This window comes from Cupriavidus necator (assembly GCF_040578825.1).
GTDB classification, from domain to species: domain Bacteria; phylum Pseudomonadota; class Gammaproteobacteria; order Burkholderiales; family Burkholderiaceae; genus Cupriavidus; species Cupriavidus necator_E.
The window spans coordinates 1-83,502 of sequence record NZ_JBEFLI010000025.1; the positions used below are offsets into that span (position 1 = coordinate 1).

91 protein-coding genes and 2 pseudogenes are annotated in these 83,502 nt (G+C 64.5%); 74 read left to right on the plus strand and 19 right to left on the minus strand.

Going from position 1 to position 83,502, the window contains the following annotated elements:
- Window positions 1-185: 185 nt before the first annotated feature.
- The 3 genes from AB1I47_RS14345 to AB1I47_RS14355 all read right to left on the minus strand — a co-directional run bounded on the left by AB1I47_RS14345 (window position 186) and on the right by AB1I47_RS14355 (window position 2,476).
- Entirely contained in the window at window positions 186-944 is a 759-nt protein-coding gene (locus AB1I47_RS14345; protein ID WP_354684413.1) for a DUF1828 domain-containing protein, read from the minus strand.
- On the minus strand, window positions 941-1,396 hold the full coding sequence (locus tag AB1I47_RS14350) for a hypothetical protein (protein ID WP_354684414.1): 456 nt from the start codon (window positions 1,394-1,396) through the stop codon (window positions 941-943). Before AB1I47_RS14350 ends, AB1I47_RS14345 begins: the two co-directional genes overlap by 4 nt.
- 75 nt (window positions 1,397-1,471) lie before the next feature.
- A complete protein-coding gene (locus tag AB1I47_RS14355) occupies window positions 1,472-2,476 on the minus strand; it encodes an XRE family transcriptional regulator (RefSeq protein WP_354684415.1) in 1,005 nt (334 codons plus the stop codon).
- Between the two features lie 84 nt (window positions 2,477-2,560).
- Between AB1I47_RS14355 and AB1I47_RS14360 the strand changes: the two genes are divergently transcribed.
- The 15 genes from AB1I47_RS14360 to AB1I47_RS14430 all read left to right on the plus strand — a co-directional run bounded on the left by AB1I47_RS14360 (window position 2,561) and on the right by AB1I47_RS14430 (window position 11,191).
- A complete protein-coding gene (locus AB1I47_RS14360) occupies window positions 2,561-2,935 on the plus strand; it encodes a helix-turn-helix domain-containing protein (RefSeq protein WP_354684416.1) in 375 nt (124 codons plus the stop codon).
- Between the two features lie 109 nt (window positions 2,936-3,044).
- Window positions 3,045-3,410 carry a hypothetical protein gene (locus tag AB1I47_RS14365; protein WP_354684417.1) on the plus strand — a complete coding sequence of 122 codons (366 nt, stop codon included), beginning with the start codon at window positions 3,045-3,047 and terminating at the stop codon, window positions 3,408-3,410.
- A 60-nt stretch (window positions 3,411-3,470) separates the two neighbouring features.
- A complete protein-coding gene (locus AB1I47_RS14370) occupies window positions 3,471-3,644 on the plus strand; it encodes a hypothetical protein (RefSeq protein WP_354684418.1) in 174 nt (57 codons plus the stop codon).
- Window positions 3,641-4,555 (plus strand): DNA cytosine methyltransferase, encoded by a 915-nt coding sequence (locus AB1I47_RS14375; protein ID WP_354684419.1) that lies wholly within the window; start codon window positions 3,641-3,643, stop codon window positions 4,553-4,555. The genes AB1I47_RS14370 and AB1I47_RS14375 overlap by 4 nt, the downstream gene beginning before the upstream one ends.
- A complete protein-coding gene (locus AB1I47_RS14380; RefSeq protein ID WP_354684420.1) occupies window positions 4,552-5,610 on the plus strand; it encodes a phage Gp37/Gp68 family protein in 1,059 nt (352 codons plus the stop codon). The genes AB1I47_RS14375 and AB1I47_RS14380 overlap by 4 nt, the downstream gene beginning before the upstream one ends.
- A 103-nt stretch (window positions 5,611-5,713) precedes the next feature.
- Complete coding sequence (locus tag AB1I47_RS14385; protein ID WP_354684421.1) at window positions 5,714-6,157, plus strand: nuclease domain-containing protein; 444 nt, start codon at window positions 5,714-5,716, stop codon at window positions 6,155-6,157.
- Window positions 6,154-7,221, plus strand: coding sequence for a YdaU family protein (locus AB1I47_RS14390; RefSeq protein WP_354684422.1), 1,068 nt, complete (start codon window positions 6,154-6,156; stop codon window positions 7,219-7,221). The genes AB1I47_RS14385 and AB1I47_RS14390 overlap by 4 nt, the downstream gene beginning before the upstream one ends.
- The gene (locus AB1I47_RS14395) at window positions 7,218-7,457 is read left to right on the plus strand and encodes a hypothetical protein (protein ID WP_354684423.1); all 240 of its coding nucleotides are present in this window, start codon (window positions 7,218-7,220) and stop codon (window positions 7,455-7,457) included. Before AB1I47_RS14390 ends, AB1I47_RS14395 begins: the two co-directional genes overlap by 4 nt.
- Window positions 7,458-7,719: 262 nt before the next feature.
- A complete protein-coding gene (locus tag AB1I47_RS14400) occupies window positions 7,720-8,157 on the plus strand; it encodes a hypothetical protein (RefSeq protein WP_354684424.1) in 438 nt (145 codons plus the stop codon).
- 1 nt (window position 8,158) lies between these two features.
- Window positions 8,159-8,689 carry a hypothetical protein gene (locus AB1I47_RS14405; RefSeq protein ID WP_354684425.1) on the plus strand — a complete coding sequence of 177 codons (531 nt, stop codon included), beginning with the start codon at window positions 8,159-8,161 and terminating at the stop codon, window positions 8,687-8,689.
- A 45-nt stretch (window positions 8,690-8,734) separates the two neighbouring features.
- Entirely contained in the window at window positions 8,735-9,265 is a 531-nt protein-coding gene (locus AB1I47_RS14410; RefSeq protein WP_354684426.1) for a hypothetical protein, read from the plus strand.
- A gap of 118 nt (window positions 9,266-9,383) precedes the next feature.
- On the plus strand, window positions 9,384-9,566 hold the full coding sequence (locus tag AB1I47_RS14415) for a hypothetical protein (protein WP_354684427.1): 183 nt from the start codon (window positions 9,384-9,386) through the stop codon (window positions 9,564-9,566).
- Window positions 9,563-10,300: a phage antirepressor KilAC domain-containing protein gene (locus AB1I47_RS14420; protein WP_354684428.1), complete on the plus strand. Its 738-nt coding sequence runs from the start codon at window positions 9,563-9,565 to the stop codon at window positions 10,298-10,300. The genes AB1I47_RS14415 and AB1I47_RS14420 overlap by 4 nt, the downstream gene beginning before the upstream one ends.
- A complete protein-coding gene (locus AB1I47_RS14425) occupies window positions 10,297-10,713 on the plus strand; it encodes a recombinase (RefSeq protein ID WP_354684429.1) in 417 nt (138 codons plus the stop codon). Before AB1I47_RS14420 ends, AB1I47_RS14425 begins: the two co-directional genes overlap by 4 nt.
- Window positions 10,714-10,720: 7 nt before the next feature.
- Entirely contained in the window at window positions 10,721-11,191 is a 471-nt protein-coding gene (locus AB1I47_RS14430) for a helix-turn-helix domain-containing protein (protein WP_354684430.1), read from the plus strand.
- A gap of 216 nt (window positions 11,192-11,407) precedes the next feature.
- Here AB1I47_RS14430 and AB1I47_RS14435 read toward each other — a convergent pair whose 3' ends face one another.
- Window positions 11,408-12,574, minus strand: coding sequence for a GmrSD restriction endonuclease domain-containing protein (locus AB1I47_RS14435; protein ID WP_354684431.1), 1,167 nt, complete (start codon window positions 12,572-12,574; stop codon window positions 11,408-11,410).
- Window positions 12,571-13,857 carry an adenine-specific methyltransferase EcoRI family protein gene (locus AB1I47_RS14440; protein ID WP_354684432.1) on the minus strand — a complete coding sequence of 429 codons (1,287 nt, stop codon included), beginning with the start codon at window positions 13,855-13,857 and terminating at the stop codon, window positions 12,571-12,573. The genes AB1I47_RS14435 and AB1I47_RS14440 overlap by 4 nt, the downstream gene beginning before the upstream one ends.
- Window positions 13,858-14,607: 750 nt before the next feature.
- On the opposite strand from AB1I47_RS14440, the gene AB1I47_RS14445 reads away from it, so the two are divergent.
- From AB1I47_RS14445 to AB1I47_RS14580, 28 genes are all read left to right on the plus strand, one after another.
- On the plus strand, window positions 14,608-14,853 hold the full coding sequence (locus tag AB1I47_RS14445; RefSeq protein WP_354684433.1) for a helix-turn-helix transcriptional regulator: 246 nt from the start codon (window positions 14,608-14,610) through the stop codon (window positions 14,851-14,853).
- Window positions 14,854-14,858: 5 nt separating this feature from the next.
- Complete coding sequence (locus AB1I47_RS14450; RefSeq protein ID WP_354684434.1) at window positions 14,859-15,248, plus strand: DUF1441 family protein; 390 nt, start codon at window positions 14,859-14,861, stop codon at window positions 15,246-15,248.
- On the plus strand, window positions 15,241-17,373 hold the full coding sequence (locus AB1I47_RS14455; protein ID WP_354684435.1) for a phage terminase large subunit family protein: 2,133 nt from the start codon (window positions 15,241-15,243) through the stop codon (window positions 17,371-17,373). Before AB1I47_RS14450 ends, AB1I47_RS14455 begins: the two co-directional genes overlap by 8 nt.
- A gap of 72 nt (window positions 17,374-17,445) precedes the next feature.
- Entirely contained in the window at window positions 17,446-17,658 is a 213-nt protein-coding gene (locus tag AB1I47_RS14460; RefSeq protein WP_354684436.1) for a phage head-tail joining protein, read from the plus strand.
- A gap of 23 nt (window positions 17,659-17,681) precedes the next feature.
- Entirely contained in the window at window positions 17,682-19,151 is a 1,470-nt protein-coding gene (locus tag AB1I47_RS14465) for a phage portal protein (RefSeq protein WP_354684437.1), read from the plus strand.
- A 2-nt stretch (window positions 19,152-19,153) separates the two neighbouring features.
- On the plus strand, window positions 19,154-19,345 hold the full coding sequence (locus tag AB1I47_RS14470) for a hypothetical protein (RefSeq protein ID WP_354684438.1): 192 nt from the start codon (window positions 19,154-19,156) through the stop codon (window positions 19,343-19,345).
- 67 nt (window positions 19,346-19,412) lie between these two features.
- The gene (locus AB1I47_RS14475; protein WP_354684439.1) at window positions 19,413-20,495 is read left to right on the plus strand and encodes a head maturation protease, ClpP-related; all 1,083 of its coding nucleotides are present in this window, start codon (window positions 19,413-19,415) and stop codon (window positions 20,493-20,495) included.
- 3 nt (window positions 20,496-20,498) lie between these two features.
- Window positions 20,499-20,852, plus strand: coding sequence for a head decoration protein (locus AB1I47_RS14480; RefSeq protein ID WP_354684440.1), 354 nt, complete (start codon window positions 20,499-20,501; stop codon window positions 20,850-20,852).
- 33 nt (window positions 20,853-20,885) lie between these two features.
- Window positions 20,886-21,881 carry a major capsid protein gene (locus AB1I47_RS14485; RefSeq protein ID WP_354684441.1) on the plus strand — a complete coding sequence of 332 codons (996 nt, stop codon included), beginning with the start codon at window positions 20,886-20,888 and terminating at the stop codon, window positions 21,879-21,881.
- A gap of 71 nt (window positions 21,882-21,952) precedes the next feature.
- Entirely contained in the window at window positions 21,953-22,198 is a 246-nt protein-coding gene (locus AB1I47_RS14490; protein WP_354684442.1) for a hypothetical protein, read from the plus strand.
- Complete coding sequence (locus AB1I47_RS14495; protein WP_354684443.1) at window positions 22,198-22,923, plus strand: phage tail protein; 726 nt, start codon at window positions 22,198-22,200, stop codon at window positions 22,921-22,923. The genes AB1I47_RS14490 and AB1I47_RS14495 overlap by 1 nt, the downstream gene beginning before the upstream one ends.
- Window positions 22,916-23,371, plus strand: a complete 456-nt coding sequence (locus AB1I47_RS14500) for a hypothetical protein (RefSeq protein WP_354684444.1) — start codon at window positions 22,916-22,918, stop codon at window positions 23,369-23,371. The genes AB1I47_RS14495 and AB1I47_RS14500 overlap by 8 nt, the downstream gene beginning before the upstream one ends.
- Before the next feature lie 84 nt (window positions 23,372-23,455).
- On the plus strand, window positions 23,456-24,223 hold the full coding sequence (locus AB1I47_RS14505; protein ID WP_354684445.1) for a phage tail tube protein: 768 nt from the start codon (window positions 23,456-23,458) through the stop codon (window positions 24,221-24,223).
- A gap of 91 nt (window positions 24,224-24,314) precedes the next feature.
- The gene (locus tag AB1I47_RS14510) at window positions 24,315-28,526 is read left to right on the plus strand and encodes a tape measure protein (protein WP_354684446.1); all 4,212 of its coding nucleotides are present in this window, start codon (window positions 24,315-24,317) and stop codon (window positions 28,524-28,526) included.
- Entirely contained in the window at window positions 28,523-28,921 is a 399-nt protein-coding gene (locus tag AB1I47_RS14515; protein WP_354684447.1) for a hypothetical protein, read from the plus strand. Before AB1I47_RS14510 ends, AB1I47_RS14515 begins: the two co-directional genes overlap by 4 nt.
- A gap of 3 nt (window positions 28,922-28,924) precedes the next feature.
- Window positions 28,925-32,587: a hypothetical protein gene (locus tag AB1I47_RS14520; protein WP_354684448.1), complete on the plus strand. Its 3,663-nt coding sequence runs from the start codon at window positions 28,925-28,927 to the stop codon at window positions 32,585-32,587.
- A gap of 9 nt (window positions 32,588-32,596) precedes the next feature.
- Window positions 32,597-33,820 carry a hypothetical protein gene (locus tag AB1I47_RS14525; protein WP_354684449.1) on the plus strand — a complete coding sequence of 408 codons (1,224 nt, stop codon included), beginning with the start codon at window positions 32,597-32,599 and terminating at the stop codon, window positions 33,818-33,820.
- Between the two features lie 9 nt (window positions 33,821-33,829).
- A complete protein-coding gene (locus tag AB1I47_RS14530) occupies window positions 33,830-35,014 on the plus strand; it encodes a hypothetical protein (protein WP_354684450.1) in 1,185 nt (394 codons plus the stop codon).
- Between the two features lie 9 nt (window positions 35,015-35,023).
- Entirely contained in the window at window positions 35,024-38,437 is a 3,414-nt protein-coding gene (locus tag AB1I47_RS14535; protein WP_354684451.1) for a DUF2341 domain-containing protein, read from the plus strand.
- Entirely contained in the window at window positions 38,434-38,859 is a 426-nt protein-coding gene (locus AB1I47_RS14540) for a hypothetical protein (protein ID WP_354684452.1), read from the plus strand. The genes AB1I47_RS14535 and AB1I47_RS14540 overlap by 4 nt, the downstream gene beginning before the upstream one ends.
- Window positions 38,856-40,775: a hypothetical protein gene (locus tag AB1I47_RS14545; RefSeq protein ID WP_354684453.1), complete on the plus strand. Its 1,920-nt coding sequence runs from the start codon at window positions 38,856-38,858 to the stop codon at window positions 40,773-40,775. Before AB1I47_RS14540 ends, AB1I47_RS14545 begins: the two co-directional genes overlap by 4 nt.
- Complete coding sequence (locus AB1I47_RS14550) at window positions 40,759-40,989, plus strand: hypothetical protein (protein WP_407935844.1); 231 nt, start codon at window positions 40,759-40,761, stop codon at window positions 40,987-40,989. Before AB1I47_RS14545 ends, AB1I47_RS14550 begins: the two co-directional genes overlap by 17 nt.
- A gap of 74 nt (window positions 40,990-41,063) precedes the next feature.
- Entirely contained in the window at window positions 41,064-41,534 is a 471-nt protein-coding gene (locus AB1I47_RS14555; protein WP_354684454.1) for a hypothetical protein, read from the plus strand.
- On the plus strand, window positions 41,531-41,917 hold the full coding sequence (locus AB1I47_RS14560; protein WP_354684455.1) for a hypothetical protein: 387 nt from the start codon (window positions 41,531-41,533) through the stop codon (window positions 41,915-41,917). Before AB1I47_RS14555 ends, AB1I47_RS14560 begins: the two co-directional genes overlap by 4 nt.
- The gene (locus AB1I47_RS14565) at window positions 41,914-42,375 is read left to right on the plus strand and encodes a lysozyme (protein WP_354684456.1); all 462 of its coding nucleotides are present in this window, start codon (window positions 41,914-41,916) and stop codon (window positions 42,373-42,375) included. The genes AB1I47_RS14560 and AB1I47_RS14565 overlap by 4 nt, the downstream gene beginning before the upstream one ends.
- A gap of 232 nt (window positions 42,376-42,607) precedes the next feature.
- Complete coding sequence (locus AB1I47_RS14570; protein ID WP_354684457.1) at window positions 42,608-43,045, plus strand: pilin; 438 nt, start codon at window positions 42,608-42,610, stop codon at window positions 43,043-43,045.
- A gap of 151 nt (window positions 43,046-43,196) precedes the next feature.
- Window positions 43,197-43,634, plus strand: a complete 438-nt coding sequence (locus tag AB1I47_RS14575; RefSeq protein ID WP_354684458.1) for a pilin — start codon at window positions 43,197-43,199, stop codon at window positions 43,632-43,634.
- A gap of 78 nt (window positions 43,635-43,712) precedes the next feature.
- Window positions 43,713-43,949, plus strand: a complete 237-nt coding sequence (locus AB1I47_RS14580) for a hypothetical protein (RefSeq protein WP_354684459.1) — start codon at window positions 43,713-43,715, stop codon at window positions 43,947-43,949.
- Window positions 43,950-44,087: 138 nt separating this feature from the next.
- Here AB1I47_RS14580 and AB1I47_RS14585 read toward each other — a convergent pair whose 3' ends face one another.
- Window positions 44,088-44,693: an ATP-dependent DNA ligase gene (locus tag AB1I47_RS14585; RefSeq protein WP_354684460.1), complete on the minus strand. Its 606-nt coding sequence runs from the start codon at window positions 44,691-44,693 to the stop codon at window positions 44,088-44,090.
- Between the two features lie 37 nt (window positions 44,694-44,730).
- On the minus strand, window positions 44,731-44,952 hold the full coding sequence (locus AB1I47_RS14590) for a DUF2188 domain-containing protein (RefSeq protein WP_354684461.1): 222 nt from the start codon (window positions 44,950-44,952) through the stop codon (window positions 44,731-44,733).
- A 174-nt stretch (window positions 44,953-45,126) separates the two neighbouring features.
- On the opposite strand from AB1I47_RS14590, the gene AB1I47_RS14595 reads away from it, so the two are divergent.
- On the plus strand, window positions 45,127-45,327 hold the full coding sequence (locus AB1I47_RS14595) for a hypothetical protein (RefSeq protein ID WP_354684462.1): 201 nt from the start codon (window positions 45,127-45,129) through the stop codon (window positions 45,325-45,327).
- Between the two features lie 33 nt (window positions 45,328-45,360).
- On the opposite strand, the gene AB1I47_RS14600 is transcribed toward AB1I47_RS14595, so the two are convergent.
- Window positions 45,361-45,708 (minus strand): hypothetical protein, encoded by a 348-nt coding sequence (locus AB1I47_RS14600; protein ID WP_354684463.1) that lies wholly within the window; start codon window positions 45,706-45,708, stop codon window positions 45,361-45,363.
- Window positions 45,709-46,436: 728 nt separating this feature from the next.
- On the minus strand, window positions 46,437-46,961 hold the full coding sequence (locus AB1I47_RS14605; protein ID WP_354684464.1) for a DUF1643 domain-containing protein: 525 nt from the start codon (window positions 46,959-46,961) through the stop codon (window positions 46,437-46,439).
- A 29-nt stretch (window positions 46,962-46,990) separates the two neighbouring features.
- On the opposite strand from AB1I47_RS14605, the gene AB1I47_RS14610 reads away from it, so the two are divergent.
- The gene (locus AB1I47_RS14610) at window positions 46,991-47,194 is read left to right on the plus strand and encodes a hypothetical protein (protein ID WP_354684465.1); all 204 of its coding nucleotides are present in this window, start codon (window positions 46,991-46,993) and stop codon (window positions 47,192-47,194) included.
- Between the two features lie 40 nt (window positions 47,195-47,234).
- On the opposite strand, the pseudogene AB1I47_RS14615 reads toward AB1I47_RS14610, so the two are convergent.
- Window positions 47,235-47,390, minus strand: a pseudogene (locus AB1I47_RS14615) (DNA cytosine methyltransferase); the annotation flags it as partial.
- Between the two features lie 357 nt (window positions 47,391-47,747).
- Here AB1I47_RS14615 and AB1I47_RS14620 point away from each other — a divergent pair.
- Window positions 47,748-47,999 carry a hypothetical protein gene (locus tag AB1I47_RS14620; RefSeq protein ID WP_354684466.1) on the plus strand — a complete coding sequence of 84 codons (252 nt, stop codon included), beginning with the start codon at window positions 47,748-47,750 and terminating at the stop codon, window positions 47,997-47,999.
- Between the two features lie 170 nt (window positions 48,000-48,169).
- On the opposite strand, the gene AB1I47_RS14625 is transcribed toward AB1I47_RS14620, so the two are convergent.
- Window positions 48,170-48,397, minus strand: coding sequence for a DUF2188 domain-containing protein (locus AB1I47_RS14625; protein WP_354684467.1), 228 nt, complete (start codon window positions 48,395-48,397; stop codon window positions 48,170-48,172).
- Between the two features lie 177 nt (window positions 48,398-48,574).
- Here AB1I47_RS14625 and AB1I47_RS14630 point away from each other — a divergent pair, with 177 nt between their 5' ends.
- Window positions 48,575-48,958 (plus strand): hypothetical protein, encoded by a 384-nt coding sequence (locus tag AB1I47_RS14630; RefSeq protein ID WP_354684468.1) that lies wholly within the window; start codon window positions 48,575-48,577, stop codon window positions 48,956-48,958.
- A gap of 24 nt (window positions 48,959-48,982) precedes the next feature.
- Here AB1I47_RS14630 and AB1I47_RS14635 read toward each other — a convergent pair whose 3' ends face one another.
- Window positions 48,983-49,153, minus strand: a complete 171-nt coding sequence (locus AB1I47_RS14635) for a hypothetical protein (protein WP_354684469.1) — start codon at window positions 49,151-49,153, stop codon at window positions 48,983-48,985.
- A 114-nt stretch (window positions 49,154-49,267) separates the two neighbouring features.
- Window positions 49,268-49,924, minus strand: coding sequence for a transcriptional repressor LexA (gene lexA / locus AB1I47_RS14640; protein ID WP_022535685.1), 657 nt, complete (start codon window positions 49,922-49,924; stop codon window positions 49,268-49,270).
- Window positions 49,925-50,216: 292 nt separating this feature from the next.
- Between lexA and AB1I47_RS14645 the strand changes: the two genes are divergently transcribed.
- From AB1I47_RS14645 to AB1I47_RS14680, 8 genes are all read left to right on the plus strand, one after another.
- Window positions 50,217-51,209 carry an asparaginase gene (locus AB1I47_RS14645; protein WP_354684470.1) on the plus strand — a complete coding sequence of 331 codons (993 nt, stop codon included), beginning with the start codon at window positions 50,217-50,219 and terminating at the stop codon, window positions 51,207-51,209.
- Between the two features lie 142 nt (window positions 51,210-51,351).
- A complete protein-coding gene (rpsF, locus tag AB1I47_RS14650) occupies window positions 51,352-51,726 on the plus strand; it encodes a 30S ribosomal protein S6 (RefSeq protein ID WP_354684471.1) in 375 nt (124 codons plus the stop codon).
- A gap of 77 nt (window positions 51,727-51,803) precedes the next feature.
- Window positions 51,804-52,103, plus strand: coding sequence for a primosomal replication protein N (gene priB / locus AB1I47_RS14655; RefSeq protein ID WP_209753947.1), 300 nt, complete (start codon window positions 51,804-51,806; stop codon window positions 52,101-52,103).
- Between the two features lie 3 nt (window positions 52,104-52,106).
- On the plus strand, window positions 52,107-52,385 hold the full coding sequence (gene rpsR / locus AB1I47_RS14660) for a 30S ribosomal protein S18 (RefSeq protein WP_006575387.1): 279 nt from the start codon (window positions 52,107-52,109) through the stop codon (window positions 52,383-52,385).
- Between the two features lie 36 nt (window positions 52,386-52,421).
- Entirely contained in the window at window positions 52,422-52,874 is a 453-nt protein-coding gene (gene rplI, locus AB1I47_RS14665) for a 50S ribosomal protein L9 (RefSeq protein WP_354684472.1), read from the plus strand.
- A 177-nt stretch (window positions 52,875-53,051) separates the two neighbouring features.
- Window positions 53,052-54,443 carry a replicative DNA helicase gene (locus AB1I47_RS14670; protein ID WP_354684473.1) on the plus strand — a complete coding sequence of 464 codons (1,392 nt, stop codon included), beginning with the start codon at window positions 53,052-53,054 and terminating at the stop codon, window positions 54,441-54,443.
- Between the two features lie 190 nt (window positions 54,444-54,633).
- Window positions 54,634-55,260 (plus strand): DUF47 domain-containing protein, encoded by a 627-nt coding sequence (locus tag AB1I47_RS14675; protein ID WP_010809517.1) that lies wholly within the window; start codon window positions 54,634-54,636, stop codon window positions 55,258-55,260.
- 13 nt (window positions 55,261-55,273) lie between these two features.
- Window positions 55,274-56,281, plus strand: a complete 1,008-nt coding sequence (locus AB1I47_RS14680; RefSeq protein WP_354684474.1) for an inorganic phosphate transporter — start codon at window positions 55,274-55,276, stop codon at window positions 56,279-56,281.
- A gap of 294 nt (window positions 56,282-56,575) precedes the next feature.
- Here AB1I47_RS14680 and AB1I47_RS14685 read toward each other — a convergent pair whose 3' ends face one another.
- The 5 genes from AB1I47_RS14685 to AB1I47_RS14705 form a co-directional block, all read right to left on the minus strand.
- Window positions 56,576-57,262 carry a C40 family peptidase gene (locus AB1I47_RS14685; RefSeq protein WP_354684475.1) on the minus strand — a complete coding sequence of 229 codons (687 nt, stop codon included), beginning with the start codon at window positions 57,260-57,262 and terminating at the stop codon, window positions 56,576-56,578.
- A 48-nt stretch (window positions 57,263-57,310) separates the two neighbouring features.
- Window positions 57,311-57,796: a hypothetical protein gene (locus AB1I47_RS14690; RefSeq protein WP_354684476.1), complete on the minus strand. Its 486-nt coding sequence runs from the start codon at window positions 57,794-57,796 to the stop codon at window positions 57,311-57,313.
- A 138-nt stretch (window positions 57,797-57,934) separates the two neighbouring features.
- Window positions 57,935-59,638 carry a PhoH family protein gene (locus AB1I47_RS14695; protein ID WP_354684477.1) on the minus strand — a complete coding sequence of 568 codons (1,704 nt, stop codon included), beginning with the start codon at window positions 59,636-59,638 and terminating at the stop codon, window positions 57,935-57,937.
- 368 nt (window positions 59,639-60,006) lie between these two features.
- A complete protein-coding gene (locus tag AB1I47_RS14700; protein ID WP_354684478.1) occupies window positions 60,007-60,471 on the minus strand; it encodes a peroxiredoxin in 465 nt (154 codons plus the stop codon).
- Window positions 60,472-60,615: 144 nt separating this feature from the next.
- Entirely contained in the window at window positions 60,616-61,005 is a 390-nt protein-coding gene (locus AB1I47_RS14705; RefSeq protein ID WP_354684479.1) for an Mth938-like domain-containing protein, read from the minus strand.
- 378 nt (window positions 61,006-61,383) lie between these two features.
- On the opposite strand from AB1I47_RS14705, the gene AB1I47_RS14710 reads away from it, so the two are divergent.
- From AB1I47_RS14710 to crcB, 7 genes are all read left to right on the plus strand, one after another.
- Window positions 61,384-62,619: a pyridoxal phosphate-dependent aminotransferase gene (locus AB1I47_RS14710; RefSeq protein ID WP_354684480.1), complete on the plus strand. Its 1,236-nt coding sequence runs from the start codon at window positions 61,384-61,386 to the stop codon at window positions 62,617-62,619.
- 50 nt (window positions 62,620-62,669) lie between these two features.
- Window positions 62,670-63,980, plus strand: coding sequence for a homoserine dehydrogenase (locus AB1I47_RS14715; RefSeq protein ID WP_354684481.1), 1,311 nt, complete (start codon window positions 62,670-62,672; stop codon window positions 63,978-63,980).
- Window positions 63,981-64,001: 21 nt separating this feature from the next.
- A complete protein-coding gene (gene thrC / locus AB1I47_RS14720) occupies window positions 64,002-65,447 on the plus strand; it encodes a threonine synthase (RefSeq protein WP_354684482.1) in 1,446 nt (481 codons plus the stop codon).
- A 180-nt stretch (window positions 65,448-65,627) separates the two neighbouring features.
- The gene (locus AB1I47_RS14725; protein WP_354684483.1) at window positions 65,628-66,869 is read left to right on the plus strand and encodes a molybdopterin molybdotransferase MoeA; all 1,242 of its coding nucleotides are present in this window, start codon (window positions 65,628-65,630) and stop codon (window positions 66,867-66,869) included.
- 29 nt (window positions 66,870-66,898) lie between these two features.
- Entirely contained in the window at window positions 66,899-67,156 is a 258-nt protein-coding gene (moaD, locus tag AB1I47_RS14730) for a molybdopterin converting factor subunit 1 (RefSeq protein WP_354684484.1), read from the plus strand.
- A gap of 1 nt (window position 67,157) precedes the next feature.
- Window positions 67,158-67,676, plus strand: a complete 519-nt coding sequence (gene moaE, locus AB1I47_RS14735) for a molybdopterin synthase catalytic subunit MoaE (protein ID WP_354684485.1) — start codon at window positions 67,158-67,160, stop codon at window positions 67,674-67,676.
- On the plus strand, window positions 67,676-68,056 hold the full coding sequence (crcB, locus tag AB1I47_RS14740) for a fluoride efflux transporter CrcB (RefSeq protein ID WP_354684486.1): 381 nt from the start codon (window positions 67,676-67,678) through the stop codon (window positions 68,054-68,056). Before moaE ends, crcB begins: the two co-directional genes overlap by 1 nt.
- On the opposite strand, the gene AB1I47_RS14745 is transcribed toward crcB, so the two are convergent.
- Window positions 68,024-68,842, minus strand: a complete 819-nt coding sequence (locus AB1I47_RS14745) for an alpha/beta fold hydrolase (RefSeq protein ID WP_354684487.1) — start codon at window positions 68,840-68,842, stop codon at window positions 68,024-68,026. The two genes, crcB and AB1I47_RS14745, sit on opposite strands and share 33 nt — an antisense overlap.
- Before the next feature lie 335 nt (window positions 68,843-69,177).
- On the opposite strand from AB1I47_RS14745, the gene AB1I47_RS14750 reads away from it, so the two are divergent.
- The 12 genes and pseudogenes from AB1I47_RS14750 to AB1I47_RS14805 all read left to right on the plus strand — a co-directional run.
- Window positions 69,178-69,831, plus strand: a complete 654-nt coding sequence (locus AB1I47_RS14750) for a TetR/AcrR family transcriptional regulator (RefSeq protein WP_354684488.1) — start codon at window positions 69,178-69,180, stop codon at window positions 69,829-69,831.
- On the plus strand, window positions 69,828-70,610 hold the full coding sequence (locus AB1I47_RS14755) for an enoyl-CoA hydratase/isomerase family protein (RefSeq protein ID WP_354684489.1): 783 nt from the start codon (window positions 69,828-69,830) through the stop codon (window positions 70,608-70,610). The genes AB1I47_RS14750 and AB1I47_RS14755 overlap by 4 nt, the downstream gene beginning before the upstream one ends.
- A gap of 75 nt (window positions 70,611-70,685) precedes the next feature.
- Window positions 70,686-71,873 carry a substrate-binding domain-containing protein gene (locus AB1I47_RS14760; protein ID WP_354684490.1) on the plus strand — a complete coding sequence of 396 codons (1,188 nt, stop codon included), beginning with the start codon at window positions 70,686-70,688 and terminating at the stop codon, window positions 71,871-71,873.
- A 101-nt stretch (window positions 71,874-71,974) separates the two neighbouring features.
- Entirely contained in the window at window positions 71,975-72,736 is a 762-nt protein-coding gene (locus tag AB1I47_RS14765) for an ABC transporter ATP-binding protein (RefSeq protein ID WP_354684499.1), read from the plus strand.
- Window positions 72,729-73,469: an ABC transporter ATP-binding protein gene (locus AB1I47_RS14770; RefSeq protein WP_354684491.1), complete on the plus strand. Its 741-nt coding sequence runs from the start codon at window positions 72,729-72,731 to the stop codon at window positions 73,467-73,469. Before AB1I47_RS14765 ends, AB1I47_RS14770 begins: the two co-directional genes overlap by 8 nt.
- An 89-nt stretch (window positions 73,470-73,558) precedes the next feature.
- Entirely contained in the window at window positions 73,559-74,584 is a 1,026-nt protein-coding gene (locus tag AB1I47_RS14775) for a branched-chain amino acid ABC transporter permease (RefSeq protein WP_354684492.1), read from the plus strand.
- Window positions 74,585-74,594: 10 nt separating this feature from the next.
- Entirely contained in the window at window positions 74,595-75,671 is a 1,077-nt protein-coding gene (locus tag AB1I47_RS14780) for a branched-chain amino acid ABC transporter permease (protein WP_354684493.1), read from the plus strand.
- A gap of 21 nt (window positions 75,672-75,692) precedes the next feature.
- Window positions 75,693-77,237 carry an acyl-CoA synthetase gene (locus tag AB1I47_RS14785; protein WP_354684494.1) on the plus strand — a complete coding sequence of 515 codons (1,545 nt, stop codon included), beginning with the start codon at window positions 75,693-75,695 and terminating at the stop codon, window positions 77,235-77,237.
- A gap of 123 nt (window positions 77,238-77,360) precedes the next feature.
- A complete protein-coding gene (locus tag AB1I47_RS14790) occupies window positions 77,361-79,502 on the plus strand; it encodes a D-(-)-3-hydroxybutyrate oligomer hydrolase (protein ID WP_354684495.1) in 2,142 nt (713 codons plus the stop codon).
- On the plus strand, window positions 79,502-80,416 hold the full coding sequence (locus AB1I47_RS14795) for a MaoC/PaaZ C-terminal domain-containing protein (RefSeq protein ID WP_354684496.1): 915 nt from the start codon (window positions 79,502-79,504) through the stop codon (window positions 80,414-80,416). Before AB1I47_RS14790 ends, AB1I47_RS14795 begins: the two co-directional genes overlap by 1 nt.
- Before the next feature lie 194 nt (window positions 80,417-80,610).
- Complete coding sequence (gene clpB / locus AB1I47_RS14800) at window positions 80,611-83,199, plus strand: ATP-dependent chaperone ClpB (RefSeq protein WP_354684497.1); 2,589 nt, start codon at window positions 80,611-80,613, stop codon at window positions 83,197-83,199.
- Window positions 83,200-83,353: 154 nt separating this feature from the next.
- Window positions 83,354-83,502, plus strand: a pseudogene (locus AB1I47_RS14805) (ISL3 family transposase); the annotation flags it as partial.

Consider the following 83,502-nt stretch of genomic DNA (forward strand, 5'->3'; position numbering starts at 1 on the left):
CCACGTCCTGACATCCTTGATCAATCCGACTGACTGTTAATTTTGATGGCCGGCAAGAGTCGCCGGACAATCAAGATGGGTTCACCGGTTGCTTACGAACGAGCGGGTGGTGGCGGCGGTCAAGCCGCCGGCAGTAGGCAACAAAAAGCCCGCCAGGTGGCGGGCTTGAAGCGGGTAAGCGTTGCTTAATGAACGCTTTGCCGATTAGCGACCTTTGTGAGGCTCGAGAACAGCATTGCACTCGCCATCGACCCGATGATTTGCTTCTCTGTCTCAGCACGCTCAAAATCATCTCGATCATCAATCACCACCCGAATCCTGTGCCGCTCGCCGGGTGCACTCAATACGTCCCCAAGTTTTCGCATCAGTCCACCTGTCGCTTGGTGGCTCGGTGTCACTACGTCAATTAGTTCGCCACCGAACGAGAAATCAAAGGTGTACTCGTGGCGCGATATTCCTCTCACCTTTGGGTGTCTGATGGCTTCTTCGGAAGGTTTCCAGAGTCGGAGATAGTGCTCCACCTCGTCGGCAAAGTTGTTCACCGGCTCAGGGATTCCAAGCCAGCTTCGCTCCTGATTTGCTAAGGCGAGAAGACTCGAAATGTACGTGGCCACCATATGTTGGCTGGTTCCCATTGGGCCAAGAGTTCGGATTTCACCGCTCGCTTCGAGCGCAACACCAAATGGCGACAGGATGTTGCGTATCGCCGTTTCGCGCCTTCTATTGAAAGGGTCAAGGCCAACCGACTGGAGGTGAGTCAACGTGTCGCCGTTGTCGCTGATGATCGCGTGACTGCCCTGCTCGACAAGGTAGAACACGATGGCCGTTCCATCGGCAAAGCTAAACGGAGTGCCGATTTCAAGCGCGGGCTCCCCGTTCACAGTCCGAACTGGGCGACAGTCATATGCGAGGTTTTGGCGCAGCCATGCGCAGTTCAAGGTCATGGCAGGATGATTTTTCCGGTGAAGCTGATGTTCGCCTCTGAGCAGAATAGCTCAAAAAGCGTCTCGACAGGTGTGCCACAATGCACTTCTGCGCGGTCGTATGCGATTACCTCATCACCGCGGTGTTCGTGAGGGCCAAATATGGCGTTTCCGGGTTCATTGTGAGAGCGCTTGGAAGGCGGCTGGACCTCGAATTGATAGACCCTATACTTGACGCCATTTTTGAGCAAGAAAAGAGTCACGATGTGCTTGCAGGCGTCCACCAAGAGAGGCGCTTTCAGCTCTAGTTCAACGGTGAGCCCAGGAAGTGTCGCGCCAAACTCATCTTCCGGTCGCGCGGCGCCGGATACATAACCAGCATGGTTCTTGCGCGGCTGCAAGTGCAGGTCACTGCCCACAAACTTTCTTAGAGCTATTAAAGGCTCTGCCTCATTGCGCGGTAACTGTGCCATCTTCTGTTTGGTTCTTGTGGAATTGGCCAATTCGGCCGCGCTTTGCGGTCAGTGCTTAAGGGGCCGTCTTTGCAATCAATCGGGCCGCCAAGCCGAACGCTTAACAATACCGCCCACAAAGTGCATGCGCTCGATCTGGTCCTGCGGGATCCGCAGCATGCCGTGGCGTTCGTTCACCGATGAAAGGTGCACGATGCCATCGCGGATGTAGGCCAGCTCCTTGACCATCACCCGGCCGTCTTGCGACTTCACCAGGACCTCGTCGCCATTCTGGATTTGGGTGTTGGGCTCGACCACCACGAACTCGCCGTGCTTCACGCGGGGCCGCATGGACTCGCCGTTGCAGCGCAATGCATACGCGTCCGGATCACGGGTGGGGAAGAACACGTAGCCGTCCCCATGGCCCACCGGATACTCGACGTCGACGAAGTGCCCGTTATCACCCAACTGCGCCATACCTCTTACCGGAATCTTTCTGAAGGCGTTGTCTGGAATCGACACCGTATCAAAGGGGATGCTCGGCTCGTCCAGCTCTGGCTCGATCGCGCCACTGAGTTTCGGGGCGCCTTTCCCATTGATTAGCCACTTGGGGCTATAGGCGAAAGCTTCTTGCAGCTTCACTGCGTGGTGGAGATGCAGCTTTGCGCCGTCGGGTTCCAGCCATGCTCGTACAACCGGCTGCTCGACCCCCAGAAGTTGCGCGAGGGCGGGAACGTCCAAGTGCTGCTCCGCCATCACTAAGCGCAGCCGATCACATGTGCGAGCGCCGCTCTCGCTTCCTTGTGTCACCACGGGAACCGACTCGGTGATCGTGCTTGACGCCCGGCGTATTTCCTCGGCCAGCCGCGGGCTGAATGCGTCAACTTCGATGCCGAGGCCGCGAGCAAAGCCGGTAGCTGCCTTGATATTCAAAGGGCGCCTGGCGTTCAGGTACTGCCAAACCATCCCCTGGCTCCCGATCTCGAATCGGTTGCCGAATTCTTCCTGGCTCATCTTGCCCTTGCGCTGTTCATAGAGCCCCTTCAGGCGCTCAGCGTCCTCGACTTGCCAGGTTTCGAGGGTTTTGATCGGTCGCGACATGCGCGCGAGTGTAGCAATGCTATTAGATTGAGCAACGAGCATAGCTATTGATCTTTTAACTAGCTATGCTAGTATTTTGTCCGCATGACACTCGCTGAATACCTCGTCTCCACCAAAACCAGCCAGGCGGCGTTCGCCAAGCAGTTGGGCGTATCGCAGGGCCTTGTCTATCAATGGATCTCCGGAAAGAGGCCGGTGTCGGCTGAGCAATGTCCAGTAATTGAGCGCCTCACCAAAGGCGCGGTCACCTGCGAAGAGTTGAACGACAAGGTCGATTGGGCATTCGTCAGGCGCCGGGGCCAAAAGGAGGGGCGAGCAATACACGCGCTTGATCCTTCCTCCTCCAGCCATGGTGCCGCCTGCTATGCCGACTATGACGCCCAACGAATGTGCAGAGCAACAGACGATACCCACTCGCCAGTCGGCACGTCGAGCAGGAAGCGGAAGGGCACGAAGTAAGCGCGGTTCGATGTTCATAGAGGCGTCCGAAGTGACGTCTTTATTTGACGCCAATCGGTACGTGGAACGCCACGGAGAACAAGTGGAACTTGTGTGGGGGAGCGAACAGATGCAACGAGAGATGCCGTTTTTCGAGGTTGTCGGAGAGCCGGAGATGGTTGCTGAACTTCTGATCGCTCGGCTGCGCCACGAGGCAGACGCGACGGTCCTCTGCTGGGCGAAACGTCGTGTCCGCTATTCGATCTCGGATGCGGCGGCGATCCTGGGCATGCCCAAGTCGCACCTCTCAAACATCCTCAGCGGCAAGAAGTACCTGCCGTTCGACTTCCGCATCCGCTTTCAGGCTCTCTGCGGCAACTGGGCGATTCGCCAGTACGAGGACTCGGTGTGCGGCTTCCGCTCGGTGGTTGAAACGCCTGAGCAGCGCCGCATTCGCGAACTGGAATCGCAGCTCGAGGCACTGAAAGCAGCCTAACGGCAGCGCGGACACAGCGCTCCACACCTAAGCCATTTACCGAATAGCCGGGGAAAAAGATTGGAACAAGTTCGATCGCGCGAAGCGATTCGCGATGAGGGCAAGCTTGCCGCTCGCCAAGGGAAGAAGGGCAGCCACAACCCGTATCCGGAGCACACCGAGGCTCGCAAAGAATGGAGCCAGGGCTTTGTGGTGGCGCGCCGTACGCTGCAACCGAAACGGGTGGCGCAATGAAGGCGATCGATCTCTTCGCCGGCGCCGGCGGCTTCTCAACCGGCGCACAGATGGCAGGCATCGAGGTTGTTTGGGCTGCCAACCACTGGCCGGTCGCCGTGGACACGCATGCTGCCAATCACCCTGGTGCCATTCACGTTTGCCAAGACCTGCACCAAGCCGACTGGTCGCGCGTGCCAGCGCACGACATTCTGCTGGCATCGCCCTGCTGTCAGGGTCACAGCAAGGCCCGCGGCAAGGCCGCAAATAACCCGCAGCACGACGCCAGCCGCTCGACGGCATGGGCGGTGGTGTCGGCGCTGGAGTATCACCGGCCAGCATTCGGCGTCGTTGAGAACGTGCGCGAATTCATGGACTGGAACCTGTTCCCGGCATGGCGCCTCGCCATCCAGGCACTGGGCTACCAGATCGCTCCGCACATGATCGATGCCGCTGATCATGGCGTGCCACAGCACCGCGAGCGGCTGTTTCTTGTGCTGAGTCGCAGCGAGCGCCCGCTGATGCTTCGTCTGCCTGAGCACAAGCACGTGCCTGCCGCGGACATCATCGACTTCTCGGCTGGCAGCTGGTCGCCGGTCCAGAAGCCGGGGCGAGCCGCGGCCACGCTCGCGCGCATCGAGCAAGGCCGGCGTGTACATGGCGGTCGATTCCTGACCGCCTACTACGGCAACGAGGCTGGCGGCCGGTCGCTTGCCAGGCCAATTGGCACCATCACCACGCGGGACCGCTACGCCGTGATAGACGGCGATCGCATGCGGATGCTCCGCGCAGACGAGTGCCGCGCTGCAATGGGCTTCCCCGCCGAATACCAATTGCCGCCGCAGCATCGCACTGCCGTGCACTTGCTGGGTAACGCCGTCTGCCCGCCCGTGGCGCGCGACATCATCAACGCAATCCGGGTGGCAGCATGAGCGAGAACAGCAAGATCGAGTGGACTGACCACACTTTCAACCCGTGGGAAGGCTGCCAGAAGGTCAGCCCGGGCTGCGACCACTGCTACGCCGAGACGCGCAATGCGCGCTTTGCTGGCGGCACTGCAATCAACTGGGGCCCGGGCGCGCCGCGGCGCCGTACCAGCGCATCCAACTGGCGCAAGCCGCTGGCATGGAACGCCAACCATGACGCCTTCTTCGCCGAGCACGGCCGCCGGCAGCGCGTCTTCTCCGCCAGCCTGGCTGACGTGTTCGACAACGCTGTTGATCCCGCATGGCGTGCTGACCTGTTCGATCTCATCTACGCAACACCGAATCTCGACTGGCTGCTGCTGACGAAGCGGATCGGGAATGTTCCCGCCATGCTGGTCGGCCCGGGAATGCCTGGCCGCCTTCCGTCCAACGTCTGGCTCGGCGCGACCATCGTCAATCAGGCCGAGGCCGACCGCGACATTCCGAAGCTGCTGGACACGCCGGCGTCGGTGCGCTTCCTTTCGATGGAGCCGCTTCTCGGACCCGTGGATGTGTCGCGCTGGCTGGATCCAACGGGCATCCACTGCATGGATGTCTGCGCCGATACCCGGTACGTCAAAGACGATGAGGTCGAAAGCTACACGGCCAACGGCGAGTGCGTGCCGCTATGCCCTGCGTGCGGACTCTCCGCGAGCTGGACCGGTTACGACGACGGCATCGACTGGGTGATTGTCGGCGGCGAAAGCGGCCAGCACGCACGGCCAATGCATCCCGATTGGGCCCGCAGCCTGCGCGATCAGTGCGCGTCCGCTGGCGTGCCGTTTCTGTTCAAGCAGTGGGGTGAATGGGCGCCTGGCGAAAACGCCCCTGGTCCGCAGACCCGCACCGAACGTGCCGGGTGGTACTTCGCTGACACCTGGCATTTCAGTGAGATCACGCCGAAGCAAGGCGAGCAAATGCACGTCGATGATGCGCCCGAGGTCTATCGCTTCGGCAAGAACGCATCCGGCCGCCATCTCGACGGCGCCCAACACGACGGATTCCCGGGAGCGGACGCATGAATGTCGCATATGTCTGGGGCTTCGCGGCCTATGTTGCGTGGATGGACTTCGTCACCGGCGCCTGGATGCAGCCGCGCCGCGCTCGCAAGGTGGAGGTCAAGTAATGCTGACCCGCCGCACCCCGCTCAAGCCAGGGGGATCGTTACAGCGTCGGACGCCGTTGCGCAGCACCACCTGGCTGAAGCACACGGCAGGTCTGGTACCGAGCCCCTTCAAGAAGAAGCGGAAGAAGCGCCGGCCGATGTCGGAGCGCCGCTTCACAGAGGCCTGCCGCGGCGAGCCGTGCTACCTGCTGATCCCAGGCGCGCCGGCGCATCCACTGGAATCGGTGGTGCCCTGCCATTCGAACAGCCAAGAGCATGGCAAAGGCATGGGCATCAAGGCAGACGATCGATTTTCCGTTCCAGGGTGTGGTTGGTGCCATCACCAGATCGACCAGGGCAACCGCCTGACGAAGGAAGAGCGCCGCGCCTACTGGGACGACGCATACACCCGCTGGGTGCCGGTGCGCGCGCTCAAGCTGGCAAAGCAGGAGGCCTCGAAGTGAGCAAGGCAAAGGACAAGGCAGACGTCTGGATGCCGCTGTTCATCGGCGACTACTTGGCCGACACCACGCGCCTGACCACTGAGCAGCACGGCGCTTATCTGCTGCTGCTCATGGACTACTGGCGCAACGGCCCGCCGCCCCATGATGACGCGACTCTGGCGCAGATCACGCGCCTTACGGGCGCCGCATGGAAGAAGGCAAAGCCCGCCGTAATCCGATTCTTCAAAGAAGAGGGCGGATTGCTGCACCAGAAGCGCGCTGATGAAGAGCTTCAAGCAAGCCAGACGCGGAAGGAAACAGCTGTTGCAAAGGCCACGCTAGCAGCAGAAAAGCGGTGGGGCAAGAAGTCCTCCGGCGATGCTCCAAGCATTGCTACAAGCATGCTCCAAGAACAGCCCGAAGCAATGCCGGGTGCAATGCCCGGGGCTATGCCAGAGCAATGCCCTTCACCTTCACCATCACCTACTACTTCAAAGGTCAGTGGTGATGTGAACCTCAGTGGTACCGCGGGCGTGGCAGCTCACACCACAGCACACCTGCTGAACGCAACGACCGGCGAGGAAAACCCGCGGCACGTGCAGTTGGCCATCTTGCTGCGCAAGACCTACGGCATGCCAGTGACCAGCAACCATGCCGACGTGACCGAGATGGTCCGCCTTGCCGTCTCCGACCAGGAGATCGCCGAGGCGGTCGAGGTCTTCGGGATGAAGAAGCGGGGCGAACAGCCGAATGCCGGCTATGTGCTGGGGATCATCCGCTCGAGCCGCGAGAACGCCGCGAAAGCTGCGGCAGCGTCCGCCGGCAAGCCTGCAGAGGCCGGTTCCGCCGCGCCGTCCTCTGTCGAGTGGTGGAACAGCGCCGAAGGGATCAAAGCGAAAGGCAAGGATCTGGGCGCCGCGTGGAAGGAATCCGAGGGTGAGCTTTTCATAGCGTTCAAGGCCCGCGTCTTCAAGCGCGCCGGCGAGGGCCCGTGGCGCCAACAGATGCTGCGCGAGACTGAGCGTGACGAGGCGATGCATGCACGCCTGATGGCGTATTTCTATCCACCCGAGGAAGAGGCATGACGACCACCTGTATTACCTGCGAGCACTTCACCCTGAAGCCGCGCACAGGGGCGCAATCGCACCTGACCACTTCCGATGTCGCGCACGCTCGTGTGGGCATGGGTCGGTGCTTGAAGGAGACGCTGGCGCTTCGTTGGACCGGAGCCGAAGCCCAGGCCTGCCACAAGCACGCGGCCATATCAGCAGAGCAGGCGGCGCAGCGCCGCGAATGGATCAAAGGGAGGGCGGCGGCGTGAACTGCAAACCGGGGGATCTGGCGATTGTGGTTCGTGCAGATGGCGCGCCCGCAGCCATAGGTAGGGTTGTCGAGGTCCTGCGCTTGGCGCCGGATGTCGACGGGCTGCCAGCGTGGGTTGTGCAATTCCGCGGCGTAGGCGTGGTGCGCAACAAGGAATCCGGGGCTTTGACGCTTGGCGTTGACGCGGATTGCCCTGATGCATGGCTGCGCCCAATTAGTGGCGTCCCAGTCCAAGACGAGCAGCGCGACGAGGTAGCGGCATGAGCAAGATGCTCCGATGGACCGACGAGCAGCTTGCCGCGCACCGGGCACGTCAGCCAAATCCGGCGCCTACCAGGAAGGCTGACCCGATGGCGCGCTTCCACGCGCTGGGCCGGCTGCCCAAAGACCAGATGAACAAGACCGAGCGCGCCTATTCCGTCCTGCTAGACGAAGAGAAGCGCCAGGGGCTGGTGGTCGACTGGAAGTTCCACCCCATGCGCGTGCGTTTGGCGGACAACACCTTCTACGAGGTGGATTTCCTAGTGCTGCACGCGGACATGAAGCTGGCCATCCATGAAACGAAGGGCGGATTCGTGACGCAGCACGGCCAAATGAAGATCAAGTTGTGTGCGGAGGTGCTGCCGTACTTCCGCATGGTGAAGGCAACGAAGCTGCCGGCCAAGCTGGGCGGCGGGTGGAAGAGGGAGGAATTTTGATATGGCCACCACCAAGAAGAAGCGCAACAAAGCCTACCGGCCGCGCGAAGTCCGCACGAACGTCGCCGCGCTGCTGTTTGACAGCGACCAGCCGCTGTCGCAGTCCGACCGCGAGTCCATCCTCGGCGCCGCGCATTGGTCCGTGCAGGCGCTGGCGCGCGGCCAGGCAACACGCGATGACTGGCACACCATCGTCAACGCCATGAACACCTCGCAGGTGCTGTGCGAGAAGGCAGGCAACCGGGAAGTAGGCCTCGCCGTGGTCTACGCCGCGCAGAACGCGATGATCAACGTGGGCGAGCGGTGCAAGGCGCTGGGCGCTCTACGGCTTGGTGTCGGCGATCTGCCCAAGATCAATGAAGCCCTGGCGCTGTACGAAGAACTGCTGGCCACGGTGACGAAGCGCCAGCACGCCGCGGCGATTTTCGAGGCTGACCGGCGGATCCGCTCCGGCAACGTCGTGCGCCTGAAGAAAGAGGGCACGCGGCGCATGCCGGCCGCGGGCTCGGATGAAGACCTTCAAGCGGCCTAAACCGCTAAACCCGCGCCGGTCCGGCGCCTCAATAGGAGAACTGACATGAAACGCCTCTTTCTGATGATGTTCGCCCTGGTGGTAGCCGCTTGCAGGGACCACCAAGCGCCGCCGGCCCCCCCGCTGGCCGCGCAGGTAGCGCCGGCCACGGCTGCGCCGGGCCAGCCCGTCATCGTGAACAACCAGCCGGCGCAGGCCGACAGCGGCATCAAGGACATGCTCCTTGGCGGCGCACTGGGCTACATGCTGGGGAGCCATAACTCCGCTCCCGCGCCGGCGGCGCAGGTGATCGAGCGTCGGTATTACGTGCGCGAGCGCGCCGCGCCGCCGCCAGCAGTAGCCCCAGCACCTGCGCCGGCACAAGCCGCAGCCACGCCGGCCGGCCCGCTGCCCAAGGTAGTCCCGGCCACGCCGTCCGCTGCCAAGCCGTTTGCCTATGGCTCGCCGCCCGCGCCCACGCCAAAGGTGACGTATGGCGCCGGATTCAGCGCGGTGAAGTCCACGCCAGCACCAGCGCCGCGCCCGTCGACGCCGTCCTATACGTCCCGACCGGGCAGCTACAGCTCGCGGCGCTGACCATGCGAATCAAGTTCCGCGGGTTCAACCCGCTCCGTTGGGGGTTCGGATACTGGCGCGCGCCTCGCGGCCGCGCCGTGCTCGAGCTGGGACCGATCGATGTCTACCTGCAGCAGAGATGAAAGCAGACCGCGACCGAAACAGTGCCATCCACCGCATGCTGGTCATTGAGGGCAAGTCCTTGGCGGTCGCCGCCGCCGCTTACGGAATCAGCCGGATGCGCTGCCAGCAGATCGCGTGCGCCGTGGCCAAGACTCGCACGCTGACCGAGGCGCGCGCCAAACAGGGGAGGGTAGCGTGAACGAACTCATTGCTGTAGTTGGGCGCGACATCGGCGCGGAGCAGGTCCAGACGGTCAACGCTCGGGATCTGCACGCATTCCTCGGCCTCTCCCGGGACTTCAACCAATGGCTTCGGGAACAAGTTGAGCGCGCCAGGTTGGTGGCTGAGCGCGACTACCTTTCCTACGAGGATGTAGGAAAGTCCACGGGCGGACGCCCGAGAAAGGAGTGCGCGCTAACCCTTGAAGCGGCCAAGCACATCGCGATGGTGAGCGGCACGGAAAAGGGCTTCCAAGTGCGCGAGTACTTCATCGAATGCGAGCGCCGCGCCAAGCAAGCGGCTTGCCCGATGATCCCGCAGACCCTGCCCGAGGCCCTGCGCCTGGCCGCAGATGAGGCAGAGAAGCGCGCTGCGGCCGAGGCGCAACTGGCGATCGCCGCGCCCAAGGTAGCTGCGCTCGATCGGATTGCCATCGCCGGAGGCTCGTTGTGCGTGACCGACGCGGCGAAGGCCCTGCAAATTCGCCCGGTCGAGCTGTTCCGCTGGCTCAGCAGCAACCAATGGGCCTACCGCCGGCCCGGCGCTTCCCACTGGATCGGCTACCAGAGCAAGCTGCAGCAGGGATTGCTCGAGCACAAGGTAACGACCGTCCGCCGGAATGATGGCTCGGACAAGGTAACCGAACAGGTTCGGATTACCCCGAAGGGGTTGGCGAAGATCGCCGAGGCGCTGGCCTGCGTTGAGGCCGCGTGACCGAGCTCTACCGGGAATTCACCCTCCGCAACCGCGCCGACTGGCAGGGGGTGGTAGCTGCTGTCAAGTCCGTCGCACCGGCTATGGCAGATAAGGGCCGGCCGATGCGGGTGATCCTGGTGGACGACGGTGCTGACCGCACCGAGGAACAGGTGCGCTTCTACTGGACCGCGGTGATCGCGCCAATCACCGAGCAGGCGGTGGTCGCCGGCCGCCAGTTCTCCAAGGCAACGTGGCACAAGCACATGAAGGAACGGTTCCTGCCACCGAAGGAACTACGTCTGACGGATGGGCAGATAGTCCTGGTCGAGCCATCGATCGCCCGGGGCGAGATCACGGTTGGAGCGATGGCTGAATACATAAGGCAGGTCGAGGCGCACGCCGCCTACACGTACGGGGTTGTCTTTGACTGACGGGGACATGATGGATCGAACCAAGGCAAATGGAGTGCTGGAGGATGTGAGCGCCGAGATCGGGTACACGGCCACCTCGCTGCTGGTGGCCTGGTACGGTGGGGCCAACCTATACATCCCCGCCACGGCAGACAAGAGTCACCCGGTCGCCCGGCTGATCGGGCATGCCGCCTTTCGGCACCTAGTTGCTGCATATGGTAGCGAGACGCTGTGGATTCCCCGCGGACACCTGGAAGCGATTGACCGACGCGACCGCTTGATCGCTGAACGCTTGGCACTCGGCGCCGGCACGCGGGAGATCGCTGCCGAGTTCGGTATCACGGAGCGCCGGGTGCAGCAGCTGCGCGCTCACGTCGAGAGAAAGGGGCTGATCCCTTTGATCCTGCGAGCCCGTGCACGCAGCCAGCGGCAAACGTCCCAAGCCCAGCGCCTCGACCCCGCCAGCCACCCTGTGCAACTGGCTCTCCCCCTTTCTTAAGGGTCATCGCCGATTTCCGGGGAAGGTATAAGCCGGGGGCCGAGTTCGCCCAATACCAGCCATTCAATGTGGATGCACGAACGCGGCGCCTAGACGTCGCTCTCGCCTCTCCGCGGCCGTAGCTATAACGTCGAACGCAACGCCCCTTAGCAGACGCTTAGCGTCCCGGTTCAGCGGCCCAACCCGCTCCTCGCGCAGGGCTGTGGCACGCCCATATTATCGGTTGCCTTTGGCGCGATTGTGGGTAACACAAAGCATTTGGCAGTTCTCGGCCGAGCTTGCGCCGCCTTTGCTCCATGCGGAAACGTGGTCCGCGTCCGTTTCGCTGAACTTCCATATCTTGCTCTGATTGGCAGCATGGCCGACTGCGCAGAGTGGACAGTTTGATGTGCTAGTTTTTTCGGCAGCTGTGGTCTGCTTAGCGTAGACGGACTTCTTAGTCGCATCGTCGAACACGCGTACATCCAGAAGCTTCGAATCTTGGAGGCCGCCGAGAATGTATTCGAAGACGCCGCGACGGCTCTTGACGTACGGGTCGCCATAAAGCCGCCGGACTTCGGCAGAAACTTTGGCGGGATCAAATGACTGGGAGTGGTATTGCTCGTAGAGACGTCCCCATTCCAGCCCCTGCATCTCCCTCTCGACATCCCTGAATACGCCCGACACCCAGTCGATCACGGAGATGAAGTAGTTCTTCAGCTCGTCGATATTGCCTTTGGTGCGATGGCTGCTCATGTAGCCGCCAATATCGCCCTTGCTCACCCAGTCTAGCGCTCGCTCCAAGAAGTCCTGCCGGTTCGCGCTGCCTTTGATATACGCGCTCCATTTCTGGATGTTGGAATTCTGACTGTTACTGAACTCGGCCTTGGCAAGTGTCACAAATGGGCCAGAGTAGATAGCGTTCAAAAGCTCCTGGCCGTTGAGGGGCACGCCTGCGATGTTGATAGTTTCAAACCATTGCTTTATCTCGGTTTCCGTGCCTTCGCACTCGTAGATCAGCAATTTCGAATCCCGAATTTTGGCTTGTTGGTCGACGGGCAGGCTATCGAAGTTCTTCGGATTGCCGTTCTCTATAATCGCGAACTTGTTGGTAACAAACCGTCCGATACTCGTGATGCGCTGCTGGCCGTCGAGCACCTCCAACTTGTTTTCCGACACTTTATTAAAGTAGATCAGCCCAAGCGGATACCCCTTTAACAGCGAGTGGATCACCGCCGCCTCTCTCTTACCGCCGCCGTCGGCGTAGATAAAGTTCCGCTGGTACTCCGGCTGAATGGTGAGCTTTCCGCCCAGCCCGTATAGCCCTTTGCCTTCGAGTTGGTTGTACGTAAACCCGTCGCAAATATCAGCCACGGTAATGTCGGTTCTCAGCGTGGTGATCACTTTTTTCTCGCTTTTGCAGGCCGGGTTTTACGGCGGTGGCGGATTAGAATGCGCTTGTAAATGACCCGCGGCTGAGGTTCAAGCAGACCAAGCATCCGCATGCCCGGGCTGTAGTGTCCAGTACCTCCACGGGCACGATACGCGTTGATGAAGTCATGCCCAAGGGGCCGGGCTCCGATCGCACTCATCATCTCGCCGTCGTCACTGTTTCCAATAATCTCGAACTGTTCGGGGTTGTACTTGTCTAGGAAAGAGATGGGGACGCCCATCACGCCATCGTAATCGCTGGGAATAGCGTCGGTGAAGGGGACTTCGATAGCGTCGTAGTTATCGTACCGGTCGTACGCCGCCTTCCCCTTGATCTCCTTGTGTTTGCTGAACCGCAGGTTGTCCTCCATGGTCATGAGCGGTAGCTCCAAGTGTCTGCGGCCATGATCTAGGTTTGTGTACCAGCGCACGCCCTTAACGCGGATGTACTTAGCGCCGTTTTCGTCAACTCTCCAGCCAGCTGCGTTGAGCGGGTAGTGGTCGGGAACGCGGAACTCGCGGTCGCCGCTGTGGATCGTGGCGCCCAACCACAACTTGTTACCTTTGATTAGCGGAAAGACCTCAAGGTAGGTGACCGCCTGCACGTTTCCGATTATCAGGAATTTCTTGCGATGCTCTACGAGTTGGGCGATGTACTGCTTAAAGAGGGAGAAGGGCGGGTTGGTAACCACAATGTCCGCCTCTTTCAGGAGCGCAATGCACTCAGGGCTTCGGAAGTCGCCGCCTTCCGCGAGGCGTGTGCGGGTGTGGGGGTTCTGCTTCAGGAAGAGCTTGACATTTTCGATGCCGGTCGCGCCGTCTCCGTTGACAGCCTTCACTTCCGTAATCTCGAGGGCGATCGCCTTTGGTTTTTGACGCTTCCCATTGCCCTCGTCGTACTCGAAGAACGAGAGCTGTGCGCCGGCGACCGGGGAGCCGTCGTAGCTGGTGGTAACGAGCTTTTTCAGCCCAAGCTTGTTGAAGTTGGCGGCGAAGTACTTGAAGAAATTGCTTTCAAAGGGGTCGTCGCAGTTGCAATAGACGACCTTGCCGCGGAAGGTGTCGGGGTCGAATTCGAGGTAGGCTTCAACCTCTTTTTGAATGTCAACGTATTGGGTATAGAACTCATCCTGCTTGCCCGCCTTCGCGGCGGCCAGATTTCGATTCATCGGCTCCCTTTGCGCTTTTGGCGGCGAGGCCGTCGAATCGCTGGAGCGTCCGAGCTCTTTTTGTTGTAGCGATGCAGTTTTTTTCATGGCCCAATTTTAACGCACCCGGTCTGCCGAAGGAAAAAATCACCGACGCCGTCTGGCGTCCGCAACACCCATTTTGACTTTGCAAGGCATGATCTTGGTACTATCGCTGCAGTCTGAGCCTCGCCGACTGATCAAGGAACGAACTGACCGGTAAGCGAATTCGGCGAAGGTCGGCTTCTCGTGTTCTGAAGGACCGTGCCGGGCCGGTTTGAGACTTTCCCGCGAGCGTCTGCTTGGGTTCGTTCTGAGACCATCACCCCCACCCCGCAAATCGGCGTTGAGCCCATCATAGGCCCAGCGCTTGCTTGGGCTGCTCTCCGGCTGTCGCTATCGCTTGCCCCTGCTCAGCAGGGCGCCTCTATATCTAAATAGATGGGGAGGTGAGTCAATGCCTCGTCCCCTCGTTGACACCAGGTGCACCACCTGCCAAGGCACCGGCACCGGGCAGCCCTCACGCTGGACAGGTGGAGGCAGGCCGCTAGCCCATTGTTCGCGGTGCTCAGGCTCGCGCCGTGCAAGGCGGAACCAGCCGCCGCGGCCGCGAGGCTAGCGGGGGGCCCCGACGGGGTCAAGCTACGTGCGGGGCCAAAGAGCCCCGGCCTTCGGGAGTTTTTCGGGTTTTCAATCTTGATTCCGGCGGGCATTCCCATGGGCCAGCCGCGAAACGATCGCTCCAGCCCCGAAACGTTCTCGCCAGCCCCCGAAATCCAGCCGCAGGACGCTCCAGCACTGGAAATCGCACCATGCGGCATGGAAATTAATCAAGTCGCCCCGTTCGCGCCCCTTGGGCTCTACCGGCTCGCCGCTGCCGCCGCCGTGGTCGGCATTTCTGTCGACCTGCTGGAGGCGTCGATCAGGCGGGGAGACATTCCCGTCAACCTGGTCAAGCTGGGCGAACGCGGCCTTGTCTTTGTGCGCGCGACCGAGTTGCATGCCTGGCTGACCGGGCCGGTGGCTAGCACGTCCCCGGCGGGCGGCACTGGCGCAGGGGGTTGACGCTGATGAGCGAGACGATTCAGCCCCGCACCACGAAGGGTAATGGCCACGGGGGCGCCCGCCTTGGCGCTGGCCGAAAGCCGAAGGACTACGTGAAGCCCGAGGCGATCGAGGACTTCGAGGAAGCCCGTGCGCGTAATGAATCTGCCAAGGCCGATCTAAACGAACTGGAGTTCAAGATTAAAAGCGGCGAGTACGTCGCTCGCGTGGCGGTGGTCCAAGCTACGGCGACCGCGTACGCCGCTATTGCTCAAGCGCTTCGTTCTTTGCCGGATCACCTCGAGCGTCGCCTGGCGCTGGCACCTGAAGTGGCGGAAGAGATTGGTAGGCAGATCGACGAGGCTCTCGGTGAGCTGGCTGGCGTCCTTGAGAAAATGAGGGGCGACAATGCTTGATGAATCCGCCCACTATGATCTAGCGCTAGCCGATGTTCTGAGCGGATACAGTGCGTTTCGCCCGCCAAAGCGAGTGTCTGTCAGCCAAGGCGCTGCCGAGAACCTCATCATCAAGCAGACCGGCGCCCCGGCCACTCCCTGGTCACCGGACGAAACGCCTTACATGGTTGAGCCGATGGACATGCTCGCCAGTCGACGGCACGAGGCCTTGGTGTTCGTCGGCCCCGCACGCACGGGTAAGACAGGCGGGCTGCTTCTCGGGTGGATGTCGCACGCCGTGGTGAACGACCCGGGCGACATGCTTGTCATCCAGATGTCGCAGGACAAGGCGCGCGAGTTCTCCAAGACGGACATCGACCGCGCGCTGCGTCACTCGCCGAACCTCGCGGCCATGAAGTCTACGGCGAGCCAGGACGACACCGTGCACGACAAACAGTTCAGGCACGGCATGTGGCTACGCATCGCCTGGCCCACGGTATCCAACGTGTCAGGCTCTACGTACCGCTACGGCGCGGTGACCGATTACGACCGCATTGCCGACGACATCGGGGGCGAGGGCGCGCTCTTCCCATTCGTTGTGAAGCGAACGACTACGTTCATGTCCCGCGGCATGGCGATGGCCGAGTCTTCACCAGGCAGGGATCTTACTGACCCCAATTGGGAGCCGGCCACGCCGCACGAGGCGCCGCCGACGAAAGGCATCCTCGGGCTCTACAACGGTACCGACCGCCGCCGGTGGTACTGGAAGTGCCCCGACTGCAGCGAATGGTTCGAGGCCGCGCCCGGCATGAGCCTGTTCGGTCTGCCGCCAGACGATCAACTCGGGCAGATGGTACGCGAGGGGGACATAAACGCCCTGGCGGACCAGTACAACCGGATCATCTGTCCGCACTGCGGCGCGTTGCACGGCCCGGAAAAGAAGCCGGCTTTCAATAAAGGCGGACGGTGGCTGGCAGAGGGGCAGCACCTCACTGCTGATGACGAACTGGTGGGGGATGGGTTCGTCACCCCGGTCGTTGGCTATTGGATGGGCGGTGTGGCTGCGGCATACCAGTCGTGGAAGTCGCTGCTGCTGCGCTATTTCACCGCGCTGCGCCAATATGAGCTCAGCGGCGACGAGGAACAGATCAAGAACACGGTCAACGTCGACCAGGGCATGCCTTATATGTCCCGACTGCTGGCCGAAGCCGCTCGCAACAGCGCGGACCCGTCCAGTCGCAAGGAAGACGACCTGCAGCGGTATGTCATCCCCGACGAGGCGCGCTGCGTGATGGCGTCGGTCGACGTCCAGGGCGGCGCAAATGCTCGGTTCGTGGTGCAGGCGCACGCTATCGGCCCTCACATGGAACAGTGGCTGATCGACCGCTACTCGATCACGGAATCAAAGCGCAAGGGCATGGGCGAGGAATTCGCGCCCCTCGATCCTGCGTCCTATGCCGAAGACTGGGATCTGCTCACAGAGCGGGTCGTGCGCGCTACGTACCGCACGAGCATCGAGGGCAAAGAACTCCAGGTCAAGCTCGCCATCGTCGACTCCGGCGGCGAGGACGGCGTTACGGACAAAGCCTACGATTGGTACCGCCGCATCCGAATTCAGGGCTATGCCTCGCGCGTCATGCTTGTAAAGGGCGCTTCTACCAAGACCGCGCCAATCATCCGTGAGTCGCTGGTCGGCGGGAAGAAGGGGAAAGAGGGGGATATTCCGCTCTACATGCTGAATCCGAACCTGCTGAAAGACGCGGTTTCCACGGGTTTGAAGCGGCAGAAGCCGGGCCCAGGATACATCCACCTGCCGAGCTGGCTGTCGCCGGCATTCTTCGATGAAATGTTTCGGTCGGAAGTGCGTCAGAAGAATGGGGTTTGGATGCAGGTGCGCAAGCGGAATGAGGCGTTCGACCTGGCCGGCTACATCCGCGCCGGCTGCCTTCGCCTGTCGCTCGACAAGCTAAAGGATTGGGACAAGGCCCCGCCGTGGGCACGGCCATTGGCCGAGAACAGCGATCTGATCACGCGAGAAGATCGGCGGGAAATGCAGGAAAACACCCCTATCGCGCCGGCCGTCGCCCCAGCCCCGACGCAGCAGCCTCGGCGTCGCCGCGTCTCGCGTTCCCCGTACATAGGGTGAGACGAAATCTGACCGCAGGCGCATGGACGGTGTGCCGCCGAAAATCGGCGTGCATCCATCCAAGGTCACCCCATGCCGGTCACTCAATCCGACATTGACGCGCTGAATACGGCCATCGCTTCGGGCGAGCGGCGGGTGACGCTCGGCAGTCAGAGCATCACTTACGCCTCGATCGCTGAGCTGATCCAGGCGCGCGACGACATGCGCCGGCAACTGACCGAGCAGTCCAACAGCGCACCGCGCCGGCGCACGCAGTTGTACTACGGCGGCCGGGGGTATCAGTAATGTTTCAGCGTCTCCGGAACTCCATGGCCCGCGCGATCACGTCGATCGTCGCCCAATACGACGCTGGCGGCACGGGTCGCCGCATGCGCGGCTGGCGCCCTCCGTCGTCAGGTCCGAACCGAGCCACCTCGCAAGCGCCGAAGGTACGCGACCGTGCTCGGGACGCCGGTCGGAACGACTGGACAGCGTCTGCTGGCGGTCAGCGCTGGGTCACCAACCTAATCGGTACCGGTATTGTGCCGCGCGCAAAGCGCATCACGAACAAGGCGCAGAAGCAGCTGGTCGTGGACTTATGGGACCGTTGGGTCAAGCAGTCCGACGCCGACTGCGTGCTCAACTTCTACGCGCAGGAGGCAATGGCCACCCGCTCGTGGATCGAGTCTGGCGAGGTATTCGCACGCCTGCGCTGGCGTCGCAAGGGCTCGATGGAGGTGCCGATCCAAGTGCAACTCATCGAGGCGGATTTCGTGCCGCAACTCGACACCGACACGTGGCCAGGCTTGCCGGTGGGCAACAAGATCTGCCAGGGTATCGAGCTCGACCGTCTCGGCGCCCGCGTCGCGTTCTGGATCTACAAGGCGCACCCGACAGACTGCATGTCGGGCAACATCGACAAGTCGCAGTTGATCCGCGTCCCGGCGGACGAGATCCTGCACATCTTCGAGCCGAAGCGCCCCGGGCAGCTCCGTGGGGTGTCGGAATTCGCCTCTGTGCTGGCCCGCTTGCGCAACGTCGCCGACTTCGACGACGCGGTGCTGGAGCGTCAAAAGCTCGCCAACCTGTTCACCGCGTTCATCGAGAAGCAGTATCCGTCGAGCCCTGACGGCATCGACCCGATGACTGGAGAGGCGATCAATTACGAAACCGACGGCACACCTGTGGCTGCCTTGCAGCCTGGGATCTCGCAAGAGCTTCTGCCGGGCGAGAAGGTCGTGTTCTCGAATCCGCCGGGGGCCAGCGCGACGTACGCGGAATACATGCGCACGCAGCATCTAGCGAACGCCGCGGGGCAAAACTTGCCGTATGAGCTGCTGTCCGGCGACATCATCAACGTCAGCGACCGCACGCTGCGCGTCATCATCCAGGAGTTCCGGCGCCACGTCGAGCAACGTCAGTGGCACGTAATCATCCCGATGTTCTGCCAGCGCGTGCGCGAGGCTTGGGTTGACCAAGCTGTGCTCGTGGGTGCGCTTCCCATGTCGATCGCGGATGACGCGAAGGCGGTCGAATGGGCGCCGCACGGCTGGGAATACATCCATCCCGTACAGGACGTGCAGGGCAAGCAGTTGGAAGTCTCCGCGGGCTTCCGCTCGCGCGACAGCGTCATCGCTAGCAAGGGCGATGACCCCGAGCAAGTTGACGAAGAGCGCGCTGCCTCAAGGAAGCGCGAGAAAGAACTAGGTCTTCCGACCGCTCCCACACCTGGTGCCGCTGGTCCCGCCGATGGCACGTCCACAGGCCCGAATCCCAACGCTAATAAGCCCACGAAATGACCTTGAACGAGCTGATCACCGAATTGGGTAAAGCCGCACCGGCCGCTGTCGTCGGCGTACTGCAGTGGATCACGGAATCTCTGCCGACGGCGTTGCTGTGGCTCACGTTCATCTACACCGCACTCCAGTTCTACGTCTTTGTGCGGGACAAGCTGCGGCGCAAGGTGAAGGCGACCGAGGAAACCGAAGCCTGACCCGAAATCTATCCGCAGGCGCCGCCGCTTGTGGAAGCAGACAATCCGCATCATTAAAAGGACCGCCATGAAAGACTGGTACAAGATCATCGCAAAGGCCGACGGCCAGCCCGCCCAAATCTCGGTGTTCGACGAGATCGGCGCATGGGGTGTTACCGCCAAGATGTTCATCGCCGACCTGAAGGCGCTCGGGGACGTGAAAAAGATCAACATGGACATCAACTCGCCTGGCGGGTCGGTGTTCGACGCCCTGGCGATGTACAACGCACTGCGAGCTACCGGCGCGGAGATCACCGTGAAGGTGCTGGGCGTGGCCGCCAGCGCGGCGAGCCTGCTTGCGATGGCTGGTGACAAGATCATCATGCCGGAGAACGCCTTCATGATGGTCCACAACCCGCTGGCCGGCTCGTTCGGCAACGCCGCGGATCATCGTGACATGGCTGACGTGCTCGATAAGATCGGCGCCTCACTCGTCGGCACCTACGTTGCCCGCACTGGTCGCGCCGAAGACGAAGTCAAGGCACTGCTCGACGCGGAAACGTGGCTAAGCGCCGCCGACGCCGTTGCGCAGGGCTTCGCCGACGAAATGGAGCCGGCCCTGAAGGTCTCTGCCTCGTTCGACTTCGATCGCATGCCGGCTAACGTCCAGGCGCTGTTCAAGCCCACAGCGAACAACAACCCGGAGCCGACGCCGCCTCCCGCACCTGCACCTGCACCTGCACCCGCGCCTGCGCCTGCGCCTGCGCCTGCGCCTGCGCCTGCGCCTGCGCCGACACCGCCCGTCGCGCTGGCCGATCAAGTGCTCGCGCTGGCTACTGACGCCGGCCTGGCCGACTTCGCTGGGCACTGGGCGCTTACGGTCGCGTCGATCGACGCTGTGAGGCCGCTCATCGCTGCTGCCGGCGAGATCCGTGCCCTGTGCGTGGTCGCCAAGCGTCCGGACGATGCCGCCGCGTTCATCCGCGCCAACGCCACCGTCGACAGTGTCCGCGAGACGCTGTGCGCCCGCCTGGCCGCGAAGTCCGAGAACAAGCCGATCGACACCACGCCGCCGGTTAAAGGTTCGACCGCCAATGTTGCGCAGCCCGAGGCGGTTTCGACAACCAGCATTTGGGCTGCGCGCCGCAACGCCAACAAACAAGGAGTTTAAGAGATGCCGACTTCCTTCACCGAAGGTCTGCACACGGCGGAATTCCTGCTCTCCGAAGCCGAGGGCATGTATAGCCGTGAACAGGTCACTCTGGCCGCCGGTGCCGCTGCACTTTCGTCCGGCACGCTGCTAGGCAAGGTTACGGCCACCGGCAAGTATGTCGCTTACGCCGACGGCGCGAGCGACGGTTCGCAGTTAGCCGTGGCGATTCTGTACGCCCCAGCGCCGGACCTGACGGTCGACCAGAAGGTCACCGTGATCGCCCGCGCTGCAGAGGTGTATTCCGGCGCCCTCGTCGGCCTCGATACCGCATCGCGCGCCGACCTGGCCGCCGCCGGCATCGTCATCCGCGACTAAGCGGATTCCCATCACATTTCAGGAGATCCGCACATGCCGGCACTCGATATTTTCAACGACGACGCTTTCGGCGTTGTGTCGCTGACCAAGGCGATCAACGACGCCCCGTACCAGCCGAACCGCATCGGCGAACTGGGCTGGTTCGCCGAGGATGGCGTCGCCACGACCTCGATGATGGTCGAGCGTCAGGGCGAGACAATCACCCTCGTACCTGCGGGCTCGCGTGGCGCACCGGGGCAAAATGTCCCGCGTGACAAGCGCAAGCTGGTGCCCGTGCCGTCAATTCACCTGCCGCAGCGCGACACCATCAACGCTGACGAGGTGCAGAACGTGCGCGCGTTCGGCAGCGAAACGGACGTGGAACTGGTTACCAAACTGGTCAATAAGCGTCTGGCGAAACTGCGCCGCAACATCGACACCACGCTCGAATACCAGCGCATCGGTGCCGTGAAGGGTCAAGTGCTCGACGCCGATGGCTCGGTGCTGCTCGACATCTTCAACACCTTCGGCCTGACCAAGACGACCGCCGTAATGGGTCTGAACAGCGACACAACGAAGGTGCGCACGAAGATCGTACAGACGAAGCGCGCGATGGAAGGCAAACTCGGCGCCCTGATGTATCGCAGCATCCGCGTGCTGTGCTCCGCCGACTTCTTCGACGCCTTCGTCGATCACCCCGCAGTAGTCCGCGCCTGGGACAACTTCCAAGACCGCGGCAAGCTGGCCGAGGATAATCGCGGCGGCTTCTACTTCGGTAACGTCTACTGGGAGGAATACCGCGGCAAGGTCGGCAACACCGAGTTCATCCCGGCGGGCAAGGCGTACATGGTGCCGGAGGGCGTGCCCGAGCTGTTCAGCACCACCTTCGTGCCGGCGGACTACATGGAGACGGTGAACACCATCGGCCTGCCGTACTACTCCAAGCAGGAACTGATGGACTTCAACAAGGGAGTGGAGATCGAAGCGCAGTCGAACCCGATCCACCTCTGCACTCGCCCGGACGCGATCGTCGAACTGTCGATCTCCTAAGCACTGTGCCCCTGAGCGCGTTCCAACGCCTCTCTGATCGCATCCTCACTCGACTGGGTGAGGATGCGGTTTTGCGTGCTTCGACGGACTGCCGCGTCAACATCGAGCGGAACGTCGAAGTGATGGGCAATGAAGGTCAAATGGCCTACCTTCGCACCGTGGCAACCGTGCAGAAGTCGCTCGCAGCGCGCAAGGGCGACACCCTAACTCTCGTCGACGCAGACGGGCAGCCCATCCCGGGCGAGTCCTACGTGATTGACTCTCCTGCGTTCGAGGATAACGGCTTCACGGCACGCTACGTCCTGCGGAGCGCGTAATGGCGGGCCGCCTGTCGTTCAACGTCAAGGTCGACACCGTCACTCTCGAAGAGATCGCTGACTCGTTGGCGCACCTGGACGATGCAACGCTCGGCCGCGCCGCTGTCACCGCGGTGAACCGGGTGGCGCTCAAGGCAGACGCCGACGCTCGGCAGAAGATGAACGCCGGCATCAACCTGCCGGACAGCTACATCGACGAGCGGATGGCCGTCGAACTGGCAACGGACCCGGCGAAGCCGACGGCGCGGATCCTCGCGCGCGCGCGCAACACAACACTGACGCAGTACGGCGCCACGCAGCTCACGCGCCCCGTCAAATACCCGAACGACTCGTTCACTGCCGGCGCAATGGGCAAGAACCCGCGCAAGGCCGGCGCGCGGCTGCCGTGGAAGCTCCGGGTGGGCAACGCCGCGCTCGGCATCCCCGTCGGCATGAAGCAGGACGGGATCTCTGTCGAGGTCACTCGCGGCAGCCGCAAGCCAATCACGAGCGTGCAGTCTTTCTTCGTGCACGGGCGGAACGGAAACATGCTCGTGATGACGCGCAAGCCTGGCACCACCGGGAAGAAGCGCGGTGACTTGAAGGCGCTGTATGGGCCGTCGGTCTACCAGCTATTCCGCGCCGCCTTGGACGAAACCTTCCTGAACGATGTGGCAGACCGCCTCGGGCGGACCGTGGTGGAGCTCACCGTAGACGAACTGAAAAAGGCACTCGGAGATGACTAAGGCCAGCGACATCGCTCTCGAGCTGTACAACCGGGTCTCGCAAATCTCAAAGGCGAACGGTTTCAACACGGACATCGGACTGCGGGTGTTCCGAGGCAAGCGCAGTCTGGACGCCAAGGATGACGTTCCATGTGTCGTGCTCGTCGAGGGGAATGACACGCCGCAGGACGAATCTCTTACCAGCGTGAGTATCAGCCAGCGGTACGTATTCGAATCGCACGACGCCTGCGACCCGGACCACCCGAACGACGCAGCGCACTTGATGATCGCCGATCTGAAGCGCGCCATCTTCGGCGGTGAGCCGAAGCACGGTATGCGGCTGAACGGCAAGGCCAAAGGCATGACCTACAAGGGCCGCGTGATCGGCCCGCGCGAGGACGGCGCCGAAAACGTCTTTGCAGGCATCCACATTGACGTGCTGTACGTCGAGGATCTGACCAGCCCCTGACGAAATCCAGCCGCAGGCATGGTGTGCCGCAGATGGCCACACTTCTGACGTGCCAGTGCTGGCCCAACTCTCTGGAGATTTTCAATGACAGCAGCTCGTGGTTTCATCGGCGCTGGCGACCTCTACATCGCGCGCTACAACCCCGCCATCTCGAACTTCGACCCCTTCAAGGGGCCCTACGAGGCGAACAAATTTGAGATCAAGCCGGCGGTCGACATCAAGGACAACACCTCCAAAGGTCGCGCCACCTATGGTCAGATCCTCGAAACCGTCACGCTGCCGAAGCCGACGGAATTCGCGCTCGAACTCGCGGAAGTGAACCGTGAAGGCCTGACGACCGCTCTTCTCGGTACCGACAGCGACATCAACGTCGCCGCCGGCAGCATCACCGACGAGGCTATCACCGCCAAACTCGGGGGCTGGATTGAGCTGTCGAAGCAAAACTTCCAGCAGACCGGCTTCCTGGTGAAGAACACGGCCGGCTCAACGACCTACGTGCTCGACACCGACTATGAAGTCAACTGGCGTTTGGGCTGGATTCGCCCCAAGGTTGGAGGTGCGATCACCGAAGGTCAAGCGCTGAAGGTTACCGGCAACACCAACGCCATGACCGGCACGCTGATCCGCGGCTCGACCAACGCGCAGATCCGCTGCCGCCTGCGCCTGGACGGCATCAACTTTGCCGACAACCTGCCGGTGATCGTTGACGTGTACGAGGCCGTGATCGCTGCGAACTCGGCGTTCGACTTCCTGCAGAGCGACTTTGCAAAGATCTCCCTGCCGGGCCGTCTGAAGACCCCGGTCGGCAAGACCGAGCCGTACACGGTGAAGCTGCTCGACAGCGCAGCGTAATCCGGCAAGCGCACGCCCGGGGCATTCGTCCCGGGTCCAGGGGGAGGGCGCTGACACTCCCCCTGTTCACTTCTACAATCGGTAGGCCGACATGGCAGATAATAACCGCGACGTTTCCCTCCAGGTTACTGCCAGCACCGTTGGCGCCGAGAGCATCCGCAACCTCGCCAAAGACGTTCACGACCTGGCGAAGCAGGGCGGAGACGCTGCACCCGAATTCCAGCGCCTGGCCACCGAGCTGGACAAGCTCGCCACGCAGCAGGACGCGATCGACCAGTTCACCGCGCTGAAAGAGGCGGTCGAATCCCTGGCCACCGATCAGGTGAAGGCCAAGGATGCAGCCGCGGTGCTCGGCAAGGAATTGACCGATCTGTCTGGCAGCACCGCCAAGTTCAAAGAATCTGAGGATCAGGCCAAGCAGGCTGTGCTCGACGCGCAGCGCGCCCTCGCCGAGAAGCGCGAGGAACTGGCCCGGCTCAAGCTGAACTACGACGAAGCCGGCAAGACCAACGCAGACTACAAGGAACAGGTCCGGGAGCTCAGCAACGCCATCCTCGATGCTCGCGCTGCACTGCGCGAGAAGAAGGACGCGCTGCAGGCTGCAAAACAGGCCACGCGAGACGCCGCCGAGGCTGAGCAACAACTTGGCGCGCAGGCGAAGCTCGCCGACGCCGAGGTCCGCGCATCCACCACGGCGCTGACACGCCGCACCGCCGCTCTCAACGAATCGAAGGAAGCGCTGCAGGCCGCCGGGGTGGCGACCGAAGACATGGTCGCTGCTCAGGGCGCGCTCGGCCGCGCCTTTGCCGAGACGGTCGGTGCGATCGAGCAGCAGCAGGCTGCCATCGTTGCGACGCGCCAGGCGCAGGCCGAGGCTGCGGAGCGTGCGAAGGCCGCGATGGCGGAAGAGGACCGCCTCACCAGCCTGCAGATCAACAACCGGTACCGTCTCGAGGCCGCAGCGCGCGAGCAGCTGGAGGCTGAGCGCCGGCAGTACGCCGAGTCGGCAGCGCTGGCGAAGCAGGCCGCGGAAGCCAAGATTGCCGCCGAGCAGCGGTATGTCGCGTTCCAAAAGAGCGCCGCGGAGGCGCGGAAGGCGCTCGACGATGCGTTTGCTGTCACGGGCGTGCGATCGGCGCAGTCAGTGCGCACCGAGATCGACCGGATCAACAGCGCCCTGCACGCCTTGGCGAATGACGCATCCGTGTCTGGTGCCGAGTTCGATCGCGCGTTTGCCAGCGGGCAGCGCCGTATCGGTGAACTGAAGAAGTCGCTCGACGATACGGCCGACGCCGCGAACAAGACGTCGCTGGCCAGCCGCCTGGTGTCGAGTGCGTTCGGCCAACTGACTGCGGCATACGGCGGGTTCGAACTGGCGAAGCGGTTCCTCGATGCAAACGTCCAGTTGGAGTCGATGCGCCGCACATTAGCCATCACCAACGGGAGCATCAAAGAAGCCGGTCGCCAGATCGAGTTCCTGCGTGATACGGCAAACCGCTCAGGTATCGCAGTTGGCGAGATCAGCGAAAGCTATAAGCGGTTCTCAGTCTCGATGCAGCAGGCCGGGATATCGGCCAGCACAACCGAGACGGTGTTCGCTGCAATCACTCGCACAACCGGTCTGATGGGGCAGGGTAGCGAGCGCGCAGCACTGGCGCTAGAAGCACTCAGCCAGATGGCGGGCAAGGGTTGTCATGCACCGGGAACCTTGATCCGTCTGGCGGACGGCTCGGCGAGAGTAGTGGAAAAAATCGCTGTCGGCGACGCGCTGATGGGTCCGGACGGCGAGCCGCGGACGGTGATGATGCTCGCGCACGGCGTCGAAGAAATGTTCCGCGTAACACCGGACGTGGGCGAGCCGTTTGTGGTCAACCTCCACCACCGTATGCGCGTGATCGACGGCGTGACGGCGCGCACTATGGAGGTGATTGACTACCTTGCGCTGGCCCCGAACGAGCGCAACACCCTCTCCCTGGTGCATGCAAACCTGCGCGCGGTGCCGTTCCACGTTCAGTCGGTCGGTGATGGCGAGTTCCACGGTTTTCTGATCTCAGGCGACCATCTGTACCTGGACGCGCAGGGCTTCGAGCACCACAACACAGTCTCGATGGAAGAGCTCAGGCAACAGCTCGGGGACAGCGTTCCTGGGGCGATGAAGATTGCGGCTGACGGCATGGGCCTGACTGTCAAGCAGCTCACAAAGATGGTCGAGGCGGGTCAGATCATGGCAGCCGACATGCTGCCCGCCTTGGCTGACCAGCTTACAAAGACCATCGCCAAGGGTACCGAGCAAGTCGAAGGGTTCGGCGCATCGTGGGCGCGCTTCAAGAACCTGATGACCGAGGCGTCGACGACCATAGGCGACACCGGCGCACTGAACGTGCTGACACTGGCCTTGCGCACTGCAGGTGTCGTGGCCGGGTCGGTGGCAATGGGCGTCTCGACGACCCTCGACGTGGTGTTCACGGCTGTGAAGCAGCTTGCCACGCTGACTGCCGGCGTCGTGCATGGTGACCTGAAGGGAGCGGTCGCCGAGTCGGGCGTGCTGTTTGATCAGATGATCGACCGTCAGGCCAAGCTCGGGCGGGCGATTGAGGCGATGGCCGGCGCAGGTGAGCAGTCCGCGGCGTCTCAGCGTAGCGTCGGCGTGGCCGCTGAGCAGGCAGGTTCGCAGGCACAGGCTGCCACCGGCGGTGTCAACGCCAATGCGCAGGCTCACGGCGCCGCTGCCGCTGCTGCAAATGGCAATGCGCAGGCTCAGCAGGGGGCTGGTGCAGCCGCCGCTGCTGCCGGGACGCAAGCCGCAGGCGCCACGCAGGGCTGGTACGCCATCCAAGCAGCGTACATCGACGTGAACAAGACCGCCGAGCAGAACACGCTGATCGCAGAGAAACTGGCGCAGGCGAAGAAGCATGAGGGCGAGGCATCTGTCTCTCTGGCCCACATCGGCGGCAACGAGATCGAGATGCGACAGGCCGCTGTCCGCGCTGCGCAGGGGGATGAGCAGGCGCTGCGCACGCTCGCCAACGCTCGGCAGCAGGAGGTGATCTATCTCAAGGCACAGGCCGAGTCCTTGATCATCGCCGCCGGCGGGTCCGCGAAACTGCGCGACGATCAGAAGGAACAGATCAAGACGCTGAACGACCTGATCGACAAGAAGACTGCCGAGGCTGAGCGGTCTAAGGTCGCTGCCGACTCCGCGCAGGTCGAAACGGTAGCGCGCCGCGCCGCCGCTGAAACGTACAAGGACAACGCCTCGCGCCTGGCCGAACTGAAGGCTGCTGCTGAGTCCGCTGCCGCTGAACTAGCCCGCATGAAGTCGCAGGAGGTGGACAACTCCGAGTCGCACGCTGCCGTTGCAAAGGCGGCGCAGGATGCCGCCTACGCCGAGGGGCTGTACCGTGACGCCCTGTCCGACACTGCCGCTGCGGCCGAACGCAAGATCGCCGTGCTGCGCGAGAACGCCTTCGAGACGGATGTCGCCACCCGCGCCAGTCTGGCGTTCTACAAGACGCAGGAGCAGGAGGCGCAGATGTACGGGCGCACGGCTGAGGCGCAGGAGTACCAAATCCGCCAGAAGCAGTTGCAGATCCAGACGGTGCGCGACCACATCGCCGCAGTCGAGCAGGAGACGAAGGCGATCATCGCGCAGGCGGAAGCCGACCGTGCGGCTGCCGAAGCCTCCGGCCAACTGAACCCGGCTAAGCAGCAGGAGATCGAGCTGCGCATCCGGAACGCGCAGGCGAAGTTGCAGGAGGCGCAGGCCGGCGAGCAACAGGTCCGCCAGTTGCAACTGGAAATCGACGCCATTCGGCTGCGCAACACCGAGGTAACGAACGCGCAGAGCGCCGCCACCGGCCAGGGGCGCGCTGGTAACAACGCGAACCCGCACATGGTGACGGCCTCTCAGAATGACGCCATTGCCTCGCTCGTGGAGAAGCAGACCCGCGGCACGCTCGGCGCCGACGATCTGAAGACGGCGCAGGCTGCTTTCGACGCGGCCAATTTCAACCGCAACACGATGCAGCAGCTCAGCGGCAAGGGCATCTACAGCTTCGACGGTATCCGCAGCATCGAAACGGCTTACAACCAGTCTCGAAACATCCTCGAAGCGGTGCAGGCCCTGGTCAAGAAGCAGGACGGCGGATCACCTGGTTCGCCGAAGGCTGCCGGTACCAAGACCGTCAACATCAACGTGAACGGGAAGAACACCCCGGTCAACGTGTCCAGCGACGGTGACGCACAGAACCTGACCGCGGTCATGCGGCAACTCGAAAGCCTCTCGGGGAGGTCCAACACATGAGCATCACCCTGGCGGTCGGCGCGACGAGCGTCGCCCTAAGCCCCGACTTGTACTGGTCGGACGAAAACAACTGGGCGCCGGTCGAGCAGACGGCGCAGCGCACTATTACCGGAGCCCTGATCGTTAGCGTCGCCACGCGGATTGCCGGGCGCCCGATCACCCTGGAGCCGGCCGACGACGAGAGCGGTTGGATGAGCCGGGACGTGATCGACCAATTGCGAAATTGGTCCGCAGTCGCGGGGCAGCAGATGACTCTTACACTGCGCGGGACCGATCGCACGGTGATATTCCGGCACCACGACGGCGCTGGGCTCGAAGCCCACCCGGTCGTCCACTACAGCGACGTGGTTAGCGCCGACTGGTACCTCGCCACCGTGCGGCTCATGGAGATTTAAGTAATGACCATCACGACCAGCGACATCAAGCTGATGAAAAGCGAGGTGCTGCTCGATACCGACAACGGGGGCGGCAGGATCACGGCCAACGAGGTCGTCGACGGCGTATCCAACAACCTGTTCCCCGACGTCTCGGAGCTGGACCGCGTGTACGGCCGCATCGCGCTGCGCAAGGCGTATCCGGCGATCCAGGTGACGGCGACCGACACATACCTGGGCTCGCACTCGATCATCCTGCAGGAGCCCGACGACGACAACGTCAGCGTGACGCTGTTCAGCACCAAGAGCTGGACGGACGTGCGCACCGACGCCAAGAACCGGGTTGAGAGCTATCTGGCGCGCGGCGTGAAGTGGCCCGGCCAGCTGCTGGAAACCCAGTTGCAGGGCCAGCGCGCGATCCAGATCCTGCAGAAACCCAGCGACGCGCTGCCCAAGGTCGGCCAGACACTGGTGCTGATCCAGAACGAAGGGCTCAGCACCGAGTTCTCGCAGTATGTGCGCATCACCAAGGTTGAGTCGCTGGTGCGCGAGTTCACCGCCAGCAACGGCGTCAAGTGGAACGGCCTGCTGGTGACCTGCACCATCGCCAATCCGTTGCTGTATGACTTCCAGGGGCCGATGGCCAGTCCGTACGACGACCAGAACGCGGTCGCCAAGTGCCGCGACACCCGCGTGGCCAACGCCGCCGTGTACTACGGCATCGCCAAGATGGTCGACGACGCCAGCATCGGCGATATCCGGGTGTTCGTGAACTCGATCTTCAGCCAGCTGGTGCCGAGCGCGCAGTCGCAGACCGCACTGGCCGACCTGAATGCCGCCGGCAACCTGGCGCCGCTGCTGGCCAGCGGCAACGGCGCGGCCGAGCAGGCGCGCGCGGTCGGCGTGTCGGGCGTGTTCCCGCAGAAGATCTACTTCAGCATGGGCATGGTACCCGGCAGCTTCCGCAGCGCCAGCGTCGGCGGCCTGACCGATGACGGCACCGGCAACCTGCTGCTGAATGCGGTCGTGGTCGGCACGGTCGAGTACGTGACCGGCACGGTGATCCTGACCGCGTCGATTGGCGCCACCGGCACGCTGACGTTCAGTTACAAGCCGGCGGCGGCGCCGGCCCGGGTCTCGGAGACCGCGTCCATCGATGTGGACCAGACCAACCGGGGCAACGTGTACACGATCACCCTCAATCCGCCGCCTAAGCCGCGCGCGCTGAAGGTCGCGTACATGGCGCAGGGCAACTGGTACGAACTGACCGACCAGGGCGGCACCGGCAACCAGGGCACGATCAAGGGCTCGGACAGCGCCATCGGCTCGGGCACGGTCAACTACGTGACCGGCACCGTGGTGTTGACGCTGGGCGCGCTGCCCGACGTGGGCAGCTCGGTGATGTTCTTCTGGTCGCCGCCGTCGCAGTACTTCAACCGCGTGACCGGCACGGTGCAGGCGCCGCGCGTGCAGTTCCAGGTCGCCACCGCGTCCGACCAGAAGCTGATCCCCAGCTCGGTGACGATCACCTGGACCAACGGCGGCGCCAAGTCGGTGACCGCCGACGCCAACGGCGTGATCTCGGGCGCCGATGGCACCGGCTACGTGCGCTGGCAGAACGGCGTGTACCAGGTCGAACTGGTGCCGGCCGCGATCCCGGCGATGGGCACGGTGTTCACGCTGGCGTATCAGTACGCGGTCAAGAAGACCAAGACCTTCACGCATCCGCTGCGCGATGGCAGCGGCAAGCTGAACCTGCAGCTCGATGACACCAACATCGTGACCGGCTCGCTCCGGGTCAACTGGAACGTGCTGATCAACGACTACTCGGTGATCAGCGGCGTGCCGGCGGCGATGCAGTACATCGAGATCGACCCGACCGTGAACACCAAGGACGACGGCGCGGGCAATCTGGTGCTGCCGTCGAGCACCGCCGGCAACGGCGCGACCGTGGCCAGCGCGGCGGTCAACTACAGCACCGGCGCGCTGTCATTCAATCCGGACCGCACCGTCAGCGTGCCGCAGCCGCAGTACCAGTCGACGCTGATCGGCTACCAGAAGGGCGCCAACGGCTGGCCCGACCGCAACGACCCGGTCTATCGCAACACGCTGACCGGGATCTCGTACTACAACGCCGCCGCGCTGTTCCCGAACGACGAGTCGGGCGTGGTCGACGTCGAGTACCGCGTGTCCGGCACGACGGGCAACAACACGCAGACCTACACCTGGAACGAGACGAAGTTCGACATCACGCGCGACTTCGCCGAACCCATCGTGCCCGGCTCGGTGATGTTCACCTGGGGCGGCAAGACCTACTTCGACCGCAGCGGCTACCTGTTCACCGACCTGGATCTGGCCACCGGCTCGGCCACGCAGGTCGGCACGGTCAACTACGCCACCGGCGACTGCACGATCACCAACTGGGGCGCCGGCGTCTCGAACGCGATCAGCCTGCAGTCGCTGCTGACCACGATCAACGGCCAGCCGACCGACTACGTGGTGTTCCGCGTGCCGGCCGCGCCGGTGGTGCCGGGCTCGCTGCAGATCCGCGTGGTGCCGCTGGCGGGCACGCCATACTCGGTGACCGCCGACAGCAACGGCGTGATCAGCTCGACCGGCAAGTGCTTCGGTTCCATCGACTACCAGACCGGCGTGGTCAAGATCCGCTTCGGCGACATGGTGACCGCTGCCGGCAATGAGAGCGCGATCTGGTACAACGCGGCCGCCGTGCAGACCGACGGCAAGATCTTCAAGCCCCTGCCCGTTTTCGCCGACCAGATCCTGTTCAACGCGGTGGCCTATACCTACCTGCCGCTGGACAGCACGATCTTGGGCCTGGACCCGGTGCGGCTGCCGCAGGATGGCCGCGTGCCGATCTTCCGCTCGGGCGATGTGGTGGTGGTGCACCACACCGCGAAGCAGTCGGTCACGCCCAGCAACGGCCTGGTGGTCAACGTCGGCCGCGTGCGCGTGGCGGCGATGCGCGTGATCGACTCGTCGACCCCGCCGGTGGTGATGAACCCCAGCATGTACAGCACCGACCTGGATGCCGGCACGCTGACCTTCAATGGCACGGTCAGCACCGCCGGCATGACCGGCACGATCTACGTCGAGAACCGGGTCGAGGACATGAGTCTGCTGTCGGACGTGCAGATCACCGGTCAGCTGACGTTGATGCGCCAGCTGACGCATGCCTACCCGGCCGACGAGGCCCGGGTCAGCTCGGCGCTGATCATGGGCGACCTGCAGGCGCGGCGCTCGCTGAGCTTCACGCAGACCAGCTGGGCCAGCGTGTTCGCCGATGCGGCCAGCGGCGGCAGCCCGGCGTCGACCTACAACTTCACCACCTACCCGGTGGAGCTGACCGACCGGAGCTGCATCCAGGAGCGCTGGGCCATCGTCTTCACCGACAGCAGCGCGTTCCGCATCATCGGCGAGTCGGTGGGCCAGATCGGCACCGGTTCGGTCAACGCCGATATCGCACCGGTCAATCCGTCGACGGGCCAGCCGTACTTCACGCTGCGCGCGGCGGGCTGGGGCGGAGGCTGGGCCGCTGGTAACGTACTGCGCTTCAACACCGCCGCCGCCAACTTCCCGTTGTGGCTGGCGCGCACGGTGTTGCAGTCGACGCCGTCGGGCCTGTCGGACAGCTTCCGCGTGCAGGTGCGCGGCGACATTGACGCATAAGAGGACACGATGCCAGCCGTATATCCGAAGTTCCTTTGCTCGCTGGACTACGGCGCGCCGACGCTGCCGGCCACCGCCGGCTCGTTGATCGCGCTGCTCGATGCCTGCCTGCTGAACGGCTACGGCAGCCGGCCGGTGGGCTCCATCGCCGTGACCGGCACCACCGCGCAGGTCAACGTCGGCACCGGTCACGGGCTGATGGCCGGCCAGGTGATCCTGATCTCGGGCGCCAACGAGAGCCAGTTCAATGGCGAGTTCAAGATCACGGCGGTCGGCTTCAGCTCGGTGACGATCACCGTGGCCGCCGGCTCGCCCGCCAGCGCCACCGGCACGGTGGTGTTCAAGATGGCGCCACTGGGGTGGACCAAGCCGTTCTCCGGCACCAACAAGGCGGTGTACCGCACGGCGGCGACGATCAACACGGTGGGGCTGTACCTGCGCGTCGACGACAACCCGACCGCGCTGGGCTGGGCCAATCGGGTGGCGCAGGTGACCGCCTACGAGATGATGACCGACGTGGACACCGGCTTCTACCCGGTGCCGCGCCCGACGCAGAACGTGCTGAACTGGCCCAAGTCAGATGGCTCGGCGGTCAACGGCGGCCTGCGTAACTGGGCGATCTTCGGCGACGACCGCTTCTTCTACTTCTGGGTCAATCCCTATCCGAACATCAGCACCACCATGAACGGCGTCACGGTGGGCTTTGGCGATCTGGACGCCGCGCAGACCATCGACGGCTACGGTGCCATCCTGGCGGGGTTCACCATCGACGCCTCTTCCATGGGCAGCAACAACCCCTCGGATCTAGGCTACTCGGTGACCTCGGGCACCACCGGGTGCTACCTGCCGCGCCCGCCCAATGGTGTTGGCGCTCCGCAGCTGGGCGCCCACTTTTCCCCGGGAACGATCAGTGCGTCCAACTCTGGCAACCTTGGTAACTTTGGTGTTGGCTGGCCCGACAGCTGTAGTGGTGGCTTCTTCTTGAACAGCGTGGTGGTGATCGCCGGCACCGGCATGCGTGGCTACCTGCCCGGCATGCACCACATCATGCAGACGCTGCCGCTGGGCACCAGCGTTGCCTCGGCGATCCAGACCTTCGCGCAAATCGACGGCATGCGCAACCTGCTGGGCAAGAAGCTGGTGTTCCTGTCGTCCGGGTCGCCAGCTTCTTCGTCGTGGGTCGGCGCCGGCTACTTCTTCGATCTGACCGGCCCGATCCGCAACTTCAACTGAGAGCGAACCATGTCCAATGTTGTGAAGTTCATGCACGGGGAGATGGTCGGCGCACCCACCGTGTACGGCAACGCCGGTGGCCTGTTGTCGATGCTCGACGCCTGCCTCAAGGATGGCTGGGGCCAGCAGACCGCGTCGTCGGTGGTGGTCGCCGGCGGCATCGCCACGGTGACCTTTGGCACCGCGTTCCCGGCCGAGATCCAGTCGTGCATCCTGGTCGCCGGCGCCACGCCGTCGGGGCTCAATGGCGAGAAGAAGGTACTGTCGCTCACTAGCAGCACGCTGACCTTCGACGCCACCGGTATCTCCGACCAGACCGCCACCGGCACCATCACGGTCAAGATGGCGCCGCTGGGCTGGATCAAGCCGTTCTCGGGCACGAACCTGGCGGTGTACACCTCGCCGGCGTCGGCCTTCACCGGCGGCTACCTGCGCGTCGACGACACCGGCACGCTGAATGCGCGCGTCGTCGCCTACGAGGGCATGTACGACGTGAACACCGGCTTGAATCCCTACCCGACAAACACGCAGGTCTCGGGCGGTCTGTACTGGCCCAAGTCACAGAGCGCCGACGCCACGGCGCGCAAGTGGTTGCTCGCGGGGGATGATCGCGGTTTCTACCTATGGCTGGCGCCGAACAATGGCTTTGCCTCGGGGCTGAACGGGTTTACGGTCTACTTTGGCGACCCGATCACTCGCAACACTGCCGACAAGTTCCCGTCGGTGTTGACCGGCGCGACCAGCAGCATCGTGGCGAGCACCTCGGCGCAGGGTGCCTGCATGGGGTACAGCAATCTGAACGGCACCCCCGGCGGGGTGTATGTCGCGCGCGCGCCCACGGCGCTGGTGGGCGGGGTGTCGAGCGCCAAGTCGTGCCTGCTGGCGGCGGCGCTGGCCGACTACTCGGGCCGCCAGCTGAACAACACTGGCTGGCTGAACTTCTCCAACCCCGGCGACAACGGCTTGCTGCTGGGGCAAACCGGGCTGTTTGGCAGCTCGTCGCTACGCGGGTGGTTCCCCGGCTGGTATATGTCGCCGCAACTGTTGTATAGCTACATCCTGCATCGGGACCCGGTGCCAGGCACCGATGACTTCCCCAACAAGCGGTTCCTGGCGCTCCGGCACGCCGGCCCGGCCGATAACTTCTCGGTCTATGGCTTCACCTTCCTCGACGTAACCGGTCCGTGGCGCTAAGGAGATCTCGTGGCTGATCAATTCGCAAGCAGCATCATCTACCTGCTGCACTTCGAGGGCGCTAACGGCTCGACCACGATCACCGACTCGTCGAACACCGTGCAGAACGCGGTGGTGGTCGGCACGGCGGCCATCAGCACCGCGCAGTCTAAGATCGGCGGTACCTCGCTGAAGACCGGCAGCGCCAATGGCAACTACGTGAAGGCGCCGATGACCAAGCAGATGGGCCTGGGCTCAGCCGACTTTACGCTCGAAGCCTGGGTGTGGCCGGTGTCGCAGGGCACCAGCTACGGCGCGATCTTCGGGCGCTGGGACGATGCCAATTCGGCGGTGCAGGATTTCCTGGTGGCGCGCGCCAGCAACGGCGCGGTGCAGGTGTCGGTCAACGGCGCGCAATTGATTGCGGGCAACGCCAGCGATCTGCCGACCGGCGCCTGGGCCCACGTCGCGGTGACGCGCGCAGGCACCAGCGTCAAGGTCTGGATCAATGGCACCCAGGTGTCCAGCGCAACGCTGTCCGGCGCAATCAATTGCGCGATGACCCAAGGCATCGTGCTGGGCCAGGGGCACTTCAGCGGCGGCTCGACGTTCCTGGAGGCGTACTACGACGAGTTCTGCATCACCGCCGCCTGTCGCTACACGGCGACCTTTACGCCGCCGACCACGCCGTATGGCACGCCGGACAACACCAACTACGTACTGATGCTGCACGGTGAAGGCAGTACCGGGGGCTACCCGACCGATAGCTCGCCGTCCCATGCGCAGGGCGCGGCCCTGGTGGGCACCGGCGTGACGACCAGCACCGCGCAGAAGAAGTTCGGCAACTCGTCGATTGCGTTCGACGGCACCAGCTCGATCCAGTACCCGAACAGCGTGCCGCTCGATCTGTCGACCAACGCGCCGGACTGGACCATCGAGTTCTTCGTGTACCTGAATGCGTACCCGGCCAGCGGCAACACGCAGGTGATCAACAAGGATGCGGTGTTCGGCACGACCAACCCGTCGTATGCGATTTCCATCGGCACGGCCGGCAAGGTCAACCTGCTGTTCGGCAACGGCACCAGCGGCTCCGGCGTGCAGGTGATGCTTGGCGTCACGCAGGTGATCCCGCTGAACACCTGGACCCATGTCGCGGCCGTCCGCAAGGGCACCACGGCCTATGTGTTCGTCGGCGGCGTGCTGGACCAGTCGGCGACGATCACCTCGACGATGGTCAACGGCACCGGCACGCTGCGCCTGGGCAACGTGGTGGGCGGCGCTGCCGGCGAGTACCTGAACGGCTACCTGGACGAGGTACGGATCACCAAGGGCATCGGCCGCTACACGGTGACCTTCAATCCGCCGACCGCGCAGTTCCTGGACGACGATGGATCGTTCCCCGGAAGCGGTGACACCGTGGCGCTGCTGCACTTCGATAAGATCGCAAACACTGTGAACTGGGTGGACTCGTCGCGCTGGACCCGGGTGCTAACCAGCACTGGCACCACGCCCCCGACGCTGAGCAGCGCCCAGTCGAAATTTGGTGGCAACTCGGTGTTTTGCAGCGGTAACGGATACCTCTACGCCAATGACGCGACCGAACTGAACCCCGGCGCGAACGACTTCACCATCGACGGGTGGTTCTACCCGACCACGGTGGCGGCCGGCAACGCGATGCTGATCACCAAGCGGACCAACGCAAGTACCTTCGGTCCGTTTGTCCTGTACCGTAGCGGGGCCACGCTGTCGATTCAGCTGTCGACCAACGGCACCAGCGTGACTCAGTCGCTGCTGTCCGTTGGCACGTTGACGGCCAACACCTGGCACCACGTGGCGTTGGTGCGGCAGGGTCCGACGGTCACGCTCTACCTGAACGGGGTATCGCTGGGCACGATGTCGGTCGGGGCCGGCGTGGCTCTGGTGACCAACACCACTCAGCTGCTCTTTGGCGGCGACACCAACACCAACTACTTCACCGGCTACCTCGACGAATGGCGCATTATCAACGGCGTGGCGGCCTACACCGGCGCGTTCACGCCGCCAACGGCGGCCTACGCCGACGAGGTGTCGACGCGGCGCACGTTCGGTCAGCCGGCACCCTATGCCTACAGCAAGCTGCTGAGCACGCCGCTGACCGGAGCGGCCAGCCAGGCGGCGAAACGCACCGCACCGGGACAGACCGACGCGACCTGGGGCGGCAAGGGTCGCGTGGCCGGGCAGACCACGGTCAACAACACGCCGACGCCGCAGAAGGTACGGCTGATCGAGGAAGGCTCGGCGTTGGTGCAGAGCGCCTGGTCGGACGCCAACGGTAACTACGTGTTCGACAATATCAACGAGAACTACAAGTACCAGGTGCTGGGCCGCGACTACTCGAAGACCTACAACGCAGTGGTGCAGGACAACATCACGCCAGTGCTGATGCCGCTGTACAGCAGCTACCCGGCCGAGACCACCAACGCCAAGTTCCGCCGCAAGATCACCATGCCGCAGGCGGTGGGGCTGGGCGCGAACCACACGGTGCTGGTGCGCGTCGGCGAGAGCACGCTGACTATGAGTCAGACCTGGCAGGGCGCCAACACTGCGCTGCTGGCCGACGTGGTGCCGATGCTGAAGACGTTCCCGACCACCAAGGGCAGCTACACGGCCGACATTGCCTTCACCGACCTGTCCGGCAACAACCTGCCGTACTGGCTGGAGCGCGTAGTCGGCACGGCGCCGAACCGCACCGCGTTCTACTGGGTCAACCTGGGCAGCCAGAACCTGGACAGCGGCAATGCGCAGTTCTACATGGTGTACAACATGGTGACGCCGGTATCGAGCACCGGCCTGGCCACGTTCCCGGTGCTGTTCGATGACTTCACTGGCGGCTCGCTGGACACCGGTAAGTGGACCTTCTCGGGCAGCGCCGGCACCCCGTCGCTGAACGGCAATGACTTCTTGGCGATTCCGGCCACCGCTCCGACCGAGGTGCGCAGTCTGGCGACGTTCGGCCAGGGCTATGAGTTCATCGGGGGCTATGTGACTCCGGGTTACACCAACCAGCCCGGCCAGATCGCCTGGAACGCCGGCTTCGTCGGCGGCACCATCGCCGCACCGACCAAGGTGGCGCTGGTCTACGCCCCCGGTAGCGACACCAGCTGGGACTACTTGGGCATCGCCGGTGATGGCGACACCCCGGCCGCCGGCAAGATCACGGCCTTCAGCCGGCCTACCGGCGGCACCCAGCGGGTGGTGGTGACGCGCGACACCGCCGGCGGTGTGGTGGCGAACGTGAACGACATTCTGGTGGCCACCCGCACCGGCGCGTCGGCGGACGTGGTGCCGGTCGGAGCGGGTCGAGCCTACAGCACCAACGGCATGACGACCGACTACATCATTGTCCGCAAGACCGTCGCCAACCTGCCGGCGCTGGTGATCGGCTATGAGGAGATTGCACCATGACGCTCGCCCTCGCTGACAACGTGATTCAAGACCGGTTGCAAGCCCTGACGCGCGCCATCGACGCCGGCGCCGGTGCCGGCCTGCTGAAGATCTACGACGGCACGCGCCCGACCACCAAGGGCGCCGCCATCACCACGCAGCAGTTGCTGGTGACGCAGCCGTTCGCCGACCCGTCGGCCGGCAGCATCTCGGGCACGACGCTGACGCTGGCACTGGGCGCCTCGGTGCTTGGGTCCAAGACGGGTCAGGCGAAGTGGGCGCGCATCGTCGATAGTGCCGGCACGTTCGTGGCCGACATGGACGTGGTACAGACTTCCGGGGGGCCCGGTGAAGTCCTGCTCACAACCACGAGCGGGCAGACGACGCAGATCTACGAGGGCGGTGTCGTTGCCGTTTCGGTGGCGACGCTGGTGGAAGCGTGAGCAATGTAAATCTCGACTTTCACAAGGGGTACACGCCGCCGGCAGGCTCGGCGGTAAACCTCAACTTCTCGCTGAATCCGGACGGCGACACGACCACGCTCGCGCTGACGATGCAGGTGTCGCCCCCGACGCTGCATATCGAGGCGAGTGCGGCGCCAGCCGAGCCCGTGGCCGGAACCTGCACGCTGACGCTGACCACGGTGCAGACGCTGCACATCACGGCGGTGTACGACAACAGCGTGTTCCGGGGGCCGAGCATCGCGCCCGACAGCGCCTGGCAGGAGGCGGCTCCGGTGCGTCCGGCGACCACCGAGGTGTTCCAGCAGTCGGCCACCCAGCGCGTGGTGCAGGGCGAGCGCTGGCAGCAGGCGCAGCCGCAGGTCGTCGACACGCGCAGCGGCTTCGAGCAGGCGCACACCGCGCGCACGCTGGCCGGTGACACCTGGCAGGCCGGTGGCCACGTCGAGTCGACGCTGCTGTCGCTGTTCGAGTACGGCATCCGCCTGCGCGCGGCCGCGCAGGAGCGCTGGCAGGCGGCGCGGCCCCAGCCCCGCGACACCACCGACGGCTTCCAGTACGGCATCCGCACCCGCACCGCCGCCGGCCTGCCGTGGCAAGAAGGGAAGCGCAGCGAGACCGCGCGCGCGATGCCATTCGGCCGCGCCGCCAAGAGCCATGTCGCGCCCCGGATTCCGTGGCAGGAGGCGCACCCGGCGTACTGGGGCACCGGCGAGCAGCCGCCGGTCGAGCCGCCGGTCACGCCGCCCTACGATGGCAGCGGCAAGCCGCTGAACTTCAAGTGCCTGTGGCTGGACTACGCCGGCGATGACATTCACCTGAACTTCGGCGACGACCCGTGCCCACCCGTCGAACCACCGGATGGCGAAACCGTCATCGTCCCCGTCAAGAGGGTCTATCTCGTGCTGAACACCGTATCTCTGCGCCGCGTCGACGGAAATGTCATGCTGCCCACCTTCTCGATGTCGCTGAGCATCGACGCCGACTCCTGGACGTGGGGCTTCAACGCCGCGCTGCCGGACACCGCCCTGGACGCGATCGAGCCCGGGTCCGACGGCACGCCGGTCGAGCTAGAAGCTCTCATCAACGGTACCGCGTACCGCGTCCTGGCCGAGCAGATCAGCCGCGACCGCACGTTCGGCCGCTCGGCAATCCGCGTGAGCGGCAAGGGTAAGTCGGCGATCCTCGGCGCCCCGTATGCTCCCGTGAAAACCTTCAGCAATACGCAGCAGCGCACCGCGCAGCAATTAATGGACGATGCGCTGACCATCAACGGCGCGAGCATCGGCTGGACGGTCAACTGGTCTGCCACCGACTGGCTGGTACCCGCGGGCGCCTGGTCGCACCAGGGCAGCTATATCACCGCACTGAATGCCATCGCGGGCGCGGCCGGCGCCTACATCCAACCGCACCCGAGCCAGAAGACGCTGAACGTGCTGTCCAGGTACCCGACGGCGCCGTGGAACTGGGGCTCTCAGGTACCCGACTTCGAGCTGCCGGCGGACGTGACCACGCGCGAGTCGATCGAGTGGCTGGAGCGGCCCCGCTATAACCGCGTGTTCGTGTCCGGCCAGGGGCAGGGCGTGCTCGGGCAGGTCACCCGCACCGGTACCGCCGGCGACATCCTCGCGCCGATGGTGACCGACGCGCTCATCACGCACGTCGACGCAGCTCGCCAGCGCGGCCGGGCCATCCTCGGCGACACCGGGCGCCAGGCTCACCTCTCGCTGCGGCTGCCGGTACTGGCCGAGACTGGCGTGATCCAGCCGGGCAAGTTCGTCCGTTACGTCGACGGCGGGACCACGCGCCTCGGCATCGTGCGCAGCACCAGTGTCGACGTGAGCAACCCGGAAGTGTGGCAAACCATTGGAGTGGAAACCCATGTCACTACTGCTTAACCCCTACCAGGTGCTGCGAGGCCTGCTGCCGGACGCTCCGCTCCAGGTTGGTACCGTAGTCTCTGTGACGAACGGGATCGCGGCCGTCCAACTGCCGGGCGGCGGCGTGCTGCGCGCCCGCGGCGATGCGTATATTGGCCAGAACGTGTTCGTCCGTGACGGCGTGGTCGAGGGCACCGCGCCGAGCCTCCCCCTGCAACTCATCGACGTGTAGGCGCAATCCATCCGCAGGCGGCAGCGCGCCGCCCAACATACGGTGTCACCCTGGACAAACAACAGGAGGACACCGTGTTCAGCGCAATCCTTTCTTTTCTCGGCGGCTCAGCCTTCCGGCTGATTTGGGAACAGATCAGCCAGATGTGGACCGCCCACCAAGAGCAAAAGCACGAGATCGAGCGCATGCGGTTGCAGGGCGAGCTTGACGCCGCGGCACACGAGCGCAACCTAGCTGCGATCAAGCTGCAGGCCGATCTCGGCGTCAAGACCATCGCCGTGCAGGCGGAAGCGGATCTAGCGCGCCTCGATGCGAACACTTTCGGACAAGCGGTCGTCGAAGCCATGAAGCCGACAGGCATCACGCTGGTCGACACCTGGAATGGCATCGTGCGGCCGGCTGCCGCGAGTATCGCGCTGATGCTCTGGTGCGTGGCGCTGAATGCCCAAGGCTTCAAGATGACCGATTGGGACCGCGAGCTGGTCGGCGTGATCCTCGGCTTCTTCTTCGCCGTGCGCGTGCTGTCGAACCGGGGCAAGTTATGAGCAAGGCCAAGATCGTCCGCGACACCCAGGGTCGGTTCTACGGCATCAAATGGATCTGCCCAGGGTGCGACTTCGGTATCCACATTCTGCCGGTGCGGTGGTTGCCGCCCGGCGAGACAGTCGAATCGCCGCACAACGTAGGCAAAGCGCACTGGACGTTCAACGGTGACCTTGATAATCCGGTTTTCGGGCCGAGCATTCTAAGTTCATGGGACGAGTGGCAGGGCGAGGGAGTGCCGCGCAAGAAGCATGTCTGCCACTCGTTCGTCGGGTGCAATGGTGCCCAGCCGGGGCAGATTACGTTTCTTGGGGACTGCACGCACGCGCTGAAGGATCAGGTCGTGGACCTGCCGGACATCATTGATGGCGGAGCTGCGACATGACCCGCGCCGAGTTTCGCGTGCTGGCGGTCACGGTCGCCGCAGCGCTGGCCAGGCGCTTCGAGGGCCTGTACCTGCGTCCCTATCTCTGCCCTGCCGGCGTCCCGACCATCGGCTACGGGGCAACCCGATACCTAGATGGCCGCGCGGTGACACTGACCGACCCGCCTATCACACGGGTGGTCGCGGAGGTGATGCTGCTCGACCAGGTGCGCACGATCTACCTGCCGGCTGTGCTGAAACTCTGCCCGGGTATCGACACGCCCGATCGCCTGGCCGCGCTCATCGACTGGACGTTCAACCTCGGCGCCGGCAACCTGAAGGTCAGCACGCTGCGCAAGCGCGTCAACGCTGGCCGATGGGGGGACGTGCCCGCGGAGATCCGGAAGTGGAACCGCGGCGGCGGTCGCGTGCTGCGCGGGTTGGTGCTCCGGCGTGAGGCTGAGGCGGCGCTGATATAGAAGTGAATATCGCGCCGCTAACTTCTGATAGAAATTGTGCTTTATGAGGCGACAATTTTTGGCAGGTGGGGTGACAAATTTTGTCACTCTGGCTCCGATGTTTAGTCGGTGAGGTGACAAAATTTGTCACTTTTCATCCCCTTTAACTCATTCAGGGTACCTGGCACAGCGGTTGCATTAAGGCCCCACAGCAGCACTTTTGCTGCGTAACACAAATTCCGGGGGTCAATCCATGAAAAAGCAACGGATGGGAATCAAACAACGGGTGCAGAAGGGCTTTACGCTGATCGAACTGATGATCGTGGTCGCGATCATCGGTATCTTGGCCGCAATCGCAATTCCGCAGTACCAGACGTACCAGCGCAAGGCCGCCTTTGCGGATGTCATCTCGCGGGCCGGCACCTTCAAAACCGCAGTTGAAATTTGCCTGCAGCAGAATAACGGGGATCTGACTGCTTGCGATGCTGCTACTAACGACATTCCGGCTAACGTCGCCGCAGCAGTTGGCCGCCTCGCTTCGCTGACTACGGTAGATAGCGTCATTACCGCTACTGCGGTGACAACGGGCGGGCTGAACGGCGAAACCTATATCCTGACACCGGTTGTCAACGCCAACTCGGTCACTTGGGGCATAGGGGGTACTTGCACCGCCGCGCCGCGTCTCTGCTGATCGACGGCTGCTTGCCGTTTAAATGGAGGCGCCTCAGGGCGCCTTTCTTTATTTGGATTGGGGGTTGCGGGTGCCCCTTAGTCCCGAACCGGTCGTCTCTGCTGAGGATTGGTTGCGCGACTTTTTCGTAACATAAAATTCCGGGGTCAATATGAAAAAAGCACGAATCGGAATCAAGCGGTTACCAAAGGGTTTCACCCTGATCGAATTGATGATCGTGGTCGCGATCATTGGTATTTTGGCGGCGATCGCCATTCCGCAGTACCAGCAGTACCAGCGCAAGGCCGCCTTTTCCGAAATCATCTCCAGGGCCAGCACCTTCAAAACCGCAGTTGAGATGTGCCTGCAGCAGCAGAACAACGTGCTCGCTAATTGCGATGGCGGTGGAAACGACATTCCTGCCGATGTCGCGGCAGTAACCGGCCGTCTGGCCTCACTGACTACAGTTGATAGTGTCATTACCGCCACTGCGGTGGCAACGGGCGGCTTGAATGGCGAGACGTATATCCTAACCCCGGCTCCCAACGCCAATGCGATCACGTGGACGGTGGGAGGCACCTGCTCCACTATCACGCCGCGTATCTGCTGATCGTAATACTTGACTGTTTGCCATAAAATGAAGGCGCCGCCTACCGCGTGCGCCTTTTTTTTGATTTTCGGAGCAATCGTGGTACTCCCCACCCCCGCGGAACTCATTGCCTCGCTGGACGAGGAATTGTTCGGCCTTCTCTATGAACGGCTCAAGATGGCCGCCGAACTGCCACCGCTAGAGACGCCGGATGAAGTCGCGCGCGAAGTGGTGCGCATGCGAAACCTGGCTGCGATTTACCGGGTGCCGCCGGATCTTGGGGAGGCGATGGCGCTCGCGCTGATAGCAGCGCGCAAGCAATGGAAAGGCGCGTAAACGCAAAAGGCCCGCCGTTGCACCACATCACTCTTCGAGGGGTCATGTTGTGCGGCGAGCCGCCGACGAATCGGCACTGGGATTATTCCGTGCTTCCAGGATCTTCGTCAAGGCTCTCAGTGAAACCACCCGTTCCCCTCAAGCGATGGGTTCCCGCTGGAACTTGCCCCAGCGATGGTAGCCAGGTACCTTGATCTTGCGCCAGTCGTCGGACGAGCCGCCACGGTACTGGCTCCCCGCGCGCTTTGCCACGATGCCCTCCATGCCGAGGGCACGCACGTGCTGGTAGAGTCCTTCGCCGTCGTCCACGGCGGTCACGCACAGCAGGCCCACCTTCACGCCGTGCAGCAGTTTTTGCAGCGCGGCTTTTCGCTTCTCGATGGGCCAGTCGCGGATGTCCTGGCCGCGCAGGACCAGAAGGTCGAAGGCGGCGAGAGCGACCGGGCGCGCGCCGCTATACCAGCGCCGGCGCAGCGCGCGTTCATGGAAGGCGTTGAAGTCGGGGCGTCCGATGTCGTCAAGGATCACGCCCTCAGCGTCGAGAACGCAGCCGGCGGGTAGGGCCGCCAGGGAGTCGTGAAGTTCGGGAAACCAACTTGTGGCCTCGCCACCTTCGCGCAGGCGCAGCGCGGGATCGCCCGTGCGCGCCAGAAGTCGGTAGCCGTCGTACTTCAGCTCGAAGAGCCAGTCGCCGCCGTGGGGCATCACGCCGCGCTTGGCCAGCATCAGCGGGAAGCTGGCCAAGTTCAGGGATGCGGCCGCAGGCCGGCAGGGCATGGTGTCAACCCTTCACGTCGCGAGGGTCGTGACCGAAGGTGTTGCGCTCGCGGATCTGGCCGTCGAGGCCATGGATCAGCAGCTCCACCTTCGCCTGCCTGGCTCGCTCGGTGCCGGCGGCGATGGCCTCCGCTTGCGTGTCGAATGTTTCTTTGCCGTGGCCACCTTCCACCTCAACGGCCCAGCCGTCACCGGCCGGTACTACGTGGATGTTCTTTCCTGACATGGCTGTCTCCTGTCGTAGTGAATCTGTGAACCGCCGCCCCTCGCAGTAGAAGGAATGGGAGCGGCAGTAGAGGTTCTGGCATGCGCCCAGTCTCCGCGCGCGCCCCGGCCGCCGGTATCAGGCGGCGTCTGACAGAATCGGCGTCTATACTGTATGCATATACAGTGCTGCGCCATGACCATTCAAGCCGACCTCCCGCCCCGGCCGACCTACAAGATCTCGGAGGAGTTCATCTGCGAGAAGTGCTCGAAGCCATGCATTTACGTTCGGACGGACTATCTGAACGACTACCTGGAATACGACTGCCCGGTCAATCGGTACGCGCCGGCCGTGATCTGGTGCCCGAGCTTCAGCCGGGAGCCAGGGGTGGACTGATTGCGCCAATGGCTTACCCAGTGGCCGCTGACTTCAGTGAGCGTAGCGAGCCGCCATATCTTTCATCGTTCCGCGGACCATCTCGGCCAAGGACGAGAGATCGTCTAGGCCTAGGACGAGGACCGCGTTGGATGAATCCTTGAGTTGCATGATGGCTACCGCAGAGACTGCGGAGACCCCATAGCCTTCTCTGAACTCCTCGGCAATCCGCATTACCGTGTCGCTTATACCGTGCGACTCCGCAAAGTCCTCGAGCAGGCCCATTGCTTCGGCGTCAAACGCGGACCAGTGCAAGTCTGTGCCATCGCCGTAAAAGCCGAGCAGAATGCGGTCCCTTCGGGGCAGGTGTTCGATGTATGCGAAAGCCTCTTCCAGGGTCATGGCGTATGTCTATTTCGCTCGGGTGGAACAGTTCCGGGACGCTTGATCTTTAGCCAGTCCGGCGAGCGTTCTCCGGATTGTTACACTGAACCCGCGCACTTTGCCACGACGCCCTTTCGTCGAGCATGCAAGCGGCAAAATTTTCCCACTGCCAGCCCGGAACCCGCATAAATTAAGGGCGGCACTTCTTGCTGTCGTGGGAAATTTTGAAACCTAACACGTTGATTTTAAAATGGAAAGGTGACTTTGGCGGCCGGATTGTGATTCCTGTCGTCGTGGGTTCGAGTCCCATCAGCCACCCCAAATTCCTTTGCAAAACAGCGCCTTACACAGGCGCTGTTTTGCTTTCCAGGGGCTCCTTCTATGATTTTTGGAAGATGAGATTCCAGTTTTGGAAGATCATCAGCGGGTCGCTTTCACCTTCCGTTTTCACCGGCAGTCGTAAATCTTGATCACCATGCGGTCATCGGCATGCCCGGTGGCGTCCACGATCCTCTCATCCCCTTCGTCCATCCGCTACGTCACGGCGCTCGGTCGCATGTCCACGAGAGCGAGCCGCTGGAACGGGATCTCCTCCTTCTCGGCCGCCGCTTCGCAGTAGTCCCTCACCCCCAGATCGTGTCCACCCGCTGCGGCTGTACACCTGGCCGGAAAGTGTTGCCAAAGGCATATATTCTGCATTCCACACCTCAGAAGCTGCGGGTAATGGATTCGTTCTACTGTCTTGGTCATACGGCGAAGGGATGCGGCCGGACTTTCGCCGCGATGTAGAGGGGGTGTTTCGGACTACCGTCCTGGTTGAGCCCGAGGTGGTAGAGCAGGTTTCCGCGCCCGCACATGCGAATGATGTGCAGCACCTCTGCCGCGCGCGCCGGTGCTGCCGTGTGCGCGCCCCAAGCGCAGATGACTATGGAGCAGCCGTCGATGGCATCCATGATGGCGCCCTCGTTGCGGTCGGGCCGTTCTCCCAGCGGCACCGGATGCGTAAGCAGGCCCTCCGGATCCGTCGAACGCAGCGGGAACAGGTTGACCACTTCCAGCCGCCCGTACTTACCGGCCAGCGCGCGCTGGAGGCAACGCGTGATGGTCGGATCGTTGACTTGGTGGTCGGCGGTCGACGGGTTGAGCATGATGAAGCCCAGTGCGGGCCGGCTCGCGTCCCACGCGCGCCAGAGCCGGTACCGGTACTGCTCGCAGTCTGAGAGGATGCAGCCCGCTTCGCCGTCGAGGGTCTGGGTGGTGAGGTGCTTCATGCTACGATCCTCCAAAATAGGGGGCTACCATGGGCATTGAGAGCTACAAGGACTACACAGTTCGTGGCTTTGCGAAGCAACTGGCTGATGGTTCGTTCGAGGCCTTTGGCACCGTGCAAAAGGACCATCTCGTTCTGGAGGCGTCTGAGCCTCTGGGCTCCTATGCAACGTTCAACCTTGCCGTCGCGGCAGGCATCGCATGGGCGAAAGCGTGGATCGAGGATCAACGCTGAACCCTCCGGAACTCCACTATCCACACCCCCGGGTAACATGCGCGTGCATTGCCACGGTCTCTGGGTCGTGGTTGATGGCGATATCGACATGCCGGCCGAGGGCCATCTCGATCCCGCAGCTTGCGCCGCCGCCCCCAGCGAAGTTGTCCACGATGATGTCGGGCGCGATGTCGAGGAGGAACTGGTCGCGGATCATGCTGCGACCTGGCGCAGCGGGACACGATTGCTTACAACTGGGGGAGGTGCCCGTCGGTATCCTTGCGGCAAATTCGCCAACTGCAAACGCAGGTCACCATGAAACCCCTTCTCGTGCTCACCGTAGCCACGGCAGCACTTCTCACAGGTTGCGCCGTCGCTCCCTACGACGACGGCTACTACGGGGGCGGATACTCGCGTCCATACTACGGTGGCGGTTACCCTGATTGGAGCGGCGGCAGGTACCACGGCGGTAACCGCAAATGGGACGGTGACTGGAATCGTGGCTGGGACCGGGACGAGAAGCGCAGCAGGGGCCGCGATTGGAACGATGGTGACAACCGCGGCTGGAACCCTGGTGGAAATCAAGGCGAAAATCGCGGAGAGAAGCGTGGGTGGAATCGCGGCAATGAGCGAGCAGAGAATCGCGGCTGGGACCGCCGCGCCGAGCGTGGCGAAGACCGAGGCAGTGGCCGTGGCACCAACCGCGGTGATGACCGTGGAGGAAATCGCGGGGGCGACGGCGGTAGAGGTCGCGGCGGAGATCGCGGCAACGATTGACACGCTTGGAGCGGGAAGCAGAAGATCGCGGATCAGCGTAACCCCTTGATTATTAGCGCATTGCGCAAGGATTGTGATCCCTGTCGTCTTGGGTTCGAGTCCATCAGCCAGCCCAAAGTAATTTGTCAAAACGGCGCCCTCACAAGGGCGCCGTTTTGTTTTGGTGGCGTGCCGCAGGCGCATGTCGCCCAGAAATTTCCTCAGTGACCTGGATAACGGCTAACCGCGGATATTGCGCGGATCGTGCCCGAAGGAATTCCTTTCGCGGATCTGCCCGTCGCGGCCATGGATGAACAGCTCGACACCATCCTGCCGCGCCTTCTCGGCGCCTGCGGCGATGGCTTCTTCCTGCGAAGGGTAATGAGTCGTGGCGCCGTCGGTGCCTTCGACGGCGACTGCCCAGCCCTGATCGCCGGCGGGTATGACGTGGATATTGCGGGATGCCATGGTCGTCTCCTCTGGGAGGGGGATGCCGACAGTCTGGCGCGGCCGCCGAGCATCGCGGTATCGGTCAATGTCCGACAGCGCGTGCGCTAGGAGTGATACTTCCGCGGGCTGGGTCGGCCCGCGCGAAAATCGTGTGCCTCCTGTACCATACGCGCCTCGAATTCCCAAGGGGTTGGTATGTCTGTACGAGCGAAGGTGATCGGCTTCAGCGTGGCGGTGGCGGCAATGGTGGCGGGGTGCGCCACCGGTACGTCCGAAAAGGATATCCGCGCACGTCCGCCGATGCGCCTGTCCACGACCGCCAAGATGGCCGATATCGCGAAATGCCTTCGCAATAACCTGGGCGATGACGCCACCGTCGTCAACCTGCCGGCGAAGAACCAGATGGAAATCCGGATCGGCCAGTCGACGAGCAGTGGCACATACGAGTACGCCTATCTGATCTCGCTGACGGCGCAGCCGGATGGCACGGCGCTGGAACTGCGCAAGAGCAACACCTGGTTCCCGCAGCTTACGCCGCAGGAACTGGAAACCGAGACCAAGGCCTGCGCGCGCGGCTGAGATAGCGGCGCGCGCGTCCCGGTTTCAGGCGGCGAGCTTTTCGGTGGTTTCGAGTTCCAGCATCCGGCAGATGGCGGCCATGCTGCCGACCATGGTGCGGCGCTGCGCGCCCTGGTAGACGCGGACGCCCTTGCACTGACGGAACGGCACGGGCTTGACCGGACGGCGGACGGCGGCGTGATGGATTTGCGGCATGGCTGCACCTCTTTTTCAGGCAAAAGCGGGGTCAACACCCGGCAAGCCGGGCGGCGTCTGCAAAGCAATGGAAGCGGGTCGGGCCCGCGCAGGCGTGCAGCCTGCGGTGCCCGGTCAGAAGCCGGAAGAGCGGATCAGGCCGACTGCAATGCCTTCCAGCGAGAACTCCTCACGACCGGGCTCCACGATGATGTTGGCGAAGTCCGGGTTCTCTGCAATCAGTTCGATATGGCCACCGCGCCGCTGAAGGCGCTTGACCGTCACGTCATCGCCCAGGCGCGCCACCACGATCTTGCCGTTGGGAGCTTCGCTGGCGCGGCGCACGGCGAGCAGGTCGCCGTCCAGAATGCCGGCGTCGCGCATGCTCAGGCCGCGCACGCGCAGCAGGTAGTCGGGGCGTTCGTCGAAGACCGAGGCGTCGACCTGGTACTGGCGGTCGATATGCTCGGCGGCGAGGATGGGGCTACCGGCGGCAACGCGGCCAACCAGCGGCAGTGTGAGCTGCATCACGCCGGGGATGGGCAGCGAGAACTGGTCCGGCATCTCCGAATCGCTGCGTGACACCTTCAGCCGGATGCCGCGGGAGGCGCCCGGCGTCAGCTCGATCACGCCTTTGCGGGCCAGTGCGCGCAGGTGTTCTTCCGCTGCGTTGGGCGACGAGAAACCGAATTCGGCTGCGATCTCGGCGCGCGTGGGCGGGAAGCCGGTGCGGCGGATCGTGTTGCGGATCAGGTCGAAAATCTGCTGCTGCCGGGGTGTCAGGGTCGCCATGGAATCGCCGTTCCGTGCAGGGCCGCGCAGGGGATTCAGGATCGGCAGCGAGGATCCGCCAGTGAATCGGTGGGGATCGCAAATCCTGCGTCCGGCGGGCCGGGCACTGTATGTTTAAACAGTATGCTGTGATTTTATACAGTATCGGCGCGAGCGCAAGCAGAATTTTTCGGAGAGTTCGCAGCGCCGGATGGCCACACAACAGCGCCGGGATGCGGCCCGCCGGGCCGGCACCGTTACAATCGCGCATTCGCATCCGTCCTGTTTCCGCAGTTCCTATTCACGAGCCCCCATGACCCAATTGCCTCGCATCGTCGTACTGGCTACCGGCGGCACGATTGCCGGCGCCTCCGGCAACCCCGCCAGCAGCGCGCGCTACCAGGCGGCGACCGTGCCTGTGTCTTCGCTGCTGGCGGCGGTGCCGGCGCTACAGTCGGTCGCCCGTATCGAGGCCGAGCAGGTTGCGCAGGTCGACAGCAAGGACATGACTTTCGCGCTGTGGCAAGCGCTGGCCGCCCGCGTGGAGCACTGGTCGGCGCAGCCTGATGTGGCCGGCATCGTCATCACGCACGGTACCGATACGCTGGAAGAAACCGCGATGGCGCTGCACCTGACGCAGGCCTGCCCGGTGCCGGTCGTGATGACCGCGGCAATGCGACCGTCGACGTCGTTGTCCGCCGATGGCCCGCTGAACCTGCTCGATGCGGTGCGCGTGGCCGCGCATGCGGATGCGCGCGGGCAGGGCGTGCTGGTGGTGATCAACCAGCAGATCCACGCCGCACGCGATGTGGTCAAGGCCCATACCTCTTCAGTGGATGCCTTTGTCTCGGCCAGCGGCCCGCTGGGCTTCGTGCAGGACGACTATGTGCGCTTCGCCCGCGCACCGCGTGCCGGTTGGGCGATCGGGCCGATGCCCGCAACTTGGCCGGCGGTGGAGATCGTGGCGAGCTACGCGCAGCCGGGCAGGGTGGTGGTCGATGCATTGGTCCAGGCCGGTGTGGCCGGTCTGGTCGTGGCGGCCACCGGCAACGGCTCGGTGCATGAAGCGCTGGGTGCCGCGCTGGCCGATGCCGCCGCGGCAGGGGTGGCCGTGGTGCGCAGTTCGCGCACGGGCGCAGGCCATGTGGCGATTCCGCCGCAAGCAAGCCCGGTGGACGGCTTGTTCGTGTCAGCGGGCGACCTGAATCCTTATAAGGCGCGCGTGCTGCTGATGCTGGCATTGGCCGCGGATCCGTCGCTGGCGCGCGAGCCGGCGCGACTGCAGGCGGTCTTTGCCCGGGCCTGAGTTAGTCATCGCAGCGCCGCCGGGGAAGGCCGAAAAGCAGGCGGCTTGCGCGCCCCCGCTCATCCGGGCTATACTCTAAGGCTATTCAACCTTGCCACACCGGACTCGTGACGCCCGGGTGGCTTATCCAAAAGGAGCGTCAATGCGTCATTACGAAATCGTCTTCATCGTCCACCCGGACCAGAGCGAACAAGTCCCGGCCATGATCGAGCGCTACAAGCAGCTCGTGACCTCGCAGAACGGCAACGTCCATCGCGTGGAAGACTGGGGTCGTCGCCAGATGGCCTACATGATCCAGAAGCTGGCCAAGGCTCACTACGTTTGCCTGAACATCGAATGCGGCAAGGAAACGCTGGCTGAACTGGAACACGCGTTCAAGTTCAACGACGCCGTCCTGCGCCACCTGATTGTGCAGACCAAGAAGGCCGAGACCGCACCTTCGCCGATGATGAAGGAAGTGCAGCGCGAAGAAGCCCGCAAGGCCGCGCAAACGACCACCGAAGGCCAGCCCGCCTGAGTGCGGACTGCGGTGCCTGTCATGGCTGACAGCGTCAGCCAGGGCGGCACGGATGGCAAACAGCAAGAGGCCCCGCGTTGAACCAGCTTCGGCTTGCCGCCACCCTGGCGGAACGCGATGCCCTTCGCTATACCCCGGCCGGGGTGCCCGTCGTGAACTGCATCCTGCAGTACAGCGGCGAGGCGGTCGAGGCGGAAACGCCGCGCCAGGTCGAGTTTGCCATCGCAGCGATGGGAATCGGACAGGTCGGCCAGCGGCTGGAGCGTCTACCGCTCGGCACGCTGCTCGACTGCGAAGGATTCCTGGCCCGCAAGCACCGCAACAGCAAGGCTCTCGTCTTTCACATCACTGGATGTAAAGCATTCGTAAAGGATTGAATCATGGCATTCGTCAAACGTGACAACAAGAACAAGAAGCGCTTCCAGCAACAGAACCCGCTGTTCAAGCGCAAGCGCTTCTGCCGCTTCACCGTGGCTGGTGTGGAACAGATCGACTACAAGGATCTGGACACCCTGAAGGACTTCATCGGCGACAACGGCAAGATCACGCCGGCCCGCCTGACCGGCACCAAGGCCCACTATCAGCGTCAGCTCGATACGGCGATCAAGCGTGCGCGTTTCCTCGCGCTGCTGCCGTACACCGACCTGCACAAGAACTGATTGTCCAGGCCCTAGGTCCGTTAAGGAGAAAACACGATGCAAGTCATTCTGCTGGAAAAAGTCATCAACCTGGGCAACCTGGGTGACATCGTCAAGGTGAAGGACGGTTACGCCCGTAACTTCCTGATCCCGTCGAAGAAGGCGCGCCGCGCCACGCAAACCGCGATCGCCGAGTTCGAAGTCAAGCGCGCCGAGCTGGAAAAGGCCGCTGCCGAGAAGCTGGCCGCCGCGCAAGCTGAAGGCGAGAAGCTGAACGGCCTGACCGTCCAGATCACCCAGAAGTCGGGTGTGGATGGCCGACTGTTCGGTTCGGTGACCAACGCCGACGTCGCCGAAGCCCTGGAAGGCCAAGGCTTCAAGGTCGAGAAGGCGCAGGTTCGCATGCCGAACGGCCCGCTGAAGACGGTGGGCGACCACCCGGTCAGCGTTGCCCTGCACACGGACGTCGTGGTCGACCTGACCGTGTCGGTCCTGGGCGAGAGCGTCTAAGACCGCTGCAGCCTCGCATCGGCGCCATGGCGCCGGCCGAAGGCCCGCAAGCACTGCAAGCAGAAAGGCAGGAGCCCTGGCTCCTGCCTTTTTTGTTGCCGCACGCGCGGAAGGCTCGCGATCCCGCAGGCCAAATGTCCGGCGAAGTGAGGCCACCCGCCGTTATAATCCCTCCCCATGAACGCGCCCGTCGCCGATCCCCAACTCGAGAACCTCAAGGTCCCGCCGCATTCCATCGAAGCCGAGCAATCGGTGCTGGGTGGCCTGCTGCTGGACAACGCCGCCTGGGACCGCATTGCGGACTTCCTGTCGGAAGCGGATTTCTACCGCTTCGACCACCGGATGATCTTCCAAAGCATCGCCCGCCTGATCTCGGCCACCAAGCCGGCCGACGTGATCACGGTCTATGAGATGCTGCAGGTCGCCGGCAAGGCCGAGGAGGTGGGCGGGCTGGCGTACCTGAATTCGCTGGCGCAGAACACGCCCAGCGCGGCCAATATCCGCCGCTACGCGGAAATCGTGCGCGAGCGTTCGGTGCTGCGCAAGCTGGTGACGGTGGCCGACGATATCGCGTCGGCGGCCTTCGCACCCAAGGGGCGTGAAGTCCGTGAGCTGCTCGACGAGGCGGAATCCAAGGTCTTTGCGATCGCCGAAGAAGGCTCGCGCGGCCAGAAGGGTTTCCAGGAAATCCAGCCGCTGCTGACCCAGGTGGTCGAGCGCATCGACGAGCTGTACCACCGCGATTCGACCACTGACGTCACCGGCGTGCCGACCGGCTTCATCGACCTGGACAAGATGACCAGCGGCATGCAGCCGGGCGACCTGATCATTGTGGCGGGCCGCCCGTCGATGGGTAAGACCGCATTCTCGCTGAACATTGGCGAACACGTGGCGGTGGAGCAGGGCCTGCCGGTGGCAGTGTTCTCAATGGAAATGGCGGGCACCCAGCTGGCCATGCGTATGCTGGGTTCGGTCGGCCGCCTCGACCAGCACCGGCTGCGTACCGGCCGCCTGCTGGACGAAGACTGGCCGCGGCTGACGCATGCGATCCAGCGCATGAACGACACGCAGCTCTTCATCGACGAAACGCCGGCGCTGAACCCGATGGAGCTGCGCGCCCGTTCGCGGCGCCTGGCGCGCCAGTGCGGGCAGCTTGGCCTGATCATCATCGACTACCTTCAGCTGATGTCGGGTTCCGGCGGCGGCGAGAACCGCGCCACGGAAATTTCGGAAATTTCCCGTTCGCTGAAGGGCCTCGCCAAGGAACTGAACTGCCCGGTGATCGCGCTGTCGCAGCTCAACCGAAGCCTGGAGCAGCGACCCAACAAGCGTCCGGTAATGTCCGATTTGCGCGAATCCGGCGCTATCGAACAGGATGCCGACGTGATCCTGTTCATCTACCGCGACGAAGTCTATAACCCGGACTCGCAGGACAAGGGCACGGCCGAAATCATCATCGGCAAGCAGCGTAACGGCCCGATCGGCACCGTGCGGCTGACCTTCCTGGGCCAGTTCACCAAGTTCGACAACTTCAGCGGCGGCCCGGCTTTCTTCGACAACGACACCTGACGAAGTCAAGCCTGCCCGCAATAGTCCGCACTGCGCCGTCTCCTTTGTGCTAATTGGCGGGCAATATCCCCGCAACCCTGTAAAATATTGCGCTTTGATGACAGCCGCCGACCAGGCGGCTGTCGTTCAATGCGTCCGCTCAATCTGCAACACACCAGCAGCGCCTGCGCGCTACCACAAGGAACATCCCATGTTCGGCCGATTCATGCCCACTGAGGGCAAGTTCTTCGAATATTTCAACCAGCACGCCGACTGCGCGGTGACCGCCGCCCATGAACTGCAGGCCCTGGTCAACGACTTGCCCAACGCCGAGGCGCATGCCCGCCGTGTCCAGGCCACCGAGAAGAAGGCTGACCGGATCACGCACGACACCATCGACCTGCTGCACAAGACCTTCATCACGCCGCTGGACCGCGACGAGATCCACAAGCTCATCACGACCATGGATGACATCCTGGACCTGATGGAAGACGTGGCCGAAACCATCTCGCTGTACGACGTGACCAACCTGACCGACGAGGCGCTGCGCCTGGCGGCGATCTGCGTGCAGTGCTGCGACCAGGTCAAGATCGCTGTGGGCCTGCTGGAGGACATGGGCAATGCCAGCACCATCCTGAAGACCGCCCAGCAGATCGACCAGCTCGAGTCCGAGGCCGACCGCGTGATGCGCTCGGCGATGTCCAAGCTGTTCCGCGACGAGACCGACGTCAAGCGCCTGATCAAGCTGAAGGCCATCTACGAACAGCTCGAGACGATCACCGACAAGTGCGAGGACGTCGCCAACATCATCGAAGGCATCGTCCTGGAAAACGCCTGAGGCGGCAATCGGCATGCAGACCATTCAAATGAGCCTGTGGGTGATCGCCCTGCTGGTGGCGCTCGCGCTGCTGTTCGATTTCATGAACGGCTTCCACGACGCGGCCAACTCGATTGCCACGGTGGTATCCACGGGCGTGCTCAAGCCGCACCATGCAGTGGCGATGGCGGCGATGTGCAACGTCGTTGCGATCTTTGTCTTTCACCTGAAGGTGGCCGCCACGGTGGGCACCGGCACCATCGACGTCGGCATCGTCGACCACTACGTGATCTTCGGCGCGCTGGTGGGCGCGATCGCGTGGAACGTCATCACCTGGTACTACGGCATTCCGTCGTCGTCGTCGCACGCGCTGATCGGCGGGCTGGTGGGCGCGGCGGTGGCCAAGGCCGGCACCGGTGCGCTGGTGGGCAGCGGGCTGCTGAAGACCGTCGCCTTTATCCTGATCTCGCCGTTCCTGGGCTTCCTGCTCGGTTCGATCATGATGGTGATGGTGGGCTGGACCTTCTTCCGCACGCCGCCGTCGCGCGTGGACCGCTGGTTCCGCCGGCTGCAGCTGGTGTCGGCCTCGCTGTACAGCCTGGGCCATGGCGGCAATGACGCGCAGAAGACCATCGGCATCATCTGGATGCTGCTCATCGCCAGCGGCCACGTGGTGTCAGGCGGCCAGCCGCCGACCTGGGTGATCGTGAGCTGCTACGTCGCCATCGGCCTGGGTACGCTGTTCGGCGGCTGGCGCATCGTGCGCACCATGGGGCAGAAGATCACCAAGCTCAAGCCGGTCGGCGGTTTCTGCGCCGAGACGGGCGGGGCGCTGACGCTGTTCTTTGCTTCGGCGCTGGGCGTGCCGGTGTCGACCACGCATACGATCACGGGCGCCATCGTCGGCGTCGGTTCGGCGCAGAAGATGTCGGCGGTGCGCTGGGGCGTGGCCGGCAATATCGTCTGGGCGTGGGTGCTGACGATTCCAGCGTCGGCGTTTATGGCGGCGATCGCGTGGTGGGTCGGGCGGCATATTCTGTGACGCGGGCCGATCCGTATTAAAAAAAAGCCAGGCGGATGCCTGGCTTTTTTTATGACAATGCTGCCGCGGAGCCGCAGGGTTCCGAATCACCGCTTGTGTTCTCCCTCTCCCGTTTGCGGGAGAGGGTTGGGGTGAGGGCCGGGATTATCAACGAAGTCCAGCCCAGTGGTATGCCACTGCCTGCCCTCACCCCCTGCCCCTTTCCCGCAAGCGGGAGAGGGGAGCAAACCGGCAGCGGGTGCAACTTTTAGCAGTCTGAAGCCCGCTACATGGCTGGCTATTTGCTGGCACGCATCAGCGATTGGCAAAGGCTGCAATGGGATCATCATCATCCGGCAGCGGCGCCGGCTCCGGCACCAGGGGCGCCGGGACGGCAGGAGGCGCGGCCGGCGTTACGGGCGCTGGCGGGGGCAGGTTGATCGCGCCCGCCACCACGCGCCGTGCGCCGTTGTAGCGCGACGCCCAGTAAGGCTTGCCCATGTCTTCGAGCCGCACGGTGCCGCCCGACGACGGCGCATGGACAAAGCGGTTCTGCCCGACATAGATGCCCACGTGCGAGTTGGCGCGACCGGTGGTATTGAAGAACACCAGGTCGCCGGATGCCACCTCGCTGCGGTCGAGCGACGTGCCGCGCGTGCCCATCGCCTCGGTCGTGCGCGGCAGGCTCACGTTGGCCGCGCGCGAAACCACGTAGCGCACCAGTCCGCTGCAGTCGAAACCGGCATCCGGCGTATTGCCGCCGTAGCGATAGGGCGTGCCGACCAGCGACATGGCCTGGATCGAGATTTCTTCCAGGCCCGCGCTGGGATCGACCATGGGCTTGCCGGGCGTGCGCGGCAGGCCGCTATGGCGGGAAGGCGGGGAGCTGGCGCAGGCCGCGAGCAGCAGCGCGGTGGCGCAGAGTAGCGGCAGGCGGGCGCTGGCGAACAGGCCCTGTCGACGCGAGGCGTCGGAGAATAGACGGTTACGGTGCAATGGCATCCTGTGGTTCCGGTCGCCGGCCTGCCGGCGCACCGGAGAGGCTTGCCGCTACCAGCGTAGCTGGGCGTTGCGCGTACCGGTGCTGACCTTGATGGTTTTGGCCTGGCCCTTGTAACTGGCCTCGATATTGTAGCTGCCTTCTGGCGCACGTATCAGGCAGCGTGGGCCGGCGGCGCGGAAGGTGGCGACTTCCTGCTCGTCGCGCACCAGCCTGACCGCGACGTCTGACAGGTATTCGCCGGCCGCGCCCTGCGTGAACAGGATGCCGATATTGAAGTCCTTCTCCTTTGCGGCCAGCGCCTCGCGTTCGTCCTCGGCAACGCCGCCGCAGACGTAGCTGACCGGGCCCATGGTGCGGATCACCATGTCTTCGGGCGCGGCGTGCGCGGGCCGCGCACAGACGGCCAGCGCCATGCCGGCCGCGGCAAGCGCCAGCCAGGTGAACGGCTGCCGGAGCCGGTTGCGGGCGGCGGCAGTCCGTGCGCGGCGCTGGTCGGCAGGCGCAGGCCTGCCGTGCAGATGCGGATGGTTCATCGACGCCTCCAGTAGGGGTGCGTAGCGGGAGCGACCGCACGCAAACATGCGGACATCATAGCCGCAATGCGCTTGCGCTTGACGACAGCAAACCGGCGCGCCCGCCCGAAGGCAAAGGCGCGCCGGCCGCCATCCGTGTCAGAGCACGTCGCCTGCGTGATCGGCCAGGCGCGAGCGCTCGCCGCGCGCCAGCGTGATATGGCCGCTGTGGCTCCAGCCCTTGAAGCGGTCGACCACGTAGGTCAGGCCCGACGAACCCTCGGTCAGGTACGGCGTGTCGATCTGCGCGATATTGCCCAGGCAGATGATCTTGGTGCCGGGGCCAGCGCGCGTCACCAGCGTCTTCATCTGCTTGGGCGTCAGGTTCTGCGCCTCGTCGATGATGACGAACTTGTTGACGAAGGTGCGGCCGCGCATGAAGTTCATGCTCTTGACCTTGATGCGCGAGCGGATCAGCTCCTGGGTGGCGGCGCGGCCCCAGTCGCCGGCGCTGTCGTCGCTCTTCTGCAGCACCTCGAGGTTATCGTCGAACGCGCCCATCCACGGCTGCATCTTCTCTTCCTCGGTGCCGGGCAGGAAGCCGATATCCTCGCCTACCGGCACGGTGGCGCGGGTGACGATGATCTCGTTGTAGAGCTTCTGGTCCAGCACCTGCTCCAGGCCTGCCGCCAGCGCCAGCAGGGTCTTGCCGGTACCGGCCTGGCCCAGCAGCGTGACGAAGTCGATGTCCGGGTTCATCAGCAGGTTGAGCGCGAAGTTCTGCTCGCGGTTGCGCGCGGTCACGCTCCACACATTGTTCTTGTGGTGCGTGTAGTCCTTCAGCGTCTGCAGCAGCGCGGTCTTGCCGTTGATCTCCTTGACCTGCGCATACAGCGGCAGGCTGCCGTCGACCGGCTCCAGGTAGACGAACTGGTTGACCAGGAACGAGGGCACCAGCGGCCCGGTCAGGCGATAGAACATGGCGCCCGACTTGGGGTCCTGCCAGCTTTCCACGCCCTTGCCGTGCCTGGTCCAGAAGTCGCCCGGCAACTGCATCACGCCGGCATAGAGCAGGTCCTTGTCTTCCAGGACCTGGTCGTTGAAGTAGTCCTCAGCCGGCAGGCCGAGCGCGCGCGCCTTGATGCGCATGTTGATGTCTTTCGACACCAGCACCACCTGGCGCTCGGGGTATTGCTGCTGCAGCGCGCTGACCACGCCCAGGATCTGGTTGTCGGCCTTGCCCTGCGGCAGGCCCTCGGGCAGCTTGATGTCGTTCAGGCGCGTCTGGAAGAAGAGCTTGCCCTGCGCGTCGCGGTTGCCCAGTCGCTCCAGCGGCAGTCCTTCGTCGAGCACGCCGTCGGTGCCGCCCACCAGCGAATCGAGCGTGCGGCTGACCATGCGCGCGTTGCGCGCGACTTCGCTCATGCCCTTCTTGTGGTTGTCCAGTTCCTCGAGCGTCATCATCGGCAGATAGATGTCGTGTTCCTCGAAGCGGAAGAGCGAGGCGGGGTCGTGCATCAGCACGTTGGTGTCGAGCACGAACAGCTTGCTCGGCCCCTCGAGCTTGCGCGTGCGGCGCGTGGTGCCGGTGGACGGCTTGACCAGGCTGACAGGCGCGGCGGTGACTGCCGGCGTGGAGAGGGCCGGCGTCTCGGCGCTGCGGGCGCGGGTACCACCGGCGGCACGCGCCTTGACTTCAGGCGCCTGTGTGTCGCCGGTCTCCAGCAATGCCACGCGCTCGAGCGCCGGCACAGGTTTCTTGCCCTGTGTGGCGGCTTTGGCCTTGGGCACCGCGGTGACCGGAGCAAACTCGCTCGGATCCAGCAATTGGGCAGGCTTGGCGGGCATGGTAGGCAGCGGCATGCTTGGCTTTCCTTTCAGGGGGACAAGAAGGGGGCAAGGGCGTCCGTGCCGCGGCGCGCGGTGGCGTCGCAGGCAGTGGCCGGGGCATGCATGCGCGAGGCATCCGGCATGACGGACAGGCATGAGTGCAAACAAAAAAGCCGCCATGCCTGCATAACAGGTGTGGCGGCTATCTTGCGGACCGGCGACACGGCAGGTCCGCTACCGGCCTGTGGCGCGAACCGCCTGGGCCGGGGACTTGAAGCAACGTGGCATCCGGAATCTGAACTCATTACGGGCCAATGTATCCGAAGGTTTTGCGTTTGGCAATTGGGTTTGCCAGCCGCCTGTCACGTCATCGGTACGCGGTGTCGCGGCGGCGCAAAACCTCACAGGCCGCGCACGATCTCCAGCACTTCGTCGACATGGCTGGGCACCTTGATGCCGCGCAGCTCGTGGCGCAGGATGCCCTTGCCATCGATGACAAAGGTGCTGCGCTCGATGCCCCGATGCTCCTTGCCATAGAGTTTTTTCATCTTGATGACATCGAACAGCGCGCACACCGCTTCATCGGCATCGGAGATCAGTTCGAACGGCAGTTCAAGCTTGGACTTGAAGTTGTCATGCGAGCGGATGCTGTCGCGCGAGATGCCGAACACCCGTACGCCGGCCTTGGTGAAATCATCGTACTGGTCGCGGAAGTTCATGGCCTCCGTGGTGCAACCCGGCGTGTTGTCCTTCGGATAGAAGTACAGCACCACCGTCTTGCCGCGCTGGTCGGCGAGGCGGAAGGCGGCGTCGCCGGTCATCGGCGCGCTGAAGTCGGGTACGGCCTTGTTAAGACTGACGGTCATGCTTGTGGCTCCTGGGCGAGGGGCAGAGGGATCAGGATGGAGGGGGCTGCCACCTTAGCGGGAGCAGATTGGGGCGCGCGGCCGGACTTCAAGCGTGGCGCCGGCTCAACTTTCGCGGCCGGCGCCAGGCGGATGCGGTCACGGTCAGGTGCCGCCGCTTTCGGGCTCCAGCAGCAGCACCGCCGCCACCCTGCGGCCCTCTGCCATCAGGATGTTGTAGGTGCGGCAGGCGGCCTGCATGTCCATGGCGTCGACGCCCACATGGCGGCGCGACAGCGAGGCGGTCAGGCGCGGGTGCGGAAAGCGCAGGCGCGCGCCGGTGCCCAGCAGGACCACTTCGGGGCCGAGTTCGGCGAGCTGCTCGAAATGCGCCGGCTCGAGGTCTTCGAACCGGCTGACCGGCCAGGGCCGGACTTCGCCTTCGGGCATGACCAGCAGCGAGGTGGTGTGGCGGACGAGATTGATTTCGATGTATCCCGGCCCATAGGCCGTGACGGTATTGAGCGACTGGGGCTGGTCGGCGTGGAGTTTCACTTGGAGGCCTCTGCGGCGACCGCCGCGGGCTGGCTGGCACGCCCGTGGGGCGAGTGGCCGGCGGCGCGGGCGGACGGGGTGTGAAGGGCAGGACAGGTGGCGGGGCGGGCGACGGCCTGCGGGCCGTTGCCGCTCAGGCGGCTGGCGCACGCTGCAATGCAAGAATCCCTGCCGAAGTCTGTCATAATCCGATAAATTATAGCTTTTGCCTCCCTGTCTGCCACGTTCGCGTTGCATCGCAGCGGACGGCGCGCCAGCATCACTCGGTTTCGTTCAGCTATCAGTTTCGTTCAGCCTTCGCCCGGATTCCCATATCCGGTGCCGCCGACGCGGCACCGTATTGCCAGCCAGCCCCTGCCAGCCTGCCCCGACATCGCCGTGAAACCCATCCAGAAATCCAACAAACTCAATAACGTTTGCTACGACATCCGCGGGCCGGTGCTGGAAAAGGCCAAGCAGATGGAGGAAGAAGGGCACAAGATCATCAAACTGAATATCGGCAACCTGGCCGTGTTCGGTTTTGACGCGCCGGAAGAGATTCAGCAGGACATGATGCGAAACCTGCCGAATTCGGCAGGTTATTCCGATTCCAAGGGTATTTTCGCCGCGCGCAAGGCGATCATGCACTATACCCAGCAAAAAAATATCGAGGGCGTCGGCCTGGACGATATTTATGTCGGCAACGGCGCCTCCGAGCTGATCGTAATGGCCGTCAACGCGCTGCTCAATACCGGCGATGAAGTGCTGGTACCGGCGCCGGACTACCCGCTGTGGACCGCCGCGGTGAGCCTCTCCGGCGGCACGCCGGTGCACTATATCTGCGACGAGGCCAACGACTGGATGCCCGACCCGGCCGATATCCGGGCCCGCATCACGCCGCATACCAAGGCCATCGTCATCATCAATCCGAACAACCCCACCGGGGCGCTGTATTCGGACGAACTGCTGCTGGAGATCGTCGCGATCGCGCGCGAGCACGGCCTGATCATCTTTGCCGACGAAATCTACGACAAGGTCCTGTACGACGGCCACACCCACACCTCGATCGCCTCGTTGTCGACCGACGTGCTGACGGTCACCTTCAACGGCCTGTCGAAGAACTACCGCTCGTGCGGCTACCGCGCCGGCTGGATGGTGGTATCGGGCGACAAGCGCCCGGCCATCGACTACATCGAAGGCCTGAACATGCTGTCGTCGATGCGCCTGTGCGCCAACGTGCCGGGCCAGTGGGCGATCCAGACCGCGCTGGGCGGCTACCAGAGCATCAACGACCTGGTGAACGAAGGCGGACGCCTGCGCCGCCAGCGCGACCTGGCCTACGAGCTGATCACCGCGATCCCGGGCGTCACCTGCGTCAAGCCGAAGGCCGCGCTGTACCTGTTCCCGAAGCTCGACCTGTCGATGTACCCGGTGCAGGACGACCAGGAGTTCATCTACGAACTGCTGCAGGAGTCCAAGGTGCTGCTGGTACAGGGCTCGGGCTTCAACTGGGCCAAGCCCGACCATTTCCGCATCGTGTTCCTGCCGCACGAGGAAGACTTGCGCGAGGCCATTGGCCGCATCGCGCGCTTCCTCGAGGCGTACCGAAAACGCCACGGCAAGGCGGCGGCCTGATTTCGCCGGCCGCGCCGCATCCCATCCTTAGCAACTGAGAAGATTTGTCCATGAACCCCATCAAAGTTGGCCTGCTCGGCATCGGTACCGTCGGTAGCGGCACGTTCAACGTGCTCAAGCGCAATCAGGAAGAAATTCGCCGCCGCGCCGGCCGCGGCATCGAGATTGCCATGGTGGCCGATCTCAACACCGAACGCGCGCGCGAACTGACCAACGGGGAAGTGGAAATCGTCAGCGATGCCAACGAGGTGGTCAACCGCCCGGACATCGACATCGTCATCGAACTGATCGGCGGCTACGGCATTGCGCGCGAGCTGGTGCTCAAGGCAATCGAGAACGGCAAGCACGTGGTCACCGCCAACAAGGCGCTGCTGGCCGTGCATGGCAACGAGATCTTCGAAGCCGCGCGCCGCAAGGGTGTGATGGTCGCGTTCGAGGCAGCTGTCGCCGGCGGCATCCCCATCATCAAGGCGCTGCGTGAAGGCTTGACCGCCAACCGGATCCAGTGGATCGCCGGCATCATCAACGGCACCACCAACTTCATCCTGTCGGAGATGCGCGACAAGGGGCTGGACTTCGACGTGGTGCTGAAGGAAGCCCAGCAGCTCGGCTACGCCGAAGCCGACCCGACCTTCGATATCGAAGGCGTGGACGCCGCGCACAAGGTCACGCTGATGAGCGCGATCGCCTTCGGCATGCCGGTGCAGTTCGACAAGGCTCACGTGGAAGGCATCACCAAGCTGGCTGCCACCGATATCAAGTACGCCGAGGAACTGGGCTACCGCATCAAGCTGCTCGGCATCACCCGCCGCCGTGAGGACGGCGTGGAGCTGCGCGTGCATCCGACGCTGGTGCCGGCCTCGCGCCTGATCGCCAACGTGGAAGGCGCAATGAACGCCGTGCTGGTGCAGGGCGATGCGGTGGGCGCGACGCTGTACTACGGCAAGGGCGCCGGCGCCGAGCCGACCGCCTCGGCCGTGATCGCCGACCTCGTCGACGTGACCCGCCTGCACACCGCCGATCCGAACCACCGCGTGCCGCACCTGGCGTTCCAGCCCGACGAGCTGTCGAGCGTGCCGGTGCTGCCGATCGAAGAGATCAACAGCTCGTACTACCTGCGCATGCGCGTGTCGGACGAGACCGGCGTGCTGGCCGAGATCACCCGCATCCTGGCCGAGGGCGGCATCTCGATCGACGCCATGCTGCAGAAGGAATCGCGCGAAGGCGAGCCGCAGACCGACATCATCATCCTGACCCATATCACGCGCGAGAAGCACGTCAACGCAGCGATCGCCAGGATCGAGGCGCTGCATACCGTGCTGTCCGACGTGACGCGCCTGCGCATGGAAGAACTGAACTAAGGGCCGGACCTGCCGATTCACATGAAATACAAGTCGACCCGCGGCCACGAACTGCCGCAAACCTTCTCCGAGATCCTGCTGGGCGGCCTGGCGCCGGACGGCGGCCTGTACCTGCCGTCCGAATACCCGCAGGTCAGTGCTGACGAGCTGGAAGCCTGGCGCAAGCTGTCGTATGCCGACCTGGCCTACCAGATCCTGCGCAAGTTCTGCGACGACGTTCCCGCGGAGGACCTGCGCGCGCTGACGCGCAAGACCTACACGCCGGAGGTGTACTGCAACGCGCGCGAGGGGGATAACACCGCCGACATCACGCCGCTGCGCACCCTGGGCGAAGAGGGCGGTACGAAGCTGCAACTGCTGGGCCTGTCCAACGGCCCGACGCTCGCCTTCAAGGACATGGCGATGCAGCTGCTCGGCAACCTGTTCGAGTACGCGCTGGGCCGCGCCGGCCAGGAGCTGAACATCCTGGGCGCGACTTCCGGCGATACCGGCAGCGCGGCAGAATACGCCATGCGCGGCAAGCGCGGCATCCGCGTGTTCATGCTGAGCCCGCATCGCAAGATGAGCGCGTTCCAGACCGCGCAGATGTTCAGCCTGCAGGACGCCAACATCTTCAACCTCGCCGTCGAAGGCGTGTTCGACGACTGCCAGGACATCGTCAAGGCGGTCTCCAACGACCTCGACTACAAGGCGCGGCAGAAGATCGGCACCGTCAACTCGATCAACTGGGCGCGCGTGGTGGCTCAGGTGGTGTACTACTTCAAGGGCTGGCTGCTGGCGACCAGCGGGCCCGGTCAGAAGGTCTCGTTCTGCGTGCCGTCGGGCAACTTCGGCAACGTCTGCGCCGGCCATATCGCGCGCATGATGGGCCTGCCGATCGACAAGCTGGTGGTCGCCACCAACGAGAACGACGTGCTCGACGAGTTCTTCCGCACCGGCGCCTACCGCGTGCGCAAGTCGGCAGAGACGTACCACACCTCGAGCCCGAGCATGGATATCTCCAAGGCCTCGAACTTCGAGCGCTTTGTGTTCGATCTGCTCGGCCAGGACGCCGGCAAGCTGGCGGCGCTGTTCCGCGACGTGGAAGAGAAGGGCGGCTTCGACCTGTCTGGCACGCCGGAATTCGACCGCATCCGCGAGTTCGGCTTTGTCTCCGGCCGCAGCACCCACGACGACCGCGTGGCAACGATCCGCGACCTGTCGTCGCGCTATGGCATCACCATCGATACCCATACCGCCGATGGCGTCAAGGTGGCGCGCGAGCATCTCAGCGCCGGCGTGCCGATGGTGGTGCTGGAAACCGCGCTGCCGGCCAAGTTTGCCGACACTATCCGCGAAGCGCTCGGCCACGAGCCGGAGCGCCCGGCAAAGTTCGAGGGCATCGAGAGCCTGCCGCAGCGCTTTGAGGTGATGCCGGCCGACGCAGCGCAGGTCAAGGCCTATATCGCACGCCACACCGGCCTGTAAGCGCGTCGTACAGGAAACCGGCTGCGGCGCTGCCGCGTGCCGGGTCCGTGCCAACTCGCTACAATCAGGCTGCGGGCCCGATCCACGGCCCCCGGATTGCTGCCCCCAGACATGGCGGGACGCAATGCGCGGGCCGTTTTTCATGGGCCAACCCTCTTTGCACACTGTGCCCAACGCACCATGACCCAAGCCGCAGCACCTTCCCGTCCCCCGATGCTGACCATGGCCCAGGCGCTTGACGCGCTGCTCGGCGCCGCCCGTCCGCTGGCGCAGGTGGAGTCGGTCGACACGCTTGAAGCCAACGGCCGCGTGCTGGCCGCGCCCGTGACCAGCACGCTGCGCGTACCGCCGGCGGACAACACTTCGATGGATGGCTACGCCGTGCGTGCCGCCGATATCCCGGCAGCGGGCACGCGGCTGCGCGTGTCGCAACGGATTCCTGCGGGGCATGTCGGCACCGAACTGCAGCCCGGCACAGCCGCGCGTATCTTCACCGGCGGGCTGATTCCGCCGGGCGCCGATGCGGTGGTGATGCAGGAGCAATGCACGGCCGAGGGCGAAGACGTGATCGTCGACCACGTGCCGCAATCGGGCGAATGGGTGCGGCGCGCGGGCGAAGACATCGAGGCCGGCAGCGTGATCCTGCCCGCCGGCACGCGGCTGACGCCGCAGGCGCTGGGGCTGGCCGCATCGGTGGGCCAGGCCAGGCTCGACGTGATGCGGCGCGTGCGCGTGGCGGTGTTCTTCACCGGCGACGAGCTGGCGATGCCGGGCGAGCCGCTCAAGCCGGGCGCGATCTACAACTCCAACCGCTTCACGCTGCGTGGCCTGCTGGAAAACCTGGGCTGCACGGTCAGCGACTTCGGCATCGTGCCCGATACGCTGGCGGCCACGCGCGAGACGCTGCGCCGCGCGGCGCAGGGCCACGACCTGATCATTACCTCGGGCGGCGTGTCGGTCGGCGAGGAAGACCATATCAAGCCCGCGGTCGAGGCCGAAGGCCGGCTCGACATGTGGCAGATCGCGATCAAGCCGGGCAAGCCGCTGGCCTTCGGGCAGGTCAACAGCCTCGGCGCCGATGCCGCGTTCTTCCTGGGTTTGCCGGGCAACCCGGTGTCGAGCTTCGTCACCTTCCTGCTGTTCGTGCGGCCCTTTATCCTGCGCCTGCAGGGCGTGGCCGACGTGGCGCCGCGCCGGCTGCCGCTGCGTGCCGATTTCGAACTGAAGAAGGGCGATCGCCGCAACGAGTTCCTGCGCGCGCGCATCAATGCCGAAGGGGGGCTGGACCTGTTCCCGAACCAGAGCTCGGGTGTGCTGACCTCCACCGTGTGGGGCGACGGCCTGATCGACAACCCGCCCAACCAGCCGATCGCGCGCGGCGATACCGTGCAGTTCATTCCGTTTGACGGCCTGCTGGCATAGGCCCGCAGCATCAGGACACAGAAGCAGTGATGAACATCGAACTACGATTCTTCGCCAGCGTGCGTGAACAGCTCGGCGTGGCCGAGGAGCGCGCCGAGGTGCCGGCCGAGGTGCGCACCGTGGGCGAGCTGCGCCACTGGCTGATCCGGCGCGGCGGCGCCTGGGCCGAGACCCTCGCCGAAGGCCGCGCGCTGCGCATGGCCGTCGACCACGCGGTGGCGCGGCCCGATACGGCGATCGCCGACGGCTGCGAGGTTGCCTTCTTCCCGCCCGTCACCGGAGGCTGAGATGAGCGTCAGGGTACAGCGCGGGGATTTCGACCTGGGTGCAGAGGTGGCGGCGCTGCGTGCCGGCAATCCGGCAGTCGGCGCGGTCGCCAGCTTTATCGGCACCGTGCGCGATGTCAGCGAAGGCAGCGCCGTCAGCGCGATGGAGCTTGAGCACTACCCGGGCATGACCGAGAAGGCGCTGGCGCAGATTGAGGCCGCGGCGTGCGCGCGCTGGGCGCTGCTGGGCGTGACCATCATCCATCGCGTCGGTCCGCTGATGCCGCAGGACCAGATCGTGCTGGTGGCGGTGGCGTCGGCGCATCGCGGCAATGCGTTTGCCGCTTGCGAGTTCATCATGGACTACCTGAAGTCCGAGGCGCCGTTCTGGAAGAAGGAAGAAACCCCCGAAGGCGCGCGCTGGGTCGATGCCCGCGTCACCGACGAAGCCGCGCTCAAGCGCTGGGGCATCGCGTCGTTCAACGCCAGCGGCGAGGACGTGCAGCAAGCGGAGGGAAGCGACGGCGGGAGCCGGTCCTGATGGGGCCGCTCGGGTTTGCCGCCGTCGGCGTGGGGGCCGCGGTGGGCGCATGGCTGCGCTGGGGCTTCTCGGTGCTGTGGAACGCGATCAACCCGGCCATGCCGTACGGCACGCTGGCCGCGAACCTGCTGGGCGGCTACCTGATCGGGCTGGCGGTGGGCTTCTTCGATACCCATGCCGCGCTGCCGCCGGAATGGCGCCTGCTGGCCGTCACTGGCTTTCTCGGCGGCCTGACCACGTTCTCGACCTTTTCCAGCGAAGTGGTGGCGAACCTGATCGCCGGCGACTACGGCTGGGCGGCGATGCATTTGCTGCTGCACCTGGGCGGCTCGTTGCTGCTGACCGCGCTAGGGCTGTGGACTTACCGCGTGCTGGCCTGACCGCGCCTGGCCGATCAGTGCCAGCAGCGCGGCATTGAACGCCTGCGGCTGCTCCATATGCGGGCTGTGGCCGGCCCCGGCCACCACGCCGAATCCTGCCGCCGGCTGCAATGCCCGGATGGCGGCGCCCACCGCAGGCGCATACAAGCGGCTGGCTTCGCCATAGAGGTGGAACAGCGGCAGTGTCGCCGCCTGCAGCGCCGCGCGGAAATCCTGCCGCGCCATGTCCTCCCATAACGCGGCCAGCGTGGCCGGATCGCACTGTTGCGCCATGTGCGCAATGCGCTGCATCGCGGCGCTGTCCGGGCGGCGTCCCACCGCCCACAATCCCAGCGCGACCGACGGCGCCAGCCGCGGCCAGTCGGCGCGGATGCACGCCGCCATCTGTACGGCGTGCGCGATGTCGTAGTGGCCGTGCAGGCCATGCGGCCAGCCAGCATCCGTGACCAGCCGGGGCGTCATGTCGATGCTGCCGACCGCCGCCAGCGGCAGATCCGGATGGTCGCGCAGCAGCGTCCATGCCACCATCGCCCCCATCGACCAACCCACGACCACCACATCGGTCAGCGCAAGGTGCGCGACCAGGCCCGCGACGTCCTGCGCCAGCGCGGCAATGGTGCCGCCGGCGCGATGCCGCGACAGGCCGTGGCCGGCATGGTCGGGCGCGATCACGCGGAATCCCCCCAGCGCCAGCGCGCGCTGGCCGTCGAAGGCCTCGCCATTGACTGACCAGCCGTGCAGCAACAGCAGCGGCCGTCCCTGGCCGGCTTCGCGCCAGCCGGGCAAGGCGCCGCGCGCCGGATGACAGGCGAATTGGCTGGCAAATTGGCTTGCAAAGGGCGGGTGTAGCGGATCGGAAGCGTGCAACGACGTGTCTCTGCTGGGGCAAGGTAGGGAGCGGCGTGAATGCCACGGAGGGAGGGTGCCCCTCTATTGACATCCATGGTGGTCAATTTATACGATGAAACATGAATCAGATATCAGGTATTGCCTGATACGGATGCAAGGGCGGAGGCAGGTGCGGAGGAGGCGCCTGCGGCAAGCGCGATCTGCCGCCCGAAGGACATGAAGCAGGGCTGGCGTTCCAAAACGACAAGGCGCGCAGCGCCACCGGAGACAAGATGTCCCAACCAGAAACTGGCGAAGCCGGCGAGACTGGCGAAGTCCGCCAACCCGGCCTGGCCGGCGCCATCTGCCCGCCCAAGACCGCGCGCGGCCAGAAGACCCGCGAAGCCCTGCTGCGCGCCGCCGAGAAAGTGTTCGGCGAGAAGGGCTACTACGCCGCATCGATCTCCGAAATCACGCAGGAAGCCAAGGTGGCGATGGGCACCTTCTACCTGTACTTCAAGGACAAGGAAGACATCTTCCGCGCGCTGGTCGCCCATATGCTGGAGCTGGTGCGCGCGCACCTGCGCAAGCACGTGGCCAATGCCGCCAGCCAGCTGGAGGCCGAGCGCCTCGGCCTGAAGGCCTTCCTCTCTTTCGTTTCGCGCCACAAGAACCTGTACCGGATCGTGCTCGATTCCTACTCGGTCGACGAAACCATCTACAGCAGCTACTTCCAGGTCTTTGCCGAGCTCTACAGCCGGCGCCTGACGCGCGCCGAAGAGCAGGGCGAGATCGTTCCCGGCGATGCCGAGGTGCGCGCGTGGTGCCTGATCGGCATCAGCAACTTCCTCGGCATGCGCTATGCGCGCTGGAAGCGTCCCGCTTCCATGGAGAAGGTGGTCGATACCGCCTTCGACCTGATCTCGCACGGCCTGCAGCCGCGATGAACGCGCACGCCGAGCCGCTGGTCCTGCTGGAGCGCGCCGACGGCGTGGCGCTGCTGCGCCTGAACCGGCCGCAGCGGCACAACAGCCTGGTGCCGGAGTTGCTGCAGGCGCTGCTCGGCGCGCTGGACGAGATCGAGGCCGACTCGTCGATCCGCGCGGCGGTACTGACCCATGCCGGACCGAACTTCTCCACCGGCGGCGATGTGGCCGCCTTTGCCGAGCAGGGTGATGGGATTGCAAAATATGCGGCCCGGCTGCTGGCGCTGCTGAACCGGTCGATCCTGCGCCTGGCCGCGCTGCGCTGCCCGGTGGTGGCGGCGGTGGAAGGCTGGCTCACCGGCGGCTCGCTCGGCCTGGTGCTGGCGTGCGACATCGCGGTGCTGGCGCACGATGCGCGCGTCGCGCCGTTCTACACGGTGGTGGGCTTCAGCCCCGACGGCGGCTGGACCGCGATGCTGCCGCAGATCGTCGGCACGCCGCGGGCGCGCGCGTGGCAACTGAACAATACGATCGTGGCCGCGCCGGAGGCGGCCGCGCACGGCATCGCCGCCGCGCTGGCGGCGCCGGGCTCGGCCGAGGCCGACGCGATCGCGCTGGCACGCGGCATCGCAGCCAAGGTGCCCGGCAGCGTCGCGCATACGCGCGCATTGCTGCGCTGGGACGCCGACGCGCTGGCCGCGGCACTGGAGCGCGAACGCGCGGCCTTCGTCGCGCAGGTGGCCACTGCCGAAACCGCTGCAGGCATGCGGCGTTTCCTTGCCGGCCGCGCGCGCGAATAGCGCGGCAACACCCCACGCAGTTGCAGCAGGTTTCAGCTCTACAAACACAAACGAGACCAAACCGAGGAGACAGCAATGCAACGCAACACCCACGCCGTACGCGCCCTGGTCATGGCCGCCGGCCTGCTCGCCGCCGGCGCTGCGCTGGCCAGGGACATCCGCATCGCCCACGTCTACGACAAGACCGGCGCGCTCGAGGCCTACGCCAAGCAGACCCAGACCGGCCTGATGATGGGGCTGGAATACGCCACCAACGGCACCATGACCGTCAACGGCAACAAGCTGGTGGTGATCGAGAAGGACACCCAGGGCAAGCCCGACGTGGCCAAGGCCCAGCTGGCGGCAGCCTACAGCGACGACCGTGCCGATATCGCGGTCGGCCCGACCTCTTCCGGCACCGCGCTGGCGATGCTGCCGGTGGCCGAGGAATACAAGAAGGTGCTGCTGGTCGAACCCGCCGTGGCCGACTCCATCACCGGCGACAAGTGGAACCGCTATATTTTCCGCACCGGCCGCAATTCTTCGCAGGACGCGATCTCCAACGCGGTGGCACTGGACAAGCCCGGCGTGACCATCGCCACGCTGGCGCAGGACTACGCCTTCGGCCGCGACGGCGTCAAGGCGTTCAAGGGCGCGCTGAAGAACGCGAAGATCGTCCATGAGGAATACTTGCCGACCAACACCACGGACTTTACCGCCGGCGCGCAGCGGCTGTTCGATGCGCTCAAGGACAAGCCGGGACGCAAGGTGATCTTCATCATCTGGGCCGGCGCCGGCAACCCGTTCAAGATCGCCGACCTCGATCCCAGGCGCTACGGCATCGAGATCGCCACCGGCGGCAACATCCTGCCGGCGATGACCAGCTACAAGAACTTCCCCGGCATGGAAGGGGCCACGTACTACTACTTCGGCATCCCGAAGAACAAGGCCAACGAGTGGCTGGTGTCCAACCACTACAGCAAGTTCAAGTCGCCGCCTGATTTCTTCACCGCCGGCGGCATGACCGCGGGCATCGCGCTGGTTGAGGCGCTGAAGAAGACCAATGGCGATACCGGCACCGACAGGCTGATCACGGCGATGGAAGGCATGTCGTTCGACACGCCCAAGGGCAAGATGATCTTCCGCAAGGAAGACCACCAGGCGATGCAGTCGATGTACCACTTCAAGATCAAGGTGGATCCGGCCTTCGCCTGGGGCGTGCCTGAGCTCGTGCGCGAGATCAAGCCCGAAGAAATGAACGTGCCCGTGCGCAACCGCCGCTGATGGACGCGCCAGCCTCTTCCGCCAGGGCCGCGGCGGTGCCGCAGCCGCAGCAGCCAGCCGGCCACCGCGGCAATGCTGCCGCCGCGCCCGGCGCGCCGCCGCTGCTGGAAACGCGCGAGCTGACCATCCGCTTCGGCGGCCATGTCGCCGTCAATGCGGTGTCGTGCGCGTTCCGGCCCGGCGAGCTGACCTGCATCGTCGGTCCCAACGGCGCCGGCAAGACCACGTACTTCAACCTGATCTCGGGGCAGTTGCCGCCCACGGCAGGGCAGGTCCTGCTCGATGGCGATGACGTGACGCGCCTGCCGGTATCGCAGAAGACCCGGCGCGGCATCGGCCGGGCTTTCCAGCTCACCAGCCTGTTCCCGCAGCTTTCCGTGCTGGAGAACGTGCGCCTGGCGGTGCAGGCGCGGCAGCAGCGCGGCATCGACCTGTTCTCGATGTGGAGCAGCCATCGCGACGTGCGCGCGCAGGCCTTGGCGATCCTCGAGCGCGTGGCGCTGGCGGGCAAGCAGCATCTGGCGGTGGCCTCGCTGCCGCACGGCGACCAGCGCAAGCTGGAGGTGGGCATCCTGCTGGCGCTGCAGCCGCGCGTGTTCATGTTCGATGAGCCTACCGCGGGCATGAGCGTGGACGAGGTGCCGGTGATCCTCGACCTGATCCGCGAGATCCGCCAGGACCGCAGCAAGACCGTGCTGCTGGTCGAGCACAAGATGGACGTGGTGCGCTCGCTGGCCGACCGCATCATCGTGCTGCATAACGGCACGCTGGTGGCCGACGGCGATCCGGCCGAGGTGATTGCCTCGCCGGTGGTGCAGCAGGCTTACCTGGGCATGGCGGAGGAGGAGGGCACCCATGGCTGAGGCACAGCACGCAACGCCGATCCTGCGGCTGCACGGCGTGCAGACCCATATCGGCCCGTACCACATCCTGCACGGCGTCAGCTTCGACGTGCCGCGCGGCGGCGTGACGATGCTGCTCGGGCGCAACGGCGCGGGCAAGACCACGACGCTGCGCACCATCATGGGACTGTGGCAGGCCAGCGCCGGCACGGTGACGTTCGACGGCACCGACATCACGCGCCACAGCACGCCCGCGATCGCGCAGGCGGGCATTGCCTATGTGCCGGAGAACATGAGTGTGTTCTCCGACCTGACCGTGGCGGAGAACATGCGCCTCGCCGCGCGCACCGGCTCCATCGACGAGCGGCGGCTGGACTGGGTGTTCCGGATGTTTCCCGCGCTGAAGACCTTCTGGCAACAGCGCGCCGGCGTGCTGTCGGGCGGGCAGAAGCAGATGCTGTCGGTGGCGCGCGCCATCATAGAGCCGCGCAAGCTGCTGATCGTCGATGAGCCGACCAAGGGGCTGGCGCCAGCGATTATCCAGAACATGATCCATGTGTTCCGCGAACTGAAGCAGACCGAGGTGTCGATCCTGCTGGTGGAGCAGAACTTCAATATGGCGAAGTCGGTGGGGGATACGGTGGCGGTGATGGATGACGGGCGGACGGTGCATACGGGGTTGATGGCGGCGCTGGCCGGGGATGAGGGGCTGCAGCAGAAGCTGCTGGGGTTGTCGCTGGCGGCGCATCAGTAATACCGAAACCGATTGTTTGCTCCCCTCTCCCGCAAGCGGAGAGGGAGTACCCAATCGCGGGACGATATGTCATCGCAGGGACGAGACACATGACAACATCAACAACACTACCAAGCACCGCCCCGGCTGACCTGCCCAAGGTCCGCGTCGACTGGACCCCGCTGGCGCTGGCGCCGCTGCTGATGCTGCTGGCCTACCCGCTGGTCGGCAGCCCCTCGACCTGGCTGACGCTCACCATCGCCGGCCTTGCCATGGGCATGATCATCTTCGTAGTCTCGTCGGGGCTGACGCTGGTCTTCGGCCTGATGGACGTCCTCAACTTCGGCCACGGCGCCTTCATCGCACTCGGCGCCTACGTCGCGGCCTCGGTGCTGCTGCCACTGGCGGGCTGGGTCGAGGCGGACAGTCTCGCGTTGAACCTGTCAGTATTTGCACTGGCGATCGCGGCCGCGATGGTGGCCGCCGGCGCCGTCGGGCTCTTCTTCGAGCGCGTGGTAGTCCGCCCCGTCTATGGCCAGCACCTGAAGCAGATCCTGATCACCATGGGCGGCATGATCGTCGCCGAGCAACTGATCAAGGCGATCTGGGGCCCCGAAACCATCGCGCTGCAGGTCCCCACCACCTTCCGCGGCGCGGTGCTGCTGGGCGATGCCGCCATCGAGAAATACCGCCTGATCGCCATGGCACTGGGCCTGGTGATCTTCATCGCGATGCTGCTGCTGCTCAACCGCACCCGCATCGGCCTGCTGATCCGCGCCGGTGTGGAGAACCGCGAGATGGTCGAGGCACTGGGCTATCGCATCCGACGTCTGTTTATCGGCGTGTTTGTCGTGGGTGCCGGCCTGGCCGGACTGGGCGGCGTGCTGTGGGGCCTGTACCAGCAGAACATCACCGCGGCCATCGGGGCGCAGGTGAACGTGCTGATTTTTATCGTCATCATCATCGGCGGCCTGGGCTCAACCACTGGCTGCTTTGTCGGGGCGCTGCTGGTAGGGCTGATGGCCAACTACACCGGCTTCCTGTTCCCGAAGGTGGCTCTGTTCTCCAATATCCTGCTGATGATGCTGATCCTGCTGTGGCGCCCCCAAGGGCTGTTCCCGGTGGCGCGGCGCTGAGGACTACACCATGATCCGACTCTTCTCCGGCGACCTGCCGCGCAGCCGTGTGCTGACCGTGATCCTGCTGGTGATCCTGGTAGCGCTGGCCTGCGCACCGTTCGCTTTCCCCGGCGCGCGCGCGCTGAACATGGCCGCCAAGATCTGCATCTTCGTCGTGCTGGTGGCCAGCTATGACCTGCTGCTCGGCTACACCGGCATCGTCTCGTTTGCGCACACCATGTTCTTCGGCATCGGCGGCTATGGCGTGGCGATCGCCATGTCGCGCATGGAGCCGGGTTGGGGCGCATTGCTGGCCGGCACCGTCGGCGCGCTGGCAATCTCGGCGCTGCTCGCGTTCCTGATCGGCCTGTTCTCGCTGCGCGTGCGCGCGATCTTTTTCGCGATGATCACGCTGGCGGTGGCAACAGCCTTCGCCACGCTGGTGTCGCAACTGTCGGAATGGACCGGCGGCGAGGACGGGCTGACCTTCAAGGTGCCGGAGGTACTGCGCCCCGGGTTCTCGCTCGGCGAGATGGAGTGGCTGGGCGTGCCGCTGACCGGCAAGCTGCTGAGCTACTACCTTGTGTTCGCGGGCGCGCTGGTGCTGTTCCTGGTGCTGCTGCGCATCGTCAACTCGCCCTTCGGCCGCGTGCTGCAGGCCATCCGCGAAAACGACTTCCGTGCGGAGGCCATCGGCTACCGCACCGTGGTCTACCGCACGGTGTCGACGGTGCTGTCGGCGATGTTCGCCACATTGGCCGGCGTGCTGATGGCGCTGTGGCTGCGCTATAACGGGCCCGATACCTCGCTGTCGTTCGAGATCATGGTCGATATCCTGCTGATCGTGGTGATCGGCGGCATGGGAACGATCTACGGCGCCGTGATCGGCACGGTGCTGTTCCTGGTGGCGCAGACCTATCTGCAGGACGTGATGAAACTTGCCAGCGACGCCACCGCGGCGCTGCCGCTGCTGTCGTCGCTGCTGCACCCGGACCGCTGGCTGCTGTGGCTGGGCCTGCTGTTTATCCTGAGCGTCTACTATTTCCCTCAGGGAGTCGTGGGACGGCTGCGCGGCAATGATGCCGTGCGGGACGTGGCAACGTGAAGTCCTGAGGAGGCGGGCAACATGTACGTCATCGACTGGCTGCACAAGAACGCGCAGCACTATCCCGACAAGGTCGCGCTGGTGGACGTCGAGAGCGGCCGCCATGTCACCTATCGCCGCTTCGACGAACGCGCCAGCCGCTTCGCCGAATACCTGCGCGACCACTTGCAGCTTGCGCCCGGCGCGCGCGTGGCGGTGCTGGCGCATAACAGCTCCGACTACTTCGAGATGCTGTACGGCTGCGCCAAGGCCGGCATGGTGATGGTGTGCCTGAACTGGCGCCTGCCCGCGGCCGAGCTGCTGCCGATCCTGCAGGACTGCACGCCTGAGGTGCTGGTGGCCGGCGACGGTTTTCTCGCCGTCGCGGCGGAACTCGCGCGCGCCGTGCCGCTGCGCGCGTTGCTGCACCTGGCCGACGACGAGGCCGCCGACGTGCCCGGCGGCTGGACCGAATACGAGGCGGTGCTCGACGCCGCCTCGGGCCGCATCATCGAAATGCCGTGCCGCGACGAGTCCGAAGTGTGGCACCTTCTCTATACCTCCGGCACCACGGGCAAGCCCAAGGGCGTGATCCAGACCTACGGCATGGTGTTCTTCAACGCCGTCAATGCCATGCTGGCGAACAAGATCACGCGCGACGACGTGTTCCTCAACGTGCTGCCGTTCTTCCACACCGGCGGCCTCAACCTGTACGCCAATCCCGTGCTGCACGCCGGGGGCACCGTGCACATCATGCGCCAGTTCGACCCGCAGGTCGTGCTCGGCAAGCTCGACCGCGCTTCCGGCCAGGGCATCACCATGTTCTTCGCGGTGCCGGCGGTCTACCTGTTCCTGAGCCAGCACCCGGGCTTCGCGCAGGCGGATTTCTCCGGCGTGCGCAATATGTCCGCGGGCGGCTCGCCGGTGCCCAGGCCGCTGCTGGAAACCTACCTGGCCAAGGGCGTGACCATCTGCTTCGGTTTCGGCATGACGGAAACCGGCCCCACGGTCTTTGTCTGCGACGAGGAAACCGCGCGCCGCAAGATCGGCACCATCGGCAAGCCGGTGGGTTCCATGCTGACGCGCATCGTCGATGCGCTCGGCGTGGACGTCGGTCCCGGCGAGCGCGGCGAGCTGCTGATCAAAGGGCCGGGCGTGACGCCAGGCTACTGGAACCTGCCGGAAGTGACCGCCGCCGCGATCCGCGATGGCTGGCTGCATTCGGGCGACATCGCCTACCGCGACGAAGAAGGCGACTACTACATCATCGATCGCGCCAAGGACATGTTTATCTCCGGCGGCGAGAACGTCTATCCGGCCGAGGTCGAAAACGCGCTGTTCCAGCTTCCCGGCGTGGCCGAGGCCGCCGTGATCGGCATGCCGGACGCGCGCTGGGGCGAAGTGGGCATGGCGCTGGTGGTGCCGCGCGCCGGCGCTTCACTGGATGAAACGCAGATCATCGCGCACTGCAAGGCGGTGCTGGCCGGCTACAAGGTGCCGCGCCACGTGCGCTTTCTTGACGCGCTGCCGCGCACACCGTCCGGCAAGGTCGAGAAGCACAAGCTGCGCGCGCAGTTTTCCGGCTGAGGCCAGCCGCATCGCAACGGTCGTTTCCGTGTTTTCGCATTGCCAGCGTTTCGCAGTCTTCGCAGTCTTCCAGTGACGTACGTCTCGACAGCCCCCGACGCGGGGCGACAGAAGGAGGGTGACATGCTTACCAAGCAGAAATCGCCGGTGCGGCTACGCCGCCTGGGGCAGACATGGATGGTGGCCGCCGCAGCGATGCTGGTTGCCGCCTGCGGTTCGGGCGGCGACAACCACCACGGCAGCAACCCCAACACCAAGCCCGCCTATATCGGCGCGGTGACCATCAACTCGTACGACGGCACCACCGACGACCTGCTGACCGGTGGCCTGGGCAAGGACGGGCTGGCCAGCAGTTCGGCGCCACTGCCGGCCAACCCGACCGCGCCGACCGCGGCCGAGCTGCGGCGCTATGCGATCTACGCCAACTACCGCGCCATCGTCGATACCACCGCAGGCGGCGGCTATGGCTCGCTGTACGGTCCCAATGTCGATGCGCAGGGCAATGTCACCGGCTCGGAAGGCAAGGTTGCCGGCGTCGAATACCTGGCGTATTCGGACGATGGCTCGGGCCAGCAGAACGTGACCATGCTGGTGCAGATCCCCACCACGTTCAACACGTCGAAGCCATGCCTGATCACCGCGACCTCGTCGGGCTCGCGCGGCGTCTATGGCGCGATCGCCACCGGCGAATGGGGACTGAAGCGCGGCTGCGCGGTGGCCTATACCGACAAGGGCACCGGGGCGGCGCCGCATGACCTCGATACCGACACCGTGCCGCTGATCGACGGCACCCGCACCACGCGCGCCGCGGCGGGCAAGAACGCGCATTTTGCCGCGCCGCCGGGGGAGGTGTCGCTGTCCGACTTCACCGCCGCCAATCCGCACCGGCTCGCGTTCAAGCATGCGCATTCGCAGCGCAACCCGGAAAAGGACTGGGGCAAGTTTACGCTGCAGGCGATCGAGTTCGCGATCTGGGCGATCAATGACCGCTTTGGCTCGGTGTCCGATAACGGCACGCGCCAGCGCACGCTCGACCACGACAAGATCGTAGTGATCGCGTCGAGCGTGTCCAACGGTGGCGGCGCCGCGGTAGCGGCGGCCGAGCAGGATACCGGCGGGCTGATCGACGGCGTCGCGGTGGGCGAGCCCAACCTGAACATGCCGCCCAACACGGGCATCGTGGTCCAGCGTGGCGGCAGTCCGGTGCTCGCCTCAGGCCGCACGCTCTACGACTACACCACCACGGCCAATCTGCTCCAGCACTGCGCGGGACAGGCCACGGCGCTGTCGCAGGCACCGCTGTTCGCCAGCAATACCTTCTTTGCCAACCGCTGCACGACGCTGGCCGAACGCGGCCTGATCACCGGCGCGACGCTGGCGGACCAGGCCGCCAGCGCGCTGCAGGCGCTGCGCGAAGCGGGTTGGGAGGCGGATTCCGACGCGCTGCATCCGTCGCTGGCGGCGGCCGACACCGCGGCCGCGATCTCCGTCACTTATGCCAACGCTTATGCGCGGGCCAGCGTGACCGATCGCCTGTGCGGCTACAGCTTTGCCAACACGCTGGCCGACCTGAAGCCGGCGGCGATCGCGCCGGCGGTGCTGGCGTCGATGTTTGCCACCGGCAACGGCATCCCGCCGCAGCCGGGCGCGGTGCAGCTGATCAACGACCGCGACCCGCAACATGGCCCGTACCTGAACCTGCCGTCGGTCTCCGCGTCGACGCTGCGCGCCGACGTCAACTTCGACGGTGCCGATTGCCTGCGCCGGCTGCTGACGGGCTCGGACGGCGCCGCGCTGGCCTTACAGGCAGGGCAGGCGCAGACGCTGCGCGACGGCAACCTGCGCGGCAAGCCGACGGTGATCGTGCATGGGCGCAGCGATGCGCTGCTGCCGGTCAACCATACCTCGCGGCCATACCTTGGGCTGAACCGCCAGAAGGAGGGCCTGACCAGCAAGCTGTCGTATGTGGAGGTGGAGAACGCGCAGCACTTCGATGCCTTTATCGCGGTGTTCCCCGGCTACAGCAACCGCTACGTGCCGCTGCATGTCTACCTGAACCGGGCGCTGGACGCGGTCTACGACAACCTGACCGCCGGCAAGCCGCTGCCGCCGTCGCAGGTGGTGCGCACCACGCCGCGTGGCGGCAGCACCAATACCACCACCGCGCCCGCGCTGCAGCCGTCCAACGTGCCGCCTTTCGCCGCCACGCCCGTACCGGGCAACGCGATTACCGTGACCGCTTCGACCGTACAGGTGCCTGACTGATGACCGACGCTGCGCCGCGTGTACTGACCCAGCGCGACTTCGACCGCTTCGCGGCGTTGTCGCGCGACGATAACCCGATCCACTGCGATCCGGCCTTTGCCCGTGGCACGCATTTCGGTGCCACGGTGGCGCACGGCATGTTCTTGTTTTCGCTGCTGTGCGCCCATACCTGGCGGCAGTTGCGCGCGCCGGCGCTGCCGGTGGGGCAGACGCTGATGTTCCCGTCGCCGGCCTTTGTCGGCGACGCGGTGCGGATCGCGCTGGGGCCGGCGGCGGTGCCGGTCGGACTGGCGGGCTACGGCACCACGGTGAGCAGTGCGGTGGATGAAGAGGTGAGTGAGGCAGGGCGGGCCACGGCGGTCGGCGCGTCGCTGTGGCTGCCGGACGCGGCGCCGCAGCGGATCGCCGCCTTGCCGCCCGAGGCTGAGGCGGCGCCGGAAGGCGCCGGCGACGCCGCGCTGTATCGCCTGCGCCCCGGCCAGCAAGCCAGCGCGGTCCGGGCTTTCTCGCTTGCCGATCTGGAGGAGTACATCGACCTGACCGGCGATGCCAACCCTTACCACGCCGATCCCGCCTTCGCCCGCGCGCATGGCTTCGCCGGGCAGGTGGTGCCGCTGCCGCTGCTGGCCGGCATGTTCTCGGACCTGCTCGGCACGCAGTTGCCCGGGCGCGGCACCGGCTGGATGAAGCAGTCGCTGCGCCTGGCCTCGGCCGCGCGGCTGGACGAACCGCTGACCGCGCGCGTGCGCATCGTGCGGCTGCGCGCCGGCAAGGACCTGGTCAACCTGGCCAGCATGGTCACCGGCGCCGACGGGCGCGTGGTGGTGCATGGCGAATCGCTGGTGCTGGTGCGCAATCTAGAAGACAAGGGCGAAGGCATGGGCCAGGACAACGACGAAAGCCGGGCCGCGTAGCACCGCGGGCGTAGCGCTTGCTGCACTCGCGCGCCATCGCAAGGAATCCGATCGCGGCCTTGAAATGTCGCGGCAAAGCCTTATCTTTCGGTAAGACATCCAGTGTCCGGCAGGGCATACGGGCGCTCCGGCAGTAAAGACCGGAGCCAACGGCCCGCATCAGGACACGTACCTTATCCGAGAGAGGGATTCCTATGCGTCTTGACAAACTGACCACACGGTTCCAGGAAGCGCTGGCCGATGCGCAAAGCCTGGCACTGGGCAACGATAACCAGTACATCGAGCCGCAGCACCTGCTGCGCGCGCTGCTGGCACAGGACGACGGCGCCGCCAAGGCGCTGTTGTCGCGCGCCGGCGTCAACGTGCAGGGCCTGCAGACGGCGCTGGATGCCGCCATCAAGCGCCTGCCGCAAGTGCAGGGCACCAGCGAGGTCCAGATCGGCCGCGACCTGGTCAACCTGTTCAACGCCACCGAGAAGGAAGCCATCAAGCGCGGCGACCAGTTCATCGCCAGCGAACTGTTCCTGCTGGCCGTGTCCGACGACAAGGGCGAGGCCGGCCGCATCGCGCGCGAGAACGGCCTGAACCGCAAGTCGCTGGAAGCGGCGGTCCAGGCCGTGCGCGGCGGCGACGCGGTCAACAGCGCCGAAGCCGAGGGCCAGCGCGAGGCGCTGAAGAAGTACACCATCGACCTCACCGAGCGCGCGCGCATCGGCAAGCTGGACCCCGTGATCGGCCGCGACGACGAGATCCGCCGCGCGATCCAGATCCTGCAGCGCCGCACCAAGAACAACCCGGTGCTGATCGGCGAGCCCGGCGTGGGAAAGACCGCCATCGTCGAAGGGCTGGCGCAGCGCATCGTCAACGGCGAAGTGCCCGAGAGCCTGAAGAACAAGCGCGTGCTGGTGCTCGACATGGCCGGCCTGCTGGCCGGCGCCAAGTACCGCGGCGAGTTCGAGGAACGGCTGAAGGCCGTGCTGAACGACATCGCCAAGGACGAGGGTCAGACCATCGTCTTTATCGACGAGCTGCACACCATGGTCGGCGCGGGCAAGGCCGAGGGCGCGATCGACGCGGGCAACATGCTCAAGCCGGCGCTGGCGCGCGGCGAGCTGCACTGCATCGGCGCCACCACGCTGGACGAATACCGCAAGTACATCGAGAAGGATGCCGCGCTGGAGCGCCGCTTCCAGAAGGTGCTGGTGGACGAGCCCACGGTGGAAGCGACCATCGCCATCCTGCGCGGGCTGCAGGAAAAGTATGAGCTGCACCACGGCGTGGAGATCACCGACCCGGCCATCGTCGCCGCGGCGGAGCTGTCGCATCGCTATATCACCGACCGCTTCCTGCCCGACAAGGCCATCGACCTGATCGACGAGGCTGCCGCGCGCATCAAGATGGAAATCGACTCCAAGCCGGAGGCGATGGACAAGCTCGAGCGCCGTACCATCCAGCTCAAGATCGAGCGTGAAGCGGTCAAGAAAGAGACCGACGAGGCTTCGCTCAAGCGCCTGGACCTGATCGAGCAGGAGATCGCGCGCCTGGAGAAGGAATACGCTGACCTGGACGAGATCTGGAAGGCCGAGAAGGGCGCCGCGCAGGGCACGGCCGCACTCAAGGAAGAGATCGAGAAGGTCAAGCTCGAGATCACCAAGCTGCAGCGCGAAGGCAAGCTGGACAAGGTGGCCGAGCTGCAATACGGCAAGCTGCCGGGCCTGGAAGGCAAGCTCAAGGCCGCCACCGATGCCGAAGCCAGCGAACAGAAGCAGCCCAACAAGCTGCTGCGCACGCAGGTGGGCGCGGAGGAAATCGCCGAAGTGGTGAGCCGTGCGACCGGTATTCCTGTGTCCAAGATGATGCAGGGCGAGCGCGAGAAGCTGCTGAAGATGGAAGCGCGGCTGCATGGGCGCGTGGTGGGGCAGGACGAAGCGGTGCGGCTGGTGTCCGATGCCATCCGCCGCTCGCGCGCCGGGCTGTCGGACGAGAACCGGCCCTATGGCTCGTTCCTGTTCCTGGGCCCGACCGGCGTCGGCAAGACCGAGCTGTGCAAGGCGCTGGCCGAGTTCATGTTCGATTCGGAAGAACATCTGATCCGCATCGACATGAGCGAATTCATGGAGAAGCACAGCGTCAGCCGCCTGATCGGCGCGCCGCCGGGATACGTGGGCTACGAGGAAGGCGGCTACCTGACCGAGGCCGTGCGCCGCAAGCCGTACAGCGTGGTGCTGCTCGATGAAGTCGAGAAGGCCCACCCGGACGTCTTCAACGTGCTGCTGCAGGTGCTGGACGACGGCCGCCTGACCGATGGCCAGGGCCGCACGGTGGACTTCAAGAACACGGTGATCGTGATGACGTCCAACCTGGGTTCGCAGATCATCCAGGCGATGACCGGCGAGCCGCAGGAAGCGATCAAGGGCGCGGTCTGGCAGGAAGTGCGCACGCATTTCCGGCCGGAGTTCCTGAACCGGATCGATGAAGTCGTGGTGTTCCACGCGCTCGACCAGCAGCATATCGAGTCGATCGCGCGCATCCAGCTGCAACGCCTGCAGGCCCGCCTGGCCCGCATGGACATGACGCTGGAGGTCAGCGACCAGGCGCTGGAGAAGATCGCCAGCGCGGGCTACGACCCGGTGTTCGGCGCGCGTCCGCTCAAGCGTGCGATCCAGCAGCAGATCGAGAACCCCGTGGCACGGGCGATCCTGGAGGGCAAGTTCACGGCCAAGGACGTGGTGCCGGTGGATTATGTCGATGGGGAGTTTTCGTTTGGGCGGGTGGTGCATTAAGGCCTGCCGCACGGCTTGAAACAAGCGGTCGATGGAAGCCAAAGCCCCTGCGCGAGAACGCAGGGGCTTTTTTTCGGTTCTTCGCAGAAAACCGTGGCCCGAAAGAGCACATTTTGTATGCTGATGTCTGTTTCTTCAGGTATCAGGGGGATGTGTGCTGGATCGCAAGACGCTGCAAGCACTGGGTTGCTGGAAGGGCTACCGGTTGGAGCGCGTGGAATGGCCGGAGGGAGAGAGCCGTACGCTGTCGTTGTACTTGAAGCCGGTCAGCAAGGTCATGCATTGCGAGGAGTGTGGCGCGCG

Bases quoted from the DNA above. Each gene is read 5' to 3' on its own strand.
- AB1I47_RS14345 (WP_354684413.1), bottom strand. From the start codon at position 944: ATGACCTTGAACTGCGCATGGCTGCGCCAAAACCTCGCATATGACTGT.
- AB1I47_RS14350 (WP_354684414.1), bottom strand. From the start codon at position 1,396: ATGGCACAGTTACCGCGCAATGAGGCAGAGCCTTTAATAGCTCTAAGA.
- AB1I47_RS14355 (WP_354684415.1), bottom strand. From the start codon at position 2,476: ATGTCGCGACCGATCAAAACCCTCGAAACCTGGCAAGTCGAGGACGCT.
- AB1I47_RS14360 (WP_354684416.1), top strand. From the start codon at position 2,561: ATGACACTCGCTGAATACCTCGTCTCCACCAAAACCAGCCAGGCGGCG.
- AB1I47_RS14365 (WP_354684417.1), top strand. From the start codon at position 3,045: ATGCAACGAGAGATGCCGTTTTTCGAGGTTGTCGGAGAGCCGGAGATG.
- AB1I47_RS14375 (WP_354684419.1), top strand. From the start codon at position 3,641: ATGAAGGCGATCGATCTCTTCGCCGGCGCCGGCGGCTTCTCAACCGGC.
- AB1I47_RS14380 (WP_354684420.1), top strand. From the start codon at position 4,552: ATGAGCGAGAACAGCAAGATCGAGTGGACTGACCACACTTTCAACCCG.
- AB1I47_RS14385 (WP_354684421.1), top strand. From the start codon at position 5,714: ATGCTGACCCGCCGCACCCCGCTCAAGCCAGGGGGATCGTTACAGCGT.
- AB1I47_RS14395 (WP_354684423.1), top strand. From the start codon at position 7,218: ATGACGACCACCTGTATTACCTGCGAGCACTTCACCCTGAAGCCGCGC.
- AB1I47_RS14400 (WP_354684424.1), top strand. From the start codon at position 7,720: ATGAGCAAGATGCTCCGATGGACCGACGAGCAGCTTGCCGCGCACCGG.
- AB1I47_RS14405 (WP_354684425.1), top strand. From the start codon at position 8,159: ATGGCCACCACCAAGAAGAAGCGCAACAAAGCCTACCGGCCGCGCGAA.
- AB1I47_RS14410 (WP_354684426.1), top strand. From the start codon at position 8,735: ATGAAACGCCTCTTTCTGATGATGTTCGCCCTGGTGGTAGCCGCTTGC.
- AB1I47_RS14415 (WP_354684427.1), top strand. From the start codon at position 9,384: ATGAAAGCAGACCGCGACCGAAACAGTGCCATCCACCGCATGCTGGTC.
- AB1I47_RS14430 (WP_354684430.1), top strand. From the start codon at position 10,721: ATGATGGATCGAACCAAGGCAAATGGAGTGCTGGAGGATGTGAGCGCC.
- AB1I47_RS14440 (WP_354684432.1), bottom strand. From the start codon at position 13,857: ATGAAAAAAACTGCATCGCTACAACAAAAAGAGCTCGGACGCTCCAGC.
- AB1I47_RS14445 (WP_354684433.1), top strand. From the start codon at position 14,608: ATGGAAATTAATCAAGTCGCCCCGTTCGCGCCCCTTGGGCTCTACCGG.
- AB1I47_RS14450 (WP_354684434.1), top strand. From the start codon at position 14,859: ATGAGCGAGACGATTCAGCCCCGCACCACGAAGGGTAATGGCCACGGG.
- AB1I47_RS14455 (WP_354684435.1), top strand. From the start codon at position 15,241: ATGCTTGATGAATCCGCCCACTATGATCTAGCGCTAGCCGATGTTCTG.
- AB1I47_RS14460 (WP_354684436.1), top strand. From the start codon at position 17,446: ATGCCGGTCACTCAATCCGACATTGACGCGCTGAATACGGCCATCGCT.
- AB1I47_RS14465 (WP_354684437.1), top strand. From the start codon at position 17,682: ATGGCCCGCGCGATCACGTCGATCGTCGCCCAATACGACGCTGGCGGC.
- AB1I47_RS14475 (WP_354684439.1), top strand. From the start codon at position 19,413: ATGAAAGACTGGTACAAGATCATCGCAAAGGCCGACGGCCAGCCCGCC.
- AB1I47_RS14480 (WP_354684440.1), top strand. From the start codon at position 20,499: ATGCCGACTTCCTTCACCGAAGGTCTGCACACGGCGGAATTCCTGCTC.
- AB1I47_RS14485 (WP_354684441.1), top strand. From the start codon at position 20,886: ATGCCGGCACTCGATATTTTCAACGACGACGCTTTCGGCGTTGTGTCG.
- AB1I47_RS14495 (WP_354684443.1), top strand. From the start codon at position 22,198: ATGGCGGGCCGCCTGTCGTTCAACGTCAAGGTCGACACCGTCACTCTC.
- AB1I47_RS14500 (WP_354684444.1), top strand. From the start codon at position 22,916: ATGACTAAGGCCAGCGACATCGCTCTCGAGCTGTACAACCGGGTCTCG.
- AB1I47_RS14505 (WP_354684445.1), top strand. From the start codon at position 23,456: ATGACAGCAGCTCGTGGTTTCATCGGCGCTGGCGACCTCTACATCGCG.
- AB1I47_RS14510 (WP_354684446.1), top strand. From the start codon at position 24,315: ATGGCAGATAATAACCGCGACGTTTCCCTCCAGGTTACTGCCAGCACC.
- AB1I47_RS14515 (WP_354684447.1), top strand. From the start codon at position 28,523: ATGAGCATCACCCTGGCGGTCGGCGCGACGAGCGTCGCCCTAAGCCCC.
- AB1I47_RS14520 (WP_354684448.1), top strand. From the start codon at position 28,925: ATGACCATCACGACCAGCGACATCAAGCTGATGAAAAGCGAGGTGCTG.
- AB1I47_RS14525 (WP_354684449.1), top strand. From the start codon at position 32,597: ATGCCAGCCGTATATCCGAAGTTCCTTTGCTCGCTGGACTACGGCGCG.
- AB1I47_RS14530 (WP_354684450.1), top strand. From the start codon at position 33,830: ATGTCCAATGTTGTGAAGTTCATGCACGGGGAGATGGTCGGCGCACCC.
- AB1I47_RS14540 (WP_354684452.1), top strand. From the start codon at position 38,434: ATGACGCTCGCCCTCGCTGACAACGTGATTCAAGACCGGTTGCAAGCC.
- AB1I47_RS14550 (WP_407935844.1), top strand. From the start codon at position 40,759: ATGTCACTACTGCTTAACCCCTACCAGGTGCTGCGAGGCCTGCTGCCG.
- AB1I47_RS14560 (WP_354684455.1), top strand. From the start codon at position 41,531: ATGAGCAAGGCCAAGATCGTCCGCGACACCCAGGGTCGGTTCTACGGC.
- AB1I47_RS14565 (WP_354684456.1), top strand. From the start codon at position 41,914: ATGACCCGCGCCGAGTTTCGCGTGCTGGCGGTCACGGTCGCCGCAGCG.
- AB1I47_RS14570 (WP_354684457.1), top strand. From the start codon at position 42,608: ATGAAAAAGCAACGGATGGGAATCAAACAACGGGTGCAGAAGGGCTTT.
- AB1I47_RS14575 (WP_354684458.1), top strand. From the start codon at position 43,197: ATGAAAAAAGCACGAATCGGAATCAAGCGGTTACCAAAGGGTTTCACC.
- AB1I47_RS14590 (WP_354684461.1), bottom strand. From the start codon at position 44,952: ATGTCAGGAAAGAACATCCACGTAGTACCGGCCGGTGACGGCTGGGCC.
- AB1I47_RS14595 (WP_354684462.1), top strand. From the start codon at position 45,127: ATGACCATTCAAGCCGACCTCCCGCCCCGGCCGACCTACAAGATCTCG.
- AB1I47_RS14600 (WP_354684463.1), bottom strand. From the start codon at position 45,708: ATGACCCTGGAAGAGGCTTTCGCATACATCGAACACCTGCCCCGAAGG.
- AB1I47_RS14605 (WP_354684464.1), bottom strand. From the start codon at position 46,961: ATGAAGCACCTCACCACCCAGACCCTCGACGGCGAAGCGGGCTGCATC.
- AB1I47_RS14610 (WP_354684465.1), top strand. From the start codon at position 46,991: ATGGGCATTGAGAGCTACAAGGACTACACAGTTCGTGGCTTTGCGAAG.
- AB1I47_RS14625 (WP_354684467.1), bottom strand. From the start codon at position 48,397: ATGGCATCCCGCAATATCCACGTCATACCCGCCGGCGATCAGGGCTGG.
- AB1I47_RS14630 (WP_354684468.1), top strand. From the start codon at position 48,575: ATGTCTGTACGAGCGAAGGTGATCGGCTTCAGCGTGGCGGTGGCGGCA.
- AB1I47_RS14635 (WP_354684469.1), bottom strand. From the start codon at position 49,153: ATGCCGCAAATCCATCACGCCGCCGTCCGCCGTCCGGTCAAGCCCGTG.
- lexA (WP_022535685.1), bottom strand. From the start codon at position 49,924: ATGGCGACCCTGACACCCCGGCAGCAGCAGATTTTCGACCTGATCCGC.
- AB1I47_RS14645 (WP_354684470.1), top strand. From the start codon at position 50,217: ATGACCCAATTGCCTCGCATCGTCGTACTGGCTACCGGCGGCACGATT.
- rpsF (WP_354684471.1), top strand. From the start codon at position 51,352: ATGCGTCATTACGAAATCGTCTTCATCGTCCACCCGGACCAGAGCGAA.
- rpsR (WP_006575387.1), top strand. From the start codon at position 52,107: ATGGCATTCGTCAAACGTGACAACAAGAACAAGAAGCGCTTCCAGCAA.
- rplI (WP_354684472.1), top strand. From the start codon at position 52,422: ATGCAAGTCATTCTGCTGGAAAAAGTCATCAACCTGGGCAACCTGGGT.
- AB1I47_RS14670 (WP_354684473.1), top strand. From the start codon at position 53,052: ATGAACGCGCCCGTCGCCGATCCCCAACTCGAGAACCTCAAGGTCCCG.
- AB1I47_RS14675 (WP_010809517.1), top strand. From the start codon at position 54,634: ATGTTCGGCCGATTCATGCCCACTGAGGGCAAGTTCTTCGAATATTTC.
- AB1I47_RS14680 (WP_354684474.1), top strand. From the start codon at position 55,274: ATGCAGACCATTCAAATGAGCCTGTGGGTGATCGCCCTGCTGGTGGCG.
- AB1I47_RS14685 (WP_354684475.1), bottom strand. From the start codon at position 57,262: ATGCCATTGCACCGTAACCGTCTATTCTCCGACGCCTCGCGTCGACAG.
- AB1I47_RS14690 (WP_354684476.1), bottom strand. From the start codon at position 57,796: ATGAACCATCCGCATCTGCACGGCAGGCCTGCGCCTGCCGACCAGCGC.
- AB1I47_RS14695 (WP_354684477.1), bottom strand. From the start codon at position 59,638: ATGCCGCTGCCTACCATGCCCGCCAAGCCTGCCCAATTGCTGGATCCG.
- AB1I47_RS14700 (WP_354684478.1), bottom strand. From the start codon at position 60,471: ATGACCGTCAGTCTTAACAAGGCCGTACCCGACTTCAGCGCGCCGATG.
- AB1I47_RS14715 (WP_354684481.1), top strand. From the start codon at position 62,670: ATGAACCCCATCAAAGTTGGCCTGCTCGGCATCGGTACCGTCGGTAGC.
- thrC (WP_354684482.1), top strand. From the start codon at position 64,002: ATGAAATACAAGTCGACCCGCGGCCACGAACTGCCGCAAACCTTCTCC.
- AB1I47_RS14725 (WP_354684483.1), top strand. From the start codon at position 65,628: ATGACCCAAGCCGCAGCACCTTCCCGTCCCCCGATGCTGACCATGGCC.
- moaD (WP_354684484.1), top strand. From the start codon at position 66,899: ATGAACATCGAACTACGATTCTTCGCCAGCGTGCGTGAACAGCTCGGC.
- moaE (WP_354684485.1), top strand. From the start codon at position 67,158: ATGAGCGTCAGGGTACAGCGCGGGGATTTCGACCTGGGTGCAGAGGTG.
- crcB (WP_354684486.1), top strand. From the start codon at position 67,676: ATGGGGCCGCTCGGGTTTGCCGCCGTCGGCGTGGGGGCCGCGGTGGGC.
- AB1I47_RS14750 (WP_354684488.1), top strand. From the start codon at position 69,178: ATGTCCCAACCAGAAACTGGCGAAGCCGGCGAGACTGGCGAAGTCCGC.
- AB1I47_RS14755 (WP_354684489.1), top strand. From the start codon at position 69,828: ATGAACGCGCACGCCGAGCCGCTGGTCCTGCTGGAGCGCGCCGACGGC.
- AB1I47_RS14760 (WP_354684490.1), top strand. From the start codon at position 70,686: ATGCAACGCAACACCCACGCCGTACGCGCCCTGGTCATGGCCGCCGGC.
- AB1I47_RS14770 (WP_354684491.1), top strand. From the start codon at position 72,729: ATGGCTGAGGCACAGCACGCAACGCCGATCCTGCGGCTGCACGGCGTG.
- AB1I47_RS14775 (WP_354684492.1), top strand. From the start codon at position 73,559: ATGACAACATCAACAACACTACCAAGCACCGCCCCGGCTGACCTGCCC.
- AB1I47_RS14780 (WP_354684493.1), top strand. From the start codon at position 74,595: ATGATCCGACTCTTCTCCGGCGACCTGCCGCGCAGCCGTGTGCTGACC.
- AB1I47_RS14785 (WP_354684494.1), top strand. From the start codon at position 75,693: ATGTACGTCATCGACTGGCTGCACAAGAACGCGCAGCACTATCCCGAC.
- AB1I47_RS14790 (WP_354684495.1), top strand. From the start codon at position 77,361: ATGCTTACCAAGCAGAAATCGCCGGTGCGGCTACGCCGCCTGGGGCAG.
- AB1I47_RS14795 (WP_354684496.1), top strand. From the start codon at position 79,502: ATGACCGACGCTGCGCCGCGTGTACTGACCCAGCGCGACTTCGACCGC.
- clpB (WP_354684497.1), top strand. From the start codon at position 80,611: ATGCGTCTTGACAAACTGACCACACGGTTCCAGGAAGCGCTGGCCGAT.